This is a genomic window from Chitinophaga eiseniae (assembly GCF_900167135.1).
In the GTDB taxonomy this organism is placed as follows: domain Bacteria; phylum Bacteroidota; class Bacteroidia; order Chitinophagales; family Chitinophagaceae; genus Chitinophaga; species Chitinophaga eiseniae.
Map to the genome: position 1 here is coordinate 873,008 of NZ_FUWZ01000002.1, position 115,343 is coordinate 988,350.

The 115,343-nt window shown below is 49.4% G+C and carries 91 protein-coding genes and 2 pseudogenes (1 of these 93 cut by a window edge); 39 read left to right on the forward strand and 54 right to left on the reverse strand.

The window, feature by feature from the left end; genetic code table 11:
* Nucleotides 1–83: 83 nt before the first annotated feature.
* On the reverse strand, nucleotides 84–779 hold the full coding sequence (locus B5D63_RS13185) for a helix-turn-helix transcriptional regulator (RefSeq protein ID WP_078669253.1): 696 nt from the start codon (nucleotides 777–779) through the stop codon (nucleotides 84–86).
* Between the two features lie 288 nt (nucleotides 780–1,067).
* On the opposite strand from B5D63_RS13185, the gene B5D63_RS13190 reads away from it, so the two are divergent.
* The 3 genes from B5D63_RS13190 to B5D63_RS13200 all read left to right on the forward strand — a co-directional run bounded on the left by B5D63_RS13190 (nucleotide 1,068) and on the right by B5D63_RS13200 (nucleotide 3,477).
* Complete coding sequence (locus B5D63_RS13190) at nucleotides 1,068–1,646, forward strand: Crp/Fnr family transcriptional regulator (protein WP_078669254.1); 579 nt, start codon at nucleotides 1,068–1,070, stop codon at nucleotides 1,644–1,646.
* A gap of 61 nt (nucleotides 1,647–1,707) precedes the next feature.
* Nucleotides 1,708–2,157, forward strand: coding sequence for an ester cyclase (locus B5D63_RS13195; RefSeq protein WP_078669255.1), 450 nt, complete (start codon nucleotides 1,708–1,710; stop codon nucleotides 2,155–2,157).
* Between the two features lie 435 nt (nucleotides 2,158–2,592).
* Nucleotides 2,593–3,477, forward strand: a complete 885-nt coding sequence (locus B5D63_RS13200) for an AraC family transcriptional regulator (RefSeq protein WP_078669256.1) — start codon at nucleotides 2,593–2,595, stop codon at nucleotides 3,475–3,477.
* Nucleotides 3,478–3,506: 29 nt separating this feature from the next.
* Here B5D63_RS13200 and B5D63_RS13205 read toward each other — a convergent pair whose 3' ends face one another.
* Nucleotides 3,507–4,124, reverse strand: coding sequence for a redoxin domain-containing protein (locus B5D63_RS13205; protein WP_159456009.1), 618 nt, complete (start codon nucleotides 4,122–4,124; stop codon nucleotides 3,507–3,509).
* A gap of 200 nt (nucleotides 4,125–4,324) precedes the next feature.
* On the opposite strand from B5D63_RS13205, the gene B5D63_RS13210 reads away from it, so the two are divergent.
* The 10 genes from B5D63_RS13210 to B5D63_RS13255 all read left to right on the forward strand — a co-directional run bounded on the left by B5D63_RS13210 (nucleotide 4,325) and on the right by B5D63_RS13255 (nucleotide 16,985).
* A complete protein-coding gene (locus tag B5D63_RS13210; protein WP_078669258.1) occupies nucleotides 4,325–4,777 on the forward strand; it encodes a LytR/AlgR family response regulator transcription factor in 453 nt (150 codons plus the stop codon).
* A 9-nt stretch (nucleotides 4,778–4,786) separates the two neighbouring features.
* Nucleotides 4,787–5,695: a bestrophin family protein gene (locus B5D63_RS13215; RefSeq protein WP_078669259.1), complete on the forward strand. Its 909-nt coding sequence runs from the start codon at nucleotides 4,787–4,789 to the stop codon at nucleotides 5,693–5,695.
* Nucleotides 5,696–5,782: 87 nt separating this feature from the next.
* Nucleotides 5,783–7,246, forward strand: coding sequence for a DUF3375 domain-containing protein (locus B5D63_RS13220; protein WP_078669260.1), 1,464 nt, complete (start codon nucleotides 5,783–5,785; stop codon nucleotides 7,244–7,246).
* Nucleotides 7,247–7,254: 8 nt separating this feature from the next.
* Nucleotides 7,255–7,851, forward strand: coding sequence for a DUF4194 domain-containing protein (locus tag B5D63_RS13225; RefSeq protein WP_078669261.1), 597 nt, complete (start codon nucleotides 7,255–7,257; stop codon nucleotides 7,849–7,851).
* Nucleotides 7,829–11,212: an ATP-binding protein gene (locus B5D63_RS13230; RefSeq protein ID WP_078669262.1), complete on the forward strand. Its 3,384-nt coding sequence runs from the start codon at nucleotides 7,829–7,831 to the stop codon at nucleotides 11,210–11,212. The genes B5D63_RS13225 and B5D63_RS13230 overlap by 23 nt, the downstream gene beginning before the upstream one ends.
* A 260-nt stretch (nucleotides 11,213–11,472) precedes the next feature.
* Nucleotides 11,473–12,861 (forward strand): cytochrome ubiquinol oxidase subunit I, encoded by a 1,389-nt coding sequence (locus B5D63_RS13235; protein ID WP_078669263.1) that lies wholly within the window; start codon nucleotides 11,473–11,475, stop codon nucleotides 12,859–12,861.
* Nucleotides 12,862–12,872: 11 nt separating this feature from the next.
* Complete coding sequence (cydB, locus tag B5D63_RS13240; protein WP_078669264.1) at nucleotides 12,873–13,907, forward strand: cytochrome d ubiquinol oxidase subunit II; 1,035 nt, start codon at nucleotides 12,873–12,875, stop codon at nucleotides 13,905–13,907.
* 281 nt (nucleotides 13,908–14,188) lie between these two features.
* Complete coding sequence (locus B5D63_RS13245; protein WP_078669265.1) at nucleotides 14,189–15,151, forward strand: helix-turn-helix transcriptional regulator; 963 nt, start codon at nucleotides 14,189–14,191, stop codon at nucleotides 15,149–15,151.
* A gap of 105 nt (nucleotides 15,152–15,256) precedes the next feature.
* Nucleotides 15,257–16,297, forward strand: a complete 1,041-nt coding sequence (locus B5D63_RS13250) for a DJ-1/PfpI family protein (RefSeq protein ID WP_159456010.1) — start codon at nucleotides 15,257–15,259, stop codon at nucleotides 16,295–16,297.
* A 4-nt stretch (nucleotides 16,298–16,301) separates the two neighbouring features.
* Entirely contained in the window at nucleotides 16,302–16,985 is a 684-nt protein-coding gene (locus tag B5D63_RS13255) for a GyrI-like domain-containing protein (RefSeq protein ID WP_235021530.1), read from the forward strand.
* 13 nt (nucleotides 16,986–16,998) lie between these two features.
* Here B5D63_RS13255 and rnc read toward each other — a convergent pair whose 3' ends face one another.
* The 3 genes from rnc to B5D63_RS13270 all read right to left on the reverse strand — a co-directional run bounded on the left by rnc (nucleotide 16,999) and on the right by B5D63_RS13270 (nucleotide 19,244).
* Nucleotides 16,999–17,667, reverse strand: coding sequence for a ribonuclease III (gene rnc, locus B5D63_RS13260; protein WP_235021531.1), 669 nt, complete (start codon nucleotides 17,665–17,667; stop codon nucleotides 16,999–17,001).
* A 63-nt stretch (nucleotides 17,668–17,730) separates the two neighbouring features.
* Nucleotides 17,731–18,984, reverse strand: coding sequence for a beta-ketoacyl-ACP synthase II (gene fabF, locus B5D63_RS13265; protein ID WP_078669268.1), 1,254 nt, complete (start codon nucleotides 18,982–18,984; stop codon nucleotides 17,731–17,733).
* A 23-nt stretch (nucleotides 18,985–19,007) separates the two neighbouring features.
* Nucleotides 19,008–19,244, reverse strand: a complete 237-nt coding sequence (locus B5D63_RS13270; protein WP_012788038.1) for an acyl carrier protein — start codon at nucleotides 19,242–19,244, stop codon at nucleotides 19,008–19,010.
* A gap of 564 nt (nucleotides 19,245–19,808) precedes the next feature.
* Between B5D63_RS13270 and B5D63_RS13275 the strand changes: the two genes are divergently transcribed.
* The 5 genes from B5D63_RS13275 to B5D63_RS13295 all read left to right on the forward strand — a co-directional run bounded on the left by B5D63_RS13275 (nucleotide 19,809) and on the right by B5D63_RS13295 (nucleotide 27,612).
* Nucleotides 19,809–20,894 (forward strand): efflux RND transporter periplasmic adaptor subunit, encoded by a 1,086-nt coding sequence (locus tag B5D63_RS13275; RefSeq protein WP_078669269.1) that lies wholly within the window; start codon nucleotides 19,809–19,811, stop codon nucleotides 20,892–20,894.
* Nucleotides 20,895–20,932: 38 nt separating this feature from the next.
* Nucleotides 20,933–24,064, forward strand: a complete 3,132-nt coding sequence (locus B5D63_RS13280) for an efflux RND transporter permease subunit (protein ID WP_078669270.1) — start codon at nucleotides 20,933–20,935, stop codon at nucleotides 24,062–24,064.
* 18 nt (nucleotides 24,065–24,082) lie between these two features.
* Entirely contained in the window at nucleotides 24,083–25,417 is a 1,335-nt protein-coding gene (locus B5D63_RS13285; protein WP_078669271.1) for a TolC family protein, read from the forward strand.
* 260 nt (nucleotides 25,418–25,677) lie between these two features.
* Complete coding sequence (locus B5D63_RS13290) at nucleotides 25,678–26,208, forward strand: RNA polymerase sigma-70 factor (protein ID WP_159456011.1); 531 nt, start codon at nucleotides 25,678–25,680, stop codon at nucleotides 26,206–26,208.
* 30 nt (nucleotides 26,209–26,238) lie between these two features.
* Complete coding sequence (locus B5D63_RS13295) at nucleotides 26,239–27,612, forward strand: S41 family peptidase (RefSeq protein ID WP_078669273.1); 1,374 nt, start codon at nucleotides 26,239–26,241, stop codon at nucleotides 27,610–27,612.
* An 86-nt stretch (nucleotides 27,613–27,698) separates the two neighbouring features.
* On the opposite strand, the gene B5D63_RS13300 is transcribed toward B5D63_RS13295, so the two are convergent.
* The 8 genes from B5D63_RS13300 to B5D63_RS13330 form a co-directional block, all read right to left on the reverse strand.
* Entirely contained in the window at nucleotides 27,699–28,280 is a 582-nt protein-coding gene (locus tag B5D63_RS13300) for a hypothetical protein (protein ID WP_078669274.1), read from the reverse strand.
* 106 nt (nucleotides 28,281–28,386) lie between these two features.
* A complete protein-coding gene (locus tag B5D63_RS13305; RefSeq protein WP_078669275.1) occupies nucleotides 28,387–29,139 on the reverse strand; it encodes a hypothetical protein in 753 nt (250 codons plus the stop codon).
* A gap of 78 nt (nucleotides 29,140–29,217) precedes the next feature.
* Nucleotides 29,218–30,633, reverse strand: coding sequence for a hypothetical protein (locus tag B5D63_RS13310; RefSeq protein WP_078669276.1), 1,416 nt, complete (start codon nucleotides 30,631–30,633; stop codon nucleotides 29,218–29,220).
* 121 nt (nucleotides 30,634–30,754) lie between these two features.
* Nucleotides 30,755–30,883 (reverse strand): hypothetical protein, encoded by a 129-nt coding sequence (locus B5D63_RS35590; protein ID WP_262488144.1) that lies wholly within the window; start codon nucleotides 30,881–30,883, stop codon nucleotides 30,755–30,757.
* A gap of 8 nt (nucleotides 30,884–30,891) precedes the next feature.
* Entirely contained in the window at nucleotides 30,892–31,074 is a 183-nt protein-coding gene (locus B5D63_RS13315; protein WP_078669277.1) for a hypothetical protein, read from the reverse strand.
* Nucleotides 31,075–31,094: 20 nt separating this feature from the next.
* Complete coding sequence (locus tag B5D63_RS13320; RefSeq protein WP_235021532.1) at nucleotides 31,095–34,238, reverse strand: TonB-dependent receptor domain-containing protein; 3,144 nt, start codon at nucleotides 34,236–34,238, stop codon at nucleotides 31,095–31,097.
* Between the two features lie 124 nt (nucleotides 34,239–34,362).
* The gene (locus B5D63_RS13325; protein ID WP_078669278.1) at nucleotides 34,363–35,277 is read right to left on the reverse strand and encodes a FecR family protein; all 915 of its coding nucleotides are present in this window, start codon (nucleotides 35,275–35,277) and stop codon (nucleotides 34,363–34,365) included.
* Nucleotides 35,278–35,431: 154 nt separating this feature from the next.
* Nucleotides 35,432–36,157: a carboxypeptidase-like regulatory domain-containing protein gene (locus tag B5D63_RS13330; RefSeq protein ID WP_078669279.1), complete on the reverse strand. Its 726-nt coding sequence runs from the start codon at nucleotides 36,155–36,157 to the stop codon at nucleotides 35,432–35,434.
* A gap of 139 nt (nucleotides 36,158–36,296) precedes the next feature.
* On the opposite strand from B5D63_RS13330, the gene prs reads away from it, so the two are divergent.
* The 4 genes from prs to B5D63_RS13350 all read left to right on the forward strand — a co-directional run bounded on the left by prs (nucleotide 36,297) and on the right by B5D63_RS13350 (nucleotide 43,684).
* Nucleotides 36,297–37,226: a ribose-phosphate diphosphokinase gene (gene prs / locus B5D63_RS13335; protein ID WP_078669280.1), complete on the forward strand. Its 930-nt coding sequence runs from the start codon at nucleotides 36,297–36,299 to the stop codon at nucleotides 37,224–37,226.
* Between the two features lie 531 nt (nucleotides 37,227–37,757).
* Nucleotides 37,758–41,276, forward strand: coding sequence for a SusC/RagA family TonB-linked outer membrane protein (locus tag B5D63_RS13340; RefSeq protein WP_159456012.1), 3,519 nt, complete (start codon nucleotides 37,758–37,760; stop codon nucleotides 41,274–41,276).
* An 11-nt stretch (nucleotides 41,277–41,287) separates the two neighbouring features.
* Nucleotides 41,288–42,778: a SusD/RagB family nutrient-binding outer membrane lipoprotein gene (locus tag B5D63_RS13345; protein ID WP_078669282.1), complete on the forward strand. Its 1,491-nt coding sequence runs from the start codon at nucleotides 41,288–41,290 to the stop codon at nucleotides 42,776–42,778.
* A 195-nt stretch (nucleotides 42,779–42,973) separates the two neighbouring features.
* Nucleotides 42,974–43,684 (forward strand): DUF2490 domain-containing protein, encoded by a 711-nt coding sequence (locus B5D63_RS13350; RefSeq protein ID WP_078669283.1) that lies wholly within the window; start codon nucleotides 42,974–42,976, stop codon nucleotides 43,682–43,684.
* Nucleotides 43,685–43,707: 23 nt separating this feature from the next.
* On the opposite strand, the gene B5D63_RS13355 is transcribed toward B5D63_RS13350, so the two are convergent.
* The 3 genes from B5D63_RS13355 to B5D63_RS13365 all read right to left on the reverse strand — a co-directional run bounded on the left by B5D63_RS13355 (nucleotide 43,708) and on the right by B5D63_RS13365 (nucleotide 48,641).
* Nucleotides 43,708–44,154, reverse strand: a complete 447-nt coding sequence (locus tag B5D63_RS13355) for a YcxB family protein (protein WP_159456013.1) — start codon at nucleotides 44,152–44,154, stop codon at nucleotides 43,708–43,710.
* Nucleotides 44,155–44,209: 55 nt separating this feature from the next.
* Complete coding sequence (locus tag B5D63_RS13360; RefSeq protein WP_078669285.1) at nucleotides 44,210–44,764, reverse strand: hypothetical protein; 555 nt, start codon at nucleotides 44,762–44,764, stop codon at nucleotides 44,210–44,212.
* 553 nt (nucleotides 44,765–45,317) lie between these two features.
* Nucleotides 45,318–48,641, reverse strand: coding sequence for a vitamin B12-dependent ribonucleotide reductase (locus B5D63_RS13365; RefSeq protein ID WP_078669286.1), 3,324 nt, complete (start codon nucleotides 48,639–48,641; stop codon nucleotides 45,318–45,320).
* A gap of 332 nt (nucleotides 48,642–48,973) precedes the next feature.
* On the opposite strand from B5D63_RS13365, the gene B5D63_RS13370 reads away from it, so the two are divergent.
* On the forward strand, nucleotides 48,974–49,732 hold the full coding sequence (locus tag B5D63_RS13370; protein WP_078669287.1) for a phosphoglycerol geranylgeranyltransferase: 759 nt from the start codon (nucleotides 48,974–48,976) through the stop codon (nucleotides 49,730–49,732).
* A gap of 164 nt (nucleotides 49,733–49,896) precedes the next feature.
* On the opposite strand, the gene B5D63_RS13375 is transcribed toward B5D63_RS13370, so the two are convergent.
* Nucleotides 49,897–50,625, reverse strand: a complete 729-nt coding sequence (locus tag B5D63_RS13375; protein WP_078669288.1) for a LytR/AlgR family response regulator transcription factor — start codon at nucleotides 50,623–50,625, stop codon at nucleotides 49,897–49,899.
* 99 nt (nucleotides 50,626–50,724) lie between these two features.
* Nucleotides 50,725–51,774, reverse strand: coding sequence for a sensor histidine kinase (locus tag B5D63_RS13380; RefSeq protein ID WP_078669289.1), 1,050 nt, complete (start codon nucleotides 51,772–51,774; stop codon nucleotides 50,725–50,727).
* Between the two features lie 225 nt (nucleotides 51,775–51,999).
* Between B5D63_RS13380 and dxs the strand changes: the two genes are divergently transcribed.
* From dxs to B5D63_RS13395, 3 genes are all read left to right on the forward strand, one after another.
* Nucleotides 52,000–53,925 (forward strand): 1-deoxy-D-xylulose-5-phosphate synthase, encoded by a 1,926-nt coding sequence (dxs, locus tag B5D63_RS13385; RefSeq protein ID WP_078669290.1) that lies wholly within the window; start codon nucleotides 52,000–52,002, stop codon nucleotides 53,923–53,925.
* Nucleotides 53,926–54,030: 105 nt separating this feature from the next.
* On the forward strand, nucleotides 54,031–55,074 hold the full coding sequence (locus B5D63_RS13390) for a ferredoxin--NADP reductase (protein WP_078669291.1): 1,044 nt from the start codon (nucleotides 54,031–54,033) through the stop codon (nucleotides 55,072–55,074).
* A 94-nt stretch (nucleotides 55,075–55,168) separates the two neighbouring features.
* Entirely contained in the window at nucleotides 55,169–56,311 is a 1,143-nt protein-coding gene (locus B5D63_RS13395; RefSeq protein ID WP_078669292.1) for a PAS domain-containing protein, read from the forward strand.
* 6 nt (nucleotides 56,312–56,317) lie between these two features.
* On the opposite strand, the gene B5D63_RS13400 is transcribed toward B5D63_RS13395, so the two are convergent.
* From B5D63_RS13400 to B5D63_RS13460, 13 genes are all read right to left on the reverse strand, one after another.
* On the reverse strand, nucleotides 56,318–56,695 hold the full coding sequence (locus B5D63_RS13400; RefSeq protein WP_078669293.1) for a hypothetical protein: 378 nt from the start codon (nucleotides 56,693–56,695) through the stop codon (nucleotides 56,318–56,320).
* A gap of 166 nt (nucleotides 56,696–56,861) precedes the next feature.
* The gene (locus B5D63_RS13405) at nucleotides 56,862–57,575 is read right to left on the reverse strand and encodes an HAD-IIB family hydrolase (protein ID WP_078669294.1); all 714 of its coding nucleotides are present in this window, start codon (nucleotides 57,573–57,575) and stop codon (nucleotides 56,862–56,864) included.
* Complete coding sequence (locus B5D63_RS13410; protein ID WP_200817000.1) at nucleotides 57,553–58,749, reverse strand: mechanosensitive ion channel family protein; 1,197 nt, start codon at nucleotides 58,747–58,749, stop codon at nucleotides 57,553–57,555. Before B5D63_RS13410 ends, B5D63_RS13405 begins: the two co-directional genes overlap by 23 nt.
* Nucleotides 58,730–59,446 carry a pirin family protein gene (locus B5D63_RS13415; protein WP_078669296.1) on the reverse strand — a complete coding sequence of 239 codons (717 nt, stop codon included), beginning with the start codon at nucleotides 59,444–59,446 and terminating at the stop codon, nucleotides 58,730–58,732. The genes B5D63_RS13410 and B5D63_RS13415 overlap by 20 nt, the downstream gene beginning before the upstream one ends.
* A 140-nt stretch (nucleotides 59,447–59,586) precedes the next feature.
* On the reverse strand, nucleotides 59,587–59,997 hold the full coding sequence (locus B5D63_RS13420; RefSeq protein ID WP_200817001.1) for an OsmC family protein: 411 nt from the start codon (nucleotides 59,995–59,997) through the stop codon (nucleotides 59,587–59,589).
* 187 nt (nucleotides 59,998–60,184) lie between these two features.
* Entirely contained in the window at nucleotides 60,185–60,814 is a 630-nt protein-coding gene (locus B5D63_RS13425) for an NAD(P)H-dependent oxidoreductase (protein WP_200817002.1), read from the reverse strand.
* Between the two features lie 11 nt (nucleotides 60,815–60,825).
* Nucleotides 60,826–61,353 carry a YceI family protein gene (locus tag B5D63_RS13430; RefSeq protein WP_078669298.1) on the reverse strand — a complete coding sequence of 176 codons (528 nt, stop codon included), beginning with the start codon at nucleotides 61,351–61,353 and terminating at the stop codon, nucleotides 60,826–60,828.
* Between the two features lie 50 nt (nucleotides 61,354–61,403).
* Nucleotides 61,404–62,276 carry a pirin family protein gene (locus B5D63_RS13435; protein ID WP_078669299.1) on the reverse strand — a complete coding sequence of 291 codons (873 nt, stop codon included), beginning with the start codon at nucleotides 62,274–62,276 and terminating at the stop codon, nucleotides 61,404–61,406.
* Between the two features lie 103 nt (nucleotides 62,277–62,379).
* Complete coding sequence (locus B5D63_RS13440; protein ID WP_078669300.1) at nucleotides 62,380–63,285, reverse strand: helix-turn-helix domain-containing protein; 906 nt, start codon at nucleotides 63,283–63,285, stop codon at nucleotides 62,380–62,382.
* A 3-nt stretch (nucleotides 63,286–63,288) separates the two neighbouring features.
* A complete protein-coding gene (locus B5D63_RS13445) occupies nucleotides 63,289–64,080 on the reverse strand; it encodes a segregation and condensation protein A (RefSeq protein ID WP_078669301.1) in 792 nt (263 codons plus the stop codon).
* Nucleotides 64,081–64,184: 104 nt separating this feature from the next.
* On the reverse strand, nucleotides 64,185–65,129 hold the full coding sequence (locus tag B5D63_RS13450) for a DUF3078 domain-containing protein (RefSeq protein WP_078669302.1): 945 nt from the start codon (nucleotides 65,127–65,129) through the stop codon (nucleotides 64,185–64,187).
* A 94-nt stretch (nucleotides 65,130–65,223) separates the two neighbouring features.
* Entirely contained in the window at nucleotides 65,224–65,646 is a 423-nt protein-coding gene (gene mscL / locus B5D63_RS13455; protein WP_078669303.1) for a large conductance mechanosensitive channel protein MscL, read from the reverse strand.
* Nucleotides 65,647–65,724: 78 nt separating this feature from the next.
* The gene (locus tag B5D63_RS13460; RefSeq protein WP_078669304.1) at nucleotides 65,725–66,471 is read right to left on the reverse strand and encodes a PPK2 family polyphosphate kinase; all 747 of its coding nucleotides are present in this window, start codon (nucleotides 66,469–66,471) and stop codon (nucleotides 65,725–65,727) included.
* Between the two features lie 120 nt (nucleotides 66,472–66,591).
* Between B5D63_RS13460 and B5D63_RS13465 the strand changes: the two genes are divergently transcribed.
* On the forward strand, nucleotides 66,592–67,470 hold the full coding sequence (locus tag B5D63_RS13465; protein ID WP_078669305.1) for a DMT family transporter: 879 nt from the start codon (nucleotides 66,592–66,594) through the stop codon (nucleotides 67,468–67,470).
* Between the two features lie 69 nt (nucleotides 67,471–67,539).
* Here B5D63_RS13465 and frr read toward each other — a convergent pair whose 3' ends face one another.
* Both frr and B5D63_RS13475 read right to left on the reverse strand, forming a co-directional pair.
* Nucleotides 67,540–68,103 carry a ribosome recycling factor gene (gene frr / locus B5D63_RS13470; protein ID WP_078669306.1) on the reverse strand — a complete coding sequence of 188 codons (564 nt, stop codon included), beginning with the start codon at nucleotides 68,101–68,103 and terminating at the stop codon, nucleotides 67,540–67,542.
* Between the two features lie 101 nt (nucleotides 68,104–68,204).
* Nucleotides 68,205–69,344, reverse strand: coding sequence for a glycosyltransferase family 4 protein (locus B5D63_RS13475; protein ID WP_078669307.1), 1,140 nt, complete (start codon nucleotides 69,342–69,344; stop codon nucleotides 68,205–68,207).
* 164 nt (nucleotides 69,345–69,508) lie between these two features.
* On the opposite strand from B5D63_RS13475, the gene B5D63_RS13480 reads away from it, so the two are divergent.
* Nucleotides 69,509–70,345, forward strand: coding sequence for a transketolase (locus B5D63_RS13480; protein WP_078669308.1), 837 nt, complete (start codon nucleotides 69,509–69,511; stop codon nucleotides 70,343–70,345).
* Nucleotides 70,346–70,469: 124 nt separating this feature from the next.
* On the opposite strand, the gene B5D63_RS13485 is transcribed toward B5D63_RS13480, so the two are convergent.
* The gene (locus B5D63_RS13485; RefSeq protein ID WP_078669309.1) at nucleotides 70,470–71,693 is read right to left on the reverse strand and encodes an ABC transporter permease; all 1,224 of its coding nucleotides are present in this window, start codon (nucleotides 71,691–71,693) and stop codon (nucleotides 70,470–70,472) included.
* 6 nt (nucleotides 71,694–71,699) lie between these two features.
* A complete protein-coding gene (gene rbfA / locus B5D63_RS13490; RefSeq protein ID WP_078669310.1) occupies nucleotides 71,700–72,080 on the reverse strand; it encodes a 30S ribosome-binding factor RbfA in 381 nt (126 codons plus the stop codon).
* Between the two features lie 205 nt (nucleotides 72,081–72,285).
* On the opposite strand from rbfA, the gene B5D63_RS13495 reads away from it, so the two are divergent.
* Both B5D63_RS13495 and B5D63_RS13500 read left to right on the forward strand, forming a co-directional pair.
* Nucleotides 72,286–74,118, forward strand: coding sequence for an ABC transporter ATP-binding protein (locus B5D63_RS13495; RefSeq protein WP_078669311.1), 1,833 nt, complete (start codon nucleotides 72,286–72,288; stop codon nucleotides 74,116–74,118).
* Nucleotides 74,119–74,366: 248 nt separating this feature from the next.
* A complete protein-coding gene (locus B5D63_RS13500; protein WP_078669312.1) occupies nucleotides 74,367–75,875 on the forward strand; it encodes a glycosyltransferase in 1,509 nt (502 codons plus the stop codon).
* A gap of 77 nt (nucleotides 75,876–75,952) precedes the next feature.
* Here B5D63_RS13500 and B5D63_RS34655 read toward each other — a convergent pair whose 3' ends face one another.
* Entirely contained in the window at nucleotides 75,953–77,017 is a 1,065-nt protein-coding gene (locus B5D63_RS34655) for a TraR/DksA C4-type zinc finger protein (protein WP_143312898.1), read from the reverse strand.
* A 6-nt stretch (nucleotides 77,018–77,023) separates the two neighbouring features.
* A complete protein-coding gene (gene ileS, locus B5D63_RS13515; protein ID WP_078669314.1) occupies nucleotides 77,024–80,350 on the reverse strand; it encodes an isoleucine--tRNA ligase in 3,327 nt (1,108 codons plus the stop codon).
* A gap of 260 nt (nucleotides 80,351–80,610) precedes the next feature.
* On the opposite strand from ileS, the gene B5D63_RS13520 reads away from it, so the two are divergent.
* A complete protein-coding gene (locus B5D63_RS13520) occupies nucleotides 80,611–81,075 on the forward strand; it encodes a PepSY-like domain-containing protein (protein WP_078669315.1) in 465 nt (154 codons plus the stop codon).
* Between the two features lie 165 nt (nucleotides 81,076–81,240).
* Here B5D63_RS13520 and B5D63_RS13525 read toward each other — a convergent pair whose 3' ends face one another.
* The 7 genes and pseudogenes from B5D63_RS13525 to B5D63_RS13545 form a co-directional block, all read right to left on the reverse strand.
* Nucleotides 81,241–81,834 (reverse strand): glycoside hydrolase domain-containing protein, encoded by a 594-nt coding sequence (locus B5D63_RS13525; protein ID WP_078669316.1) that lies wholly within the window; start codon nucleotides 81,832–81,834, stop codon nucleotides 81,241–81,243.
* 56 nt (nucleotides 81,835–81,890) lie between these two features.
* Nucleotides 81,891–81,938, reverse strand: a pseudogene (locus B5D63_RS35755) (hypothetical protein); the annotation flags it as partial.
* An 86-nt stretch (nucleotides 81,939–82,024) separates the two neighbouring features.
* A pseudogene (locus B5D63_RS13530) lies at nucleotides 82,025–82,771 on the reverse strand (glycoside hydrolase domain-containing protein); the annotation flags it as partial.
* Nucleotides 82,744–82,905, reverse strand: a complete 162-nt coding sequence (locus tag B5D63_RS35030; protein ID WP_159456014.1) for a hypothetical protein — start codon at nucleotides 82,903–82,905, stop codon at nucleotides 82,744–82,746. The gene B5D63_RS35030 and the pseudogene B5D63_RS13530, both read right to left, overlap by 28 nt.
* A 213-nt stretch (nucleotides 82,906–83,118) precedes the next feature.
* On the reverse strand, nucleotides 83,119–84,039 hold the full coding sequence (locus tag B5D63_RS13535) for an endonuclease/exonuclease/phosphatase family protein (protein ID WP_078669318.1): 921 nt from the start codon (nucleotides 84,037–84,039) through the stop codon (nucleotides 83,119–83,121).
* A 22-nt stretch (nucleotides 84,040–84,061) separates the two neighbouring features.
* Nucleotides 84,062–85,873: a RagB/SusD family nutrient uptake outer membrane protein gene (locus B5D63_RS13540; RefSeq protein WP_078669319.1), complete on the reverse strand. Its 1,812-nt coding sequence runs from the start codon at nucleotides 85,871–85,873 to the stop codon at nucleotides 84,062–84,064.
* A 31-nt stretch (nucleotides 85,874–85,904) separates the two neighbouring features.
* Nucleotides 85,905–89,105: a SusC/RagA family TonB-linked outer membrane protein gene (locus tag B5D63_RS13545; protein WP_078670315.1), complete on the reverse strand. Its 3,201-nt coding sequence runs from the start codon at nucleotides 89,103–89,105 to the stop codon at nucleotides 85,905–85,907.
* A gap of 333 nt (nucleotides 89,106–89,438) precedes the next feature.
* Here B5D63_RS13545 and B5D63_RS13550 point away from each other — a divergent pair, with 333 nt between their 5' ends.
* Nucleotides 89,439–91,949, forward strand: a complete 2,511-nt coding sequence (locus tag B5D63_RS13550; protein WP_143312899.1) for a hypothetical protein — start codon at nucleotides 89,439–89,441, stop codon at nucleotides 91,947–91,949.
* Between the two features lie 356 nt (nucleotides 91,950–92,305).
* Here B5D63_RS13550 and B5D63_RS13555 read toward each other — a convergent pair whose 3' ends face one another.
* Nucleotides 92,306–93,229 (reverse strand): helix-turn-helix domain-containing protein, encoded by a 924-nt coding sequence (locus B5D63_RS13555; protein ID WP_078669321.1) that lies wholly within the window; start codon nucleotides 93,227–93,229, stop codon nucleotides 92,306–92,308.
* 165 nt (nucleotides 93,230–93,394) lie between these two features.
* Here B5D63_RS13555 and B5D63_RS13560 point away from each other — a divergent pair, with 165 nt between their 5' ends.
* Both B5D63_RS13560 and gyrB read left to right on the forward strand, forming a co-directional pair.
* A complete protein-coding gene (locus tag B5D63_RS13560) occupies nucleotides 93,395–95,077 on the forward strand; it encodes a hypothetical protein (RefSeq protein WP_078669322.1) in 1,683 nt (560 codons plus the stop codon).
* A gap of 122 nt (nucleotides 95,078–95,199) precedes the next feature.
* Nucleotides 95,200–97,179 (forward strand): DNA topoisomerase (ATP-hydrolyzing) subunit B, encoded by a 1,980-nt coding sequence (gene gyrB / locus B5D63_RS13565; protein ID WP_078669323.1) that lies wholly within the window; start codon nucleotides 95,200–95,202, stop codon nucleotides 97,177–97,179.
* A 209-nt stretch (nucleotides 97,180–97,388) separates the two neighbouring features.
* Here the strand turns inward: gyrB and B5D63_RS13570 are convergent, their stop codons facing one another.
* Nucleotides 97,389–98,609 (reverse strand): tetratricopeptide repeat protein, encoded by a 1,221-nt coding sequence (locus B5D63_RS13570; protein WP_078669324.1) that lies wholly within the window; start codon nucleotides 98,607–98,609, stop codon nucleotides 97,389–97,391.
* A gap of 3 nt (nucleotides 98,610–98,612) precedes the next feature.
* Nucleotides 98,613–99,947 (reverse strand): ATP-binding protein, encoded by a 1,335-nt coding sequence (locus B5D63_RS13575; RefSeq protein ID WP_078669325.1) that lies wholly within the window; start codon nucleotides 99,945–99,947, stop codon nucleotides 98,613–98,615.
* Nucleotides 99,948–100,243: 296 nt separating this feature from the next.
* Here B5D63_RS13575 and B5D63_RS13580 point away from each other — a divergent pair, with 296 nt between their 5' ends.
* Together B5D63_RS13580 and B5D63_RS13585 are read left to right on the forward strand one after the other, a co-directional pair.
* Nucleotides 100,244–100,705 (forward strand): hypothetical protein, encoded by a 462-nt coding sequence (locus tag B5D63_RS13580; protein WP_078669326.1) that lies wholly within the window; start codon nucleotides 100,244–100,246, stop codon nucleotides 100,703–100,705.
* 492 nt (nucleotides 100,706–101,197) lie between these two features.
* Entirely contained in the window at nucleotides 101,198–104,422 is a 3,225-nt protein-coding gene (locus B5D63_RS13585; RefSeq protein ID WP_078669327.1) for a TonB-dependent receptor, read from the forward strand.
* 167 nt (nucleotides 104,423–104,589) lie between these two features.
* Here the strand turns inward: B5D63_RS13585 and B5D63_RS13590 are convergent, their stop codons facing one another.
* Together B5D63_RS13590 and mfd are read right to left on the reverse strand one after the other, a co-directional pair.
* The gene (locus B5D63_RS13590; RefSeq protein ID WP_078669328.1) at nucleotides 104,590–105,300 is read right to left on the reverse strand and encodes an SIMPL domain-containing protein; all 711 of its coding nucleotides are present in this window, start codon (nucleotides 105,298–105,300) and stop codon (nucleotides 104,590–104,592) included.
* Nucleotides 105,301–105,484: 184 nt separating this feature from the next.
* Nucleotides 105,485–108,727, reverse strand: a complete 3,243-nt coding sequence (gene mfd / locus B5D63_RS13595; protein ID WP_235021534.1) for a transcription-repair coupling factor — start codon at nucleotides 108,725–108,727, stop codon at nucleotides 105,485–105,487.
* A 319-nt stretch (nucleotides 108,728–109,046) separates the two neighbouring features.
* Between mfd and B5D63_RS13600 the strand changes: the two genes are divergently transcribed.
* Nucleotides 109,047–109,769: a ferredoxin--NADP reductase gene (locus B5D63_RS13600; protein ID WP_078669330.1), complete on the forward strand. Its 723-nt coding sequence runs from the start codon at nucleotides 109,047–109,049 to the stop codon at nucleotides 109,767–109,769.
* A gap of 3 nt (nucleotides 109,770–109,772) precedes the next feature.
* Here the strand turns inward: B5D63_RS13600 and B5D63_RS13605 are convergent, their stop codons facing one another.
* The 5 genes from B5D63_RS13605 to dtd form a co-directional block, all read right to left on the reverse strand.
* Nucleotides 109,773–110,360, reverse strand: a complete 588-nt coding sequence (locus B5D63_RS13605) for a hypothetical protein (protein WP_078669331.1) — start codon at nucleotides 110,358–110,360, stop codon at nucleotides 109,773–109,775.
* An 80-nt stretch (nucleotides 110,361–110,440) separates the two neighbouring features.
* Nucleotides 110,441–111,868 carry a glycine--tRNA ligase gene (locus B5D63_RS13610; protein WP_078669332.1) on the reverse strand — a complete coding sequence of 476 codons (1,428 nt, stop codon included), beginning with the start codon at nucleotides 111,866–111,868 and terminating at the stop codon, nucleotides 110,441–110,443.
* 80 nt (nucleotides 111,869–111,948) lie between these two features.
* Nucleotides 111,949–112,905 carry a YihY/virulence factor BrkB family protein gene (locus B5D63_RS13615; protein WP_078669333.1) on the reverse strand — a complete coding sequence of 319 codons (957 nt, stop codon included), beginning with the start codon at nucleotides 112,903–112,905 and terminating at the stop codon, nucleotides 111,949–111,951.
* 78 nt (nucleotides 112,906–112,983) lie between these two features.
* Entirely contained in the window at nucleotides 112,984–113,310 is a 327-nt protein-coding gene (locus tag B5D63_RS13620) for a nucleotide pyrophosphohydrolase (protein ID WP_078669334.1), read from the reverse strand.
* A gap of 54 nt (nucleotides 113,311–113,364) precedes the next feature.
* Nucleotides 113,365–113,817: a D-aminoacyl-tRNA deacylase gene (gene dtd / locus B5D63_RS13625; RefSeq protein WP_078669335.1), complete on the reverse strand. Its 453-nt coding sequence runs from the start codon at nucleotides 113,815–113,817 to the stop codon at nucleotides 113,365–113,367.
* Nucleotides 113,818–114,079: 262 nt separating this feature from the next.
* On the opposite strand from dtd, the gene arfB reads away from it, so the two are divergent.
* On the forward strand, nucleotides 114,080–114,478 hold the full coding sequence (arfB, locus tag B5D63_RS13630) for an alternative ribosome rescue aminoacyl-tRNA hydrolase ArfB (RefSeq protein WP_078669336.1): 399 nt from the start codon (nucleotides 114,080–114,082) through the stop codon (nucleotides 114,476–114,478).
* Nucleotides 114,479–114,510: 32 nt separating this feature from the next.
* Nucleotides 114,511–115,343, forward strand: the 5' portion of a protein-coding gene (locus B5D63_RS13635; RefSeq protein WP_078669337.1) for an oligosaccharide flippase family protein. 700 nt of this gene lie beyond the right edge of the window; the window shows 833 of its 1,533 coding nt (coding positions 1–833); it begins with the start codon at nucleotides 114,511–114,513; its stop codon lies beyond the right edge, outside the window.

The following is a 115,343-nucleotide window of genomic DNA, read 5'->3' on the forward strand; positions in this document are numbered from 1 at the left end:
CACACTGAAAATACAGATTTATCTGTATATGGCGTGCATTCCCCCTTTAAATTTTCGGGATTTCCCGGGAATTGTTTTTCCCGTCAGATCAGGTCAAAGGCCTGTGCAAAACTGGTCAGGTCGTACCCTGACTGGGCGCCGATCTTGCTCTTAATGTTCCGGCGATGGGTGACGGCTGTTTTTTCCGAAATATGTACTTTTTCCGCTATTTCGCTGGCACTGAGGCCCAGGGCCATCAGCCGCAGGATCTCTTTCTCCCTTTTGGTCAGCGCGGCAAAGATGTGCTGGTTGCGGCGCAGAAAATTGTTTTCCTCCAGCAGCCGGTTCACCTTACTGGTCACGTGATGCAGCGGATCGATCGGAATGGCGCAGGTGATCACATGCGTAGGCACCCCAAAGGCATTCCGCATAAACACCCGGGTAGTGCCCAGATGCCAGGACCAGTCCAGATGACGGGCCAGCCTCACCTGCTGAAAGAAGGTGACGCTGGCATCTTTTTCCGCCGGTGCGGTAAGCATAGCGGTGATTTTAGGCAGATAGTCTGCCACGTCGTGCGGATTAAAGTAAGTGTCATAGTAACGGAGACCCATTGCTTTCAGGTCATCCATAGAAACGTCCAGCTGTTGCCGCCCGTTCTCAGACATATATTCTACATAATCCCTCTCCACGTTCATCACGATAAATACGGCCGGCAGTTCGCGCTCTATGGCCTGAAGGGCCTGCAGCTTTTCTTCAAGACTGGCAGCCTCGGATAATACGGTATACGTACTCATGTCCATGTCCCTGCTATATAGTGTATAGGATAAACCGTAAAATGTCGTAGGTTTTAATGCTCTCTGATAACAAATGTATGTAAAAAACGGATAAGGGTCCCCTTCTTGTAGAAGATGACCCTTTTTTGGGGGTAAAAATATGATGATCTGTTGGAACAGTATTAGCCTTGTGTGACAGTTAGCAGATAGCAGTGAATATCTGCGTAGAACAAAGGTAAGTGATGGAAAGGATTGTTAAAATACCTAGTAGTGAGTATTTTTACAGCCTGCCAGCTTGTTTTAGCAGCACCTCCCATGAAAAAAACAATCGTTTGTTTCGACAGTTCCGTCCTCCACAAGTCGCGTCTGGACAACGTTTCCAAAGAACTCTTGTGGAATGCGGCACAGATTCACATGGTCAAACAGGGTGACCATGTATTGCAGGCAGGACAGACCTGTCAGCATATCTGGCTCGTGGAAAAAGGTGCCTGCCGGGCATTCTACGATCATCATCACCGGGAGGTAAACACCGCCTTTTTCTTCGAAAACAGTTTTGTCACTAATATGAAAAGCCTGCGGAACAATGAACCCTCTGCTTATCATCTGGCCACCACAGAGCGTTCTGTCCTCCTCCGCTGGCATAAAGACACACTCGCCGCACTGTATGAACAATCTCCGGCCATCACCGCCTTCGGCCGCGAACGCCTGGAATTGCTGGCCATCGCAGGAGAGGCACACGCCGACTGGCTGAAAACCCACAGCCCGGAAGAACGCTACCAGTACCTGTTAACCCACCAGCCTGAACTGATACAACGTGTATCTCTTACACAACTTAGCTCCTACATCGGCATTTCCCGCGAAACACTCAGCCGCATCCGCCGCCGCGTTTTGTGACGTTTGACGCAACCGGCGCCGCTGCACCAGTGGTACCTTTGTTGCATAAAACAGTCACGATATGCATCTCACCGAACAAAAAGACCTGATTGTCCGCTTCATCAGTGAAGCGTGGAACAACGGCAACACCAGTCTGCTCGATACTTTCCTGCATCCGGCATTTAAAGACTATTCGCTCCCCGCAGGCATGCCGCCGGACGCCACCGGCCTGAAACAATGGATAGACCAGGTACACCAGTCGTTTGAACCGCTGACGGTCATTGAGGAACACCTCGCCGAACCCGGTCGCTGCATGGTCCGCATCTCCATGCACCTGAAACATACCGGCTTATGGCGAGGTATTCCTGCAACGGGCAAAACAGCCGTCACCAGCGGATTCCGCTCCTTCGCCATCAAAGACGGACAGATCATCGAACACCGCGCGATAGTAGATGGCAATACAGTGGAACGTCAACTGAACGAAGCGGCCCAGTTGACGGGCTGCCAGCCTAAAGCAGCGGACAAGCGGTAATCCGGAGGTGATACCGCTAATTGAATGTTATACCCACCGCAACCTGTTTGTGCGCAATAGCTTTTCCTGCCGCACAAACAGGCTGCGCTGCCGGGAGGCGCCCCTACCATGAACATGTGGAATACAAAATGCAACCGGTCCTTCGTAGCTGGCAAACGTAACACGGCCGCTACCAGTTGTAAAAATGATTTTTATTTCAACAAGCCGGTAATACTTTATTATCTTTTAGTTATACTTTGATAATCTTTTCCAATAATATATCCCGACAAATTCCCACGACAGCCCTAGTTAAAATCAGCGATTATCCTTATTATTACATACCAGCATCCGGCTTTACGTTTTATTACAGGAACAATAAAAAAATGATGCTTTTTTATCCCTGGTGATGCTACAGGCAGAAAATCAAGACATTCCACGTTCACCAAAATATGGTACATGAAAAGCAAACTACTACGCGAGATCACCCCGCTGACGCAAAGCGATTGTTTCACCCTTTTCTCCCGGGAAAAAACAGTTTTTGACTTTCCCCTGCACTATCATGAAGAATTTGAACTCAACTTCATTCAGCACGCCACCGGCGCCCGGCGCATTATTGGCGACCACATCGAAGATATTGAAGACCTGGAACTGGTGCTGGTAGGCCCCAACCTGCAGCACGGGTGGTTCACCCACAAGCATAAAGGCAGCGTGATCAAGGAAATCACCATTCAGTTTCACCGCGACCTGTTCGATGAAAAATTCCTGCAACGCAATCAGATGAGTTTTATTAAAAACATGTTCGAACGATCGCTCCGCGGGATTCTTTTTTCTACAGAAACCACCCGGCAGATTATGCCCCGGCTGGTACACCTGCCACAAAAACAAGGCTTCGATTCCGTGCTGGAACTTATGTCTATCCTGCACGACCTGTCTACCAGCCGGAATATGCGCATCCTTTCAGACGCCACTTTCCGCAACCTGGAAACATTTTCATATAACAGCCGTCGCGTGGAAAAGGTCATGCATTACCTCAATAATAACTTTGACAAGAATATCTCGCTGCACGAGGCCGCGAAGCTGGCAGCTATGACAGACGTGGCTTTCAGCCGTTTTTTCAAAGCAAGGATCGGGAAAACGTTTGTGGATACACTGATAGAAATAAGGCTGGGGCATGCCTCCCGGATGCTGATAGAAACCACGCATACCGTTAATGAAATAGCTTACAAATGCGGGTTTAATAACATTTCCAATTTCAACCGCATCTTCAAAAAGAAAAAAGACTGTACGCCCAAAGCGTTCCGGATGGCTTATACCGCCTCCGGAACACGAACTTTCGTATAATGTAACTGCAACGGGGGTACGTAATAGTATTACGCGCTGATGGCCAACTGTTTGTCTACCACAGCCAACAGCTCGTCCGCAGAAAATCGGCGTTCAAGGTTTACATCTGCAAAGCTGTAGGTAATTTCAAACGAAGGCGTAACCAGATAAACTGCCGGAACAGGCACATCAGCGTTTACACCGGCAACACGGCCCCAGATGGGATCGGACTCCTTGTAAATACCAGCCTTGCGGGCGATGCGGTGCTGCACGTCCCGCACCACGTCAAAAGGCAGCGGTTGACGGTTGAATTGAGAGAAGTGCTTTTTCCCTTCGCTGGACAGTACCAGCAAACGCGCTCCGGCTGCTTCTATGGCAGCATGTTTGGCTATCAGTTCAGCCATCAGCGCATCTCCGTAGCCATTCCAGTTAACTGAATAAAAAGCTACTACCAGCGGCTGCGCTGTCAGCAAATGCAACGAAGTACCACCGGCCCCCGCTTTGAGCAAAGGCCCCTCATTGATCACATTCTCTTCTTCCAGGTAAAAGTCTGAAAAAAACTGACCGGCTGTTAACGGACGAATACGCTCCCTGTTCCTTACCGGGCTGGGAAACTGATCGGCTATCGGGGCTGGCAGGTAATCTGCGTAACGGTGTAAGGTAGACATGTTCGCTCTTTTTTTAATGGCTGATAAAATATTCCGTTGCAGGGGTTTTATCATGCTGGTTTTATAATGATACAAAGATAGGGAAAAAACTTATTATCCTATTAAATCTATAGACTAAATATGTTTAAAAACATAATTAATTCATTTTTAGAGAATTATAAGATATGGTTTAGTGATCTTTACCACCGCCTGCGAACAATATGCCCAAAGGTTTTGAACCGGACGCCATCGATTACCTCATGAAACCCATCCCGTTCGAACGTTTCCTCAAAGCCGCCAACCGCGCCCGGGAAGTATTTTCCCCGCCGATATCCCACTCCGCGGCAGAAAAAGACATCTATCTCAAAACCGGAGAAAAATTGATACGGGTACTGCTGGAAGACATTATCTTTATAGAGGCGATGGAAAACTACGTGTACATCCATACCACCCACGGACGATACCTGACCCGTTCCACCCTGAAAGCGGTGGCTGGAAATGTAACCGGTCCGGAATTTGTTCAAACCCACAAATCGTATATCATCAATACCCGGAAAATTACCAGCATCGAAGGCAATATCATCATTATGGGACAAGCCTCCGTACCGGTTTCCAGGGGATTAAAAGACAGCGTGATGAATACCATTTTAAAGGATAAATTGCTGAAGAAATAAATCAGACATATGCTGCTGAAACACCGTCTCTCTTTCGCACAGATTTTCACCTTCACCTGGAAGGTAGACCTGATGTTGCTGCTTTGTTGCACCATTGTTTTTTTTGTGGACAAATACTGGCTTTCTGCCCATATAGCCATCCCGGTGGCCGTATCGGCCGTATTGGGTACTGCCATCGCCTTTTTTATCGGCTTCAATAACAACCAGGCCTACGACCGCTGGTGGGAGGCCCGCATGATCTGGGGGGCGCTCGTCAACGACTCCCGCTCCTGGGCCAGAAGTCTGCTCCACTACACACAGACCGACGGTGACCAGGAACAACAGACCTTCGTCCGCCACATGATCTACCGCCACCTCTCCTTCGTATATGCCCTGAAAACCAACCTCCGGAAACTCCCCGACGACTACTACACCCGCTACCTTACCAAAGAAGAAATCGACTACGTTCAGCAACATCAGAATATTCCCAACGCCCTGCTCAACCTCCAGTCGGCCGACCTCCAGCAACTCCGGAAGACCGGCGTGGTAGACGGCTTCGCCTTCCTTGAGCTCAACGATATGCTGGTCAAACATTGCGACGAAATGGGCAAGTCGGAACGCATCAAAAATACCGTCTTCCCACCCAGCTACGTCTATTTCACCCGCCTGTTCATCTGGTTCTACGTGATCTTGAATACCCTGATGATGACCGAATCCATCGGCGCCTGGTCCATCCTCTTCGGATGGGTGTTTGGCTTCGTGTTCCATGTCACCCACCTCAACGGCATTACCCTGATGAACCCCTTCGAATACCACCCCCTGGGCATCCCGCTCGACAGCATCGCCCGCACCATCGAAATCAACCTGATAGAACTAATGGGCGAAGAACCGGTGCCCCAACCCGTCAAACCCAAGGCAGACGGGCTATATATTATGTAAAAATGACGAGTGACACGCCGGACCTGCATACCGGGTCACAACCCCGGAAATCATTATTCATAACAGGTAATTCCGTATTTTTACCGCATGACTTATGATCAATTATGTAATCTATATGCCCAGTCCATCACACTAAAGATACTCCGGGCACGTAGCGCGCCAATGATGTTGTCATTTTTTCACCAAACATTCAAGGAGAAAAACCATACCACCATTCCCAATGTGGAACTGGTCACCCGTCTGTCCGATTACCTCGTGGCTACCGGCTACCGCGCCACAGATGACGAAATAGACGCCACCGGCCTACTCGACAATGAAGACGAACGAGCCCGGAAATATGTGGAACAATGGAGCAATAAAGGCTTCCTCCGGAAGTATCCCGACGACGACGGCAACGACATCCATGAACTCAGCAGCGACATGGAAAAAGTGATGCACTGGGTATCCACCCTCCAGAAAAGGGAATTTGTGGGCACTGAAAGCCGCTTTAAAGACATCTTTTCCAAACTGAAGGAACTGGTGGACCAAAGCAACAAAGACCCTAAACAACGCATCCAGGAACTGGAAAAAAAGAAATTCGAAATAGAACAGGAGATCAAAAGCATCACCATCACCGGAAGAGTCCAGGTGTTCGACGACACCCAGATCAAAGAAAGGTGCTACGATGTAAACCGCATGTCGAGAGAACTCCTCAGCGATTTCAAGGAGGTGGAACAGAATTTCGAACAGATCACCCAGGAGATATACCGTAAACAAAGCGAACGCGATATCGCTAAAGGCGCCCTCCTGGCCTATACCCTCGACTCTTTCGAAGCCCTCCGCCAGAAAGACCAGGGCAAAAGCTTCTACTCCTTCTGGCAGTTCCTCATGGACGAAACCAAACAGGAAGAAATGCGGGCGCTCATCGAAAAACTCTATAACCTGCTCGAAGAACGGAACATCGACTACAAAAACGACCGCTTCCTCAAAAAACTCAAACAGTTCCTCCACGCCTCCGGCAAAAAAGTGATCGACGCCAACAAAAAACTGAGCGACAAACTCAGCCGCGTCCTCAGTGAGAAAAACCTCACCGATCACCGGAAAGCCATGGAGCTTATCAACGACATCCGGCAACTCGCCTTCCAGACACTCGACAACATACCCGGAGAAGAATTTTATATCGACATGGAAAGCGACCCGGAAATAGATATGCTGGACCGCTGGGAGATGGCAGACGATAAAAAAACACACCCCGACGTGGAATTCCCCAAAGGCATCGGTGGCAACGACTTCTCCGACGCCGATATGGACGCGCTGTTCAACCACTTTAACATCGACCGCGCCCTCCTCGAAGACCGCATCAGCACCCAATTACAAAACAAAAAACAGATCAGTTTGAAGGAACTGGTAGATATCTATGGCACCGAGAAAGGACTGACAGAACTCATCACCTATTTCTCCATCGCCAGCCAGTCATCCAGCCACATCATACTGGAAACACCAGATCCGGTATCCCTGGGCAACCGCGTCATCAACATGCCGATGGTGCTGTTCACAAACGCTCAAAACTAAAACGAAACATGGCCGATAACAATATTTCTCCCTTTGCGCACGTGTTCCTCAAACTCATGCAGGGTCCCGTGTACGAAGAAGACAAAGCTTACTGGAAAGACCTGCTGGGCTGGCAGACAGAACTCAGCAAATACCTGAACCAGGTAGGACTGCAACTCATCATCAACGAAAGCGACGGTTTCGCCCGTATCCTGCAACCCGAAGCAGACGATACCTCCGGCGACAAACCCCTGCCGCGCCTGATGCGTAAAACCAGGCTCACCTACGAAGCCACCCTGCTCTGCATCGTGCTCCGCGAAGCCCTCGATGAATTTGACATCAAAGGCAACGGCACCCGGCTGTTCATGACACAAAAGGAAATCAAGGAAAGGCTCGCCCTCTTCTTCAAAGAGCGGAACAACAAATCCAAACTGCTCAAAGACCTGAACAAACCCATCAACAGCCTGCTGAACATCGGTATCCTCAAAGCTACCCGCGAAGACGCAGCCAATAAAGAGCTGCATCAATACGAAGTAAAAAGGGTGATCAAAGCACTGGTCAACAACGAAAAACTGGAAGAAATCAAATCAAAACTAAAATTGCATGTCAACCCTGTTCAACAGTGATTCCAAAGAAAGCGGGTTCCGGTTACAATATCTTGAAATATACAACTGGGGCACGTTCCACAATAAAATATACCGTGTCAATACCAGTGGGCAAACATCCCTGCTCACCGGCGCCAACGGCAGCGGAAAAACAACACTGATCGACGCCCTGCTGACACTGCTAGTGCCAGCCGGCAAACGCTTCTATAACCAGTCGTCCGGAACGGACCAACGTAAAGACCGCGGCGAAGAATCCTATTTCTGGGGATACTACGGCAAAACCTTCTCGGAAGACTCGCTGCAGTCCAAAACAGAACAGCTCCGCCACAAGGAAAACAACCCGTACTCCGTACTGCTGGCCTATTTCTACAACGCCGCCACTATGCACCAGATCACACTGGCGCAGGTACGCTGGTATTCCGGGGAATTGAAAAGACAATTCATCGTCTCCCCCCACAAACTCAATATCAACGACCACTTTGGCGCAGGTAAATTCGATATGAAAGGCGACTGGAAAAAGAAACTCCGCCTCGAATACCCGAAAACAGAAATCACCGACAGCTTCAAAGAATACGCCGCCCTCTTCAGCAATATCTTCGGCCTGCGCAGCGAAAAAGCCCTGTCGCTCTTCAACCAGACCGTCGGCATCAAGGTACTGGGCGACCTCAATACCTTCATCCGCAGCCAGATGCTCGAAGAAACCGACGCAGAAGGCGAATTCCTGAAACTGCGCGAAAACTACGACAGCCTCCTGTCCAGCCACCGCGCCATCCAGAAAGATGAAACCCAGCTCAAAATGCTGGAACCCATCATCGCCAACAAAACCGCCTGGCAGGAACTGCAGGACCGCAACCGCGAACTCCAGATGCTGCAGGACATTCTGCCGGCATGGTTCAACAAACAGGAAAAAGATATCCTGGAAAAGGAACTGGAAGCACTGCAAAAGGAGCAGCAGAAAACCACTACCATCCTCACCGGTATCAACGAGCACCTGCAGACCATGAACCTGCGCAAAGACGAGCTGATTGCACAGAAAGCCAATAACAGCGTCGATGAACAACTGCGCTCCATCGAAAAATCCATCCATTACGAACAAAAAGCCCTCGAAGGCAAACGTAATAAGATGGAAGAGTACAACATGCTCGCCGACCGCCTGGAACTGGCCCCCAATCCGGACGAACAGCAGTTCCACGAAAACATCTCCGGCGCCGAACAACTCAAAAGCGCCCACGATAAACAACTGGAAACGCTGCAGGAAGAAATGTTCCACTACAAAAGCAGCCTCACCGCCGAAAGAGCACAGATCACACGGCTGGAAGAAGAAATCGAATCCTTCCTCAACCGCAAAAACAATATCCCCTACGAATTGGTACGCATCCGCCAGCAACTGGCAGAGATGCTGGACGTGCAGGAAGACGACCTGCCCTTCGTAGGGGAACTGATACGCGTGAAAGACACCGAAAGCCGCTGGGAAAACGCTATCGAAAAAGTACTCCACAACTTCGGCCTGCGCCTGCTGGTACCGGAAGAGTACATCATGGACATCAACAAATACATCAACTCCAACAACCTGCAAACACGCCTCGTCTACCATAAAGTGGAAGACGAAAATTATACCATGCTCAGGATGCCTACCGAAAAGGACAGCCTCCTGCAGAAAATAGAAATCAAACCCGGCACCATCTTTAAAGAATGGTTGCAAAACCAGCTGCTGGACCAGTTTGACTATACCTGCACCGATGACATGGCCGTGTTTAACAAATCCCGCAAAGCCGTTACTTCCAGCGGACTAACGCGGCAGGCTACACGCCACGAAAAAGACGACCGCCCCAACCGCTCACAACAGAACAACTACGTACTCGGCTGGAACAATAAAAACAAACTGCGGCTACTCAAGGCAGAACAGGACGAATGCGGCAGCAACATCGAAACATTGCAGCACAGCATCTCCCAGTTGGAAAACAGCCGCAAGGCCATCACCACCGTCAACACCCTGCTGAACGCTTTCCTCTCGCTCCGCAACTACAGCGAAATCAACTGGCAGACACATGCCGGCATAATCGAATCTTTTGCACGCGAAAAAGCCCAGCTGCTCAAAACCAGCGATAAATACCAGGCTATCTGCGACCAGCTCGACGAAGCCATTGCCCAGATACAGGACAAGGAGAAAGAAAAAGAAAGGGCCCTGCAGGAAAAAGGCCGTATCGATGATAAAGCCGCCGAAAAGCTGCGGCATTTTAATCAGCTGAAAGTAAATAAGCTGGACGACGTATCGCTGCAATATGTACTGGAATACCTCTCCGACCTGTCTCTCACCGAACCGGCTGAAACCACCGCTGAACTGGCGTCCTATCGTAAACGGGCAAACGACAACCTGAACGCCACCCTGCACGATGCCCTGCGCCAGTCGGCCGAAAAAGAAGCAGAAATCACCCGGCAGCTGTCCGCTTTCGTGATGCCCTCCAAAGCCATCCACGATGCCTATCCCGAATGGCTCGGCGACGTCAGCGACCTGCAGCCGCATGTCAGATACCTCGACGAATTCACGTCGCTGTATGAAAACATCAAATACCAGCGCCTCATAGAGCACAAGGAACGTTTCCGTAAATACATGGACACCAGCATGCTCAACGCTATCACCAACTACCGGGCATGGATATACGGTCAGGAAGACCTGATCCGTGAAGTAATGGACGATCTCAACGAACCGCTCCGTAACATCACCTTCAACAAAAACCCGGACACCTACCTCCAGCTGGAATGCCGCCATGTGAAAGATGTGGAGATCCGCAACTTCAAAGAGAAACTAAGCGGCGCCGTGCCAGACTCCATGAAGTACCACCTGGAGAAAGACGAAGCCTACGGCGAACAGCTCTTCGAAAACATCAAAGTACTGATCACCGAGCTGCAGCAAAATGAAGCGTGGCGCCGTAAGGTAACGGATGTGCGCAACTGGCTCGACTTCGGCGCCAAAGAATACTATGTGGCCGATAATAAAGCCTTTAAATACTACGAGGATACCGCCAGCCTTTCCGGTGGAGAGAAAGCCCAGTTTACCTACACCATCCTGGGCGCCGCCATCGCCTACCAGTTCGGTATTAACGAAGCCAACCGCCAGCACCGCAGCCTGCGCTTTATCACCGTGGACGAAGCCTTCAGCAAACTGGACCCGGAAAAGAGCCACTACCTCATGGAATATTGTGGTCAGCTCAACCTCCAGCTGCTGGTGGTAACGCCTTTGGACAAACTGAATATCGCAGAACCGTATATTCATGCCTGTCACTTTGTATCCAACAAAAACAAACGCGACTCCGTAGTGTACAACTTTACCATGGAAGAATACAGGGAAAGGAAAAAAGAGTTCGAAACCATGGAAGCGTAGTTTCCCGCAAAGGCGCAAAGCAGCAAAGCACACAAAGAATAAAATATAAGCGGGCAGAGAAAGCAAAGGAGCGGAGATCAAATTTGATCTCCGCTCCTTTGCTTTCTTATCTTAAACTTAAAAAAATCTTTGCATGCTTTGCTGCTTTGCGCCTTTGCGTGAACTTCGCGTGAGAAAATATTATATATTTATACATACATGATAAACATCAGCTTGGCAGATTGACACAGCTCCTAACTTTGTGACCATAATCGAGTATTATGCCTTCCGTTGAAATACTATCCAGGATACAGTTTGCTTTTACGATAGCATTCCATTACATCTACCCCCCGCTGAGCATCGGGCTGGGGCTGTGTTTGGTGATAATGGAGGGGTTATACCTGAAAACGGGAAAACTGTTATATAAAGAAATCACGAAGTTCTGGATCAAGATCTTCGCGCTGATATTTGGTATAGGCGTCGCTACCGGTATTGTGATGGAGTTTGAGTTTGGCACCAACTGGGCCACGTATTCGCATTATGTAGGCGACATCTTCGGAAGTGCGCTGGCGGCCGAAGGAATCTTTGCGTTTGCCATGGAATCCGCCTTCCTGGGCGTGCTGCTGTTTGGATGGGACCGTGTACACAAAGCCGTACATTATTTCTCTACCATCATGGTGGCCGTCGGCTCTGCCTTGTCTGCCTTATGGATCGTGATTGCCAATTCCTGGCAGCAAACACCGGCGGGTTACCGCATAGAAGGACATGATCTTGGCGCCAGGGCCGTGGTGACCGACTTCTGGGAAATGGTCAATAACCCTTCCAGCATGGACCGTTATGCCCACGTGATCATCGGCGCTTTCCTCGCAGGGGCTTTCCTGGTGATGAGCGTAGGTGCATGGTATATCCTGAAAAAACGTTTTGTGGAGCACGCGCAGGCCATGTTTAAAGTCGGCCTGGCAGTAGCTGTGATCGCTGCGCTGGCACAGCTTTTCACGGGGCACCGTTCCGCACACTATGTCAGCAAATACCAGCCGGCCAAACTGGCCGCTATGGAAGGCCATTATGATAGCCTGGCAGTGGCAGACATGTACATCATCGGCTGGGTCAATAACAAAGAGCAGAAAACCACTGGTATCAAAATTCCGGGGGGGCTGTCTTTCCTTACGCATGGCAGCTTCCATGCGCCGGTAGAGGGCTTACGCGCCACGCCGCCACGGGACAGGCCCGGCGCGGTCAACTTCATCTTCCAGACCTATCATATTATGATCTCCATCGGGATGACTTTGATTGGCCTCACCCTGCTGGCTTTGATATTGCTATGGAGAAAAAAACTGTTTCAGCAACGATGGCTGATGATCATCTTCGCATGGGCGGTGTTACTGCCGCAGATTGCTAACCAGGTAGGCTGGTATGCCGCGGAAGTGGGCCGGCAGCCCTGGGTAGTATATAAACTGTTGCGCACGTCCGACGCCCTTTCCAAAAAAGTAACGGCAGACCAGGTGATGTTTTCGCTGGTATTATTTACGCTGGTATATATGTTGCTCTTTGCGTTGTTCCTCTACCTGTTGAACCGTAAAATACAACATGGACCGGACATAGCAGGCAGCAAACACGACGACGATCACGATCAGTACTATCCCAATAATATGGCAAATCTTCCTTCTTAAAATACAGTTGCATGGAAACAATTCTCGGACTGGACCTTCCCACCTGGTGGTTTTTAGTGATCGGCGGACTGATCACGGGTTACGGCGTGCTCGACGGCTTTGATCTCGGGGCCGGCTCGTTACACCTGTTTTTTAACAAGGAAGAAAGCCGGCGGCTGGTGCTCAATGCAATCGGACCTGTATGGGACGGCAACGAAGTATGGCTGGTGATTGCCGGCGGCGCATTGTTTGCTGGTTTTCCACTGGTATACGGCGTCATTTTCTCCACTTTCTATATTCCTTTCATGCTGTTCCTGGTAGCGCTCATTTTCAGGGCCATCTCCATAGAATTCCGCAGTAAGGAGCCGTGGCCGTGGTGGCGCAAAATGTGGGACATCTCTTATACCGTGTCCAGCACGGCTATCACACTATTGCTGGGATTGGTGCTGGGCAATCTTATCCACGGGCTGCCCATTAATAAAGAACATGAATTTACCGGCAACCTGTGGACGTTCTTTAATCCTTATGCGATCCTGATCGCTTTCACCACCCTGTCACTGTTTATGCTGCACGGCGCCATTTACCTGGTGATGAAAACAGAAAACCGCCTCTACGCCAAACTCACCATCATGGTGAATAACTGCAGTAAATTTTTCATCCTGTGCTTCATTCTAACGTCAATGGCTACACTGATATACATTCCGCACATGACGCATCAGTTTAAAAATCATCCGCAGTTGTTTCTGCTGCCGATGGTGGCCGTGTTTATCCTGCTGAACATCAAGCGGAACATCGATGCCCGGAAGTACTTTACCGCTTTCTTCTATTCCTGTATTATCACCTCCTGCCTGCTGATCCTGTTTGCCGTAGGATTGTATCCCAACATCGTCCTGTCTACCACCGACCCGGCATACAGCATCAGCATTTACCAGGCAGCCTCCTCCAATAAATCGTTAAGGATCATGTTGCTGATAGCAGCGGTTGGAACACCGCTGGTGATCGCCTACAGCACTTTTGTTTTCTGGACTTTCCGCGGCAAGGTGAAACTGACCGATATGAGTTATTAACAAAGATGAATCAGCAATATCCATGGCCATCATGGGGTCAAAAAAAGGCCCCCGCAAGAAATTGCAGGGGCTTACCATTTAACCTATATTCTGTACTGTAGCATCGTGTTTGTATATCTCCGGAAATTCATACAACTCTCGAAATCAACTACTTAACTATTTTCCAGAGATTTCGTCCGTATTAAAGACAGTTTAATCACCCCAAAGTTTAATGGAGCACAAAAAAAAAATAAAAAATAATTTTCAGCGACCGAAATTAGAGGTCTCAACCTGGCAATTTCATGAACCGTATCGACAGGCTAACAGCCATCCTGATCCAGTTACAGGGCAAAAAAATAGTAAAGGCCGCCGAAATATCCGAGCGGTTCAATATCAGTCTGCGTACTGTATATCGCGATGTTAAAGCCTTACAGGAGGCCGGTGTGCCTATCGGGGCCGAAGCCGGCACCGGCTACTATATTGTGGACGGTTACCACCTGCCGCCCGTGATGTTCTCCAAAGAGGAGGCGGGCGCGCTGTTGACAGGAGGGAAGCTCATGGAGCAGTTCAGCGACCACTCCAGCAGGAAACAGTTCGGCTTCGCCATGGAGAAAATCAGGTCGGTGCTGCGCGGATCTGAAAAAGACTTCCTGGAATCCCTCGATGACAACATCGTGGTACAGCGGAGCTACGGGCCGGTGGAAGAGAATAATTTCCCTAACCGGTTCCTGTCTGAACTGCAACATGCACTGGGCCACCAACAGGTAGTCAACATGGAGTACTTTTCCTTCCAGGAAGAAGTAGCCACCCGGCGGGAAGCAGAGCCCATCGGTATCTTCCATGATGGCAACAACTGGCACCTGATCGCCTGGTGCCGCCTCCGGCAGGGCTACCGCGACTTTCGGGTAGACCGTATCCGCAAACTCAGTCTGACATCTACCTATTATAAAAAAGATAAACGTATCTCCCTGCAGGAATACCTGGAGCAACGCCGCAGTTCCGCCCCTGAGAAAACGCTGCTGGTGAAGATATCGGTCAATAAAGACCTCCGCCGCTACATGCGCAACCAGCTCTACTACTTCGGCCTGATGGACGAAGTGACCAGGGACGAACAGGTGGAGCTGACTTTCCTTACTTCCGGCGTGCATTACCTCGGCCGTTACCTCATGATGTACGGTAATGGCGTCACCGTACTGGAGCCACAGGCCCTCAAAGACACCATGCGGGAGCTGGTCACCGAACTCAAAGACCACTATCTCCTGTAGTCGTTTAAACCAGAAAATGACTACATAAATAAATTTATAATTTCTCCTGACATAGGGTTGTCACACCCCGTGCTTTGCTTTGTATTGTAATTAAAAATGAACAATATGAAAGCGCAACGCAACTGCTATGTATATGTGTACAACGGCTATTCCGACTGGGAGCCGGCTCTGGCTATCTTTGGACTGAACAACTTTACCGACATATGGGTAGTGCCGTTTTCACTGGACGGTCAGCCGGTTACCTCCGGCGGTAATGTAAGCGTACAGCCGCAACAAAGCCTGGAACAGGCCATAGCAGCTGACATTGACCTGCTGATCATCCCCGGCGGCACCACCATTGCCAGCAGCAGCGAACACGAGGCCCTGCTGCCACTGCTCCGCAAACAGCTGGAAAGCGGACGGCTGCTGGCCGCCATCTGCGACGCCACCGCTTTCCTCGGCAACCACGGCCTGCTGGACCACGTGCCCCACACCGGCAACGACGCACAGGTATTGCAAATGATGGCCCCCGCCTATAAAGGCGCCGCCCATTACGTGAACCAGCCAGCTGTCACCGGCGGTAACCTGATCACCGCCGCCGGTACCGCCATGGTGCCTTTTACCAAAGAGATCTATACCGCCCTCGGGCTGCTCGATAAAAAAGAGCTGGCTTTCTGGTTCGGCTTCTTCGATGCCGCCGGTTCCACGCTGAAATTCAGCCATGTGCCGCCACTCCCTTTCTTTTTCCGCAGCTACGAAGTGAATATGGCCGGCATGCTGCCGCTGGTACGTACCGCCACGCTGGAAATGTACCGGCAGGCCATCGGCGCAGGACTGGAAGTATCCGGCCCGGTACAATGGCACTATCATCAGTTCGACGGCAACCCCGAAACCATCTTCCGCCTGGATATCGGCCTGCCGGTGACAGCCACCGCCCCGGTACCGGCGCCCTACAAATGTGAAACCCTGCCCGCCTTCGATTGTATCAGCAACACCCATGAAGGCGGATGGGACAAACTGGGCGATACCTACGGTAAACTGATAGGCGCCATGCAGGCACTGGGCATTCAGATGAGCGGTTATAACCGGGAGCAATATTTCCAATATGACTTCAATCAGCCCGATCAAAATATCACCAATGTGCAGATCGGTGTTATAAAACCTTGATAACATGAAATACAGGAATGCCCTTGGCTGGGCACTGTTATTACTGACAGGATTTAAACTTGATTATACACTCAACCTAACGGATATGACTAAACTGGACCTCACCAAAGCTTTCAAAAGCTATTATTCAGCCACAACCAAGCCACAGCTGGCTGTCATCGAAAAGGGATTGTTCCTGACCATCAACGGTCAGGGCGATCCCAACGGGGAATCTTTTGCCGAAAATACCGGCGCACTCTATACCGTGGCCTATGGTATCAAAGCCCAATGCAAAAAGGCCGGCGACGATTTCACCATCAGCAAACTGGAAGGCTTCTGGTGGGTGAAAGACACCTCCGTAGATCCGTTATTGGTACCCCGCAGCGAATGGATGTATGAGCTGGCTATTCGTATGCCCGATCACGTTACCCGGCAACAGTTGTCTGCCGCGGTACTCTCTGCTGAGAAAAAGAAGCAGTCGCTCCTGTTCAGAAACGTGGACCTTAAAACGATGGAAGAGGGGAAATCCGTGCAGATGATGCACATCGGGCCGTTCAGTGAAGAACCTGCGTCACTGCAGCAGATGGACGCGTTCATGCACGAGCATGGCTTGCAGATGAATGGCAGGCATCATGAAATATACCTGTCTGATTTCAGGAAAACAGCGCCGGAGCGGCTCAAGACCATTCTGCGGCATCCTGTAAAATAAGTGGGGAGCAATATCAGTCTGACAGACCCAGTTGCTGAATGGCCTGCTGCGCGGCGATCTGGCTGGCGTCTTTTTTATTGAAGGCTTTACCGGTGCAAATCAGTTCACCGTCTACTACAGCGCCTACAGTAAAAATGCGCCGGCCGTTGTCCATTTGTTCATCGAGCAGTTCAAACTCGAGGACTTTACCGTTTTTATTGGCCCAGCCGTACAGTTTGTTCTTGTGGTTCATTTCCACGCTTTCCAGCATGTCCATATCAATGTACGGCATGAGGATACGTTTGTGAACAAACTGCTGGGTTTTATTATAGCCGCGGTCGAGGTATACCGCACCGACCAATGCTTCGAGGGTATTACCGAAGATCTGGCTGATCTTCAGGAAGCTATTGTACTTGTCGTAGATGGTGAGTTTACGCAGCCCCATTTTGATAGCGATATCATTGAGTTGCTGACGGTTCACGATTTTAGAGCGCATCTCCGTGAGATATCCTTCTGTTTTGTAAGGATATTTTTTAAAGAGATAGTCGCCCACAATGGCTCCCAGGATGGCATCGCCAAGGTATTCCAGCCGCTCATTGCTTTCGAGGAACTTCTCTTTGCTCGAGCGGTGGCTAAGGGCTATCTCATACAGGGCAAAGTTACCCGGCGGGAATCCCAACAGGCTGGTAAGCTCTTTGTACAAGTGCCGCTTCTTGGATACGAGTCGATATAAAAATCCTGGCAGTAATTTCACACCATCAAAAGATCAAGGAACAAATTTTTTGAAAATAACAGAAGCATTATGACCTCCAAAACCAAAGGTATTGGATAATGCGGCTCTCACTTCTCTGTGTTGTGCGGTGTTAAAGGTAAAATTTAATTTCGGGTCTAGCTGAGGATCGTCAGTAAAATGGTTAATCGTGGGTGGTACGACACCATTGATGATAGACATGATGCTGGCGATGGATTCAATGGCGCCGGCAGCACCGAGCAGGTGACCAGTCATGGATTTGGTGGAGCTGATGTTGAGGTCATAAGCATGTTCACCAAACACTTTCTGAATAGCCTTTACTTCCGCGATATCACCAAGTGGGGTAGAAGTACCGTGTACATTGATATAATCAATATCAGTTGCCTGTAAACCGGAATCCGCCAATGCCTGCCGCATCACGTTCATCGCACCCAGTCCTTCCGGATGAGGGGCGGTAATATGATGAGCATCCGCAGTAGCGCCTCCGCCGGCCAGCTCTGCATAAATTTTTGCACCTCTTTCCAACGCATGGTCCAATGATTCCAGTACCAGCGCGCCAGCACCTTCTCCCATCACAAAACCATCACGGTCGAGGTCGAAAGGCCGGGAAGCCGTTTTAGGATCATCGTTTCTTTCGGACAAAGCCTTCATGGCGTTGAAACCGCCCACACAAGGCTCGTTGATCACATTCTCCGAACCACCGGTAACGACGAGGTCGGTTTTACCGTAACGGATGCTGTACATAGCCTCAATGATAGCATTGGTGGCGGATGCACAGGCAGATACAACAGAGAAATTAGGCCCCCTGAAGCCGTGGCGGATAGAAATAGAACCAGCAGCAATGTCAAGGATAAGCCTGGTGATCAGGAATGGGCTGAAACGAGGAGTCCCGTCTCCGGTATGAAATTCTTTCAGCTCATGGCTGAAGTTGATCATCCCACCAACACCGGTACCCCATATCACACCGGCACGATCCAGATTGATCATGTCTTTGTTGATATTGGCGTCCTGTATAGCCTGATCTGCGGATATCACCGCTGTCTGTGTAAAGGGGTCCATCTTACGGGCCTCCTTTTTATCCAGGTAGTTGGTAGGGTCGAAATTCTTCAGTTCACAAGCAAAACGGGTTTTGAACTTGGAAGCGTCAAATTGACGGATGTAATCCGCGCCGGATACACCGTTCGCCAATCCGTGCCAAAATTCAGCTACGGAATTGCCGAGCGGTGTAAGAGCGCCTAAACCTGTAACGACAACTCGTCTTGGTTGCATTAAAACAATTCTGATTAGTAGGATTATTTTACATGTTCTTCCAGGTAAGCAACTGCCTGGCCAACAGTAGTAATAGTTTCAGCTTGTTCGTCAGGAATGGAGATGTTGAATTCTTTTTCGAATTCCATAATCAGTTCTACCGTATCCAAAGAGTCAGCGCCTAAGTCGTTGGTGAAGGAGGCTTCAGGAGTTACCTCGGCTTCGTCAACGCCCAATTTGTCAATGATGATCTTTTTAACTCTTGATGCAATGTCTGACATAATTTTAAGTGTTTTTGGTTTAAAACTTGACTGCAAAAATATAATTTTTATTGAATTGCCAACAGATAGCCCGAATTTTAACCCCCTGCCACTTCGGACAATCCCGCCAAACCCAATACAGTAAACATATTCTGCACTTTGTTAATTAAAGATTTTCTGTCATACCCCCCTTTTGGAAGCCTCATATCCCCCCTTTTTACCCCCCTCATATACCCATTCGGGTATGCCACCTCCTCCGGGAAAAAATGCTAACGGCCACCTCCTGAAATGGCCAAATATTCAATTACGCCCACAGTCAGCCCATTTTAATGTCCATTTAACCCGCTTTTTCACCACTTATCTAACGCCTTAACGCTATTTAACAGTCGCACCATACATACACAATCGCCATTTATTAAATTTGTCCGGCTTATGGGAAGCCACCACTATCAGGTTATTCGGTTATTTAAACATTTGACCATTTCATCGGTTCTTCAATAACCAAATTTCTAGTTAATCAAATAGCCCATGGGGGCTCCTTCGGTCATTTATCACTAAAAGCGAATCGCAAAAAGGCTCATTAACATGCCCAACACCAAAAAAACAGTCCGCTCCATTATTATATTGGTAGCTGTCGGTATCGTGCTCTTCCTGGCTTATAAAAAAATAACCGGTAAAAAGGAAGCCGCTGCCGCCTCCAATGGCGCCGCCGCTAAAGGCGCCAGCGCCAGACAGCCACTGACGGACGCCTGGATTGTAAAAACTTCCACCCTCGACCAGGCCATTGAAGCAAGCGGAACGCTACAAAGCAACGAAGAAGTGGAGGTAAAGCCGGAAATCAACGGCCGCATCACACACCTCTATTTTAAAGAAGGCACCAACGTGAAAAAAGGGGACCTCCTCGTAAAACTGTACGATGAAGACCTCCGCGCCCAACTGCAAAAACTCAAATTACAGCAGCAACTGGCCCAAACCACCCTTGAACGCCAGGAAAACCTGCTCAAAATAAACGGTATCAGCCGCCAGGACGTAGACGTAACCCGCAACCAGGTCAGCGCTTTCGGGGCGGATATCGAATACACCCAGACCCAGCTGCAGAAAACCGAGCTCCGCGCTCCGTTCAGCGGCAAACTGGGCCTCCGCAATGTCAGCGAAGGCGCCATCGTCTCTTCCGCTACCATTATCACCACCCTGCAACAGATAGATCCGCTTAAAATGGACTTCGCCGTGGCGGAAAAATACCGTAATGTCATCAAAAACGGTGACCAGGTCAATTTCCTCGTGGCCGGCGATAATAACGAATACAAAGGCAGCATCTACGCCATCGACCCGAAAATTGACCTGACCACCCGCACCGTCAAACTCAGGGCCATTATCCCCAACAACCACGGCGTCCTTTTCCCGGGCTCCTTCGCCAAAGTGAAAATTACCCTGCGCAACCTGCCGGAAGCCCTTATGATACCTTCCCAGGCAGTCATCCCCGGTACCCGTGATAAAAAAGTCATTGTGGCCGATAGCGGCAAAGCCAAATTCGTAGTCGTGGAAACAGGCATTCGCACGGAAAGCAGCGTACAAATCACCAGCGGCCTGAAACCGGGAGATACCGTAGTCACCACCGGCATCCTCCAGCTGAAACCAGGTATGCCATTGAAATTCAATAAAATACAATAATAGCAATGACGATTCGTCATTCGTAATACATCACTGAAATGAGTCTACCTTCATTATCACTCAAACGCCCTGTTCTGGCAATTGTGATGAATATCATCATCGTGATATTCGGTCTCGTGGGCTTTACCTTCCTTGGAGTGCGAGACTTCCCGGCTATCGACCCGCCTATCGTGAACGTACGTACATCCTATGCCGGCGCCAACTCAGATATCATCGAAACACAGATCACCGAACCCCTGGAAAAATCCATCAACGGGGTAGCCGGTATCAAAAACATATCTTCCAGCAGCAGCCAGGGCAGCAGCAATATCACCGTGGAATTTGAACTGGGGGAAGACCTCGAAGGCGCTACCAACGATGTGCGCGACAAAGTGTCCCAGGCCCTCCGAAGCCTCCCGCCCGATATCGATGCGCCCCCGGTAGTGTCCAAACAGGACGCCAACTCCGACGCCATCATCTCCATGACGGTACAGAGCAACACCCGCAACCAGCTGCAGGTAACCGAATACGGCACCAACGTACTGCTGGAGAAACTGCAGACCATCCCCGGCGTGAGCGCCATTCAGATATGGGGCGAAAAAAGATACGCCATGCGTATCTGGATGGACCCCGCCAAACTATCATCCTACAGCCTCACCCCCTCCGACATACAGGCCGCCCTGCAACGGGAAAACGTGGAACTGCCCTCCGGTAAAATCGCGGGCAACGCCACCGACTTCACCGTGCGCACCTTCGGCCGCCTCTTCACAGAAGACGATTTTAATAACCTCATCATCAAAAATATCAACGGCAGCGAAATACGCATCCGTGATATCGGTCAGGCCGTACTGGGCCCGGAAAACGAGGAAACCATCCTCAAAGAATCCGGTAACCCCATGATCGCCCTGGCGCTCATCCCGCAGCCCGGCTCCAACTACGTAGCCATCGCGGACGAATTCTATAAAAGATTCGAACAACTGAAAAAAGATATCCCGGAAGACTTCACCGTGAACATCGCGATGGACAACACCCGGTTTATCAAAAAATCCATCGAGGAAGTAGAAGAAACCCTGATCATCGCCCTCACCCTGGTGATCCTCATCGTATACCTCTTCTTCCGTGACTGGCTCATGGCCCTCCGCCCGCTGGTAGACATCCCCGTGTCCCTGATCGGTGCATTTTTTATCATGTATGTCTGCGGCTTTACCATCAATATCCTTACCCTGCTGGCCATCGTACTGGCCACCGGCCTCGTGGTGGATGACGGTATCGTGGTCACGGAAAACATCTATAAAAAGATAGAAGCCGGTATACCCCGTATGCGCGCAGCACGCGAAGGGTCCGAAGAAATCTTCTTCGCCGTTATCGCCACCTCCATCACACTGGCCTTCGTATTCCTGCCGATCATCTTCCTGCAGGGCTTCGTAGGGCAGCTGTTCCGCGAATTCGGCATCGTGGTGGCCGGCGCGGTGCTGATCTCCGCTTTCGTATCCCTGACGCTCACCCCCGTGCTCAACGTAAAGCTGGGCCGCAAAACACATACCCACTCCTGGTTCTATACCAAAACAGAACCCTTCTTCCGCTGGATGGAAGAAGGCTATAAAAATTCACTGGAATCGTTTATGCGCTTCCGTTGGGTAGCAGGACTGGTGATCGCCGGCTGCCTGGTGATGATCTATTTTCTCTTCAGGACACTGCCTGCCGAACTGGCGCCGCTGGAAGACCGCAGCCAGTTCCGCCTGTCCATTACCACGCCGGAAGGCACTTCCTTCGACTACATGGACAACTACGTGGACCAGCTCACAAAGTTCCTGGCAGACTCCATTCCTGAGAAAAAAATCATCCTCAGCGTTACTTCCCCGGGCTTCAGCGGCGCCGGCGCGGTGAACTCCGCCTTCGCCAACATAATGCTGAACGAGCCTAAAGACCGCCAGCGTTCGCAGAAAGAAATCGTGAACATGGTGAACCGGAATATGATCCGGTACCCACAGGGGAAAGTATTCGCTATCGAAACACAAACCATACAAGTAGGACGCCGCAGCGGCCTCCCGGTATCCTTCGTACTCGAACATATCAACTTCGATTCACTGACCCGCGTATTGCCCCGCTTTATGGACGAAGTAGGCAGCAGCCCCGTGTTCCAGGGCACCGACGTGGACCTGAAATTCAATAAACCGGAACTGCGCATTCATATCAACCGCGACAAAGCCACACAGCTGGGCGTTTCTGTACAGGACATCTCCCAGACCCTGCAGCTGGCACTGAGTAACCTGCGCTACGGCTATTTCATCCGCAACGGTAAACAGTACCAGGTGATGGGCCAGGTATTCCGCGCCGACCGCGACGACCCGATGGACCTCCAGAACCTCTACGTCCGTAACTCCCGCGGCGAAGCCATTCAGCTCGACAACGTCGTAAGCATCGAAGAGGAAACCAGTCCGCCGATCATCTATCACTTCAACCGTTATAAGTCAGCCACCATCTCCGCCGGCCTCGCGCCCGGCAAAACCATCGGCGATGGTTTGAAAGAGATGTACCGCATCTATAATAAACTGGAAAACGAAAAAATCATTGACGACTCCTATACCACCGCGCTGTCAGGCGCTTCCCGCGACTACGCAGAAAGCGGCTCCAACACTATGTTTGCGCTGGGCCTGGCACTCGTACTGATTTACCTCGTACTGGCCGCACAGTTTGAAAGCTGGATAGATCCGCTGATCATCATGCTCACCGTACCGCTCGCTTTCGCCGGCGCGTTGCTGTCACTCTGGGTGTTTGACCAGACATGGAATATCTTCTCGCAGATCGGGGTGATCATGCTCATTGGCCTGGTAACCAAAAACGGTATCCTGATCGTGGAATTTGCCAACCACCAGCGGGATGCAGGCCTCTCCAAAACCGATGCCGCCGTACACGCTTCCGCGATGCGTCTGCGTCCCATCCTGATGACCAGCCTGGCCATGGCCCTTGGCGCCTTACCGATCGCCATGTCGCTCGGTGCCGCGGCCACCAGCCGTATTCCGCTGGGTATTGTGATCGTGGGCGGTATCGTCTTCTCCCTCATCCTCACGTTGTATGTAATTCCGGCCATGTATACTTTCTTCTCCCGCCACGGCAACAAATCAGAAGACAGCGATGAAGAAGAAAGACTGGAAGGCAAAGAAGAAGATGTAGCCGCCGCTCATGCATAAACCGTTATTAAATTTATTATGAAGAAATATATCACCGGCATCGGCTTCCTCCTGATCCTCATAGCGGCAAGTACGCTGGCTGCCTCCGCACAGCAGCAGATACTCACGTTGGAGCAGGCCATAGACCTGGCGCTTAAAAACAATTTCTCTATCAGGCTGGCCAGAAATACCGCAGAGCTGTCGGCTAACGACTACGCCTATGCGAATTTCGCCTTTGTGCCCCGCCTCAACGCCACAGCGGGAACCACATGGAATAATACCGCCACCAAACAGGAATTCGCCAACGGCACCAAAAGAGATACCAGCGGCATCAAAGGCAATAACATCAGCGCCAACGCCACCCTCAGCTGGACGCTCTTCGATGGGCTGAAAATGTTTGCCACCCGTGAAAAACTGGAAGCGATCAAAGGCCTCGGTGAACTGGCCATCAAAGACCAGATACAAAACTCCATCGCTACAGTGATCAACGGTTATTATAACATCGTGCAGCAGAAACAACAACTGATCGCCGTCCGAGAACAACTGTCCATCTCTGAAGAAAGGGTAAAACTCTCCGATGCCAAATTCACTACCGGCCTCGGTCCCAAAACAGACCTGCTGCAGTCCAAGGTAGACTACAACGCACAAAAAGCACTGATGTTGCGGCAGCTGACGCTCATAGAACAAAGCAAAGCGCTGCTGAACCAGCTAATGGCCGTACCTGCCGGCGCCACCGGTTATGATGTGCCGGATTCCATCCCCATCAACGCCGGACTGTCTTTTGTAACCCTCCAGCAGAACGTAGCCAACAACAATACTGCCATCAAGGTACAGCAACAAAACATCAACATCTCCGCGCTGACGATCAGGGAACGCCGCGCAGACTATTTTCCGGTCGTTACCTTTAACTCCGGTTACAATTATAACCGCAACAGGTCCAACGCTGCGTCCAACAACTTCAGCCCCCGGTTCAACCGCAACGGCGTGTTTAACTACGGGCTGACTGCTGCTATCCCTATCTTCAACGGCTTCAACGTAAAAAGACAGGTGAAAAATGCCAGGATAGACTTTGATTTCCAAAACATTACACTCGATAATCTCAAATCGCAGGTAGACCTGTCGCTGAACAACGCCTTTAAAGACTATGAATATTACAAAAAGGCACTGGAACTGGAAGAAGAAAACAACGAGCTGGCAGAAGAGAACATGATGGTGGCGCTGGAACGCTTCAAACAGGGCGTATCTACCACCATAGAGGTAAAACAGGCGCAACAAAGCCTGGAAGATTCCAACTACCGGCTGATACAGGCCCGCTACAATACCAAACTGGCTGAGACAGAATTGCAGCGGCTAAACGGCTCCCTGTTGCAGTAAACTTTCACGCAAAGACGCAAAGTTTTTTGCCCGTATTTTAAGAAAATTTAAGAGCGCAAAGCACGAAGAATAAAAAAGAAGATTAATTTATTGTAAACTATAATAGATCTTCGTTTTGTTCTCCACGCTTTGCGCTCTTAAATTTTCTTAAAATACGGGCAAAAATCTTTGCGCCTTCGCGCGAGAAATATCCGGGCCTTAACATTCCTGTAACATAGCCGGCTTATATTTATATCCGGATAATGCAAGAACCTCGAACTATGTCTGATAGCCCGCCTAAAGCACAATTTGAGAAGATTTTTGAGGAGAACAATTTAAAAGTATACCGGTTTGCGTTCAAGTTGACGGGCGATGCCAACAGAGCGCAGGAAATCACCCAGTTATGCTTTGTTCGCCTTTGGGAAAACATGCACCAGCTAAAGGAAGGGCAGGACGTATTTCCTTTGCTTTTTGTGTATGTTAAAAACCTGGTGATTGACGAAACACGCAAACTATACCGCGAAAAAAAAGCGATGGCCAAAGTGGCCGATAACCAGTCTGCCGAAACTGCCAACAGCGGTGAAAAACTGCTCCTGCAAAAAGAGTTCAGCAACCACATACACAAACTGGTGGAGAATATGCCGGAGCAACGACGCAATGTATATATGCTCAGCAGAAGCCATGGCTACAGCCATCGCGAAATCGGTGAACAGCTCTCTATTTCTCCTGCTACCGTAAAGAATCACCTGACAGCAGCCCTTCAGTATATCCGGAAAGAACTGACCAGCCATTTCGGCAACCATCACAGCTGATAAGCTTTTCATCCTGAAAATAACACCGCCATGCGATTATCCTACCGTCCTTTTCTCCTTGGCAGTATTGCACTGATGACCGCCTGCAGTAAAAAAGATGATCTGCCGGCAGTACCGACCGGCCCCGTCACTCAACAGGAAATCAACAATTGGGTGCTGGACAGCATGCGCTACTTTTACCTGTGGAATGATCAGCTGCCGGTCAACCCTAATATCAACCTGGAAACCGGCGCTTTTTTTACCAGCATCAAAAATACAGCAGACAGGTTTTCCCTGCTGTACAACCCGGAAGATCCGGCTACCTATGCCAACGACATCCGCAGTAAATACGGTATCGATTACAGTATTATCAGCTGGCCTCAACGGCCGGAAGGCGTTATCGGCGTCATTAAACTGGTGGTGCCTGGTTCTTACGCCGCAGCGGCAGGCCTTAAAAGAGGCAGTTACTTTACCCGTATCAATGAAACCAGTCTCACCGCCAATAACGCCGCCACACTCAGTGAACAACTAAGGACTACCGCCTCCGGCACCCTTACGCCGGCCACCATCGACGGCGGCGCTATCACGGAAGGCGTCCCGGTGCTGCTGCAAATCAGCCGTGTAACAGAAAACCCCGTTTATTCGTCGGCGTTAGTATCTTCCTATCCGCGCAAAACAGGATATATTTTCTACAATGCGTTCATTGACGGATACAACAACAACCTGCTGGATGTCTTCCGGAAATTTAAAAGTCAGGGTATCGCTGAGCTGATCATCGATATCCGTTACAATACCGGCGGCAGTCTCGCTGCCGCAGCCATGCTTACGGCACTGGTAGCGCCCGACGTCACGGAGAAAAGCACCTTTGTACAATACAGCGGTAACAATCATCTGGGTTCCCGTACTTTGGATTTTGCCACAGCATTGTCTGTTCCGGAAAACGCCGATCCTATCCCTTTCAGCGCGCTTGCCGCCGCACGGCTCAGCCTTCCCCGTATATTTCTGTTGACCGGCAGTCAGACAGTGTCCGCAGCGGAATTGCTGATCAATAACCTCAAGCCCTACACGAAGGTGATACAGATAGGAGAAACCACTGTCGGCAAAGACAAAGGTGCAATTATCGTAAAAGACATGCGTAGCCCCCGCCGCATTCCCTGGGTGATGCAGCCGATCACCTACCGGCTGTCCAACGCCAATGGGAATGGTAATTACACGCAGGGCATCGCACCTCAGTATCCGATCGATGAAATGTCGAGGCAGCCGCTGCTGCCACCGGGAGACGTGAACGATCCGCTGGTAGCCAAAGCGCTGGCCATTATCAACGGCGGTGGCAGGGCGTCCGGGGAAAGCGCGCCTGTCTTCCGTCATTACTATGACGTGGGGCAGCAGGCGGCAATAAACAGTGTGGTCATCATTCCAAGATAGGGGAGAGAGAAAGATGGGGGTTAACAAACAAACATCCTAATGAATACTCAGTAAAACAGGGCTTTCCGTAATATTTTATAAAAGGTTTAACGCAGCTTGCCGGTTTTGAGGTCTGATCGCTCCACAGGCAAAGCATGTGCGGCCACCGCTTCTGTAACAGTCTTGTTACCTGTGCCCAACAATAATACACCACCTTCAAAACCTTTACCGGCAGCCGGATAATAATCCAGGTGCAGGTGTCTGATCACACCGGAGCTGTCTTCCGGCAAATTGCCCCCGAAAGTCAGCTCATGAAAGGGGGTGAAGCCTTTTCTCACAGGGGCCCGGCCCAACACCAGCAAGCCGCTGGGACCGTGACCCGCCACTTTCTCCACCCGCATCCGGATGGGCAATGCCGCCGTACCTTCAGCCACTATATGCGCCCCGCGGGTAATAACCAGTCCGCCGCTATAGCAGCCGTCCTGTTTATTTACCGTTGTGGGCAATATGTTCACCACTGCGCCGGCTTCCACCCGCAGGGATGCTTCATTCGTTACATATACCCAGCCATCGATATACCAGGGATGGCTGGCTGTCAGCAGTGTATGAGAAGCAATTACCTGTCGCAACGTGTCCGACACAGGGATAATTTCCATTTTTATTTCCTGCGTTGCAGCAGGATTTACCATATCATCCTTTTTGCAACCCGCAGTGATAACAGATAAGCTGCTTAACCCGTACCAGAAGTAGGGCATCAAGCGGGTTATGTATTTATGGGCGGGATGCATAAAATTATCAGAGTTCAATGTAATTGGCGCTAATACTACCTCCGGCATCATTCGCCACTGTGATGATCTGTGTTTTGCCCCCCAGGTTATCACTACCGAAGGTAAAAAACTCAGACCCGTCCGGTTGCAGTACCAGCTGTCCTGTCGCAGGGTCAATTAATTTAGCGGCATACGTGTATACATGCCCGTTATCATTCACAGCTCTCAGTCTTGTAACAGCTGACAGCTTACCTTTCGACCATCCCTTTACAACCAGCGGGTAGTCCAGAATTTCACCGGAATCGGGATCTGCAAAAATAAAAGCGAGGTCATATTTTTCGAGGGGATAGAAGGAGGCACTTAAACCATTGGAGAATTGGAAATCAACTGAATCAACAGGCACGGAACCACCGCCGCCGCTACCAATAAAGCCTTTCAGCCCCAGTTCTGCGCTGTACGCAAAACGGAACTGCTGCGTACTATTGGCTGCTATCGTAATCATTGTATCTGCAAGCAGTTCCTGCTTACCGGCATCATAGGCACTCAGTTTTCCCTGCTTGCCTGCGGGAAGAACAAAATGGCTTCCATCACCCACCGCTCTGATGGTATCCAACTGTTTACCATCAAAATACATCATGATTTTAGGTGTATTGGGAAGGTTTAACAAGGTAATGCTAACCTTACCAAAGTAGTGCTCTTCGGGCATTTCACCCTTACGGCAGGAAGCCACGAAAACGATAACGGCCAAAAGAAAAGGCAGGCGCTTTAAAAACAGATACATATTCAAAAAATTAACAGAAAAAAGATGATCATCACGTATAGAGGATACTCCTCTATACGTGATGATGGATAAAAATGATTACAGAACAGTCCAGCCATTAGCCCAGGTAGTGTTTCCGGTAGGGAAAGCACCAGCAGCTTTGGCAACAGACAATGCCTGCGGAACATAGTTACCGATTGCACGGGTAGCGGCAAACGGAGCTGTCAGTTTGATGTTCGCGTTCGGATCAGCAGTAGTATAACCTTTGTTGGTTGTACCCAGCGGAGTAAATGCAGCAAAGGAAGTAAAGTTGATCTCGGTAGAGAACGGATACACGTAAGCGTGTACGAAGTTGTTGGTCAGGGTAGAAGTACCAGCGTCATACTTGGTTTTGGTATTAGCACCGGAAGCAGGCTTCTGCGTATCCAGGGAGATACCGTAGTTGAAGCCCAGGAAGATAGACTTGCTGATAGCAAATTCAGCATTTCTTCTCAGGTGAGCAGCGCGGCCATATTTACCGGTACCGGAAGGCAGACCGTTAGTGATGGAAGCAGCAGTCGCGTTAGGCTGACCAATGATGGTAACATACTCGTAAGTAGGATGTGTGTACGGAGTCACTGCGTCGCCGTTAGCGTTGTTATCGCTTTCAAAACCGTTGGACTGGCTTTTGTCAGCGCGGTTAGGATCGGATACGCCCAGTAAATAACTAAGTTTACCGTTAAAACCATTGTCAGTGTCAAACATATCATCCAGGGCGTCGATAGCCAGCAGGTGAGAAGCGTTTACTGTACCGCCAAAGAATTCGAAAGCATCGTCTTTGGATTTGTACACTTCTACGTAGTCGATAACAGTACCGCTACCAACACCAGCCAGTGTCAGACCGTTCAGTTCGTTGTCTGTGGACAGTTCGTAACCAGCATACTCGATTCTTACATAACGCAGGATACCGGAGTTGTCGGCAGATACGTTGTTGGTAGGACCACCGTAGGTAGCATCAGCAGGAGGAGTACCAGTGATACCTTCTACAGTTACAGCAGCAGCATGGTTGGTAGGTGCTTTACCCAGCAGTACCACACCACCCCAGTCGCCGGACTGAGGAGCAGCTTCATTGGAAGTAAAGATGATCGGATCAGTAACAGTACCGTCAGCAATCAGTTTAGCACCGCGGGTAACGATCAGGCCACCGCCCGGAGTACCAGGGTTGGTACCGCTCGGAGGAATACCTTTAATACCTTTGATCACTGTTCCGGGTTCAACAGTTACTACAGCGTTGTTGGCCACATATACCAGACCATCCAGTTTGTAAATTTTGCAGCTTTTCAGGGTGATGTTGGCTGTGATTACACCAGTAATGGTGCTGTCACCGCAGGTACCGGAAGCGCCGGAAGGGCCGCCGGCTACTACTGCACGGTCATTGTTTACTACGTTGTTGTCTTTTTTGCAGGATGTACCTAACAGCATGCCCAGCACGGTTGCTGCAGACACGAGGGTTACCGCTAAGGGTTTCTTGTTCATGGGATTTTTACTTTTTAAAGTTTAAACAAATGAATAAGGAATGAATAATGAATACCTGATCAGGGTATATTGGCGTGTATGCGCGCAAAAAGTTTGATATTTTCAATTGACATATACATTGTTACAAGACCGTCCAGCCATCCGCCCAGGTAGTATTCCCTACCGGGAAGGCACCTGCATTCTTCGCCACTGACAGTACCTGCGGAATATAATTACCGATAGCGCGAGTAGTAGCAAACGGGGCTTTCAACTTGATGTTTACGTAATAGCGCCGGTGATTGTACTGTCTCCACAGCTGCCGGAAGCACCGGAAGGGCCACCAGCCACTATTGGCCTCTCATGCACCTCAACATCTTTTTCTTTTTTACAGGACATGCCCAACATTCCATTCAACATCATCAGGGCTAACAGAATATTCAGCGTTGAGAACTTCTCTTTCATGATACATCTGCTTTAAAACATTAAAACCTATACGTAAACGTGGCACTATAGGTACGGCCCGGCATGGATTTGAAATTCACGAAATCTTTCCCGGCATCATAACTCATATCCTTCTTTCCAGGCTTCTTTCCATTGGCAAAATCCTGATACTGCTCGGCTGTAAATTGATTAATATAGATAACTGCATAGCTATTCAACAGGTTACCAAAATTCAATTTCAATTCTGCACGTTGTTTCAGGAATCTGAATCCCACCTGCGCATCCAGTGCCCGCAAAGGCCGCTCCATTAATGACTCCCGGTAAACGGTACTTGGAAGAAATACACGGTTAGTAATAGAATTGTAATTCAGGCTCACCGATACAGGATTCATATCATAGTAAATACCTGCATTAAACATAAAATTGCTCGCTCCCATCTGTGGCCTCCGTTCTTCTTCTCCAATTGTTTCCTTTACAACTACCCTTTGGGCATTCATGGGATCCAGCCCAATATTAACAGTCATCGGCTTCACAGTGGCATCGAGGTAGGTAAAATTTCCGTACAAGGTGAAATTGCGCAGTATTGGTAGCTTCGTAAAAGCAAGCGACTTTCTTACTTCCAACTCTACACCATAATTCTTTGCTGATTTGCTATTGAGCAATTCATAACTATTGAGCATCCCACGCCGATAAATTTCCATCGGATATGAAAGGTCTTTGTAGAAAAAGGAGGCAGAAAGAATTTCACCAGGTCCGGGATACCATTCATAGCGAAAATCCATATGCTTTATGGTAGTTGATCTTACCAAAGAGGCAGTATACTCTCCACCTAATTCAAAATCATACTCTCTAAACACAGAGAGCTCTCGCAGGTCCGGACGGATAATACTTTCTGAATAAGCCAAACGTAAATTCATAGAAGGCGTAAGCGAATAAGTCAGGTTAACAGAGGGAAAAAAATGCCAGTTGGGTTCTCGATTCAACAATTCCGAATAATCGTACTCCTTTCCCGGTACAGTGTTCAAATCCGCAAAAGTTGAATCAAGATTATCATTCACTTTATTCAGATCATAATATTCTGCTCTTACTCCCCATACAAGTCTCCATTTCTCACTAATCCTGTTATCGAACATGGCAAACAATGCATGCAAAGATGCTGATCGGCGTTTGAAGTTGTCACCAAATTCACTCATGTCCACCCGTACATTGTTTTCCGGTGTAAAAGCTTTAGCCAGCGGTATATAGTTCTCTCCTTTATTATCAAAATTTGATTTTGTATTAAGTACAAAGAACAACCTGTCCTTATTCCATCCGGCATAACCACCTTTAAAAGTATTGTCAAATGTTACTTTACCAGTATTGAACTTAAAAGGAACGGATATAGAAGCATCCCAGTTATAATTGTTTTCAAGTGCCCGGCTCCACCATCTCAAAGCGCCTTCTGAAAAATTACTTCCAACTGAAGAAACATTATATTCGTTTTTTTCGGCACCATCCACTTGTTTATAATCGGCCAGCAGCATGTGATTGTCTGGTTTTTGCCTGTCCAGTTTCAGATAGCTGCCGCTCCATTTCAAACGAATACCATTACGGCCAATGGCGTGCTCCCCTTTCAATTGGCTTTGCCACAAGGACGTCTGCATAGCTAAATCGAACAACCCCAGTGTATGATCCGATCCGAATTTTCCATTCTGCCCGGTGCCGAATATCAGCTGCTGGTCCAGGGTACGCAGGTAGAGCGATTGAAAACCTATTCTGCTTTTTTCACTGCGGTACCCAATACCCAGCATACCTCCCAGATTGGTAACAAACCCATATCGCTGTCCTTTAAATAACAAATCGCGCTGATCCGGTTTTCCTTCCAACTCAGCAAACCCTTCTCTTCCTAACACAATATCCTGCGTAGACAAAGTATTACGATAACTCACAGCGGCCACCAAACCCCATTGTTGTCCGGCGCCACCACGCAATACACGACCAAGCGATGCCTGAAAATTAGGAGATACCGGCGCTTTAAATTTTGTAATGGTCCAGTTATTATTAAACAACGCGGCATTTTTACCTTCTTTGTTGTAATAGTCCACCGCATCAAACCTGTCTTTCCAATCCAGCGTACCAAACAGATAGCGATGTTTGGCGGTACTTCCCCGGTACTCACTGCCACTCAGCGGCAAAGAGTAAAAATCCTTCCCCGTTGTTTTGTCATTGTAACTCCCGCCCACAGACAGGTTCAGAAAATTCTCCGCCGGAATGTCGAGTGTATTCACATCCACCAGGCCGCCGCCAAATTCTGCGCTACGGTCGGGTGTGATGGTCTTGATCACCGTTACATTTTCCACGATATTGGAAGGGATGATATCGAAGCTGAAATTCTTCCTGTTCAGCTCTGTGCTGGGCATGATCTGCCCATTGAGCATCGCCTGATTGTAACGCTCGCTCAAACCACGAACGACTACATATTTATTGTCCATCGTCGCCAGGCCGCTCACACGCTTCAGTACTTCACCCATGTTTTTATCCGGCGTACGCGCGATCTGTTCTGCACTGATACCGTCGGTGATAGCTGCATTATTCTTTTGCAGGGCGTACAATCCTTCAATGGAAGCTTTGCGGTAGTTGCCCGTAACAGTTACCTCTTTCAGGCGGGAGCCGCTGTTTTTCAGCACCACGTTCAGCGGCACAATTTCTTTGTCCTTTACAGTGATCTCCGTCACCTTCCTCGTTTCATAGGAGACGAAGCTGAAACTAAGACTGTACACACCAGGCGTTACCACCAGTTCGTAGCTGCCGTCTACATTGGTGATGGTCCCCAGGCCTCCCTGCGCGGCCACGGTAACGCCGGGCAACGGCTCATTTTTGGCATCCACCACCTTCCCGCGAATGCGGCCATGGGTTTGGATGGCAGGCAGGGGCGCATCGCCTTTGCGCAACGCTATCACATTGCTGCCGGACAATTCGATGTCCAGCGGCGTATGCAGGTCAATATAGCTCAATACCTCTCCCAGCGGCGTTCCCGGAAAACGCGCTTCATTAACCGTGCATTGCTGCAGGTACTCCGGATCATAAATAAAGGTATAAGGCGTTTGTTGCTGTAATACTTTCACAACGGCGGCGGCATTGGTCTTGCCCATCTGCAACTGCACCTTGTCGGCAAGGGATTTGTAAGCCTGTGCCAGGACCAGCATAGGCGTTATTGGAACGAAAAAAAACAAAAGGATCATCACACGACATGACATACTTTCCCCTGTACAAAATCTGTGGGTAGATTTCTGCATAATGTATTCTTTATTTTAAATGGATTGTAGTTAGCTATTTACTGTGTGTCTCGTATGTAGTGTCGTTAATCTGTACGAATGAGATATCATGCACATAACCTAATGTGGCAAGAATTTTTTCGAGGGACATATCCCTGCTGAATTCACCTGAAATTTTCTTTTTGCCCAACAACGGATCATCCAGTACTATCCGGCAGCCATAACGCTGCTGGATCCGGGTTAACGCATCCGCCAGCCGGGTGTGGTTAAAATGAATTTTCCCTTTTTTCCAATCCAGTACATCGTTCTTTTCAAAGTTCGTCAGTTGCGGCTGCCTGCCGTTTACATAGTTCAACATCTGACCGGGCAACAATACCTCATTAAATGAATCGGGCTTGCTCACGGCGACTTTCCCTTCCAGCAGGCTGATCTGGATACTGCCATCCGCCATATTGGATGTAGCGATGTTAAAGACCGTGCCCAGCACGGTGGTGGTAAGATGACCGGTATGTACGAGGAAAGGCCGTTTCTCATCTTTTGTGACCTTAAAATAAGCTTCACCATGCAGCCATAACTCTCTCGATTCCTGGTTGTACCGGTTCTGATAAATAATAGACGAATGTGTGTTGAGCCAGACTTCACTGCCATCCTCCATGGTGAACAATTGTATGTTGTCGCTGGTGTTGTGCAGGGTATCCCACTTCACAGCTACAGGACGTACCGCAGTACGGTGTTGCCAGAAAAAGGCGATGGAAACAATGATGCCGATGATGGCCGCCGCGGCAGCGCCATACCAGAACTGGTGTACACGGGGCTTCATCACTACCGGCGAATTGGCTTCCTCCCATTTTCCCATCATAAATTCGTCCAGCAGCATGGTGTCTGCGGTGGAAAGCCAGCTTTCTACCTTTACCGCTTCCTGCGGCGTGCATTGCCCTTTAAAATACTTTTCTAGTAGCTGTTTATCCATAATCCCGCCCCCTGCTCAGGGTATTTACGCAAAGAGTACGTCCGGGAAATAAGATGTTCCTAGTCCGTTTTACAGGTTAACAATTTGGTAATATATCGCACAAAAAAACCCGGAACAGGGTTGTTCCGGGTTTTCTTTTATAAAGAAAGATGATTTATTGTTTGTTCCCTTTCTGTCGCTGGTAGTCCTCAAACGACTGCTTGATAAACAATAGCAGGTCATATTCAGATGCTTCATTCAAAAACTGGTAGCCGGGACGGTACTTATGCATAAAAGTATCCAGCTCGGGCGACTGTAACTTGGTCATTTTGGCCACCAGTTCGGGAGAATAACGGTAATCTATATACTTTTCTTTTTCCCAATATACCAGCTGCTCCCGGAACTGTTCCTTGCGCTTGCGCGTTTTGCTGGGCACCAGGTAAGTTAAGGCTGTGATAGGGTTGGCCGGCAGTGTTTTCAGCACGTCCATCGCCCCGGGCTTCTTGTAATTGAAATAACGGCCATACTCCTGCCGCGTGGCCAGGGAGTCTTTGGTGTGGTTGATCCCCTTTACGTTCACGCCCTGCAACTCAAACAACCGCCGCTGCAGGTAAATATCCTGCGTGGTGGACATGCCCGGCGCCACTACCTGACGCTGCGCGTAACTGAGCATCGAAAACTCGATGGTATCGCCCGGCAGGGCCTCTATATAATAACGTCCGCTCTCACTGCTGAGCGTACCCGTCATCGTCCTTTTATTAACGATGGAAACAAATGGCAAACCCGTTTTGGTCTCCTGGTCAGCCACCATACCAGACAATCTCACCTGTGCAGATGTATGCTGTTGGCATATGAAAAAGAAGAAAAACAGTGCTCCGGTATATGCTAAAAAACGAATCATGGACGTACTAATCTATCAAATTTAACGTTCCACCCGCTAATGAAAAGTTAAAAAAGCGGGTATGTGACAGTGCTCGGTGGCAAAAATATTAATTATCAACCTTATAAATAGCTTATTTTTACCTCAATTCACCATTATCATGCCACAGAAGATCATTTTTGCCACACAGCACTACCAATACCTGAAAGACCGCATCCTGTCACTCCCCGACGCCCCCTGGGAAAACGGACAGCTGGACATCCGGGATTTTCCGGATGGAGAACACTATCACCGTATTGTCAGCGAAATCAGCAATAAAGAAGTGGTCCTCATCGGTGGCACTATCGACGATAAAGAAACACTCGAACTATACGACCTTGCCAGCGGCTGCATCCAACTGGGTGCGCACTCCCTCACCCTGGTCATCCCTTTCTTTGGCTATTCCACCATGGAAAGGGCCGTGAAATACGGTGAAATCGTGAAAGCCAAAACAAGGGCCGTACTGTTTTCATCTCTTCCCAACACATCAAGAGGTAACCGCGTCATGCTGATAGATCTTCACGTGGATGGCATCACCTGGTATTTCGAAAATGATATCCGCCCAGTACATCTCTATGCGAAAGACTTTGTAAAAGAAGCGGCGCTGGAACTGGCTGGCGGACAGCCCTTTGTACTCGCCAGCACCGACGCCGGCAGGGCCAAATGGGTGGAATCACTGGCCAACGATTTTCACGTACAGGCCGCATTTGTCTTCAAACGCCGCATCTCCGGCGAAGAAACCGCCATCACTGCCATCAGTGCCGATGTGAAAGATAAGATCGTCATCATCTATGATGACATGATCCGTACCGGCGGCTCGCTGCTGCACGCTGCAGAAGCCTACCGCGATGCCGGCGCCCGCGACATCTATGTGATCACCACCCACGGCATCTTCGCGGGCAACGGATTTCAAAAAATCAAAGACAGCGGCATCGTCAAAGGCATCGTCTGCACAGACACCCATCCCAATGCACTCCAGATACATGACGCATTTCTGCAGGTCAAATCCGTCGCTCAACTTATCGTGAACGCTATCAACGCTAAAAGCTAACCGCTGTAAAACAGCCGGCATACTTATTTCCAGCCTGCCGCCTGGCAGGCTATTTGTTTTACCGCCATGGTGCGGATGACTGTGGCATAGGCTTTTAAGACCGCTGCAAACCTTTGCGGCACATCTTATCAGAAAAGAATCAATGCTGGATTTTCGTATAAGCGACTACGGTAGTTTCGGCTACCGGAACGGGGCAGCCCTCCGGAAAAATCAGGCAGAAAGCCACCGGACAGAGAAACGCCCCTCTTCACCGCAACAACAGCAATGAACAACGGGTTCGGAATGCTAACAATGTATGCATGTAAAAAACCGCGGGAGGCTGTCACAACACAAACGGTGAAATCTGTGGAGAAGCGTTTACAAAAGTGGGCATTGCTCACTACGAAATGAGGAAAAACCTGATAAAATCAATTTAAGCCCATTGTAAAAGGGCTTTTGATTGTATTGTTATTTGATATGTATTGCCCAGATAACAATAAGCAGCCTGAAGGCGCTGCACAAAAAATTTGTAACCAAATCAAGCACTATACAATGAGAAGCCATGTACTAGCCTGGTCGGGGCTGTGCTATGCCTTTTTCTGCTATACCCCCAGCAGCGCATACACGAAACCCGAAAGGTATCTCATCGTTCAGCAACAGCCTGCTGATACTACCGTTCCGGTTGTAATCAAGCCCGCTGCTGCCGACACTGCCGCCAAACCCCGGCAGGATACCACCAGAAAACCCGCTCAGGACACGTCCAAACCCGCTCAGGATACCAGCAAACCTGCTCAGGGCACCGCTGTCCCTAAACAGGACACCGCTGCAAAACCCAAACAGGACACAGGCCTGATCCTGCCGCCGGACGACGCTACGATAAAAAAAGAAATAGGGCAGTTTACGCTCAAGGGCCTCGTGAAAGACGATAAAGGCACGCCCGTTCCCGGTGCGCTCATCCGTAACAAAACGGCCGGCACCAACGCGCAGTCCGGTCCCGATGGCAAATTCACTGTCAAAGCGAAACAAAACGACACCATCACGATAACTTCACCAACGTTCGGAGACCAGACGATCATCGTGGAGAAGAAAGAACCGCTGACAATTACGCTCACCCCTGTAAATGCCAACAAAAAAGTATTGGGAGAAGTAGTGGTCACCGCCCTCGGTATCAAGAAAAACCCACGCTCCGTAGGTTATGCCATGCAGGAAGTAAGCGGCAGCTCCGTTCAGGAAGCCAAAGAGGTGAACTTCGTCAACGCCCTCACCGGTAAAGTGCCGGGCGTACAAATCAATACCAACACCGGCTCCATGGGCGGCTCCTCTAAAATCACCATCCGTGGCGTAAAGTCCATCCTCGGTGATAACAACGCCTTCTTCGTGATAGACGGTGTGCCCATGCAAAACAACAGCACCAACGACGCAGGACAGCTCAACGGCGGCGGTGGTTACGACTTCGGCAGCCCGCTGCAGGACATCAATCCGGAGGATATTGAAAATATCTCCGTATTGAAAGGCGCTGCCGCCACCGCCCTCTACGGCAGCCGCGGCGCCAACGGCGTGATGCTGATCACCACCAAAAAACGCCCGGACGCGGAAAAAGGCATCGGTGTCACCTACAGCCTCAACGCACAGATCGATCAGGTGTACAAACTGCCTACCTACCAGAATATGTACGGCGGTGGCGCAAGCCCCCGGTTCGATACCCTCTATTACAACGAACACCCGGAAGCCTTCCTCAACGAAAAAAGCGCTGCATATGATGATAATAACGGCAAAGGCCGCTATGACCTGATGCCGCAGTACTATGAAGATGCTTCCTGGGGCCCGCGCCTGGACGGCCGCCTCGTACGCCACTACTGGTCATGGGACAAAGACAAGGGCAACCCGCTCTTCGGTCAGACAGCCCCCTGGGCAGCCCATCCCAACAACGTGAAGGATTTCTACCGCACCGGCTTTACCCTGACGAACAATATCTCCATGGCCGGCAGCAACGATAAAGGCGGCTTCCGCCTGTCCTACGGCAATATGAACCAGAGCTTCGTGCTGCCAAATGCCACCACCAGCCGTAACAACCTGTCGTTCAACGGTAACTATGAAGTGACCAAAGGCGTAAGAGCGGTAGCTTCCGTGAACTACGTAGGACTGAAAGCCAAAGGCCGCCCCGGCACCGGCTTTACCGGCCCCAACCCGGCCCTGCAGTTCACCATGTTCGGCCAGCGCCAGCTCGATATCGAAAAAGAAAAAAACTATAAATACAGCGACGGCTCCCAGATCACCTGGAACCGCAAATCCTGGGACGACCCCGCGGTTCAGTTCAGCAACGGCCCCTACTGGAACCGTTACATGGACTATGAAACTGACAGCCGTAACCGCCTCTTCGGCTACGCCGGCGTAGACATCGACGCCAACAAATGGCTCTCCTTCACCGGCCGCGTATTCATGGACGATTACAACACCCTCGAAGAAGAAAGGACCGCCAAAGACTATCTCATCGGCGGATACATCAAAAGGGTGCGCACCTCCCGCGAAATGAACTACCAGGTGACTGCCGATATCAAAAAAGACTTTGGCAAGGAATTCCAGCTGAATGCCAGCGTAGGCGGTAACATTATGCACCGCAAATGGACCACCACCGGCGGCAGCACCCAACAGGGCCTGCTGGTAAAAGACGTGTATAACCTGAACAACTCCGTACAACCGGCTAAAATCATCGATGAGTTCTACGAAAAACAAATCAACTCCGTATTCGCTACCGCCAATCTCGGGTATAAGAACATGCTGTTCCTTGACCTCACCGGCCGCAGCGACTGGAGCTCCACGCTGCTGAGCGGTAACAACCAGTACTTCTACCCATCAGCATCCCTGTCTTTCGTGTTCTCCGACCTGCTGAAAGAATGGAAATGGCTCACCTTCGGTAAAGTAAGAGGAAGCCTCGCTGCCGTAGGTAACGACGCCGATCCTTACCGGATCTACGATACCTACGAGTTCCAGCCGCCTTTCGGCAACTACCCGGTCACACAGGCTTCCGGCACTAAATACACCAGGGACCTGAAACCGGAACGCACCACAGAAATAGAAACCGGCGTAGAACTGAAATTCCTGGACAATCGTATAGGCGTAGACTTTACCTACTACCGCCGCAGGACCAAAGATCAGCTGATCTACCTGTCCCTCCCGGCTGCTACCGGCTATACCACCGCCTATGCCAACGGCGGGGAAGTGGAAAACAAGGGTATAGAAATTGGCCTCAACCTGAATCCCATCCGCCTGAAAAACGGCTTCCGCTGGGATATCAACGCCAACCTGGCCCGCAACCGCAACAAGCTGATCAGCATGAACATTGACCAGTACAATACAGACCTTCCTGTGTATCTCATCGGCACCGACCGCCGTACACAGAAAGTATCTGTGGTAGCCATGGTAGGCCAGCCGCTGGGTACGCTCATCGGTACTGACTACACCTACCTGAACGGAGAAAAAGTGGTAGACGCCGCCGGCCACTATGTACCCACCACCAAGAGCGTTCCGCTGGGTAATGCCTATCCGGATTATGTAGGCGGTGTGACCAACACCTTCACTTATAAAGGCATCTACCTGTCTGCCCTGGTGGACTTCCAGCATGGCGGCAGCTTCTTCTCCTACACCAACCTGTACGGAGAGAAATCAGGCCTGCTGCAAACTACCGTGGAAAACAATATCCGCGAAAATGGTATCGTCGTACCGGGCGTAACAGCGGACGGTCACCCCAATACGGTTAAAATCACCGCGCAGGACCACTTCGCCGCCAATGGCGGCAATGTGATCAGCCGCGCCAACATGTACGACGCCAGCTATATCTACCTGAGAGAAGCAAAAATCGGCTATAACCTGCCGGAATCATGGTACAAAAAGATCGGCGCCCAGAGCGCCCGTCTCTCCCTGTATGGCCGTAACCTGTGGCTGATCAAGTCCAACGCGCCTAACGTGGACCCTGCCAATATCCTCAACTCCTCTTCCAACATACAGGGGATTGAAGGAGGAGCACTGCCTTCGCTGCGTTCCTATGGTTTAAACCTGAATGTATCATTCTAAAATTTGTGAAGATGACCAACAAGATTTTAAAATATAGCTCCGCTTTACTGCTGTTGGCCGCCATGGCGTTCACCGGCTGTAAAAAGCTCGACGATATCAATCACGACCCAACCAAACCCACCACTGCGGAACCGCAGTACCTGCTGGCCGGCTCCCAGAAGGCTGCCATGGACGTGCTGTACAGCGGTCTGCAGAACGGGTACATCGCCATGCACTACGCCCAGTACTGGTCTGCCAACTCCCGCACGGACGACAGCCGCTATAAACTGGATGAGGGTAACAACTCCACCATGTGGAACAATCTCTACCGTATTTCGCTGAACAATCTGCAAACCATTGTACGGCAAAATGCCACCAAACCCGCTACGCCGGAACTGGCGGTCCAGACAGCCATCGCCCGCGTTTCATCCTGCTGGATCTACCAGATACTGGCCGATGCCTATGGCAATGTGCCTTATTCCAAAACGTTCCAGCTGGATGGCGGCAACCTGAAACCCGCCTACGACGATGCCAAAGGCATCTATGGCCATCTGCTCGATACCCTTCAGGCTCAGATCGCCATATTCGACGCCAATAAAGGCGTAACCGCTACCGGTGATGTGATCTACAATGGCGCCTCCGAGAAATGGGCCAAACTGGCGCATTCCCTGATGCTCCGCATCGCCATACGCATGGCCGACGCGGACGGCGCCAAAGCCAAACAGATCATCGAAGCTCACTACCAGCTGGCATTCACCAGCAACGACGACAATGCCCAGTTCACCTACCTGAACGCAGCACCGAATAAATTCCCCTTCAACGATTCCGAAAGGGAAATTCCTGACTTCTTTGTCAGCGGCACCATGGTAGACTACATGCAGGCTACCGGCGATCCCAGGTTGCCGATCTACGCCCGTCCGTCCAAAGACGACAAAGCACTCAAAGGCATGCCGTATGGCTGGGCCAGCGCCGACGCCACCAGACCTGCACCGGGCCGTTTTTCCTACCCCGGCACGCAGATCTACAGCGCTACCATGCCCGGTATCCTGATGAACTACGCTGAAGTTGAATTCATCCTGGCAGAAGCCGCCGCACGCGGCATGAGCGTGGGTGAAGCGTCTACCCACTACGTGAATGGTATCAAAGCCTCCATCGACTACTGGAAAAAACTGACCAATAACACCTCCATTACAGACGCTGCTGTTGACAAGTTCGTGGGAGCGGTGCCCTACAATGCAGCCGACTGGCGCAACGTGATCGGCACCCAGAAATGGCTGGCGCTGTATCCGCAGGGCTTCCAGGGCTGGTTTGAAAGGACCAGGCTCAATTTCAAAAAACCGGGTGGTCAGGCGCTGTTCATCGCTCCTGTATCAGGCAGCATGGACCAGTCGGCCCCCTTCGTACCATACCGCCTCACTTACCTCGTTACCGAACAGGCACAAAACCAGGCCGCGTATAACGACGCTGCCAAAGCCATCGGTGGCGACCTGAAAGGCACCAGGCTGTGGTATAACAAATTTTAAGACATAAGCACTCAACTAAAACAATCAACCGGCGCCTGCTTCTGCAGGCGCCTTTTTTATGCCCTTTGTTGACAAAATGCTACCGGCCAACGGTGCCCCCTCTTTCATCTTTTTTAAATATCAACATCAAAAAATTCGTAAATGATGATTCTGCCTTATCTTTAAGCCCCCCTATAGTAAGTTTTAAGCAATTTTATGAAGAATGTACTGTTATTAATGGCTGTACTGGCATTGTCACGCTATGCCGCAGCCCAAGAGACTACGCATGCCTATCAGCACTGGTACACTTATTTTGGGAATGTAAAAATCAATCAGCGCTGGTCAGTCCCCTTCGATATACAGGGACGTATCCGCGATGGCATCAGCAACAAAGGACAGCTGCTGATGAGGGCAGGACTGCAATATGCCATTACGTCGCAACACCAGGTGCTACTGGGGTATGCCTTCGTGCCCACCTATAACAGCATCAGCAATACCTGGCTGCCGGAACACCGGATTTTTGAACAATACATCTACAAAGCACCTAAAATTGATATGACACATCGTTTCCGGCTGGAGCAACGCTGGGTGGCCCAACCCAACAGTCCCGACGCCCATGCAGCCATCGGAGACTGGAAATATGGCAACCGCCTGCGTTATTTTAACCGGACCCAGCTCAATATCCGGCACAAGCAGCAGTCCACCCGCTTTTATGTGGCCTTACAGGATGAAATATTCCTAAACCTGTGGGGAAATGATATCAGTAACCTTTTCTATGATCAAAACCGCTTTCTGGCAGCGTTTGGCTATAAGTTCAACGGTTCCCTGAAAGCCGATATCGGCTATATGAACCAGTTCGTACAGGGAGGAAATGGCGCACGGAGCATGAACCATATCCTGCACTTTGCTGTCTTTCAACAACTGTAACCGTGAATACATGAAACTGTGAATTATGTATTCACAGTTTCTGCCATATCCTTAAATCCCAGGTACGCGTCTTCCGTTTTAAAGGCGCTGATGGGGATCAGGAAAAAGGTCTTTTTATCGCGATAGAGGAAGAAAAATTTTTTGGTTTCCACCACTCTGGAGAAATGACGCCAGCTGATCGCACGTTCATGATCGCTGGAGCGGGTGGATATCCGGATGCCCTCTTCAGAGTAGCGGAGATGAATATCGTCCTTGAAGGTAGCGGCTTTGTTGTAGATGGAAATGGGGAGGAGATACCAGAAAACGAGCCCCAGCAGCAATACCATGATGGTAATACCTGAAAGGGCGCCAGGCGTGACCAGATTAAAGACATATCCGGCAATAGTGGCCAGCAGGAGGATAACGAGGGTGTTGCGGAACACCTTTATTTCTCCCCGGTGCAGAAAATGATAGCGTAATGCGTGTAACACATCTCCTTTGTTATAACTAAACTCTAACTGCATTAGGCGCCTGACAAAACGATTTTTATCTGTTTACGGAAATCGACATAGGATTATCCATTTCATCACGTACAGTAACAGGTGCTTCTTTCTTACGGTTACGCTTCAGGGTGGAGAGGTACTCCTCATTGAAGCCCGGAAAGTTTTTCTTGATGAAAAGGAAATATTGTTGCAAGGTCTTCGGGTCCACTTTAAAAGGGAACACCATCTCCTTACCACTTCCTTTCAGGAAGTCGTTGGTGTTTATTTTAGTTTCGTTTTGTAAATACCATTTGTATAGGTCCACAATAGCTTTTTCCAACTCTGCTTCATCTACTTTCTCCGTTGTCTCTACCCGGGGGAATAATAACACAAAGTCTTCTACCCTTACAGGCTTGGATTTGTCGTTGTTTTTGGCATTATTACGGTTATCGTTGTTATCACCGTTTTTATCTCCATTGTTGTCTTTCTCCTTGTCTTTGTCCCCGTTCTTGAAACCGGTGCTGGTATTGTCTCCGTTACCATTCCCGTTACCAGTGTTGGCATTTGCTGATGTGGCTGCGGCCAAAACTACCAACAGCATGAACAACAGCTTTGTCATAAGGCATCCAATTTTTCGAGTCTTAAAAATACAATTATATTCCGAGATTTCTAACCCTGAAAAAAAATACGTAGAACCACGTACCCTAAAAAAACAAAAGCAATGGACGAACCATTGCTTTCGAGAGTCATTTACAGTGCATGATGAATCATGCGGTGTAGGAATATTTGGTTTTTCATAGGACAGTAACCATAATAAAAATTAATACAATAACAAATATAATAAAATTATATGGTGACAGAAGGAGAAGTCTAAAAATTAAATAATTTTTAATATGAGATCGAAAAATCTCAGAAATGAAAAATTAAAGCCTTGAAATTAGATAAAATAAAATATAAGATTTCCCTGCGTCGGGAGAAGAGGAGAGAAGTAACTGGGAATGGTTCCCAAAAAACCAGGGTTTTAAAAAAAAGTAAGGGCGCCTAGAAAAGCGCCCTCAATTTGTTACTATCCTATGAAAACCCTATTTGAATACAAAGATAAGTGCATGTTATTTTTCTTTGAAATTTTAAAGGCACAATAACATCTCGTTAACAAGAGTTGCAACATCGAATCAGCTACAACCCATGCTGTTACCGCAATTCAGGCATTTGTAACATGTGCCTGACCGCACGGTGATATGCCCGCAAACGTTACAGGCAGGGGCATCCCGCTGCATGCTGCGTAAGTAATCCTGTGTGCTGCTTTCACTCTGATGCGCTGCAATCGCTTGCTGTTTGGGCGTTTTGGAAGTATTGGCTGGTTGCCCGTTGCCTACAGTTACACGCATACCGGATAAAGACGGCGGTTCTCCCGGCTCCTCCTCGTCCTCTTCACCTGTATTACCTGGTGCATCCAATATATGCACCAGGTCAGTACGCCCCAGGTATTCATATCCCAATACCCGGAAAACATAATCTACCAGCGATGTGGCTGACTTAATGTTCGGATGGTCCACCATACCGGCAGGCTCAAACCGCGTGAAAACAAACTTGTCCACAAACTCCTCCAACGGAACACCATACTGCAATCCTACGGAAACAGCTATGGCAAAGCAGTTCATCATACTCCGCAAAGTAGATCCTTCTTTGGCGAGATCAATGAATATCTCTCCCAGCGTACCATCATTGTATTCGCCGGTACGCAGGAAAATAGCCTGTCCGCCTACTTTCGCTTTCTGTGTGAAGCCACCCCGCTTCGACGGTAGCGTTTTACGCTCCACAATACGGGACAACTGCCGCTTCAGCGTCGTGTCCTTGCTGGCCATCATCCGCCGGTTCACTTCTTCCAGCAACTCATCGATAGTGGCCTGCTCCAGGTCGGGCAACTGTACAGCACCCGCCGTTATCGCCGGCGCCGCATCCGCTTTTTTCTTCTTCTCACTCTTATTACTCAGCGGCTGACTAAGTTTGCTGCCATCGCGGTAAAGCGCACAGGCCTTGAGGCCCAGCTCCCAGCTCAGCATATACGCATCTGCTATTTCATCTACTTCCGCTTCATGCGGCAGATTAATGGTTTTTGAAATAGCCCCGGAAATAAAAGGTTGTGCCGCCGCCATCATCCGTATATGTCCGTGCGGATGAATATACCGCTGCCCGTGCCTGCCACACTTATTCGCACAGTCAAACACCGGCAGATGCGCTTCCTGAAGATAAGGAGCCCCCTCTACCGTCATAGTGCCACACACATAATCATTAGCCGCTTCTATCTCTGCATCCTGGAATCCGAGCGCATGCAGCAGGCTGAAATCGAGATTAAAATACTGCTCCGGTACAAAGCCCAGCCTTTGCAGACAGGCTTCCCCGAGCGTATATACGTTAAACACAAAAGAGATGTCGAAAGAAGAAACCACCGCGGTATCCAGCTTTTTCAACTCTTCGGCAATGAAACCTTTTTCACTGAGCGACTGATGATTGATGTACGGCGCGCCGGCAAAAGAACCGGTGCCCTTCGCATAATCCACGATCGCCTTGATCTCATGCGGCTGATAACCCATATGCTGCAAGGCGGTGGGAATAGACTGGTTGATGATCTTAAAATATCCGCCGCCGGACAATTTCTTGAACTTCACCAGCGCAAAATCAGGCTCCACGCCAGTCGTATCGCAATCCATCACCAGCCCGATAGTACCGGTCGGCGCTATCACCGTCGTTTGTGCGTTCCTGTAACCATGCTTTTCACCAGCCTGCACTGCTTCATCCCAGGCCCTTGTTGCGGCTTTCAACAGGTAATCGGGACAATACCGCGCATTGATGCCACGAGGTGAAATTTCGAGCCCTTCATATGCTTCAGCGGCATCGTAGGCCGCTGCCCGGTGATTACGCATCACCCGCAGCATGTCTTCCCTGTTTTCTGCATACCGCGGAAATGCTCCCAGGCAGGAGGCCAGTTCAGCGGAAGTCTGATAAGCCACGCCGGTCATGATCGCCGTAATAGCGCCGGCAATGCCCCTCGCTTCTTCGCTGTCATAAGCGATACCGCTCACCATCAGCATAGAGCCGAGGTTCGCATAACCCAGCCCCAGCGTACGATAATCATAACTAAGCTGTGCCACTTCTTTAGAAGGGAACTGCGCCATCAGCACGGAGATCTCCAGCACCGTGGTCCACAGCCGCACAGTATATTCAAACCCCGGCACGTCAAACAGGCTCTTTTCTTCGTCAAAAAACCGCCTCAGGTTCACCGATGCCAGGTTACAGGCGGTATTATCCAGGAACATGTACTCGGAACAGGGATTGGAAGCGTTGATACGGCCTCCCTGCGGACAGGTATGCCACTCGTTGATAGTGGTATCGTACTGGGTGCCCGGATCTGCGCAACGCCACGCGGCATAGGCGATCTGGTCCCACAGCTCCCGCGCTTTGACCGTCTTCACGGCTTTGCCGGTGGTACGGGCTATCAGGTCCCAGTCCCCCTCGGCAGCCAGCTGCCGGAAAAAGCTGTTGGGGATACGAACGGAATTATTGGAGTTCTGCCCGGATACCGTCCGGTAAGCCTCCCCCTCATAATCGGCGGAATAGCCGGCGGCAATCAGCGCCGCCACCTTTTTCTCTTCTTCTACCTTCCAGTTAATGAAGTCCAGCACCTCCGGATGGTCCAGGTCCAGGCACACCATTTTAGCCGCACGGCGGGTAGTACCGCCTGACTTGATGGCGCCGGCCGCCCGGTCGCCGATTTTCAGAAAACTCATCAGGCCGCTGGAAGTGCCGCCACCACTCAGTTTCTCACCTTCTCCCCGGATATGCGAAAAATTGGTACCTACACCGGAACCGTATTTGAAAATACGGGCTTCCCGCATCCAGAGGTCCATAATGCCACCATCGCCCACCAGGTCGTCTTCCACACTGAGAATAAAACAGGCATGTGGCTGGGGCCGCTCATAGGCAGAGGTCGATTTTTCCAGTTGACCCGTATTTTGCTCCACATAATAATGCCCCTGCGGTTTACCCTTGATGCCATAGCTCTCATACAGGCCGGAATTGAACCATTGAGGAGAATTGGGCACGCATGCCTGGTTCAGCATGCTATATACCAGCTCGTCATAAAATGTCTGTGCGTCTGCTTCCGACGCGAAATAACCGTAACGTTCGCCCCAGGCACGCCAGCAATTGGCCATACGATGTACCACCTGCTTCACCGATGTTTCACGGCCCAGACTGCCATCTTCCTGTGGTACGCCCGCCTTGCGGAAATACTTTTGTGCCAGGATATCTGTCGCAATCTGCGACCATCCCCGAGGCACCTCTACATTGTTCATCTCAAATACCACATCCCCACCGGGGTTACGGATCACCGAAGAGCGGAGGTCATACTCAAACTGTTCATACGGACGCATCCCTTCTTTGGTAAAGAACCGGGAGAAGGCCATGCCACGCTTGCTGCTTGCTGGATTTTTCATACCCAAAATTTTTCCAGGATTAAAAGAATATATGAAAGGGGGGTATTCTAAAATTAGTTTTTAAATGCCTCGGACAACCGGATTATTTTGCACAACTTGTGGATAATTGTATCAACACTTTCCGGACAGGATTGTTATACACCAGACTGATAACATAAAATCCGGCTTAAAATTTGTCGTTACTCAAATTTACCTGTGTGGATGCGTCTTGTAATGCCATAGGTATCATGAAGTTCATGAATAGAAAATGAATTACATGCATATTTATTTAGCATTGTGGGTTATTAATAAAAATATTATACATTTGCGACAACCGGAACAATGCGCTATTGATGTACAATAAAATATACACTTCGTTCATCGAAAGAAAGGCTAGGAAAGAAAAGGCATTCGCGGTTTTAATTGATCCGGATAAGGTAACGCCTGCTGGTATCATTGAACTTGCCGCGAAATGTACCGCTGCCAAAGTAGATTATATCTTCCTTGGCGGCAGTCTGGTCATCACCAACCATCTGGATGAATGCGTGCAACAATTGAAAGCCAGCTGCGATATTCCTGTTATTTTGTTTCCAGGGAGCCCTTCGCAGGTTTCGAGATATGCAGACGCACTCCTTTATCTTTCCATGATTTCAGGCAGAAACCCTGAATTGTTGATCGGTCAGCACGTAGTATCTGCGGCTGCCGTTAAAAAAAGCCAGTTGGAAGTGATTTCCACCGGCTATATGGTTATTGACGGAGGTGCGCCCACTACCGTTTCTTACATCAGCAACGCCACCCCCATACCTGCCGACAAAGCGGACATTGCCATGTGCACCGCCATGGCAGGGGAGATGCTGGGCATGAAAGTGATCTACATGGATGCCGGCAGCGGCGCCCGCAACCCGATCACGGAAACCATGATCAGCCGGGTAGCCAGCCAGGTGGATGTACCTATCATCGTTGGCGGCGGTATCCGCGACGCTGAAAAAGCTTACCGCAACTGTAAAGCCGGCGCCGATATCATCGTAGTAGGCAACGCCATCGAAAATGATCTCTCCCTCATCAAGGAACTGGCAGACGCAGTACATTCCACTGCACCCATTACTATTTAGAAATTTTTTGATGTACGATTTTTTGATTTTGTCCCTTTTTGCGAAGATTCAAAACAAATTAAAATAAAGAAGAAGACCGAAGCAGCTTTTATGGCTCGCTTCGGTCTTCTTCTTTATCAATTAACGAAATCAAAAAAAATCGTACATCAAAAAATTTCTAACTATTACAGGCTCATCATCTCTTTGAACTTAACTGCCTGACGGCGGCTTACCTCAATCTTCTCACCCCCCTTCATCTCCAACAGCAACCCGCCATTGAAGTAGGTATCGATCTTTTCGATCATTCGCAGGTTGACAATGTGTTTACGGTTGGCCCGGAAAAACACCCGCTCGTCCAGTCGCTCTTCCAGCGCATTCAACGACTTCAGGATCAATGGTTTGTTAGTCTCGAAATACACCCGTGCATAATTGCCTACGCTCTCAAACAGCCGGATTTCCTGCAATTTTACAAACCAGCAGCGGTCCCCGTCTTTCACAAATACCTGATCATTCTCGGACAACAGGGTGCGTATGCCCCCGGAAGCAGCCAGCCGGTCCTTCTCGTCCTGCTGATGCAGCTTATGGATGGCATCCGCCAGCCGCTTGGGCTCCACCGGTTTCAGCAAATAATCCAGCGCATTGTATTCAAACGCCTTCAGCGCATATTCGTCATATGCGGTCGTAAAAATCACCTGCGGCGATTTCTCCAGCTCGGCCAGTAAATCGAAACCCGTTTTGTCGGGCATCTGGATATCCAGGAACAGCAGGTCGGGATGCAGGTTCTCTATCTTCTCGATACCATCCTTCGCGTTCACTGCTTCACCTACCACCACTATCTCCGGGTGGTCTGCCAGCAGTTTTTTCAGCTCACTCCTGGCCAGGCGTTCATCATCTATTATCAATGCTTTTTTCATTGGCAATATGAAGTTTGGTTGATGACAATTTTTTTTAAACATTTAAAGCCATAGCCAGGCAAAACGCCCCGCTATAGCGGCTTCCGAATAACAAGTGCGTCAGAGTAACGGCATCACCACACGCGCTTCCACCGTTGCCTCGTCTTTATTCCTGATATCAAAGGTAGCCCTGTTTCCGAACAAAAGGCTCAACCGTTGCCGGGTGCTCTCCAATCCAAAACCATGGCCGTTTAACACGTTCTTCTCTACCAGTTGCCCGGTATTCTCGATGGTAATTTCATGCTCCATGCCCTTTAACCGCGACGCTATAAATACCGACCCGCCGCTGACCATCCGGGAAATACCATGTTTGATGGCGTTTTCCACCAGCGTCTGCAACATCATGGGCGGCACCTGCAGCTCCAGCGTATCAGGATCTATCTCATACCGTACCTGTAACCGCTCCTCAAAACGGATGTGTTCCAGTGCAAGGTAATCTTTTACAATGTTTAATTCATTTTCCAGGCTAACGGTCTCTACCTTTTCTATCGCCATGGAACTGCGCAGAATGTTGGACAATTCTGTGATCGCTGTCCTGGCCCGCTGCGGATTCTCATCCACCAAAGCCCGAATGCTGTTCAGCGCGTTAAAGATAAAATGAGGGTTCAGCTGTGCTTTAATGGTCTTCAGCTCCAACTCCTTCACCGTGGCCTCCAGCTTCAGCCGGTCTACCTTCGCCGTCCGCGTCCTGTCTACATAATGCCAGACGAAATAAATCACCCACCAGATAAAAGAGATCGCAAAAGAAGACAGATACCCCCTTTCTACCAGTGTCATAAAGAAATTCCCGCCTTTCGGCAGGTTTCCTCCCAGGTAATCTACCAGCAGGTTATTGCCAAAATATAAGGTCTGGTTGGTGCAAATCACCAACAACAGGAAGATAACCAATTGTTTTTCAAAGCTGTAGCTTTCCCATCCTTTAAGTTTATTCAGGAGGGTCCGGAACAGATGGGTAGCAGCAATACCGGAAATGATAAAAATGATCAGATAGACCGTCACCACCGACAGGTCTGCCTTTTTCAAAGTGAAGTTGAAGAATAAAGTGACCAGAAAATACACCGACCATCCCAACAATTGCCCCCACCAATATTTGGATACTTGTTTAAGCATTCATTCAAATTAGTAAACTTCCCCAGTTTACCAAAAATACCTTAAGGCCCTGCCCACCGAAACCTAAATGTTATAAATGGCGAATCAGAACCGGTAAATGGCGAATCCCCTGTACCGAATGGCGGATTAACAGGAATTACGGGGTTTTTCCCGCCAAATGTCGCCGGATAACGCTTATTTTTTAGTAGTTTTGTTTTTAATTAAACCCTGAACCATCAAAACAGTATGAATATCACGGCCGGTTCACTTTTAAGCCAGATAAACTCCCCAGCGGATTTGAGAAAGCTGAGTAAAGATCAGCTGCATCAGGTGTGCGAGGAACTGCGTCAGTACATTATTGACGTGGTAAGTGTACATGGCGGCCACTTTGCCGCCAGCCTGGGTGTGGTGGAGCTCTCAGTAGCCCTCCATTACGTCTTCAACACCCCTTATGACCAACTCGTGTGGGACGTGGGACACCAGGCTTATGGACATAAAATTCTTACCGGCCGGCGCGACGCCTTTCCGACCAACCGGAAATACAAAGGCCTCAGCGGATTTCCTAAAAGAGACGAAAGCGAATACGATACTTTCGGCGTAGGGCACTCTTCTACCTCCATCTCCGCCGCACTGGGCATGGCTATGGCCTCCCATTACAAAGGAGAGCTGGACCGCCAGCACATTGCCGTTATCGGTGATGGCGCGATGACGGCCGGTATGGCGTTCGAAGCGCTCAACCACGCCGGTGTGGCCAATGCCAACGTGCTCATTATCCTCAACGATAACTGCATGTCCATCGACCCCAACGTGGGCGCACTCAAAGAATACCTGACAGACATCACCACGTCCCCCACCTACAACAAGCTGCGGGACGATGTATGGCACCTGCTCGGCAAACTGCCGGTAGGCAAACGCTTCACCCGCGAAATGGCCTCCAAACTGGAAGCCTCCCTCAAAGGCGTAGTGTCCAAATCCAGCAACCTCTTCGAATCACTCCAGTTGCGGTACTTTGGTCCGATAGATGGTCATAATATCACGAAGCTGACCGATACCCTCCAGGACCTGAAAGATATTCCCGGCCCTAAACTGCTGCATATCGTTACCACCAAAGGTAAAGGCTATGCCCTCGCAGAAAAGGACCAGACCACCTGGCATGCGCCGGGTCTCTTTGATAAAATCACCGGTGAAATCTTCAAAAAGCAGGTCGACAGGCCACAACCTCCTAAATACCAGGACGTTTTCGGCCATACCATCATCGAACTGGCAGAGAAAAACGATAAAATCATCGGTATCACGCCCGCCATGCCTTCCGGCTCCTCCCTCAAATTCATGATGGAGAAAATGCCCGACCGCGCCTTCGACGTAGGTATCTGCGAACAACACGCCGTTACCCTCTCCGCCGGTATGGCCACCCAGGGCATGCGCGTGTTCTGCACCATTTACTCCTCTTTCTTCCAACGTGCTTTCGATCAGGCCGTACACGATGTGGCCATCCAGAACCTGCCGGTGATCTTCTGCCTCGACAGGGCAGGCCTGGTAGGAGAAGACGGCCCTACCCACCACGGCGCCTACGATATTGCTTATATGCGCAGTATCCCCAACGTGATCATCAGCGCCCCCATGAACGAAGAAGAGCTGCGTAACCTGATGTACAGCGCCCAACTGGAAGAAAATACCCATCCATATGTGATCCGCTATCCACGCGGACAAGGCGTTATGCCCGAATGGCGTACTCCGTTCAAAGCCATCAAAGCCGGTACCGGCCGCAAAGTCCGCGACGGTAAAGATGTAGCCATCCTGTCCTTCGGTCATGTGGGCAACTTTGTAACGGAAGCCTGCAAAGAACTGATCAGCGACGGGCTGCAACCCGCCCACTACGATCTCCGCTTCGTGAAACCACTGGATGAAGCGATGCTGCATGAGGTGTTCCGCAATTTCAGCAAAGTGATCACCGTGGAAGATGGCGCCATCACCGGTGGCGTAGGCAGCGCTGTAGTGGAATTCATGTCAAAATATAACTACCACGCACAGGTGAAAATGCTCGGCATCCCCGACAAAATCGTGGAACACGGCAAACCGGAAGAACTGTACCGCGAATGCGGCTACGACCCCGCCGGCATCGCCCGCGCCACCCGGGAAATGCTGCGGGAAAAAATCACCGTCACCGTCTGATAACAATATCATTCCCAATAAAAGGAGCGAAGATCCCGCCGGCCATTCAAAGATCCCGGCGTATCTTCGCTCCTTCATTTTTTGTATGCCCGTAACTTAAGCGATATGTATTTGCAATTAAGGATTGTTGATGTAAAGAAAGAAACACCCGGCACCAACACCTACTACCTGGAAAATACCACTCCGGAACCCGTCGTTTACCAGGCCGGACAATTCCTTACGTTCATCATTCAACTTCACCAGAAAGAATATCGCCGTTCCTATTCCTTCAGCTCCACCCCAGGTATCGACCCACTGATGGCTGTCACCATCCGCGAAAAAGAAAACGGGGAAATATCCCGCCACCTGCTGCGTACCTGGAAAACCGGCGATATCGTGACGGCCGTAGAACCGTCCGGCAGGTTCACCTTTGAACCGTCGCCCGACGAACGCGATATCTTCCTGCTCGCCGCAGGCAGCGGTATTACACCAGTGTTTTCCCTGCTGAAACAAATACTCAGGGACGAACCCGCCGCCAAAATTACCCTCATCTACAGCAACAGCACCCCGGAAAGGACCATTTTCTACGAACAACTGCGGAAGCTGGAGCAACAGCATCCCCGCCGCCTCAACATCCTCTTCCTCTTCAGCAACGACCCGGACAGCCACCACGCCTACCGCAGGCTCAATAATATCCTGTTGGAACTGCTGGTCAACGAGCATCTGCTGTATCACAAAGACGCCACACAGTTCTTCCTTTGCGGCCCTCCGGAATATATGCGCATGATCCTGCTTACGCTGCATTTTATGGGTTTTAAAGACGCCCAGTTGCATAAGGAAAACTTCGTCATCACCACCGAAGCCAAACTGGCCAGGACCACCATCCCCTCAGATGATACTCCCCGGGAGGTGAACATCCTGCTGCGTAATGAGCACTATACGCTGACCGTGCCTGCCAACCAAACCATCCTCAGCTATGCGCTGGAACATGATGTACCGCTGCCTTACAGCTGCAAAGGCGGGGTATGTGGCTCCTGCACCGCCCAATGCACCAGCGGAAAGGTATGGATGTCTGTCAATGAAGTACTGACCGATAAGGAACTGGCGGAAGGACTTATCCTCACCTGCGTAGGTTATCCCGCCAGTGAAAAAGTGGACATCGAATTATAGATAATCAAAATGTAAATAGTTTTATTAATCATACCACTCTGATTATTATTTTTTACATGCGACTATTTTCATTAAATTTTAGCAAATTCGAGAAATGCAACGCTCCCCGATTAAGATGGCAGGTTTGTGTTTGCTTTTTGTAATCATTATTATCAATGGTTATCTCCTTACCGGAAGCGAATCATCCACTCAAAAAACCTGGCTTATTCTCAATGAAACTGTACTGTGCAGCGCCTTTGTGCTGTTAACCGCCACGCTTATACGCAGACAACCGGTTTCACAGTTCGAAAATCTCTACATCAATCATCCCATCCCCATGTGGATCTATGAAAAGGACACCCTCCGTTTTCTGTTCGTGAACGAGGCAGCCTGCAAAAAATACGGCTATACACGTCGCGAATTCCTGACCCTCACGATCAAAGACATAAGGGAAAATGAAGAGCTCGACGCGTTGATGGACAATGTCCGGGAACGCTGCAACGGCTCCGAATACCGGGGTATCTGGAAACATCGCCGTAAAAACGGCGAGAATTTCTTTGTGGAGATCTATGCGCACTCCGCCTTCTACGAAGGCAAAGAAGCCCGCTTTATCATGGCGAAAGATGTGGATGAACAGGTACGCACCGCTAAAGAAGCACATCAGCTGGGCATCCGGTATGAACTGCTGGCGCAGGCCACCAACGACGCCCTCTATGACCGCAATCTCATTACCAACGAAGTGCTCTGGAAACACGGACTGGAAAGTATGTTTCAGCATCCCACCCAACCGGACACCGACCTGTTTGTATGGTGGAAATCCAATGTCCATCCGGCAGACGGTCCCACTGTGATGAGTTCCCTAGATACCTGCCTGCAAAACAGGAACAGCTCCTGGTCGCAGCAATACCGCTTCCGCTGCTCCGACGGCACCTTCAAATACGTGGTGGACCGGGCGTTCATCATCTATGAAAACGACCAGCCCACCCGCATGATTGGCATCGTACAGGATATTGACCAGTACGTAAAACAGGCTGTACGCCTGGAAAAACAAAATAAAACCCTGAGGGAAATCGCCTGGATCAACTCACATGAAATACGCAGGCCGGTGGTATCCATCCTAAGTATCACCAACCTGTTTGATAAAAGCAATCAGGATGTGCATCTCAATTCCCGGCTAATGGAATGGCTGCACCAATCCACCAGGCAGTTGGATGAAATCATTCACAAGATTGAACATAAGGTGAAAAACATCGAATAATACCGGCTACAGTTCACTGTCCATAAAATGGTTGAAATCTGCTTTCAGCTCCATAAATAGTTTCTGGAAAACCTCCATGCGGTTGGACATGGTATCGTAGTCACAAACGGGCCGGTCGTCGTGGATAACCGTGGGTGACTGGGCCGAGAGTTTTTTGGCACATTGTTTAAGATCGTGGAACATCTCGTCGGCAACTTCCCGCTGTCTTAATAAACGGTTCTCAAAATGTTCGACATTGGTCATCACTTCCCGGGGCGCAGAACTGAGGGCTATTTGTTCCAGGCGCTCCCGCATCATTTTTACATCTTCTCTTACTTCGTTTACTTCTTCTTTCCAGGAATTGATCTGTTCTGTCAGATCTGTTGGCTGTGTTGTAATTTCCATGGTGTATTGATTTAGCCATTAACAATAATGATTCATCATTACCCAAGCAGTTTTTCCGATATCCACTTAGCAGTATATATCCTGTCACTGTTAACAAAGATCCGCTTCTAAGGTACAACCTTTTTCAATGCCCCCCTCACAACTTTCGCGGTTCTTCCGGTATTGTTTATAAATATCTGCCGAACTCGGGAAACCACGCCATCGCCTCCAGGATACCGCCTGTACCGATGCGGCCGGCTTGCAGCACATTGCGCATTCCCACCGTGCGGGCCAGCAGCTCCGGTTCAGCACCGCCCACCACTACGCCTTTGAATCCTATCTCATACATAGTATAATCATTCATCGTATCTCCCGCCACCAGCACCTCATGATGCGGCAACGACAGCACTCCTAACAGTTGCTGCAGCGTATTCCCCTTGTTGACACCGCGGGGAAGAATATCCAGGTACTTTCCGGCAGACAGTACCAGGTCGCAATGCAACGATTCCGCAATTTCGCGCGCCGTGTCAATATCTGTAGCATCATCGTAATAATAAGAGCAACGATACTGCTGGTGCGCATCCTGATGCAACAGTCCCTTCACCGCTTTCAGCTGCTCCCGTACATGATCACCGGGCCACAGCCTGGCAATGTCCGACTGTACAGGCTCTACCGATATCAGCGAAGCCAGGTGCGTTACCGTGGCGCCCACGTCACAAATAATATATTCCGGACGGGGAAGATATGGATCTTCCAGTAAAGCCAGCACACTACGTATACCCCTTCCCGTTACAAATACCAGTTGAATGTCTTCCCTGATGCGGACCAGCTCGTATAGCTGTTCTTTGTCAGCCGCGGAGCCGGCCAGAAATGTTCCGTCAAGATCTGTTGCTAATAACATTTTGATGATTATCGGTTAGCTGGTTAATATAAACAGTTTGTGTGGGAAATGCAAATTCAATGTCTTCCTTCTGAAAAATTTCAAACAACTGTAGGTTGATAGCCTGCTGCCTGTCCATGTAAAGACCGTAATCACCGGCCAATATAAAATAAACATTCTCAAATTCCAGACTGGAATCAGCAAAATTCAGAAAATGAGACCTGTCGAATGCGGTATCCGGCAACCCGGTAATAATTTGTTTTACCATCTCCGGTATACGCGCCAGCTTCGCGGCCGGAGTATCATACGTAACGCCAAATTTGAAAACAATCCTGCGCTTCTCCATGCGCTTGTAATTATGCACACGGGAATTAGTCAGATCTGTATTGGAGAACACCAGTTGCTCTCCGCTGATACTGCGCAGCCGTGTGGTTTTTATTCCAATATATTCAACGGTGCCTGATTTGTCCTGTACCACAATAAAATCTCCAATTTCAAAAGGCCTGTCAAAGAAAATCACAAAATAACTAAAGAGATCTCCCAGGATCGTCTGTGCGGCCAATGCGATGGCGATACCGCCAATCCCAAGCCCTGCCACAAATGTGGTTACATTTACCCCCCAGTTATCCAACAGAAACAGCAACCCTACAATCCATATCAGCGCAGATACCAATATCATAATCCCTTTTACCTGCTTGGTTTTTTCTTCTCCTCTTTCCTGTTTTCGCAGAAAGTTGGTAAAAACATACATCACCACGGCAGAAATCAGGCGCACCGAAACAACCATCACACAAACAGAAAAGAAAATATGGAGCCATTTGGCGGGCGTGGGTTGGATGGCCAGATTTTGCAGGCTTGCGTACAATGCCCCCACATACAATAACGGCATCAATGAACGTTCAATACCCCTTATGATCAAATCATCCGTTTTCCCCGGAGTGCTATCAGCCCATTTTTTCAATTTTTTTAATAACAGATTTTTGAATATCAGGATCAGCAATACCAGTATAACTAACACTCCAATGGCTATCAGATACTGCTGAACGGTGTTTCCCCAATACTTTTCAGTTAAAAATGAATTCATAATCAATGGTTTACAATATTTAATAAAATAACAAAGAGACCGTCTTTCCGGCGGTCTCTTGTATATATTAATAATATAAAGAAGCGGAAAATTAATGCAGCATAGGCACATCTATCAGCAAAAACGTTGCCGGTTTCACCACTTCCACTGTTACTTTTTCGTAATCAGATAAGCCAATGGCATCGCGCGTTTGCAATACTTCCTCTGCTACTTTTACTTCTCCGCTGAGGAGGAACAGGTAACTGCCAATACCCGCTTGCTTCGGCGTCAGCTCCACTTTTTGCCCCGCTTCAAAATCACCGAGAGAAAACCAGGCATCCTGGTGAAGATGCAGCGCCTGCTGTTGGTCGCCATCCGGCGCCACCACCACCTGCAAAGCATTATGGCGGGCAGCAGGATCAAAAGTACGTTGATCATAACGCGGAGTGATATTCCTTTCTTTCGGGAACACCCATATCTGCAGGAAGCTCACATCTTCCGTTTTGGAAGCATTGAATTCGGAGTGCACGATACCACTGCCGGCGCTCATCACCTGTACGTCGTTTTTCTGTATCACGCCCCTGGTACCGGTATTATCGCGGTGCTCCAGGCTGCCGTCCAGCACAATGGAAACGATCTCCATATTGTCGTGCGGGTGCGCACCAAAGCCCATACCACCTTTTACCTGGTCATCGTTCAGCACGCGTAATGCGCCGAAATGAATTTTGTCGGGATTGTAATAATTAGCGAAGCTGAAAGAATGATGACTTTTCAGCCAGCCATGGTTAGCGTATCCTCTCTCGTCTGCACGTTGTATAATCTTTTTCATAGCTATTGTTCTCCTTGTTTTTACGCTACAAAGGTCGGTATAAAGGGAGGGGAATAAAATGGATGATCTGTTGAAAAACGTGGACAAAAAAAATGCAGCGGATAACCGCTGCATTTCCCATAAAATCTATTGAACAATGGTTATACCAGTACGGCATCCATGGTGATGTTGGTGTTCAGCAGTTTGCTGATAGGGCAGTTGGCTTTTGCATCTGCCGCCATTTCAGCGAACTTGGCAGCATCCAGGCCGGGAACGCTGGCTTTTACTTCCAGGTGGCTGGAGGTAATAGCGCCGTTTTCCAGGGTGATAGTGCATTTGGTGTCGATGTTACCCGGAGTTAAACCGGCACCGGAGATCACGAAGCTCAGTTTCATGGTGAAACAACCGGCATGGGCTGCAGCAACCAGTTCTTCCGGATTGGTGCCTACACCTTCCTCAAAACGGCTGCTGTAGGAGTATTGGGTACTGTTCAATACGGTTGACTGGGAAGTAACGGTACCTTTACCTTCTTTACCTGTGCCTTGCCAGTTGGCAGTTGCAAATCTTTTCATGTTAATATACTTTAAATAATTTGAGGTGATTAATCTGTGTAGAGGCCCCAAATTACAAAAATAAACAGGATTATCATGATCAAAAAAATAACCCGGCGGGATTCCGCCGGGTTATGACAATCTCTCATGGTTCTTCTTATAGCTCTTCGTTCATCGGGTGAATCAGCTGTAATCCTATCGGTCACATTTAAATAACTTCCACAAATTCAGCGATTGGTTTTCTCACTTTCTTCGCATACTGCATGGTATCTTCTTCCGCTCTGAAACCAATGGCTGCAATCACTACAGTCGCCAGTCCTTTATCCTTGAGTCCTAAAATTTCGTCGTATTGGGCAGCATCGAAACCTTCTATCGGACAGGCATCGATACCCTCGGCAGCGGCGGCCGTCAATAAGGTGCCCAGTGCCAGGTAGGCCTGCTTGGAGGTCCACGCGGCAGCACCTGCTGCATCCAGCCTGTTTACCGTACCTTTCATTACCCCGGCGAAGCCGGCAAGGTCTTCCGGATTGATATTACGCGTAGCGGCTATATTATTCGTATAATCGTCTACGTGGGATTCATTCAGGTCGCTCACCCGGGCAAACACTACCAGTTGCGAGGCATCTGTGATCTGTGGCTGGTTCCAGGAAGCAGCCCTCAGTCTTTCCCTGATGGCCGGATTTTCAACGATCAGCACCTTGTAAGGCTGCAAGCCGTAAGAAGAAGCCGACAACCGGGTGGCTGTAGTCAGCCTGTCCAACTGGGCAGCTGTCAGTTTCTTCGCGGGGTCAAACTTCTTCACAGCATAACGCCATTCCAGTTTTTGTATAATATCCATCATCGTTCTTTTTATGCTTGTTTGATCATTTGTACGCTGGCCAGCAGTTTCACTTCATCGCTCAGCAATACGCCGCCTGTTTCCGTGGTAGCGTGGAAAGTAAGACCAAAATCCTTACGGTTGATTTTACCGCTCAACTCGAAGCCTGCTTTGGTTTGACCCCAGGGGTCCACTACTTCACCGCCAAATTCTACTTTCAGTTCTACCGGGCGGGTGTTGTAGCGGATGGTGAGGTCACCGATCAGTTTATATGTTTCATCATCGATCTTTTTCACTTCTTTCGAAACGAACTGCAATTTGGGATACCGGGCAGCGTCAAAGAAATCGCCTGCCAGCAGGTGCTCGTCACGCTGGGCGTTCTGTGTGGTAACGCTGTTGATATCGGCGCTGAAAGAAATATTGGCAGTGCTGAAATCGTTACCTTCAGTTTGCATAGTAGCGTCGAATGTACCGAACTGGCCGGTAACGGTAGTGATCATCAGGTGCTTTACTTTAAACTGTACATCACTATGGGTGGGATCAATTTTCCAGGTTGTCATACAAGTATGTTTTGTGTTGTTTTTTATAAATAGCTGTTTATTGTTCGTGATTAATTCAGAAAGCCCATTTTACCGGCGTTGTAATCATTGATGGCTTCGTTGATTTCCTCCGGTGTGTTCATCACAAAAGGACCATAAGCCACTATCGGCTCGTTGATAGGCTCGCCGCTCAATAGCAACATGCTGGTGTCTGCAAGCGCGATAATGGTAATATCAGTACCATCATGCCCGAAGAGAACGGTTTCCACGCCTTTGGCCACACTGCCGTTGATGTCCGCTTCTCCCTGCATCACCACCGCCATGGTGTTGAAATGCGCCGGGAAAGCCACTGTTATGGTATCGCCTTTTTTAAGTTGCACATCCAGTACGTGGACAGGGGAGAAGGTTTTTGCCGCGCCCTTTACATCGTTATATTCTCCTGCAATCACTCTTACATATCCTTCTTCACTAACTTTCACTACCGGTATCTCCGCTTTGGTAAGATTCTGATAACCAGGCTTGCTGTTTTTATATGCTTTCGGAAGATTTACCCACAACTGGGCCATCTCTACTTTACCGCCCCGTTTACTGAATTCCGTTTCATGCTTTTCTTCGTGCACGATACCGGAGGCAGCGGTCATCCACTGTACGTCACCGGGAGCCAGTTTACCATGACTGCCGGTAGAATCGCGGTGTTCCAGTTCGCCCTGGTATACCACGGTAACAGTTTCAAATCCTTTATGCGGGTGCTGGTCCACGCCACGCGGTCTGTTGGTGGGCGGGAAATAACTGGGGGCGCCATAATCCATCAGGATAAAAGGGCTGACCAGGTTGTTCTGGGAACGGGTACCGCCGGGCAGTACGCTGTGGACCCTGAATCCATCGCCCACCATATGGGGAGCGGGTGCTGTTAAAATCTGACTTACATGTTTTATGTTTTTCATAATTGCCTCCTTTAAAAGACAACACAAAAATACATGTTGCAACATCTATCTGGAATGGATAAAACACCTTCCTTGATGGACTTTTTTACCCGGAGGGGGCAAATCAAGGCTGGTGGCTGACGGAGCGGGAGGCTTCCTTAAACTCGGAAGGGCTCTGGGAGGTATACTTCTTGAAAAAGCGGCTGAAATAATGGGGATCGTCAAAGCCCAGTTTATAGGCTATTTCTTTAGCTGTGAGGTCGGTATTATAGAGAAAACGCTGGGCTTCAAGGATGACCCTGTTTCGAATATGCTCTCCGGCGGTAATTCCGGACAATTGTTTGCTGATTTCATTCAGCAGTACGGGTTTTATATGCAGCAGCGCCGCATAATCCGACACCGTCTTGAGTTCCCGGTACTTTTCTTCGATCAGATTTTTGAATTTCAGGAAGATGGAGCTGTTATGTACGGCATGTTGTTCGGCCGGTATAGCTACACTCCGGCCTTTGATACGCGACACCAGCACCAGGAAATAACGCAGCAGCCCATGCAGCGCCGTTTCGTATTCCGGCTCGCGGGTAGTGAGCTCTTTCAGCATCAGGCGGACAACAGATTCGATATCGGCCGACTGTTCGGGGTCCAGCGTAACAATACTGCTGAACTGATCATTGAAGAAAAGGCCGGAATTGATCCCGGACACCTGGGTCTGGTCTTTCAGGCACATAAAAGCGTCCTGGAAAGCAATCATATATCCGTCAATCCTTTCACTCATCTGGAGTTTATGGACCTGGCCGGGGGCAAGGAAAAAGAGGGTGTTCTTTTTAACTTCGTGCGTAACGGTATCAATCGTATGCAGCAGGGAGCCTTTTTTGATCCAGTAGATCGTGTAGAAATCGTGCCGGTGAGGCACGCCTGCCTGGTCAAAAAAGTGTTCCCCCAGCTCGCAAATGCTGGACACTACAAAGCTTGGATCAGCCTGCGCGTAGGCTGGCAATGATATGATATCGATATTGTCACGTTTCTCGCCCATTTGTTAACCATCTATTAGTGTTCCGGCAGGTTCTTCCTCCCTGTTCTCCGGATCAATGTACTCAATGATAAAGTTGTTTCTGCCTTCTCCGACCATAATGCCCATGTGCTTCATCTGTACCAGTTCCAGCATACTGAGGAACAGGAAAATGGCATGTACCCGGTCTTTACAGTGATCAAATATTTTTTCGAATGACAGGGTACGTTCCGCCCTGGCAAGCTCTTCCATGTACATTCTTGACCCTTCCATGGTATAGTCATACTTGTATACCACGTGCTGAGGTTTATGATCGCGCGCTTTCATGCGCTGCATCACTTTTTCAAAGGTCTGCGCCAGCTTGAACAGGGTAAGGGTCTGTATCTCCGTTCCTTCACTGGTGACCTCCCCGATTTCGGCCAGTTCCTTGGCGATATTGCCCCGCTTGATATGCAGCATGCGCTCGGCTTCCATTTCAGCCAGTTCCGCCGCCGCCTGTTTATAGCGCTTGTATTCCAGGATCTTGTCTATCAGCTCCATCCTTGGGTCAATTTCATTCCCCTGTTCGTCCAGTTCTTTGCGGGGCAACAGCATTTTCGCCTTGATCCGCATGAGGGTTGACACAAAAAGAATGAATTCGCTTGCCAGTTCTATATTCAGCGATTCTATATGATGGATATAGTCAAGGAATTCCTGCGTGATGGTGTTGATCGGAATATTATAGATATCCAGTTCATCGCGTTCAATAAAGAACAACAGGAGGTCGAAAGGACCCTCAAACTGCGGAAGTTTTATCTTATAGGAAACCTGTTCACTCACGTTGATGATGTTTTATGCACAAAGGCGCAAAGCAGCAAAGACCTTTTGTTGCCTTGCGCCTTCGCGCCTTTGCGTAATATCAAAAATAACAAAATTCCGGCTAATCAGAACTTGGCGGCAAAGCCTATCCCCAGCACCTGCTTGACCTGCAATCGGGGCCCCATCACACCGGTCTTCTTATTTTCAAACACTTTTACATTATCGTCATATATCATATCTACATTGAGGGTCGCTGCAATGTACTTGTTCACCTTCAGTTCCAATGCGTTGGTAAAGAATACCACTATATTCTGCGGATTGTTGAGGTAGTTGGAGAACAGGTCCAGCCGGCCTTTGTAGGTAATATTTTTCGCAATGGTTTTGATGTAATTGGCCGACAGGTAAGCGCCGATTTCATACCTGAAGTGTTTGCCGGTATCTACGCCATAAGCGCCATGTGCAGACAAACTATCATCCATCACAAACACAAAGCGGGAAGTGGCAGGGGAGAGGAACAACGAAAACTCAGGTACCGGTTTATAGTCAAAACCCGGAGAAAGCAATACGTATGCAGGCGCAAAGAATTTGGATGACAGCTGCGGCGTGGTGTCTGCAGGGTACAGGTAACCGTTGGTGAACTGTGTCCTGAGGTTGCCCAGCATGCTTACATACCAATGCCTGCCGATATCATATCCGTATTTGGAGGTGAGATCGATACGGTCATCGGCTTTACGGCCACCGAGGCTGGTCGTATTGATATAGCCGTAAGCCAGGTCGGCGACGTTGTCCCACGCGCGGCGGCCTTTCTTGTAAAACGCGTACGCATATACGGTAGACCCCAGCGAGAAGGTGAAATTATCACCACCGGCAGCCCAGTTGGTTAATGATCCCTGGTTGATGTTCACATTCAGATTAAGGCCTTTTTTCCAGATCTTAACCGTGGTGTCACTGTCGTCTTTTTTGATCTTTTTTGCGGTTTCATCCCGTTGGGCCTTTATCCAGTCGTTTTGCGCCTGTACTGCTATAAAACCCAGTAGACAACAGGCAATGGACAAAGCAAATTTTCTCATCAATGATACTTTTTTAGATTAACATATAAGCACAGTACCCGGCCGTTCTCCAGCAGGAGAGCAACTGAATACTGTGCTGTAATATAAAGAGAGCTTATCTTTTTTTCAGTTCATCACGGATTTCCATGAGCAGTTGTTCCTGAGCGGTAGGCCCTGCAGGTGCAGGATCTGTTTTCCTGGTCAGTTTGTTCATAAACTTCACCAGCAGGAAAATACAGAAGGCAATGATCAGGAAATCGATCACGCTCTGGATGAAAGCCCCATAGGCAAATACGTTAGCCCCGGCTGCTTTTGCAGCGGCCAGTGACGGAAAATCAGTCCCCTTGCTGGTGTCCAGGTAGGCAAATTTGTCGGTAAAATTTACGCCCCCGGTCACCACCCCAACTAAAGGCATAATAATATTGTCTACCAGTGATGTAACGATCTTACCGAAGGCAGCACCAATGATCACACCTACGGCCAGATCCATTACATTGCCTTTCATGGCAAATTCTTTAAACTCTTTGATAAACGACATAAAAGCAAGGTTTTAATTTGGTTAAAATATGACGACGAAAATAATGTATAATCACAGAACTGCTTAATTATTAATCTATTATTTCTTCAAACGCGGATATTTCATGTTCAGCGATTTCAGTGTGTCCCTCAGCGTTAGTGCCACAATGTATTCCTTATACCAGTTGTGGTCCGCGGGTACCACGATCCAGGGAATATCACTACAGTATTTAAAAGCGTCTTCATATGCTTCCATGTACTGGTCCCACAATTTGGCCTCGGCCAGGTCATTCTCGTTATATTTCCACATTTTCCGCGGGTCTTCCGTGCGTTCCGTCAGTCGCTGCTGTTGTGCTTCCCTTGACACATGCAGGTAGAACTTCAGGATATGCGTATTGTTATGTACAGTCAGCAATTTCTCAAAATCGTTGATCGCCGTCATCCGCTTACGCGCCGTTTTCTCATCAATCCATTTATGCACCCTTTGGATCAGGATATCTTCATAATGGGAGCGGTTAAACACCTGTATCATTCCTTTTCCCGGTGCCTGTTTGTGCACGCGCCAGAGAAAATCGTGATCAGCTTCCTCTGTGGTAGGCGCTTTAAAGGAATGCACCGTACAGCCTTGCGGGTTAAGGGTGCCGGTCACATTTTTGATGACCCCGTCTTTTCCACTGGCGTCCATGCCCTGGATTACCATTAATACACAGTGTTTGTGCTGGGCGTACAACAGATTTTGCAACTCGTCCAGTTCCTCTAAAATCTCCTGTGTGGCGGCTTTGGTTTTTTCTTTATCCAGTTTTTTGGGTGCGGTGGTACTGATGGCTGACAACTTGATTTTACTCATGGATTTACATTCTTACCAATGAATTTAACAAAATCAGCCCAGAAGTGTTGCATCTCAAACGATTTATATTTTGCGTAATACACTTATATTCTCAATTTTGTATTCTTAAAAAATGCCACTTTGAACCACAAATTTGCCCACTGGGGCGTTTTTCTGTTGCTGTCGCTTACCTGGGGCAGTTCCTTTATATTGATGAAAATCGGCCTGGAATCCTTTACGCCTTATCAGGTAGCCAGTTTGCGGCTGGTAGCGGCAGGCCTGGCGTTATTGCCGTTTCTGCCCAAAGCCATCCGGCAAACGCCGGTCAACAAACTCCCGGTCATTATCCTCTCCGGCATTCTGGGCAACGGTCTTCCCGCTTTCCTTTTCTGTGTGGCTGAAACGGGCATAGACAGCTCACTGGCAGGTATCCTTAATTCACTGACGCCGCTGATGGCCTTGCTGACCGGGTTGATCATCTTCAAAAGCCCTATCAAAAAGGCGCAGCTGCTGGGCGTATGTGTGGGGCTGGTGGGTGTGGTATTGCTTTTCAGCTCCAGGGGGATCAGCACCGGCGGCAACTGGTATTATAGCCTGCTGGTGGTAGCGGCCACTGTCAGCTATGGGACCAATATCAGCCTGGTGCATCATTATCTGAAAGGGTTTGGCTCGCTGCAGCTGGGGTCTATTGCCATGTTTTTCTGCGGCCTGGTGACTTTTCCGGTGTTATGGTTCAGCGACTTTTTTCCGCAGTTTGCTACAGACCATGCGCCATGGCGTTCTTTGTCGGCCGGACTGGTGCTGGGTGTGATGGGCACCGGCGTGGCAGCTGTATTGTTTTACCTGCTGATCCGCCGGGCCGGTTCCATGTTTGCCTCCATGGTCACTTATGCGTTACCGGTAGTAGCGATTGGCTGGGGTGTACTGGCGCATGAAACCGTTACCTGGATACAGGTGTTGTGTATGGGCATCATCCTGCTGGGCGTGTACCTGGTGAACCGGGCTAAAACGGCGTCCTGATAAAAGAACAGCGGAGAGATGCACCTGGTGTATCTCTCCGCTGTTGTTATCTTTTTACAGAAATAATGGTTAGATGGCCATGATTTCTTTTTCTTTCGCTTCGCAGTGTTTATCGATCAACACAATGTGTTTATCGGTCAGGACCTGGATATCGGCTTCCGCATCTTTGGCGGTGTCTTCGCTCAATCCGTCTTTCTGCAGTTTTTTGATGCCTTCGATCGCATCCCGGCGGATGTTCCGGATAGCTACTTTTGCCTGTTCACCTTCATTGTTTACTCTTTTCACGAATTCTCTTCTTCTTTCTTCTGTCAATGGTGGCAGGAAAAGGCGGATGATGATACCATCATTCTGAGGGTTGATGCCGATATTAGCTGCGATAATGGCCCGTTCGATGGGCTGCAGCATATTTTTCTCCCAGGGCTGAACAGTCAGGGTACGAGCGTCAGCGATAGCGACGTTAGCGACCTGGTTAAGCGGAGTAGGAGCACCATAGTAGTCCACGGTAATACCGTCCAGTATCTGGGGATTGGCTTTACCTGCCCTTACTTTAGTGAGTTCCTGTTCCAGGTGCCCGATCGCTTTTTTCATCGAGTCCGCTGCATCATCCTGGATAAGCATTAGATCATCTTGCATAACATAAATAGTTAAGTGCCTGCAAACCTACAGGTTTTCTTTTAATCATCAAAGTAACGGATACAAGAATGGCTAACAGAATGGATATAGCAGTTTTCAGGCTATTTATCCTGTAAGACGCCACCTGTGGTGACACGCAGGATTTTAGGTGCGGTTACATTCTGCGCTGCAGGCTGCGCGATGGTGGTAACCGCCACTTTAACAGCCTGTTTCCGCTTACGGGCCAGGTACAGGACGCCGGTGAAGGTTGTCGCAGCACCTACCACCAGGATAGTCAGTACGGTAGTGCCCAGTCCTTGCAGGAAATAAGCCGCTACGATAAAGGCAGCGTTTACGCTCACAGAAATCAGGGTCGTCTGCCGGTGGTCCAGCTTCAGGTCCAGCAGATAGTGGTGAATATGGTTGCGGTCCGCAGAAAAGGGGGAGCGGCCCTGCAGCATACGTACGGAAAACACCCTCAGGGTATCAAAAAGCGGCACAATCAAAATGGCGATAGCTACTGCAGGAGTGGCGTCGATCGGCATTTTGCCGGCAGGGTTACCGGCCACCTCAATGAACTTCAGCACCAGCACCGCGTTTACCAGGCCAATCAGCAATGAGCCGGTATCGCCCATGAAAATACGGGCAGGGGAAATATTATATATCAGGAAGCTTGCCAGTCCACCGGCGAGGGCAAAGCCCAGCACGGCGTAGGTGAGTTCGCCCACATGCAGGAAATAAGCGCCCAGCACTGCACTTACCAACAAACCGATGCTACCGGCATGACCATCCACCCCGTCAATCAAATTGAACGCATTGATCACAACGATAAAATAGAAGTAGGTCAGCATCAGGCTGATATTGGAAGGCAAAGTGGTAATACCCATAAAACCGTACATACCACCAATCTGCAAATTACCAAGATAGATAATGGCAAAAGAAGCAATGAGCTGGCCAACAAGTTTCTTCAGCGGAGACAAACCGACAATGTCATCTTTCATGCCTACCATGAAGATGATAAAAAAAGCCGCCATCATATACTGAAACGGCGAATTCTGTAATGTCGGAACACATACTGCAGCCGCAATAATGAACCCGGAGAAAAAACCGATCCCTCCAAGCGTTGGTATGCGCTGTTTATGTGCTTTTCTTTCGTCTGGTTCGTCGTACAAATGCTTTAATTCCGCTACCCGGATAAGTATCGGAATAGAAAAATAGGTTACCACAAAACTCAGGACGGTAGCAATTAAAACATTCTCCATTAGTGGGGCTTAAGTTTTGCAAAGATATTTATTTCAATCAAATATGTAAAAGAAACACTGAAAAAATCAGGATTTTTAATACTTTGAGACCGCAAAAACAAACATTCAACGCCACAAAATCTAAGAAATCAATTAGTTTTGCGGCACAAAATCACTCAACTATCATGCCACAGCTTCAGGATATTGCTACCCAGATCAGAAGAGATATTGTACGAATGGTACATGGTGTTCAAAGTGGTCACCCCGGTGGCTCTTTAGGTTGCGCCGATTTCTTTACCGCCTTATATTTCAAGGTTTTAAAGCATCATCCGCAGCCTTTCGACATGGACGGCCGTGACCAGGACCTGTTTTTCCTCTCCAATGGGCACATTTCCCCTGTTTTCTATAGCGCGTTGGCCCGTTCCGGTTATTTCCCGGTAACAGAGCTCGCCACTTTCCGCAAACTGAATTCCCGCCTTCAGGGCCATCCGACCACACACGAACACCTTCCTGGTGTACGCATCGCCTCCGGTTCCCTCGGCCAGGGCATGAGCGTAGCCATTGGTGCGGCGCTAAGCAAAAAGCTGAACAATGATAAAGGCATCGTCTTCTCCCTGCACGGCGACGGCGAACTGGAAGAAGGTCAGATCTGGGAATCCGTACTGTTTGCCCCACATCATAAAGTGGACAACCTGATCATCACAGTAGACCTCAATGGTCAGCAGATCGACGGTACCACCGACGATGTGGCCGGCCTCGGCGATGTAGGCGCTAAATTTGAAACTTTCGGCTGGACCGTACTGCATATGGACGGTAACGATATGGACGAAACCGTTGCCACCCTGGAAAAAGCCAAAAGCCTCACCGGCCAGGGCAAACCTATCGCTATCATCATGAAAACCGTGATGGGACAGGGCGTGGACTTCATGGAAGGACACCACGAATGGCATGGTATCGCCCCGAGCGACGAACAACTGGCCAAAGCACTGGCCCAATTGCCTGAAACACTCGGCGACTATTAATCATTTACAGATTTTTATATTTAGATATTTTTATATTTATCTAAATTGAAAGGATATTAAAAAAGCAGCGGGACTTTTAAGATTAAGTCGCGCTGCTTTTTTATTAAATCAGGTCTAAGACAGATCAGGTGGCTTTGAGAGAGATAGCTTCCACGGCCGCACGGCGGGCAGGGTACCAGCTGGCAGCCAGTCCTATGACCACAATAGTTACCAGCACCAGCCCGAAATCGGCCAGGTGCATACTCACCGGGTAAGCGTCTACGAGGAAAGAAGTGCCTTCCAGCTTGATAATGCCGAAATACTGCTGCAGCAGACAGAAACCGCCGCCCAGCACGAATCCCAGCAAAGTGCCGATACCGGCAATAATTAACCCCTCCGTCAAAAATATTCTCATTATCAATGACTTACGGGCACCCATCGCTTTCAGGATGGTAATATCTTTTTCCTTTTCAATCACCAGCATATACAACGAACCTATCATGTTAAAAGCGGCGATGATCATGATGAAACTCAGGATCACATACACGGCCCATTTTTCCGTTTGCATGATCGCATATAAAGACTGGTTCTGTTCATACCGGGTCTGCACCTTGTAAGTCGCCCCCAGTTGCCGTTGCAGCCGGTTTTTCAGCTCGTTCTGGTTTACCCCCGGCGCTGCTGCCACCTCCAGGGCCGACATCTCGTTGGGCCCCAGCTCCAGCAATCGCCGCAGGAAATCAATATGGGTAATCACATATTTGCTGTTGAACTCCTGCTGAATGGCAAAAGTGCCGGCAGGATAGAGGACACCATTGTTCAATGCATCTTCCGGTGTCACAAAAGCGTTCACGCTCCTGCGGGGCACGTATACGGTCACAGGCACCAGGCTATGTACCACATCCACGCCCAATGCACCTTCCAGTTCCAGGCCCAGCACGGCGCGGTAAGCTACGTCGTCGCCTATATCAAAACGTCCGCGGACAATATTGCTTTTGACGTCCGTGACCCGGTTGTAACTGCTGTCCACACCTTTCAGCACCGCGATGGTGGGTTCGTCGCCGTAGCGAAGTACGGCTTTCTCCTCCACCACTTCGGAATAAGCGGCTACACCAGGCGTACGCCTGATCGCCTCCAGCTGTTCCGGTGTAAGCAGCAATGTTTTTCCACTGGCCGGCGCAATCCTGATAGCCGGATAAAAAGAGGAATACAGGGATTTTACCAGGCCTTCAAAGCCGTTGAACACACTCAGTATAACAATCAGCGCTCCGGTACCGATCGCAATGGCAGCCACACTTACCCAGGCAATGATGTTGATCGCATTAGTGGATTTTTTAGCCCTGAAGTAACGGGAAGCAAACTGCCAAACCATAGCTGATTATTGGTTATCGCCTTTAATATGAGAATCGTCTTCTTTTATTTTCTTGAAAAGCTCTTCCATTTTAAACACATAATCCAGGGTATCATCGAGGAAGAAAGCCAACTCCGGCATCCGGCGCAATTGCTTGCCCACCCGCAATCCAAGGGCTTTTTTAATTTCTCCCATTCTGTCCTTGATACGCTCCAGCATCTCGTTGGGAGATTTTATCTGAAACATGCTCAGATATACCTTCGCTTCCAGCAGGTCAGGCGTCATTTTAACAGCAGCAATGGAAATCATGCCTCCTTCCACTACATTGAACCCCATCCGCTGAAACACATTGCTCAGCTCCTCCTGTATTAATTGTCCTATTTGCTTTTGCCTTTTAGTTTCCTGCATTGCATTCAATTTTAATCGTTAACAAAACAGCTCATATGCACAATAATAATATATTTATGATATATTGCTGTCAACAGGGCACAGCCGCGAACAGCCCTGTCATACGCGAAATTAACCATTTCCCGGAAAGATTGGGCCTATTTGCGGGCAGGGGGTCACTTAATTGTGCTATTTTTGTCTGCTAATAAAACGTCAAGCATCAGGAATGAAGACTTTCAGGCGATTACTGGGATATGCCACCCCGCTGCATCATTATGTTCCGGAATATATTATATATACCCTTGTTGGTATCATTTTCGGTATGGTCAATTTTGCCATGCTGATTCCGTTGCTGAATGTGATCTTTGATCAGGTATCAGCCACGCCGGAAATGCTTGCCCGCCCTTCGTTTTCTTTTACCATCACCTACTTCATCGATCTCTTTAACTACTACTTTAACTACTTCATCCGCAGCAGCGGCTCCAAAGAAAGCGCCCTGTACTTTGTATGTGCAGTGATCGGCGTTTGTATCACCATCGCCAACCTGGGCCGCTACATGAGCGCCCGCGTGGTAACACGAATGAAGATGACCATGCTTTCCCGCTTACGGACCAATCTGTATAAAAAATACACGGAACAGTCACTGGGCTATTACAGCGAAAAACAGAAAGGCGACCTGCTGTCAGTGATGACCAACGACGTGCAGGAAATTGAAGGCTCCGTAGTAAATGCCATACAGATTCTGCTGCGCGATCCGTTCATCATCATCGGTTATTTTGCAGCGCTCTTTTACCTGTCTGTCAAACTCACCATTTTTACCATCGTATTCTTCCCGATATCCGGCGCGTTGATTTCCTATATCTCCAAAAAGCTGAAACAAAAAGGATGGTTCAGCCAGGAGCTGCTGGGTAAAATACTGAACGTGACAGAAGAAACACTGGGTGGTATCCGCATCATACAATCCTTTACAGCGGCGCCTTTTATGCAGAAAAAATTCGGCGATGTCAACCATCGTTTTGTGAGTGTCAGCAAATCCATGTTCAATCAGCGTGAGCTGGCTTCCCCCGTATCTGAAATACTCGGCGTGGTGGTAGTGATCGTGCTGGTGATCTACGGAGGCACGCTGGTACTGCACGGCAGCGACCTGCTGACGGGCGCCACGTTCATGACCTATCTGGTGTTCTATTCCCAGATCATGCAACCGGCAAAAAATATCTCCACTGCTATCACCACTATGCAACGCGGTATGGTAGCAAGCGAACGCATCTTCAACATATTGGATGCGCCGGTGGCCGTTCAGGAAAAAGACAATGCGCAAGCCATCAGCACGTTTGAAGACAGGATTGAATACAACAATGTTTCTTTCAGATACGATCAGCAATATGTGTTGAAAGATATCAACCTGACCATTCGCAAAGGACAGATGATTGCGCTGGTAGGCCGCAGCGGCGCGGGTAAATCCACCATGGCAGATATCCTGCCGCGCTTTTACGATGTTAACGAAGGATCACTTCGTATAGACGGCACCGATATACGCGATCTGCGGCTAAATGATCTTCGTTCTCTCGTTGGCGTGGTATCACAGGAAGCAGTACTGTTCAATGATACCGTGTTCAACAACATTGCTTTCGGTCACCCGGAAGCGGACCGAGAAGCAGTCATCCGCGCGGCGAAGATTGCTAATGCACATGAGTTCATCGAACAGCTCGAAAACGGATATGATACTTCTATTGGTGACCGTGGCCTTAAACTCAGCGGGGGACAGCGTCAGCGCCTTACCATCGCCAGGGCGATCTTTAAAAATCCACCGATCCTGATTTTGGATGAAGCGACTTCCGCACTCGATACAGAGTCCGAAAAACTGGTACAGGCGGCGCTCGACAAACTCATGCAAAACCGCACCACTATTGTAATTGCACACCGGCTGAGCACCATACAACATGCGCATGAAATCGTGGTCATGGACCAGGGTGCAATCAAAGAACGCGGCACGCACGATGACCTGCTTTCCCGCGAAGGCATCTACCATAAACTGGTGGAGATGCAGGAGTTCAAATAATTTTCATTTACGGATTTTTTGATTTGCGGATTTTTGATTTTGTGAATTTAGTACAGCGTTGTCAGCTTGCCGGATTCAAAAAACAATATCCTACATCAGAAAATCCGTAAATCAAAAAATCCCAAAATCATTATCTGGCCTGCATCTCCTCGCTTTTCTGGTACTATTTTTGTTATACCGATCAGATAATGCCAACCAGCTCTTTGCAGCATGTTTATTTCTTTAACCTTTTAACATAGCGAACTCCTATGATTTCTATCGTAATTCCTGTATTAAACGAAGGGGCTACCATACGCCAGGTAATAAAGACCATAAAGAAGACCACACGCAAAATTGAGATCATTGTGGTAGATGATAATTCCACAGACAACACTGTGGAAGAGGCCATGAAGGAACAGGTGAGGGTAATTACCAGCAGTCAGCGCGGGAAAGGTATTTCCATGCGGGAAGGTATGATGGCCGCCAAACATGAAATCATCGCATATGTTGATGGTGATATTCTTACTTATCCTGATAACATTGTAGACTTATTAACAGATCCTATCGAGCGCGGCGAAGCAGACTTCGTCAAATCCTACTTTGAAAGGCAGGCAGGCAGGGTCACACAGTTAGTGGCCAAGCCGCTGCTGAGTATTCTGTATCCCGACCTGGCCCATTTTCAGCAGCCGCTGAGCGGTATGATCGCAGGACGCAAGTCGATGTTGTCCCGGGTACAATTTGAAAACGATTACGGTGTGGATATCGGGCTACTGATAGACATGCACCAGTTGGGCGCCCGTATTGTGGAATCCAATATCGGCAAGGTGGAGAACGCGATGCAGACATGGGAACAGTTGAGCAAAATGTCGCGTGAAGTATCAAGAACTATTTTACGGAAAGCGGAAAACATTCCGCAGGAAAACCTGGAAACACTGGGAAACATCAACCTGATCAGGGAGCAGATGGAGTACTCTATTCTGGAATCTATTGACAAGTTGCAGAAGATGGTGATCTTCAACCTGGACCATGCTGTGTTCACGCAGAACTATCTGCAGTGGGCGGCCATAGCGTTTGACCAGGAAGAGGAGCTGCAGCAGATCATGGCAACGGAAACCGACGCACTTACCCGTCTCCAGCAGACCGCAGCGCTTTTTAAAGGCCGTAACATCGCAGAACTACTGGAAGTGGCAGACGCCATTCCGCTGATACCGGGTATCCGTGAAGTAGTGCAGGAGCTGAAGAAGAGGGGATATGCCTGTGGCCTGATCACCGATGGTTTCGGGATGGTGGCACGGCATATCAAAAATCAGCTGGGGATGGACTTTGTATTGGCCAACAAACTTCATTTAGTCAACAGCGTAGCCACCGGTGAATTAACGGTGCCTGATTATTTTCTGAGGAACGGTGAGTATTGCAGAAATGCTGTGTTGCCGTATGTGGCGGAGCAGTATAACATTCACACGCAGAATATAATTTATGTGGGAGATGGTAAGCAGGACACCCAACTGTTGACCGAAGCAGGCATTGGTGTTGCATTTTGTCCACAGTATCAACGGGCATATGTAGAAAAGGTTGCCGATAAGATTATTACAGGTTTGTCGTTGGCGCCGCTGCTGGACATTGCACCGGCGAGTCCATCCAAGAAATTCAGGTTGCCGGCCATCAGTAAAAAGCAGGTGCGCAACATTGGTATCGGCAGCCTGGTGGGGTTAGCGGGAGCGGGGTTGGTGTATTTAGCGATGCGGCAGCTGAGCAAAAAGAAGCAGGCAGACTGTTAGAGGATGACAGTGACCTATAAACGAAAAACGGGATTTGATGATTCAAATCCCGTTTTTCGTTTATAGTATAGCATTTTTTATTTGCTCTTGGCCAGCTTGGCTTCAATGCTCAGGGTGGCGTGCGGCACAGCGCGGAGGCGTGCTTTGTCTATCAGCTTGCCGGTTACGCGGCAGATGCCGTAGGTTTTATTTTCGATGCGCATCATGGCTTTTTCCAGGTGGTCGATGAACTGGATCTGGCGGCTGGCCATCTGGTTCAGCTGTTCCCTTTCCTGGGAGCCGCTGCCATCTTCCATGCTCATGTATTTGTTTTCAGTATCATCTGTACCTGCTTCATCTTTGCGGGTAATGAGGCCTTGCAGATAAACCAGTTCTTTTTTGGCGAACTCCAGTTTTTTCTGGATCAGTTCCCGGAATTCCTGCAGGTCTGCATCACTATATCGGTAAAGGGGGCCGGAAGTTTGTTCAGGTTGATCGAGCACTGATTTGGTAAATTCAGGCTGATAAGCAACCTGTGAAGCCTTTCCACCTTTTTTCTCTGCTTTTTCGGCTTTTTCAGCTTTTTCCGGTTTTTCTGTTTTCTCGGTTTTCTCGGTTTTCTCGGATTTCGCTGATTTCTCGGCCTTTACGGCAGGTTTCTCGGCTGCTTTTTTAGTGGATTCTTTCACCTTAGCAACTTGTTCCTTTGTATCTGCTTTCTTTACTGCCATTGTTTTAAGTTCTTTTTCTTCTGACTTAGAAATTAATGGTTTTTCTTTTTCAGCGGCAACACTTTTAGTGACCACTTGCTGCTTTACAGCAGGCTCTTTTTTGACGGTCTTCTTTGCAGGTACAGCAACTTTCGGGACGGACGATGTTTTACTGTTTTTTGCGGCTGGAGCCTTTTTAATTACGTTTTTGGGAGTAGCGGCGGTTTTCTTCGCTGCAACTTTGGCTACGACGGCTTTTTTTGCTGCGGGTTTGGCGGGCTTGGCTGCTGCTTTTTTGGCGGCGGCCACTTTTTTAGGAGCGGCAGACGCAGCCTTTTTCGCTGGAGCAGGTTTGGCGGCCTTTTTCGCAGGTGCAGCCTTTTTTGGTGCAGCTTTCTTCACCTGAGCTACCTTTTGGGTCGATTTACTAGCAACCTTCTTTTTTGTTGCCATGGGGGATTAGCTTTTTTTGTTAACTAATACATTAAATTTAAGGTCATTCACCTCTATTTCTGTTCCGCCCTGTAATTGCTCCACTAAATCCAAGCTATCTGCCAAAATTTCCGTGCAAATATAGTCATTATAGTTTATAATCGCCGATTTCAGCGTATCTACGGTCTCTACCGTCACGTTAATTCTGTCAGTCAGTTCGAAGCCGCTGTCCTTCCGGATTTTCTGTATACGGTTCACCAGTTCGCGTGCATTTCCTTCGTCCTGCAACTGGTCCGTAATGGTAATATCTAGCGCTACCGTTAAAGCGCCTTTATTCGCGACTGTCCATCCAGGAATATCTTCGGAAATTATTTCAACATCAGAGAGTTGTATCTGCAATTGCTCGCCATCGACAGCCAGGTTGAAATGGCCGTCACGCTCGATAGCTGCGATGTCTGTATCCGTAAATGCACTAATGGCCGCGGCTACAGCTTTCATCTTCGCGCCCATTTTGCTACCGAGCGATTTAAAGTTCGGTTTAATCTTTTTCTTGATAAAACCGCCTGTTTCGGTAAGATAATCAATCCCTTTGACATTTACCTCACTTTTTATCAGATCCTCCACTTTTTCCACCTGCTCTTTCATGTGGCTGCCGGAAACAGGGATCAGTATCTTCTGCAGGGGCTGCCTCACCTTGATGTTCACCTTCTTACGCAAGGATAATACCAGTGAGGAAATATCCTGGGCCAGTTGCATTCTTTCTTCCAGATCGATGTCGATCGCGGCCCCATCAGCCACCGGAAAGTCAGTGTGGTGGATGGATTGCACATTGAAGCGTCCGCTAACCCGATTGAGGTTGTTAAACATCCAGTCTGTGAAGAATGGGGAAACCGGGGCCATCAATTGTGTAATTTTTTCCAAACATTCGTACAGTGTCTGGTAAGCACTGATTTTGTCATGGCCATAATCACCCTTCCAGAACCGGCGGCGGCATAACCGTACGTACCAGTTGCTCAGGTGTTCATCCACAAAGTTTTCAATGGCCCTGCCCGCCTGAGTAGGCTCATAATCATCAAAATAGGCGGTCACGTCCCGCACCAGGGAGTTCAGCACAGAAATGATCCAGCGGTCGATTTCCGGACGCTCCTGCAGGGGAATATAGGCTTCGCTGTATGTAAACTTATCCAGATTGGCATACATCGCGAAGAAGTTGTAAGTATTGTACAGCGTACCGAAGAGCTTGCGTTGCGCCTCGCCGATACCTTTTACGTCAAATTTGAGGCTGTCCCAGGGGGAAGCGTTAGTGATCAGGTACCAGCGGGTGGCATCTGCACCATATTGTTCGATGGTTTCGAACGGATTTACCACGTTGCCCAGGCGCTTACTCATCTTTTGTCCGTTCTTATCCAGCACCAAACCATTGGAAACCACTGTTTTATATGCTACGTTATCGAACAACATCACGCCGAGCGCATGCAGGGTGTAGAACCAGCCACGGGTCTGGTCCACGCCTTCCGCAATGAAATCGGCCGGAAATGCTTCGCCTTTGTCCAGCAACTCCTTGTTTTCAAACGGATAATGCCACTGTGCATAAGGCATAGCGCCACTATCGAACCACACATCTATCAAGTCTGGTTCGCGGCGCATCGGCTTGCCGGAAGGGCTTACCAGCACGATATCATCTACATAGGGTTTATGCAGGTCGAGGATGCCCTCATGCAGGTAAGACTTGTTCACGTCGCCGCCCAGCACTTCATTGGCCTTACGGATTTCGGCGTTCAGTTCGTCGATACCACCAATGCATATTTCTTCACTGCCATCTTCTGTACGCCAGATAGGTAAAGGCGTACCCCAGTAGCGGCTGCGGCTCAGGTTCCAGTCCACCATGTTTTCCAGCCAGTTACCGAAACGGCCGGTACCGGTGAAGGCTGGTTTCCAGTTGATGGTCTTGTTTAACTCCACCATCCGGTCTTTCAGCGCGGTGGTTTTAATGAACCAGGCGTCCAGCGGGTAATACAATACCGGCTTGTCTGTACGCCAGCAGTGAGGATAAGTGTGTTCGTATTTTTCTACTTTAAAGGCCCGGTTCTCTTTCTTCAGCTTCACAGCAATGTCGACATCCACATCTTTGTAATCCGGATCATCTTTGTAATTTTTCACATATCTTCCGGAAAACTCGCCTACGTTGTCAGTGAACTTCCCTTCACGGTCTACCAACGTCAGGATACCGATGCCGTATTTTTTACCGACACGGTTGTCATCCGCACCGAAAGCGGGCGCGGTATGTACGATACCGGTACCGTCTTCTGTGGTCACAAAGTCGCCGACGATCACACGGAAAGGATCACCCTCCTCCGGCTGTGCATAGGGCAGCAGTTGTTCGTAACGGATATTTTCCAGCTGGCTGCCTTTGAAGCTGGCCAGTATTTTCCACGGAATTACTTTATCACCTTCCTTGTAAGCCGCGAAGTCGGCATTTTCGCCTTCTGCTTTGAAGTACTTGCCCAACAGGTCTTTTGCCATTATCACATTCACCGGCAGGTGAGTGTACTGGTTGAAGGTGCTCACCAGCACATATTGGATATTGGCGCCTACAGTAAGGCCAAGGTTGGAAGGTAGCGTCCAGGGAGTAGTGGTCCAGGCCAGGAAAAAGACCTCTTCAGATCCGGCGGCATCAAACAGGAATTTGGAGTTTTCCGCGTTTTTCGCCTTGAACATGGCCACCACCGTGGTGTCCTTTACATCTTTATAAGTGCCGGGCTGGTTCAGTTCATGAGAGCTGAGACCGGTACCCGCTGCCGGAGAGTACGGCTGGATACTCACGCTTTTATATAACAGGCCTTTTTTGTACAAGGTCTGTAAGCTCCACCAGAGAGATTCAATGTATTTATTGTCAAATGTGATGTAAGGATCTTTCAGATCTACCCAATAGCCCATTTTCTGAGTGAGGTCATCCCATTTGTCTTTATATTTCAGAACTTCTTTACGGCAGGTCTCGTTATAATCCGCGACAGAGATTTTTTTACCGATATCTTCTTTGGTGATCCCCAGGGTCTTTTCCACGCCCAGTTCTACCGGCAGGCCGTGGGTATCCCATCCGCCTTTGCGTTTCACCTGAAAACCCTTCATGGTTTTGTAACGGCACACCAGGTCTTTCAGGGTACGCGAAATCACGTGGTGAATACCGGGTAAACCATTGGCGCTGGGAGGACCTTCATAAAATACGAACGGCGTTGCGCCATCCCGTACTTCCACGCTTTTTTCAAAAGCCTGCTGAAGCTCCCATTGCTGAAGTATATCTTTCTCTATCTGAGGTAAATTCAGTTGATTATATTCCTGATATTTGCTGGACATAAAACAATTCCCCGCCCTTTGATGTTATTTAGACAATAATTGATTAAAATTGTGCGAAGTTAAGAAAATACGACGGCACCTAAAGGGGCAACTTTCCCAAAAACAGTGGTTTTGAATTTTTTTTCATATTTTTTTTAGTAATTTACAATAAAGAGTATTTATTTTACGTTTTTGGCATTGTTTTAGCTCTTTGCCAGGAAGAATTGAAAAAACCTAAGTCAGTAATTTTAACCCAACGCGGATAAACCATATCTTGATTTATGAAAAAGTTGACGTTAATTTTTTGTGCAGTATTGATCACTTCCGGCATAACTTTTGCACAGCAGAAAAAATCAGTTAAAAAAACAAAAACAGTTGCGAAAAAGGTGGAAGCACCTGCAGCCGTTAAAAGTTCTTTTGATCAAACTTTTGCCGGAACTACAGACGCCAAGTGGAAGAAGACAAGTGCAGGCCACTGGAGCGTAAGTTTCCATAAAGACAACATTCAAACAATAGCTGAGTATGACGCGGACGGCAAATGGATTGCCACCAGAAGCGCTTACGACGCACAAACCTTGCCGGAAACAGTGGCTGGTACACTGAAAGCAAAATATCCGGCAGCCACCATAAAAGATGGCTGGAAAATTGAGAGAGCAGATGTAGCTGCTTACTACAAAGTAAACATTCAGGACAATGGTGCAGACAAAGCAGTGCTGTTGAACGATGCAGGCACCGTCACTGAATAATTAAATTCGTATTTCATAGGTATAGGGATAAATAGGACAGACCCTGCTCTTTTGGGCGGGGTTTTTTCATTGCTGTCACCGGCAAAGCGGCGCATGGATACCCGCCCCCCAGCGCCTCTCAGGGAAAGGCCCCATCTCCGGTACCAGCGTCCCGCCATCCACCAGCTACTGATGCGTGAAAAAAGGCGAATACAATACCTCCTCATTCAGCCACGCCCGCCGGATATACTGATTCACCACCGAACAGTGCCACGCAATCACTGTAAACTGCTTACCCCGGGGTAACCGGACCGTGGCTTTACTAAACACCGGACTGCCGATAGCATAAACAGGCACACCCGGCGTGACAGGATAAAACCCCAACGACGAAAACACCACAAACGCACTCATCCCACCTCCGTCTTCATCTCCAGGCATACCAAACACATTGTCCTTAAACCATAAGTCCAGCAACATGCGCACCCGCCGCTGTGTTTTCCACGCAGCTCCCACATAATTGTACAAATAGGGAATGCGAAATCCCGGCTCATTGCCCATCGAAAACTGCCCCACCAGGCCGGTAGCATCCGGGAAACGATGCCAGAAATCATACCGCGGCGTGGCCGGTATTGTATGAAAAAGCTCGTCCAAACGCTGTTCGAAAACTCTTTCACCGCCCATCAGCCGGACCAGCGCCGGGATATTGTGCTGTACCGCCCAGAGATAAGTCCAGCCATTGTTCTCGTCGCAATACTCACGCCCCCCGAACCACCATCCCATGCAGGATCAATCGTGATCCATCTGCCGGCGCTGTCTTTCGGCAGAAAAAAAAGAATACTGTCATGCCACAGCTGCCGGAAATTTTCTGCGCGGGCCGCAAACAACCGCTGGTCGTCATACCGATGCAGACCCGCCGCCAGGCATCCAGGAAAACAATAGTGCTGTGAAAACCATTCATACAGGGATGATCTCCATACAATCGCGGAAAGGTGGGCATCCAGCCGCTTTGTTCATACATTGTCACATAAGCATCCAGCATATCTTCTTCCTGCTGCGGATGCAGGATCATGCGCAAAGGATGCAACGCCTGATAAGTATCCCATGTGGCGTCATCCACATAAAAGGGCCGGCGCGCCTGGTTCACTTTCTTATTGTATCCGCTGTAGTAAACACTGTCTTCAGTAATATTGACCATCCGCTCATGGCAACGGTACAATGCGGTATAAAATGACCGGCGCTCCGCCTGTGTACCTCCTTCTACCTGTATCTGAGCGGCCACTGCATGCCAGCGGCACCGCCCTGCTGCAACGACGGCTTCCATATCACGGCCCGCCATTTCTTTTTGAAAATTTTGTTTCGCCTGTGCTGTGCTGACATAGGAAACAGCATACTGTAAAACAACAGCCCGTTCCTTCCGGTGTGGGAACCGCGCATAGAACAACGTATCTGACACGAGCCCTGCCGTTATGGCTGTATTAAATCTGCCATATACGTACACCGGAACATCACCATGAAAAAATGTCCTGGCAGTAAACGTGTTTCCGGAAAAAGTCAGAGGAACGGTGAACAATAATTTACGATCGGCGTTCTCCCGAAAAGAAAAACGATACACGCCTGTTTTGCAACCGGGCGCAAACTCCACACGGATGCAGTCTTCCACCAGCATGGTACTGTAATACCAGGGACGTATCACCTCCTGTGCCGGATCATAGGCCATGCGGCAGGGGAGAGCGGCCGGGAAGATGGCTTCATGACAAACAGCGCACCATCGTTGTGCGCCGCTATCTGTAGCGGGAAACCGGTTATCTGATCATCGGCGCCATCTCTCCTTAACGGATATACGCGGATCATTTCGTTGGGCAACTGGATAACCGGGCGGTAGGTTTCAATAACGTGGCTACGTTGCCGATAGCAGGATCCATATATTCTTCGGGCGACGGTCTGCAGCCACCAGGAAAAACAGGGCTACCAGCAACTGAAAAAACAAAAGCTTTTGCATAAGCGGCTGGTTATACAAACAGGGCCCACCGTGTAGGCGGGCCCGTTATGACGGTTAAAAGGGCGCTATTTGCCGTACTCCAGCACGGCCATCACCGGAAAATGGTCAGAGGGCTCTCTGGCGATATATTTCGAAAGCTTCACCTCTTTGGGAAAATTAGCAGCATCCGCCGCAACTTCTTCCCGTCGCTTGCTGCGATAGGTGTCCGTCAGTATGCCATACCGGCTCACCTTAAATTGTTTTGTCAGGAAGATATGATCGATACGGCTGTCAGTTTTGCTATCGCTCTTAAACGAATTGAATGTTCCGTTCAGCGCGTAACGTACCGCCGTCACCTCGTAGGCGTCCTTCATGACGCCGGAGTTGTGGATAACGCCATAAGACTCGCTATGCTGGTCCACATTAAAATCACCTGTCAATACCGCAGGGTTGTTACCTGCGATCTCCTTCACCTTCGCCAGCACCAGCTTCGCACTCTCGGCACGGGCCACCACGCCCACATGGTCCATATGCAGGTTAAAGAAATAAAACACAAAACCTGTTTTTTTGTCTTTAAACTGCCCCCAGGAACAAATCCTCGGCAGTATCGCATCCCAGCCTTTATTGGGCCTGTCGGTAACAGTAGACATCCAGAAGTCGCCATGGCCCAGCAACTGAAAACGGCCTTTTTTATAGAAGATCGCGGAATGTTCACCGGCACGTTTCCCATCATCACGACCGATGCCGATAAAATCGTAACCTGTCAGGCTGTCTTTGATATTCACCAACTGATGGTACAAACATTCCTGTGTGCCGAAAATATCAAAATCGTGAAACCGGATCAGAGAAGCGATCACCGGAAACCTTTGTCCCCAGCCGTCTCCGCGCAAAGAATCTTCTTTGTTATTATCGTTGCGCATGTTGTAAGTGGCCACATTTATCCGTTGAGCCGTTACCGTTTCCACCAGCCACAACAACTCCACAAAAGAGAAAACAACTTTCTTCATGAGAATTTTTTTTAATGATCAACTATTCCTCCCAACCAGGATTTTGTCCCAGCTTAGGATTCAACTGAAGGTCTGTATAAGGAACAGGATAAAGATACTTGTAATCTTTCCATTCCTTCTGTACATTATCCAGCCAGTGGATTTCGCCGGAATTGCCATTGCTCAGCTGTTGCGGGTTCGTTACGTTGTTAGCCACCTCCGACACGTTGATATAGGTAATCCCTTTCTGCTGATTGGCTGGTGGCGTTTTGTAGAAGTATACATCATTCACGCCATCGCCGTTAAGGTCCATGGGCACATCCAGCGCGGGCACGTACATACCGTTCCATGACCTGGCCAGCAGGTCGCCTTTTTTCCATCTTACGAGGTCATAGAAACGGAAACCTTCGAGCACCAGTTCAATCCCTCTTTCTCTTCTGATTTCCATCAGCGAGGGATCTGTAATGTCAGTGAAATAGTTGGCTTTCATATAGGCGTCTATGATAACCGGTTTGGCCGCTATGCCGCTGGTGATACCGGCGCGGGCACGCAAAGCACCCACGGTTTTGCTCCAGTCGTCGTCCGACAACAGGCCCAGCTCGGCCTGTGCCTCAGCATAATTGAGCAGAATTTCGGCATAGCGCATCAAGCTGATTGCATTGGTATTATTGGCGCCGTTATCAAAGAAAGTATCGTCCAGGCTCCATTTAATCGGCATATAACCGGTATACACATACGAAAATACCGGAGGCGCCGCAACGGTAGCACCGTTGCTGGTACGGGTGTACCCGCTCATACGGATTGTTTGCTGCAGACGTCTATCGCGCCCTTGTGTTTCTTTGAAAAACGGCAGCGTATCATAGCGGTTAATATTGGTAAAGGGCGTACCGTCGATGTTCAGGTAGGTATTGATAAACGTGCGCGTAAAACTCAGGCGCGCGCCGTAGGTAGAGCTGGTGTACCACCAGTTCGCATCATTGAACACGCCAAGGCTGGCGCTGGCGATATTGGCGAGCATTACTTCCGCCGCTACCGGCGCGTTGCTGATAAACAGCTGGCGGTAGGACCGGGTAGCGCCGCCACCCTGGTTCAACGAGAACGCCTTGCTGTCCATCACCGTCTTAGCAGCGGTGGCTGCAGCTTTCAGCCATTCGGGCGCAGTGGACATCAGGTTGTAGGATGTCTGGTACCTGCGGAAAGTACCTTCAAACAGGCATACCCTTGACTTAAACCCGAGGACCACATTTTTCGTGATCTGGCTACAGGTAGGATCGTTGGCCAGCGTAATGTTTGTAGCTGCAAAATCGAGGTCCGCCACTACAGAATCCATGATAAGCGTGCGTGGATCGCGGCCGACGTACAGGTTTCCGTCGTTTACCTCAAATGGTTTTCCAATCCAGGGCACGTTACCAAAACGTTTCACTTTATCGAAATAAAACCAGGCGCGGAAGAAGCGGGCCAGCCCAAGGTAGTTGTTCCTGACAGCCAGCGGTATTTTCGGGTTGTTGCAGTTAGCGATAAAATAGTTGATATTACGCAGGTTCTTCCAGTCCCAGCCGGTGGCTACCCTGGAGGTATAAGCCCCCTGTCGCAGGAAGTCGGGCACGGCGTTGACAGCGCTGTAATCCGCCATATTATCGGCCTTATAGATATCGTTGATACCTGGCAGTACGTCATAGAAAGAATTGGAATAAAGTTTCATGCCGTCTTCACTACCGAAGATCGCGTCTTTGGTGGCCGTGTCCACCGGTACCTGGTCCAGGTTTTTGGAACAACTTCCGGTGAGCACCCATGCCGTCAGCACCAGTCCCAGCCAGGTAAGCCTTTTGGAAAGTGCGTTTTTATGTGGTTGCATAGTTTATCCTTTTAATAGTAAGCGATGATGATCAAAGCGTAACACTGAGGCCCAGCGTAAAGCTTTTCAGGATGGGATAGTTGTTCCCGTTGCCGGAGTTACCGGAATCTGTAACAGTGTCAGAACGGCCGATGCTTTCCACGTCGAGGTCACGCGTGATGCGGTACATCGGCGACCAGGACCAGAGGTTTTCGGCAGAGAGGAATACCCTTGCAGCATTCAGTTTTGCTCTTGAAATCAGGGCCTTGGGCAGGTTGTAGCCGATCTGTATATTTTTCAGGCGGATATAGGCTACGTTTTGCAGGTATTTGGACTGTTGCACTTTGAGCTCGCCGGCGCCGTTCTGAGCAACATAACCGCGGTAGCGTGGGAAGTAAGCATCCTGGTTGTCTTCAGACCAGATGTTGCCGATCTGTGATTTAGGCATATAGTTGTAAGGCCTGTTGTATTGTCCCCAGAAAACATCTGATTCCGCTCCGGGCCACCAGTCCTTTTTTCCGACGCCCTGGAAAAAAACGCTGAAGAAGATATTGTTCCAGTCGGCGCTGAGGTTGATACCGTAAGTATAGTGAGGCAGCGAATCACCGATGATGGTAAGGTCGCCATGATTACCCAGGGTGTTGGCGCCGTTGTTGATGATACCATCGCCGTTGAGGTCTTTGAAGCGGATATCACCGGGCAGCCACTGGCCGGAGTTGGAAGCCTTAAAGAGCGCCTGCGCTTTGGCCGCGGCCTTGTAGTTTTCCTGTGTCCAGTAGCCATCATTGACATACCCCCAGATCTCACCCACTTTTTTACCGGTGTACCAGTCTGTCAGCTTATCATTGGTGTTATTATATTTGGTGATGACAGCGCTGTAGTTGGCCAAAGTGGCGTTAACGCTATAATGCAGTGGTTTGGAAGCCACGTTGAACTGATCGCGCCAGCCGAGTGCGATTTCCCATCCGTTGGTTTTCAGATCGGCATAGTTGCCTTTGGGCACATCTGTTCCGAAAACGGCTGGCAGTGTCTGGCCGACGGTGAACATGTTTTTGGTTACCCGCGTGTATACGTCGCCGGTAAAAGTAAGACGGTTGTTCAGCGCCGCCACGTCCAGGCCGAGGTTGCGGGTGGTAGACGTTTCCCAGGTGAGGCCATCGGGCAGCACTACCGGTTGGGTGGTCTGCTGTGGCCGCACGCCATTGATCACCCTGCCGGACTGTTTAATCTCCAGCTTCTCCTGGAAAGCGTAGGATTTGATATTACCATTACCGAGAGAACCGTAGGAGCCTCTGATTTTCAAATCAGAAATCGCTGTTTCCGGAAGATGCCAGAAAGCCTCTTTGGAGAGGCGCCAGCCGGCAGATACAGAGGGGAAGAAAGCGTAGCGCTGGCTGGAAGGAAACTTTGAGGAGCCGTCGTAGCGACCATTGACTTCCAGCAGGTAACGGTCTTTATAAGCGTAGTTCAAACGGAAAAACTCACCCATGATCGCCCAGCGTTCGTACCCGCCGGCAGTAGTGATATTGGTGCCGAGTGCGAGGTTCATGTCTTTGGCATCGCTGTAGACGAGGCCGTTGCGCGTGGTGGAGAATCCTTTGTAAGTAGACTGCTCATAGTTAAACCCGGCCATAGCCTTGAAATAATGCGCATCGCCAAAGCGGGTTTCATATTCCGTATAGATATTGGAAGCCAGATAAAGGGTGTTATAATTACTCATCATGAGATCATTATAACCGAGACCTACGTAAGCGACGGCCCCCGGTGCGTTGCTGTAGGGAACGGGGACGCGCAAACGTTTTTGATTATCGGCTGTGTTTTGTACGGTGAAGTCGCCTTTCAGCCGCAGCTTGTCCTTATATATATCCGCCGAGAAGCCGGTGGTGTTCCTGAATATTTGTTTATTCAGGTCAACTCCATTTTTACCGTAGAAGAAATCGCCTACCGTATAGGCGGCGGAGTAGGTAAGGGTACCGTCAGGATTGAAGAGCATGGAGGAGGGATGGCCTTCATCCGCCAGGTTGCGCCAGATACCGCCGCCTTCGCCTACGTTCAGCGGGTTGTGATAATCCCTGCTGGAGAACTCGGTGCTGTTGTACACGTTCAGGAAAGGAAACAGCTGGATAGCGCCTTTCGCCCGCAGGTTGTACATCTTATAGTCGTCAGAGTTAAAGCGGAACAAGCCCTCCTGGCCATAATACCGGCCAGTGATGTAATAACTCGCTTTCCCGCTGCTGCCGGAAACGGAGAGGTTATGTTCCGTAGCGCTGGTGTGGTCTTTATACAAGAGGCCGTACCAGTCGGTATTACCATAATATTCATAGTTCCCAGCGCCGTTGACGATCGTTTTCGGCAGGTCCGGATTTTCCGCACGTTCTTTCAGCGCAGCCAGGTAGGCCTGGGAGAAAAGCTGTGTTTTATTGATATTCTGAGGCACCTGCGAGTAGTCGTTCCAGGCAGTCCAGGCTTCATTGAAGTTTTTAGCGTATTCGTAGCCATCGCTGACCACGTCGGGCACGGTGGTGGGCTTTTTCAGCGAGTAGTTGGTGGAGTAGGTAATGCTCAGTTTGTCTTTTACCGGTGTTTTGGTGGTGAACAATACCACGCCGAAGGCGCCGCGTGCGCCGTAAATAGCCGCGGAGGCCGCGTCTTTCAGCACCGTGACACTGGTAACGTCAGCGGGATTGAGCATGCTGGGGTCGCCCTCCACGCCATCGATGAGCACGAGCGCATTGCCGCCCTGTCCGATGGAGGTGATACCGCGGACGTTATAGGCGGGGGCTTGTGTAGGCTTGCCGTCGCCGGGCACCAGGTTGAGGTTGGGCACTACGCCCTGTAATCCCTGGCTCAGGTTGGGCAGCGGACGGTTTTCCAGTGCTTTGGCAGACACCTGGGTTACGGCACCGGTGAGGTTTACTTTTTTCTGGGTGCCGTAACCTACCACCACCACATCATTGAGGGAAGACACATTCATTTTCAGCGACACCTGGATAAAGGTTTGATTACCGATCGATATGGTGTCGGGACGATAGCCGACGAAGCTGAAAACCAACCGGGCGCCGGCAGTAGTATTCAGCGAAAAATCGCCTTTGGGGTCGGTGCTTGTACCGGACGAGGTGCCGAGTACTTTCACCGTTACGCCCGGCAGCGGTTGCCCACCTTCATCCAGCACCCGCCCTTTCAGCGGAAGGGATTGTGCTGAGCTGCCGTAGGCATAGGACAACAGCAATAGCATGTATAACCATCTTTTCATGGTGACATTCTGTGGTTTAATGAACAGGAGTTGATTATCACCCTGCAAGTAAGATCCAGCGGGTTAACAGGCGGATTAATTGGGGATTAACAGCGGTGATTAAGTCAAAAAAAAAGCGATGATTAAATTATGAAATGCGTGTTTTATCTATTAAATTAACACTAGAGAAGTTTCTTAAAGCAAAGTTAACTTCCATATCAAAAAACTTTAGCGTTTAGACTTTAATTTGCCACGTTATTGAAAGCCGGTCTGTCATCCCGCATCTTAATTGAATTATCGAAAAAAAGACTTACAGGATTTGTAAGGAAGCTTATGTACAGATATATAGTCTTTTTGCTCCTATTCGTATCACTTGTGATGGTTTGCCAGGCGCAGGAGGGGTATGGATTAGTGTTTGCCAGTAAAAACATTGCACAGGAAGACCGTACCTCACTTGACCTCGCGCCGGAAAAACCTATCCAGGTGAAAGGCAGCTACAGCCTGTCTTTCGACCTGTCGTTCCAACCGTTTTTCCGGTCGTATTTTGGCTATGTGTTCAGGATCACCGATGAAAAACGCCAGAATATCGACCTGATATATAATGTCCGCGCAAAAGCATTTTATGTGGTTACCGGTAATGCATTTTCCGGTATCACTTTTTCTATTCCTCAGGACAGTTTATTTCACCAGTGGAACACTATCCGGCTGGATGCCGACAACGAAACGCATACATTGTCCGTTACCGTTAATGGCCGGCGGATAGGCGCTATCCGCAGTCCTGTTGTTTCCGGCAGCGCACTGCGCATCTGTTTCGGCGCCAATTACCGCAAAACGTTCCGTACGTTTGACCTACCGCCGATGCGGCTGAAAGATGTCCGGCTGTTTGCCGGCGGCGAGCTGCAACACCACTGGCCGCTGGACCAGACGCAGGGCACTACCGATAAAGATCTTGTAACAGGACAAACCGCGCAGATCAAAAACCCGGTTTGGATGCGACCTGCCTTTACCCGCTGGCAACTGGCCGATTCCTTTATTGTAAACGGCAACGCCGCTGTGAGCATGGATGCAGCTACAGGTACCATTTACATCAGCTGCAACGATAGTCTTTACCGTTATTATTGTTATACGCATCAAAAAGCGGCGCAGGCACAGGCGTTGCCGCAGCTATCACCGGCAGGGCTACACGCCGTTTTTAATCCGGTTGACCGGCAGTTGTATCAGTTGCTTCCTGACAGTCAGCAGGTAGCGGTATATGACACCGCACAGCATGCATGGAGCAGGACATTAAATCCTCAGCATGTAACCGGCTACTGGCATTCCAATCTTTTTTTCTCGCGCTTTGACAGCAGCATTTATATGATAGGTGGTTATGGTGATTTCAGGTACAAAAATGAAGTGCACTGTTATACGCCAGGCAGCAGCCATTGGGAGCTGGTAACCATGAGCGGCGATACTTTCACGCCACGGTACCTGGCGGCGCTGGGCCACAACCAGGCGGGCGATACAGCGTATATACTGGGAGGTTATGGCAGCACTACCGGCGACCAGTTGCTGAATCCGCACAACCTCTATGACCTGATATTATTTGATGTGAAACGCCGCACCTTCCGTACGGTATACCGGATGAAAGAGCCGGAAGAGCAGTATGCTTTTGCCGGCAATATGGTGCTGGATACCAGGCGGCAGGAATATTACGCGCTGACTTTCGCGAATGACCGGATGAACTCTTCCCTGCAGCTGATCAGGGGGTCGTTAAAAGAACCGGAGTATACCACCATGGCCACCGCCATCCGTTATGATTTTTATGACATTCGCTCCGCCGCCCGGCTTTTTTATACGCCCGAAAACGATGAGCTGACGGTAGTGACGCTGTTTTCCCTGAAAAACAACACTACGCAGGTACGTATCCATACCCTTCAGTTTTCGCCCTATGCCCTGGGGGCGCCGGCGCCCGCAGACAAGCCTACCCCGCAGTATGTTGTTCGTATTCTCATCGCGATCGGCCTGGTGGTCGCGTTGTTTTTGCTGGCGCTGGGCATAGCGGCGCTGAACCGCCGGAAACAGCCGCCTGTGGCGTCAGCACCGGTTAACCAGCCGAAGCCTGAAACCGTGAGCATTTCCCCGGTTGGCCCTATGGTGAGTGTAACCGTGGCTTATCCCGGTGTTCAGCTGTTTGGCCATTTTACCGTTACCGACCGGGAGGGAAATGATATTACCCGCGCATTCAGCCCCTTGCTCAAAGAGCTGTTTCTGTTATTGTATCTGCACTCCATACCGGGCAGAAATGGTATCTCGTCGGAGAAGATCCATGAAGTGCTGTGGCCGGGCAGGTCTGTAAAAGATGCGAAGAATAACCGGTCCGTTAACCTGGTCAAATTAAAAAGCATCCTTGATAAAACCGGCGCCTATACGCTGGTGAAGGATAATGAACGCTGGATGTTCCGGTTTGAAGGTCCGGCGGTACAAACAGACCTGGACCGTTACTACCAGTTGTTACGACGTGATCCCGGCAATACCGCTGCGCTGGTGGAACTGCTGAAGCAGGGGCCTTTCCTGCAGGAAACCGAATACCCGTGGCTGGATAAATTCAAGGCGGACATTGCCTCACATAATATTGAACTGTTGGGTCATTTTATGGAGGAAAACCCTGAAGCTGCGCCGGCCTTTATGCTGGACGTATGTGATTGTATGCTGTATGCCGACTCCCTTCACGAAGAAGCCGTACGGCACAAATGCAGGGCGCTGGTGGCATTACGGCAGCATTCAGCGGCCCGCCAGCTGTATGCATCCTTCCTGAAAGAATATAAAAATACTTATGGGTTGTCTTATGAGATGGAGTATGCAGAAGCCATTGCCCACTGCTAAAAATTTAAAAGTCGCCTCACAGAAGTGAAGCGACTTTATAAAATCTGGTAAAAAACTTCTCTGGCAATTGAAACTTGTGTTCCCTTGGTGTTTGATAAAAAACGCAAGTTTAAAATTTATGGCTTTACTGATTTTCATCACCAGAAAAGTTTCTTCCCATGGTCAAATCTAATAAGGAAGCTTTGAAGGATCACAGATAGATATCTGTCCGTCGTTTTAACAATACAAAGTAACGCTGATTATTCCGGCTGCGGTTTTCAATTCGGGAAAAGAAATGATCAAAGCGGGAAATTGCAAAAAAAAATGCTGATGGCTATGGGCCATCAGCATTTATACAATTTCTTTCTAATTGATAATCAACGAAGTAACAACTCACAAGGTTTTAATCCCGTATGTTTCTTAAAGGCGGTGGAGAAGTGGGAGATGCAGGAATAACCCATCAGCATAGCCACTTCAGACACAGACATGCCTTTTTCGTACAACAGGCCTTTGGCCTTCTCCATTCTTTCTTTCTGGAAATAATCATAGATGGTGGTACCGTACATGGCTTTAAAGCCTTTTTTAAGGTAACATTCATTCATGGCTACTTTGCGGGCCAGATCGCGGATGGTGATAGGGGAATCCAGTTGTTCCAGTAAGATACTTCTTGCTTTTTCAATTTTCTCCCGGTCTTCCAGGTGTGTCAGGAAGCGGCAGCCGTAACGTTCGTCGGGATCGTTCTGCATGAACTGGTCTGAACTGTACAACAGTAAGTCCAGGGCGCGGCTTTGCAGGAAGATGTTCTTCAGCATTCCTTCATAATTGTGATGCACCATGGTTTCCAGCACTGATTTGGATTTGGTGCAGGGCTGGATGGTTTTCACGAAAGGTTTGCGGGTCTGGTTCTCGAAAAGGGAGAACGTGGTGGTATTTTTCTGAAGCGACTGAATAAACGCTGGCTGGAACCTGACAGTGATAAGGTCTACAGAGGGGACCTTGTCCTTACAGGCTTCCTTGTTGCCCTCCGCACATAACTGGTCAGTGCAGGCGGGATTTTTACAGTATTTGCTGCCGGCCACGCAATAGCGCAGTTCTATTGCGGCGGACTGCCCTCTTTTAGCCGGCTGGTACACGACCATGGCTATGTCTTCCACCGGCAGCGGCTTATCGTAGATGAAGCGCTGCAATGTAAAGTCCAGGCAATCCGGGACGGACACGCTGTCCTGCTCCGCCAGCTGTAGCTGGTCGCTCATGGCGGGCTGCGGGATGGCTAATGCCAGTATTTCCTGAATTTCTTTCACTTTACCTGATGTTTTAAAACCGGGACAAATTTAACACTTCCAATTTTAATCCTATACATTTTGACAATACACTTACAAAGCAATCCTAACATATAGCATAATATTCATCCGTTAAACGCGGTGGGACAGCAATCAATTGGTATAAATTTCGTTTATTCATAACAGATGGAACACAGGAAAAGGAAATTACCCCGCATTATCAGGATTATTTTGACCGTATTATGCATACTGCTGGTACTGGTTTTAGGAACGGCCTGGTACATTAACCAACACTGGACCAATCTGTTACGCAAGGAACTTTCCGGCTATGTAATGGATTTATCCGACAGTCTGTATGTAGTACAATTTAAAGACCTGCATCTCAACGTGCTTTCCGGCAGTCTGACCGTGGAGAAAGCCACGATGACGCTGGATTCCGCCGTATACCGGCAGATGCTGGCCGCACGCCGGGCGCCGGAAAACACTTACCTCATCAGTGTGGAAAAACTCCAACTGAAGTATTTTAAACCGTGGCGGTATTTCATCAAAAAGGAGTTGAATGCGGGAGCGCTGATCGTGACCGGCCCCAGTATCGTGATGGACCAGAACAGCACGGTCAGGGACACCACGCAGCCCCGCACCGCCTATGAGAACATCTCTTCCAAGATGAAATCCATCTTTATCGGACGTTTTCAGCTGGACAACACCAACTTTAAATATGTGTTTACCCGGAAAGACTCTTCCCGCGTAATCCACCAGTTCCGCAACCTGCAGGTAGGGGTCAACGATTTCCTGATCGATTCTGTGGCACTGAAAGATCCTACCCGCTACCTGTACGCCCGCAATTATGAAATCGGTATGCGGGACTATATGAACCGTACGCGGGACAGCCTCTACTGGATGTATGTGCGCGGTATCCGTTACGATGCCGCCGAAAGGACGCTGAACATCGGGCAGTTTGAGATAAAGCCCCGTTATGGCAAGGCAGAGTTCCAGCAGCGGACAGGGGGTGTGCAGCAGGACCGTTATGAGCTGCAGTTTAACGATATCCAGGTGCGGGAGCTGGACCCCAGGATGTTGCTGCAGGAGCAGCAGGTGTGGGCGCGGCGCGTCAATATCAGCAATGGCAGGCTGCATATTTACCGGGACAGAACGCTGCCCATGCCGCCCGGCGATAAGCTGGGGCAGTTCCCCAACCAGGTGTTGCAAAAAGTAAATCTGCCCTTAAAAATAGATACCCTGACCGGCAATAATGTGGAATTACAGTATACCGAGCTGAGTCCTGTTTCCCGGCAGACAGGACAGGTCAGCTTCGGGCATGTTCACGGCAGGTTGACCAATATCACTAATATAGATTCCATGGTGGCCCGCAACAACCATTGTGTGGCCGATTTTGACGCTATTTTCCTGCAAAGCGGCAAGCTGAGGGCGCATTTTGACTTTATCCTCAACAGCCCTACCGGCCGTTTTGCCGTATCGGGGCAGCTGAAAAACATGAACGGCAAGGACCTGAACAGCGTTACCCGGCCGCTGGGCATGGTCGAAATACGGTCCTGCAACATCCGGGACCTGAACTTCAATATCCGCGGGGACGAGCGGAAGGCCGCCGGCAGCGTCACCCTGTTGTACGACAATTTGAAAATAGCCATCCTGAAGCAGGACAAAGAGCACAAAAACTACAGCCGTAAAGGGCTGATGAGTTTTGTGGCCAACGTGATGGTTATTAAAGACAGTAACCCCCTGCCAGGAGAGAAAGTACGGGTGTCTAACCCCACCCATGCCAGGGATATCCAGAAGTCATTTTTCAACCTGGTGTGGAAAACATTATTTGCCGGGGTGAAAGAGACCGCCGGTGCAGGAAAATTATAAGGTAAAAAAGCGGGATCCATCCCACCCAAAAACAGCTATTCTTTTATGGAAATCAGGCTTATTTTTCGTATTTTTGCATGATTGTCTACCGATTTTGTTTCTAAAAGATTTTACACCAACATATGAGCGAAGAATTAGTGCAAGCAACCAGCCCCAGCAGCAACTATGATGCGGGGAGTATTCAGGTATTGGAAGGACTGGAAGCGGTGCGCAAGCGTCCGGCCATGTATATTGGCGACATTGGCATCAAAGGGCTTCACCACCTGGTATATGAAGTCGTGGACAACTCCATCGACGAAGCCCTGGCTGGCTACTGCAAAAATATCGAAGTAACGATCTGCGAGGATAACTCTATCCGGGTAAAAGATGACGGCCGTGGTATCCCTACCGGCATCCATCCGAAAGAAGGACGCTCCGCCCTGGAGGTAGTAATGACGGTGCTCCATGCCGGCGGTAAATTTGACAAAAACACCTATAAAGTATCCGGTGGTCTGCACGGCGTGGGTGTCAGCTGCGTAAACGCACTGAGTACCCGGCTGCATGTGACTGTGCAAACCGAAGGCAAACTGTTTGAACAGGAATACCACCGCGGTATCCCCCAGTACGCAGTACGGGAAATCGGGGTCAGCGAGACCACCGGGACCACCGTACACTTCAAACCGGACAACGAAATATTCAACGAAACGACCTACAACCGGGAAATCCTGGCCGGCCGTTTAAGGGAGCTGGCTTACCTGAACCGTAAGATCCGCATCACCCTGTCCGACGAACGCGAAAAAGACGAAGCAGGCAATATCTTCTCCGAAACTTTTTACAGCGAAGGCGGTATCCGCGAATTTATCCAGATGCTGGATAAAAACGGTCGCCGTAACCCGCTGCTGCCTACGCCTATCTACGTGGAAACCCACGACGCCGCCTCCAACGTGGCAGTAGAAGTGGCACTGGTATACAACGACGCTTTCAGTGAGAATATCTTCTCCTACGTTAATAACATCAACACCATCGAAGGCGGTACGCACGTGGCCGGTTTCCGCCGCGCCATCACCCGTGTATTCAAAGCCTACGGTGATAAAAACAAACTGTTCGAGAAATCAAAGGTAGAAGTAACCGGCGATGACTTCCGCGAAGGCCTCAGCGCTATCATCAGCGTTAAAGTACCTGAGCCGCAGTTTGAAGGCCAGACCAAAACCAAACTCGGTAACTCCGACGTGATGGGGGTGGTAGACAGCTCCGTAGCTGCCGTACTGGACGCTTTCCTCGAGGAAAATCCCCGCGAGGCCAAAACCGTGATCAACAAGGTGGTGCTGGCAGCACAGGCCCGTGAGGCGGCCCGTAAAGCACGCCAGCTGGTACAACGCAAAAGCGTGATGACCGGCAGCGGCCTCCCCGGTAAACTGGCAGACTGCTCCGACAATGATCCTGTAAAATGTGAACTGTTCCTGGTCGAAGGTGACTCGGCGGGTGGTACGGCCAAACAAGGCCGTAACCGTAACTTCCAGGCCATCCTGCCGCTCCGTGGTAAAATCCTCAACGTGGAAAAAGCCATGGAACACAAGATCTACGAAGACAACGAGATCAAAAATATCTTCACCGCCCTGGGCGTAACCATCGGCACCGAAGAAGACGATAAAGCCCTGAACCTCTCCAAACTCCGCTATCACAAGCTGATCATCATGACGGATGCGGACGTGGACGGTAGCCACATCGCCACACTGATCCTCACCTTCGTGTTCCGTTACATGAAAGCCATGGTGGAACAGGGTTATGTATATATCGCACAACCACCGCTGTACCTCGTTAAAAAAGGCAAAGAACAAATCTACGCCTGGACAGAAGAACAGCGTAAGGCCGCTACCGTACAACTGGCCGCCGGCGGTAAAGAAGACAGCGTAAACATACAACGTTATAAAGGTCTTGGTGAGATGAACGCAGAACAGCTGTGGGATACTACCATGGACCCTGAAAAACGTACACTGAAGCAGGTAACTATCGAAAGCGCCGCTGAAGCTGACCGCGTATTCAGCATGCTCATGGGCGACGAAGTACCTCCGCGCAGAGCGTTTATCGAATCACATGCGAAGTACGCAAAGATCGACGCGTAACTAGGACGAACATGATTATCGCTGATTTTTCTGATGAACGAAGACCAAAGCGAGCCATCATATTAATATAGAAAAAGGACCGCCCATTGATGATATCAATGGGCGGTCCTTTTTCTATAATATCTATTCTATATTATTTATAATTAATCATCCTCTTCGTACAGCGCTCCGCTAGTCAGAAAAATCAGCGATAATTACGGCCATCACAGTTACGGCTCCCGGGAGATAATATAATTCGCCAGCAGCTGGTACAGGAACACCCCGATCAGCATAATGGCCACGAATATATTGGCGTAGTCGTTGGTGATGAAAGCGAAAATAATTCCTACAAGCCCGATAACAGCGAGCGACAAGGTATAGATACGGAAGATGTTCCGGCTCTTCTTAGACGCAGGTGTATACATACTTGAAACCGGCAACAGCAGTACGCCTGAACAGATAGCGACAGACAGCAGGCCGGGAATGGCGGTCAGCCAATAGGCGGCGGCAGCCAGCAGCGCTACCGCCAGCAAACAGCCTACCATGGTAGAGACCTTCATCTGCTGTGGCGTCAGGGCGTAACGGCCGTAAGGGTTCAACCGCAGAAACAGGTTGCTTACCGGCGCAATCAACCAGGTGGACAAAGCCACCAGTGCCAGCAGCACATACAGCGGGAAAAATACTTTACTGGCGATCTGTGTAAGAATAAAGATGCCCGCAATGATCAACCACTGCATTCCGGCTTTCTGCCTTCCCATAAAAAAGGCGTAATTCAGGAACTGGCGGTATAACCAGTAACGCGCTTTCATGGCCTGCACCATGCCGTTCTTGGCCCATTGCTGGTTAGGGTCCAGCTTCAGTGACTCGCGGAAATGTTCCAGCGCCTTGCGGTGATCGCCGGCTTCCAGCCATTTCCAGCCCAGGTTGGCATGGGTATAGGCATTTTCCGGATTATGTTCCAGCGCTTCGTGTAAATCGGAAAACGCCTCTTCTTTTTTGCCGAGGTTAAACAGTGCGTTGGACCGGAGGTTCAGGCATACCAGGTTCTCCGGGTCGATAGCCAGTCCTTCCTCCGCTTTTTGGAGGGCGCCGGGATAATCTTTTTTAAACAGCAGTATCTGGCTCCACATGCCAAAGTAATCCGCCTGGTAAGGGTGGATGGCCACAGCTTCGCCGATAGCCTGTAAGGCTTCGCTGTACTGATTTTTATTGAGCGCCAAACGTGCCTTCAGGTACAGGAAGCGGTCGTCGTCCGGTGCGAAGCCCAGCGCATTGTTAACCACCTGTTCCCCTTCTTCTGTTTTACCCATTTCGAGATAACAGATGGCCAGCAGGAAGAGCGCGTCTATGTCGTTGGCGCTGGTACTGAGATGTTGTTTCAGGGTGGTCAGTGCATCCTGGTAACGCCCTTGTTGCAGCAGCAACTGGGCACGCTGAATGAGTACAGCCATAATTTATTTCTTTATATCCAGGTATTTCAGCACATCGTCGTACAGGCCGGCCTCATTGGAATACAAGGCATAGTTACGGGCGGTGTTAAACCATTCCCGTGTGGTGGGCTTATGAGATTTGATGGCTTTCACCAGTTCTTTTTGCGATATCGGTTGTGGTGCCCCTTTCTGCAGTGCCTCCAGCAGCTTGTCTTCTATGGCGAGGTCCACGATGGCTTTCAGGTCGGCGCCGGAATAGCCGGCCGTGGCTTTGGCCAGGGCTTTGTAATCCACGTCGGAGACGGGTTTGTTGCGGAGTTGCAGTTGCAGGATCGATTCGCGGCCATCTGTGTCAGGAGGGGCCACGAAGATGATGCGGTCAAAACGGCCGGGGCGGCGGAAAGCCGGATCGAGGCTCCACGGCGCGTTAGTAGCGCCGATGATCAGCACATTCTCGTTATTGGCGGCGATACCGTCCATCTCCGCCAGGAACTGGTTGATCAGGTGGCTGGCGCCGCTGTTGCGCATAGAGGTCCGATTGGCGCCGAGTGCATCTACTTCATCGAAGAAGAGCACACAGGGTTTGCGTTGACGGGCCAGCTCAAAGAGCGCATGCAGGTTCTTTTCACTGTTACCGATCCACATATCCAGCACATCGTGGATGCCCACATTGATGAACTCCGCCTGTATTTGTCCGGCAGTAGCTTTGGCCAGATAGGTTTTACCACAGCCCGGCGGGCCATAGAGCAGGATGCCGCCGCCGGCTTTTTTGCCGTAGGCCTTATATAAATCAGGGAACTGCAGCGGCTTGATGATTTTCAGGTCTATCTCCTGCTTTTCCCTTTCCATGCCACCAACGTCGGAGAAATTCATATCTGGTTTTTCCAGCGTGAAGACTTTATCCGGATCTTCCGACAGTTCATCGTCTTCTTCTTCAAAAGTGGCGGACGGTTGTTGCTGCGGCAGGCGGAACTGGGCGTCGAGGGCTTCATCACGGAAGCCAGGATTGAGCTGCAACAGGTGTTGATAAATATCTCTGGCTGCCCGCAGGGAGTTTTCCTTTACCAGGATACGGCAATGCAGCAGGAGGGCATCAAAATGGTCCGGCTCATGATGTTCCAGTTGTTCCAGTACAACGATGGCGGCGGAATATTTTTGCTGATGATAAAAGGTACGGGCCAGTCCCAGCTGGGCGGCAGTGTGGTCCGGCGACAACTCCAATACTTTGCGGTACTGTTCTTCCGCCTGCACGTAATCATAATCCTGCATCAGCACCTGGGCCAGGTGCAGGCGCAAAGGCACATTTTCCGGTGAAAACTGCACTGCTTCCTGTAATTGTTTGACTACTTCCGATGACATAATGCGCTTTATTAATTGAATACTCGAACAGTAATAATACGGAATTACCCCACAAAAATATTGTTAATATTGACGTTGTCACTTTCTCTTTTCACTGCCTGTTTCGTATTTATTTATTAACATTTTATTTAATTTAAATTTTATTACATATATTGCAGTTGAATTTATCCCTATGCCCGTATATTAACCGGTACACCTATTCCAATGAGATTGGCTGGCGGCGGCACTATCTGCCGGCCAACACCGGGTTCCCTATGCAGCGGCACAATACTGGACAGCATTAAATAACAAAACATATGCGTTTGAAAATCTTCGTATGGGCCATTGTTGCTATCATAGCGGGAGCAGGACTTGCCGGTTGCACCAAAAAGAAAGAGGTAACTCCTGAGGGCACTTTTACTTTCCGTCTGGGAGGGGTAACCTATCATTCCAACTCCACACAGGGCTATATTTCCGATACTGTTGTCGCCGGCAGGAAAACGCTGGTAATAGACGGTGTCACCAATAATTTCACCAAACACATGGAACTCATGATCACTTTCCCCAATGGCCTGCAAGCCGGACAGTACGATCAGGGCGCCGGTGAAATGACGCTGATGGATATTCAGCAAAAAGAAGATGGTTACGTTACCAAAGCCATCTCCATCAAACTTGAAAGCATTAATAGTAAACAAGCGGAGGGAACCTTCTCCGGCACCTTAATTAGTGGTGAAATAGAAAAACCTTTAACGGACGGGACTTTTAAAGTCTATTTTTAAGTAATCACCGTTTTAAAAAAACGAGCAAAACCCTGTCTTTTAAGACGGGGTTTTTTGTTCTCGCGGAGTTTCTCGCAAAGCACGCAAAGGAGCAAAGAGCGCAAAGGCTATATAAGAATTATAAGAAAGCAAAGGAGCGCAGATCAAATGTAGATCTCCGCTCCTTTGCTTTCTCTGCTCGCTTATATAATCTTTGCGCTCTTTGCTCCTTTGCGTGCTTTGCGAGAACCCCTTTCGTATAGTCATACCAGTTGTCTTACTAAAATTATTGTTTAGGAACTGTTAAACAATTCCGGCGTTACAATTCCTTTACCGTTTGTTAACAGAGGTTTCATACACATCACCAAACATGATACTAAATTCACTTAATTGTTGGTCAACCAGGGTATTTTAAGATCATTTTAAGTAGTCCTTAACAATTTCGTAATAATGAGTTAACATTCTGGTTGCTTTGGAGTAGTTGTTTTGCACCTGTAAATACTTACAGGCTTTATGAAATCATTTGTCACGCTATTAGCGAGCATTCTGGTCGTTTTATGTTTTAACAACACACAAGCGCAGATTACCACCTCTATTATCTCAGGTAAAGTAGCTGATCCTTCCGGACAGGCTATCCCCGGTGTAACGGTTGTTGTGTTGAACACCGCCACCGGCACCAAAAGTGGTACACAAACCAACGGCGACGGCCGTTATATTGTACCGAACCTGAACCCGGGCGGCCCCTACACCGTTACCGTTTCCTTCATCGGTTACAAAAAAGAAGTAAAAGAAAATGTGAACCTGGCACTGGGTACTACCAACTTCAACTTTAAATTACAGGAAGAATCCACCGCGCTGAGCGAAATCGTGGTGACAGGCAATACCGGCAGCAAAAGCGGCGGCACCAAAATAGGACAGGAGCAGATCAAAAGCATGCCTACCCTGAGCCGCAGCCTGCAGGACCTCACCAAGGTTACACCGCAGAGCAACAACAACTCTTTCCTCGGCACCAACTATCGTTATAATAACGTAACAGTGGACGGCGCCATCAACAACGATGCGATCGGCTTCAGCCCTTCTCTCGGCGGGCAAAGCTCTACCAGCGGTCAGCCAGGCAGCAGCACCCGTACCAACCCCGTGTCTCTCGATGCGATCCAGGACGTACAGGTATTACTGGCCCCCTTCGACGTAAAAGTGGGTAACTTTCTCGGCGGTAGCGTAAACGCAGTAACCCGCAGCGGTACCAACGAAGTACACGGCTCCATCTACGGTTATGGCCGTAATGCTTCCATGATCGGCAAAAACAACGCCGGCGACGGTTCCAAACTGCCCAGCGACTTCCATGAATACCAGGCAGGCGCCCGTGTTGGTTTCCCTATCATCAAAAACAAACTGTTCTTCTTTACCAACGAAGAAATCACCCGCCGTGTAGACCCGGTGATCCTCGCCGCTGGTTCAGCTGACGGTGGTGGCATCCTCACTGAAAAAGACGCCGCAGACATCACCGCCATGATGAAAACCTATGGCGTGGACATCGGAACAGCCGGTAACACCAGCATCTATTCCAATTCCAATAAATTCTTCAACAGACTGGACTGGCATATCAACGATAAACACCACCTGTCTCTCCGTAATAACACCATCACTTCCGAAGCCACCAACCTGGAACGCGATCAACAGAACTTCCGTTTCAAAGGCATCGACTTCAAACAGGTGAACAACCAGTCTTCTACCGTTGCAGAACTGAAAAGCAACTTCAACAGCAGCATCTCCAACAGCCTGATCCTGGGTTACTCCAACGTTCACGACTACAGAACACCGCTGTCTGACCCTGCTGCTCCGCAGATCCAGATCAAAGGCCGTACCGCCGGTTCCACCATCTTCCTTGGTACCGACCGTGAAGCCAGCATCTTCAACATGAAACAAAAAACCTTTGAGGTAACTGATAACGTGACCATCTTCAAAGGCAATCACACCATCACAGTAGGCACGCACAACGAGTTTTACAACATCACCTATGGTTTCGTAAACTCCTGGAACGGCCGTATCGACTACAACAGCGTGGCAGATTTCCTCGCCAACAATCCCAGCCGCGTGCGTGGTAACTATAACTACGCCAACAACTCCCGCGATTACATCATGGCCAACCCGCCGGCACAGTTTAAAGTAAACCTGCTGAGCCTGTACGGCCAGGATGAAATCCAGCTGACGGACCGCTTCAAAATCACACCGGGCATCCGTTTAGACTATACCGGTATTCCGAACAAACAGCCGCTGAGCGACAAAACCACGAAGGCGCCTGTTGACCCGAACTACGGTACCACCTATACGTACACTAAACCTCAGGACATCAAAAACAGTTTCCTGAACAACATCCAGATTTCTCCGCGTTTAGGCTTCAACTATGATATCAAAGGCGATAACAGCCTCGTACTGCGTGGCGGTACCGGTCTCTTCACCGGCCGTATTCCTTTCGCATGGTTAGGCTACGCTTACTACAACAACGGTGTAACTTACGGTGCTTACGACCAGCGTTCTACCAAACCTTTTGTAAACGGTCCGATCTCCGCAGCACAGCCTTCTCCGAATGGCATCGCAGATTTCGCCGCTCAGAACGGAGCTAAAGTAAATGATGCTTCCGGCGCTACACAGGTGGACCTGATCGACAACAACTTCAAAATGCCGCAGGTATGGAGAAGCAGCCTCGCCCTCGAGTACAGCACCCGCGATCAGTGGAAATTCAGCGTTGAAGGTATCTATACCAAAGTGATTAAAGACCTGATGTTCCAACAGATCAACCTGGCCGACAATCCGACCTACTACGCTTACGATGTGAACAAACAACAGCCGATCTGGTCCGGTACCAAAATCAATCCGTTATATACGAATGCTTACCTGTTGTCCAACACTGATAAAGGTTACCGCTACAGCATCACTGCACAGGTGTCCAAATCCTTCCCCTTTGGCTTGAACGTAATGGCAGCTTACACTTACGGACAAGCTAAAGACATCACCAACGGTATCCGTAACTCCATGGAGTCCAACTGGCAGCTGAACCAGGCGCTGAACCCGAACAACCCGGCACTGGCTTACTCCAACTTCGACATCCGTAACCGCATCGTTGCCACCGTTAATTACAAACACGCATGGGATGCCAAAAACAAATGGGTTTCCAACTTCTCCGTGTTCTTTAACACTTCTTCCGGTTTACCGTATACCTATGGTTTCGTAAACGCCACCGTACAGGGCACTCCGCAGCAGGTGAGCCTCGCTTACATCCCGAAAGATGTAGCAGAAGCTACCAACTTCTTTGCTGACGCTAATGGTAAAACTGCCGCTCAACAAGCAGCAGAATTCATGAACTACATCAACAACGATAAGTACCTGAGTGGTCGTAAAGGCCAGTTCACCGAACGTAACGGTGGCCGTACACCATGGAACACACAGGCTGACTTCCGCTTTAGCCAGGATTTCAATTTCAAAGCCGGCAAATCCATGCACACGCTGACACTCACTTACGACATCGTGAACGTGACCAACCTGATCAACAAAGACTGGGGTATTCAGTACTTCTCACCGAACACCTTCAACTCTTCTGCCAGCGTAGGGGCCACACCGACCGGAAAAGTGGTGAACAACTACCCGATCCTCAAACTGGAAAATCCGGGATCACCTTATTCCAAAGACTTCTTCGGCTCCCGTCACCAAATGCAACTGGGCCTGAGATACAGCTTCTAGTCACGCAAAGGCGCAAAGCAGCAAAGAGCGCAAAGATGATATAAGCGAGTAGAGAAAGCAAAGGGGCGAAGATCAAATTTGATCTTCGCCCCTTTGCTTTCTTATTTAATCTTAAAAACTCTTTGCGCTCTTTGCTGCTTTGCGCCTTTGCGTGAACGCCGCGAGCGTTATTTGATGCTAAACACGGTCCTTACTTCAGCGCGAACCTTGATGGTTTTGAAATCAATTTCAGGAGCGCCACCGCCAACGGCATCAGCAGATTTGTACATAGCGTTGGCCATGATCTGCGGACGATAGTCAGCATAGTTATCGGTGTTGATTTCCTGTACTTCGATCACGTTGTCGATGCTGTTACCGATAGCAGCCAGCATATATTCTGCTTTTTCTTTGGCCGCTTTGATGGCTTTGATTTTCGCTTCTTTGCGGTACTGGTCCATTTTGCTGGAAGTATAGGAAGAGATGCGGGTACTTTCAATACCTTCCGCGTCTACTGCCCCCAGGATATCGTTGATTTTATCCAGTTTGGTCAGTTTCAGGCGGTACTGCTTGCGGGTCATGAATTCTACCGGATCTTTTTTCTTACGGAGGAAGTATTCATTGTTGAAACCGTTCACGTTTTCGATGGTCAGTACTTCTTTCGGCAAACCTGCATCCGCAATGGCTTTCACCAGTTGTTTTTCCAATGTGGTGATGTCCACTTTGGTTTTACCTTTTAAATACTCTTTCAGGGAGATATCCAGGTTGAGTTCATCCGGTGTGATTTCAATTTCGGCAGAGCCGTTGACTTCAATTTTCTTTACCTGTTTATTGTCAGCCTGTTGGGCGAAAGTGCTCAGTGCGAAGAATAATCCGGCGGCTAATAACATTACCTTTTTCATGTGTCTTTGTTTTTCTTATTTAAAAAAATTGTTTTCGATGTTGATTACACCCTCATGATGCTATGAGAAACCTTGTTTCCACAAAAACCAGTAAAAAAAATTACCCAGAACCATACATACATGAAAATGATATTCGTTTCTATTTAAAAATGAAACGATTACATAAGAAAAATGTTACAAAAAATTATTTCCGGCTATCCGTTATGCCTTTGAGGAAAGCATGCAGATCGTCCATATGACGGATACGGTTTACCACCAGCATGAAGTTTTTGCCTACCTGTTTCAGTTTGGCGTTGTTGGTACGGGTTTGTATATACGTTAATATATGATTGAACGTAGGGGATTCAAAATACGGGGAATCGGGGTTATTGATAAAGTAGCAGCGGAGGTTTTCCTCTTTGAGCATCATTTTTTCGAAGCCTAACTGGATAGCCATCCAGCGGCAGCGTATCATGGTGAGCAGGTCTCTTACCGGTTCAGGCAGCGGTCCGAAGCGGTCTGTCAGTTCTTTCTCAAACTGTTGTAATCTGCTGTCTTCCGTGATATTGTCCAGTTCCTGGTACAGATTGAGGCGTTCCTGGATGCTTTCTATATAAGTATCGGGGATTAGTATTTCGAGGTCGGTATCGATCGTACAGTCGTTGACGAAGTCTTTTTTCTCTTCCAGTTGTTCCTTGAAGAGGTCGCGGAATTCGTTTTGTTTCAGTTCGCGGATGGCCTCATCGAGGATTTTCTGATACATATCGAAGCCTATTTCCGCCATGAATCCGCTTTGTTCGCCGCCCAGCAGGTTACCGGCGCCGCGGATATCGAGGTCGCGCATGGCGATCTGGAAGCCGCTGCCCAGCTCACTATGCTGCTCCAGCGTTTGCAGGCGTTTGCGGCTATCGGCCGTGAGGGTGCTCATTGGCGGGGCCAGCAGGTAGCAGAAAGCTTTTTTGTTGCTGCGGCCTACGCGGCCACGCAGCTGGTGCAGATCGCTCAGGCCGAAGTGGTGCGCGTTATTGATGATGATGGTATTGGCATTGGGGATGTCCACACCGCTCTCCACGATGTTGGTACATACCAGCACATCATATTTTCTGTCGATGAAATCGAGGATCACTTCTTCCAGCTGATGTCCTTCCAGCTGGCCATGCGCCGTAGCGATAGACAGATCGGGGCAGAGGCCCTGTATCAGGGACGACATTTCAGCCAGGCCTTTCACACGGTTGTGCACGAAGTATACCTGTCCGCCTCTTTCCGTTTCGTAGTAAATGGCGTCGCGGATGGCGTCCTGGTTGAAGACCTGCACTTCCGTTTCAATAGGCTGCCGGTTAGGCGGTGGCGTATTGATGATGGAAAGGTCACGGGCACCCATCAACGAAAACTGCAGCGTTCTCGGTATAGGCGTAGCCGTTAATGTAAGCGTATCTACGTTATGTTTCAGCTGTTTCAGCTTTTCTTTGGCAGACACGCCGAATTTTTGTTCCTCATCTACCACCAGCACGCCGAGGTCTTTGAACTTCACGTCTTTGCTCAGCAGGGCATGGGTGCCGATGATGATGTCGATCTTACCTTCCTCGAGGCGTTTGAGCGTTTCCTTTTTCTCTTTGGAAGATTTGAAGCGGTTGAGATAATCCACCGTACAGGGGAAATCTTTCAGACGATCGGAGAAGGTTTTGAAGTGCTGGAACGCGAGGATGGTGGTAGGCACCAGTACGGCAGCCTGTTTACCGTCCACGATGGATTTAAATGCGGCACGGATCGCTACTTCTGTTTTACCGAAACCTACGTCGCCGCAAACGAGACGGTCCATAGGGGCGGGGCCTTCCATGTCGCGTTTCACGTCGGCGGTGGCTTTGCTCTGGTCAGGGGTATCTTCATACAGGAAGGAGGCTTCCAGCTCTGTCTGCAGATAGGTGTCCGGAGCATGTGCAAAGCCCTGCTGGGCTTTACGTACGGCGTATAATTTAATCAGGTCTTTGGCGATGTCCTTAACCTGTGTTTTGGCTTTCTCTTTCAGCTTGTCCCACGCGTCGCTGCCGAGTTTATTTACCCGGGGTTCCACGCCTTCCTTACCGGTATACTTGCTGATCTTATGCAGGGAGTTAATATTTACATACAACAGGTCGTTGTTTTTGTAAATGATACGGATCGCCTCCTGCATTTTACCGCCGGATTCGATTTTCTGCAAACCGCTGTATACGCCCACGCCGTGGTCGATATGCGTTACATAGTCGCCGGGCTGCAGCTCCCGCAGCGTTTTCATGGTAATCGCCTTGTTTTTGTTGTAGGCTTGTTTTACCCTTGATTTGTGGAAACGCTGGAAGATCTGGTGATCGGTGTAGCAGGCCAGTTTCAGCGAGTGATCGATGAATCCGTGACTGATGGCCACCGGTATGGGGAAGAAGACAAATTCTGCTTTCAGGTCTTCGAAGATACTGCGCAGCCGTTCCAGCTGACGCGGGTTATCTGCGAATATAAAGAGGGAGTATTTGTTGTTGTTATGTTGTGCCAGGTCTTTAATAAGGAGATCGAACTGTCTGTTGAAGACTGGTTGCTCCTGTGTATCGAAGACGATGGTTTCCGGCTGCATGCCATTTTCGGTAAGATATTCTTTATTACCGAAGACGATGGTGGTCCTTTGCAGCAGCTGTTCCAGCAGGGGAGCGGCTTTCACAAAGTCGTCGCTGTTGAGCACCATGTCCTCGTCATCATTCACTTTCACTTTCTGACCGGTCAGCAGCCAGTCGTCCAGCCGTTGTTCCAGCTGTTCCACCACGCCCCGGATGTAGGCGGGGTCTTTCATCCATACAACGGTATTGGCGGGGAGGAATTCCAGCAGGGAAGTCTTCTGATGGTCCACCGTGTGGGTGTCCATATTGGCAATGAGCGTCACCTGCGTAAGCTTGCGCTCGCTGAGTTGGGTTTCCGGATCAAACAGGCGGATAGAGTCGATATCTTCCCCGAACAATTCTATGCGGTAAGGTTTTTCGTTACCGAAGGAATAGATATCGAGGATACCGCCTCTCAGCGCGTACTGGCCGGGCTCATAAACGAAATCGGTATGTTCAAATCCCCAGCCGATCAGTTTTTCCAGCAGGGGGTCCACTTTCAGGACGTCCCCTACTTTCAGCTGCACCATGTTGGAGCTGAAAGCTTTGCTGCCGGCCACTTTTTCCCAGAGTGCTTCCGGATAGGTGACCAGCACCTTCTTCCGTACGCCGTCGCCGGAAAATTTCATCAGGGCTTCTGTGCGCAGCATACTATGGCTGCTGTTGAGCTCCTGGAACTGTCCGGTTTTTTTGAAAGAGTCGGGGAAGTAGAAAATATCAAGGGCCTGGCTGAGTTCTTCCAGATCGTTCTGGAAATAGGCTGCCTCCTCTTTATCATTCAGAATAAAGAGATGGTTCGCGTCTGCATTTGCCCAGGCTGAAACTGCCACAAAATTTATTGCACTCCCACTGAGGGAAGACAGCTGAAAGTATTGTGGGGTGGGTGATTGAATCCCCTTCACCAGCGTCTGCAGGCGAGCATCACGTTGAAACAATTGTAATACAGCCTGTAAATTCATGAAGGTTGCAAAGATACGAAGATTTGGTGATTTGGGTATTGGAGTATTTAATTATTTGGTTTACAAATTTTGAGGTTTTTTGATTTCGGGCTTGAGGGAGCCTCGCCCCTTTCCGCGAAATCAAAAAATCCCGAAATCAAAAAATTCCAAAATGTTTCATTATATTCAGTGACATCAAAATCCTTTTTCCATGCAGGAGATCTGGTATACAGGTATCGTTACCCGGCTGGTAGATGAAACCCATAATACACGGCGTTTCTGGATCCGTATCCCTGAGCTGGAACGGTTTGATTTCAAACCCGGGCAGTTTGTCACCCTGGACCTCCCCATTCATGAAAAGAAAAACAAGCGCTGGCGCAGTTATTCCATTGCCTCCCACCCGGACAGCACCAATATCTTTGAGCTGGTGATCGTATTACTGGAGGGCGGCGTAGGCAGCACCTATCTTTTCAACGAAATTAAGGAGGGGAGCACCCTGCAGGTAAGGGGACCGCTGGGCATGTTCACCCTGCCGGCGGACATGGAAAAAGACCTGTTCCTGATCTGCACCGGTACCGGTATCGCCCCGTTCCGGTCCATGGTACAGTATATCCAGCTGCATCAGCTGCCCCATCCTGATATCCACCTGATCTTTGGCTGCCGTTATGAACAGGACCTGCTGTACGCGGAAGAAATGCGGCAGCTGGACAAAGACATGCCCCGTTTTCACTATATCCCCACCCTGAGCCGCCAGGAAGACTGGACCGGCAAAAAAGGGTATGTACACAGTATCTACGAAGAAATCCTGGCGGACAACAAGCGCCCGGCCAATTTCTACCTCTGTGGCTGGAAAGCCATGATAGACGAGGCGCGGCAGCGTATTACCGCCATGGGGTACGACCGCCACGACATTCACCTCGAGCTGTACGGATAATCCCTAAAAACAATAACCGAAACCCGTATCCAGGTTGGGGGTTACCTGGTTAGACGAGAACATCAGCATGGCTCCCATCCTGAACATAAAATGTTTATTGATGAAATGCCGCCGGCCTGCGACCGACAGCCAGCCCAGTAGGGTGCGGCTTGACACACCTTCTTCAAACCAGAGCGAATCGCCAAACATATAAGTCATCCCGGCGCCAATTTCCACACAGTGCTTGTCCGGGTCCGGTAGTCCAAAGACATAGTTGAATCCGCCATAAAGGGTGGGGCGGGTGGGCGTTACATGATAGGTGGTATTGAAAACATACCGCAGGCTGTCGGCTCCGGTACCAAGTTTACGGCTCACGCGGCCTTCTTCGTATTCCGGCACGACACCTGCACCGGCCATTATTCCGAAACCGCTGCGTTTTCCGTTGAACCGCGTATCATACGTAACACCAATGCCACACGAAGCACCTAACAGTGTACCATATACGACATGGGGCCATTTTTTGGAGGAATAATATACCGGATGTTCTTTGCGGGATTGCCTGGAGGAGTCGCGGGGAACCTTTTGGGCGTACAGGTAAATACGAGAAAACAAAAGGGCCACAGTTGTTATCATTCGTATATACATAGGGGTAGGAATATATACGAAATTAAACGGCTGTGGCCCCGGACATGTTACATGATCTTGTTCAGAACGATGTTTTTGACTTCTGTGAGCGGAACGCGTTCCTGCTCCATAGAGTCGCGGTAGCGGATGGTTACGGTACCGTCTTCTTTGGTCTGGTGGTCAACGGTCACGCAGAAAGGCGTACCGATCGCGTCCTGGCGGCGGTAGCGTTTACCAATACTGTCTTTTTCTTCGTAATAGCAATGGAAGTGTTGCTTACATTCATTTACGAGTAATTGCGCAGTTTCCGGCAGACCATCTTTTTTAGTCAGCGGGAAAACGGCCAGTTTGATAGGCGCCAGTTTAGCCGGGAATTTCATCACCACGCGGCTATCTGCTTTTTCCGGTGTGCTGAGGTCCTGCTCTTCGTAAGCGTTGCAGACAGTCAGCAGGAACATACGATCCAGACCGATAGAGGTTTCTATCACGTAAGGCACGTAGTTCTGGTTAATTTCGGTATCGAAGTACTGGAGTTTCTTCTTGCTGTATTCCTGGTGTTGTTTCAGGTCGAAATCGCCACGGGAGTGGATACCTTCCACTTCCTTAAAGCCGATGGGGAAGTCGAACTCGATGTCCACGGCGGCATCGGCGTAGTGCGCCAGTTTCACATGGTCTTTGAAGCGGTATTTGGAAGGATCGGTGCCCAGGCTCAGGTGCCATTGCATCCTTTCTTCTTTCCATTTCTCGTACCATTCTTTCTGTGTGCCAGGGCGTACGAAGAACTGCATTTCCATCTGTTCAAATTCGCGCATGCGGAAGATGAACTGACGGGCTACGATTTCGTTACGGAAGGCTTTACCTATCTGTGCGATACCGAAAGGCACTTTCATCCTGCCGGTTTTCTGCACGTTCAGGAAATTCACGAAGATACCCTGGGCCGTTTCAGGACGCAGGTATATTTCGTTGGCTTCATCGGTTACGCTGCCCAGCTGGGTAGAGAACATCAGGTTAAACTGACGGACGTCTGTCCAGTTGGAAGTGCCGCTGACGCTGCAGGTTATTTTTTTCTCTTCGATCAGGGTTTTCAGCCCGGCGAAGTCGTTTTCTTTCAGGAGTTCGTCCATCTGCGCCAGCACCGCGTTCCCTTCTGCTTCCGGCAGGGTTTCCACGTATGCTTCAATCAGGTGGTCTACCCGGTAGCGCTTTTTACTGTCTTTGTTGTCGATCATGGGATCGCTGAAGTTGTCCACGTGACCGGACGCTTTCCAGGTAGTAGGATGCATAAAGATGGCAGCATCGATCCCCACGATATTTTCGTGCAGCTGGGTCATGCTTTTCCACCAGTAGTCCTTAATATTTTTTTTCAGCTCGGAACCGTACTGACCGTAGTCGTATACCGCGCTGAGTCCATCGTATATCTCGCTGGACGGAAAAACAAAACCGTATTCTTTACAATGCGATATAATCGCCTGGAATTTATTCTGATCTGTAGACATAGTGGCGCAAAGATAAATGCCTATTTTGAAAATTTGATTGTAATTATTTTTTAATATATATACCCCTACAAAAGAAACGTTTACCCTTCTTCCACGCGGTCAACCGGGGCTTGTGGCTCATGGGGCACCTCTATCTGTTTTATCCAGACAGCGTAGTCATTGGGGTAGATCTCTCTACCGGAATGGCGTATATATACCCGGGTAAATACCGCCCCGAAATACAGGATAGCTGCGGAATAGTATACCCATAGCAATATGATGACCACGGAGCCGGCGGCCCCATAGGTAGAGCTTACCTTACTGGCGCCGAGGTAATAGCCGATGGCGAATTTACCGATCATGAACAACACGGCGGTGGCGATGGCGCCCACCCTTACGTCTTTCCATTTGATCCGGGCATCCGGCAGCACTTTGAAGATGATGGTAAACAGGGTGGTGATCACCAGGAAAGGCACTACGAGATCGGCTACATATACGATCAGCGTAGTGGTCAGCTTGGTGGGGATCAGCTGCGCCAGTACGTTCCGGAACACCTCTACCAGGCCATTTACGGCCAGCGACACCAGCAAAATGAAGCCCATGCTTACTACGAGGGAAAAAGACAACAGCCGGTTGATCAACATGCGCAGCAGGCCGTTTTTCTTGGGCTTTGATTTCAGTCCCCATATAAAATTGATGGAGTCCTGTATCTCCGCAAACACCCCGGTGGCACCGATAATCAGCGTTACAAAGCCCACCATGGTGGCCCAGCTCATATCGTTGGACAGGGTGGCGTTGCGGATCATGGACTGTATCTGGATGGCGGCCTCGCTGCCCACCAGTCCCTGTATCTGTCCGTAGATACTGCCTTCTACGGCGTCTTTGCCGAGGAACAGGTCACAGAAGAAGATGATGATAATGAGCATGGGAGCTACAGAGAAGATCGTGTAATAAGCCAGCGCTGCGCTGAGCTTCATCACTTTATCATCTATAAAAGCACTGCCGGACTCTTTCAGCACCGTCCAGAGCATTCGTAATTTTCCCGGTTTTGTGTTCATGCTGCAGGTTTTTACCCACAGGAAGCAAAAAACATGCGTAGCATCGCTTCCTGTGACATAGGCGTAGAGAGAAGGTGATTATTTCAGTTTAGGATTGTTGGTATGGCGGGTAGCGTCCCGGATGTTTTTCTTTTCGAAGTTTTTTTCCAGCGCCACGGTCATATCAATGCCCGTTTGATTGGCGATACACAGCACCACCCACATAACGTCGGCCAGTTCGTCGGCCAGTTCCCGTTTTTTGTCACTGTCTTTAGCAGACTGATCACCAAACTGCCGGGCCATTACGCGGGCTACTTCGCCTACTTCTTCTGTCAGGATGGCCATGTTGGTGAGTTCACTGAAATAGCGTACACCGGTCGTATTGATCCAGTTGTCGATCTTTTCCTGTGCTTCCTGTATAGTCATGGATAATGAATTGTCGTGTTTAAAGATAATGGATTGCAGGGTAATGATGTTATCTTATTCCCGCTGGTGGGTATCGATGATGATGGTGACCGGCCCGTCGTTTACCAGCGCCACTTTCATATCGGCGCCAAAGATGCCGCGCTGGATGGTGGTGCCCAGGTCCTGTTCCAGTTGCGCGATCATTTTCTCATACAGCGGGATGGCCACGTCCGGTTTACTGGCACGGATATACGAAGGCCTGTTGCCTTTTTTAGTGGAGGCGTGCAGGGTGAACTGGCTTACCAGCAGTATGTCTGCATGCATGTCTTTCACCGAAACGTTCATCACGCCGGCATCGTCGTTGAAGATGCGAAGGTTAACGATCTTGCTGCTCAGCCATTGGGTGTCTTCCTGACTATCGGCGTCCTCTATGCCCAGCAACACCATCAGGCCTTGCCCGATCCGGCCGGTGACAACACCGTCGACCGTTACGGAGGCTTCGGATACACGCTGTATAACTGCTCTCATAGCTACCCTGTTTTTAATCAGGCGGAAAATTAACACAAACCGTCGTAACATTTCCTGCTTTTGTACGTTTTGAATCGTGGCCGTGCGTCCTCCCCGGGGTGGGGGCAGGGCGGCACTCAGCGGGAAAAGATCACAATTTCCGATAAATCGGCCGGCTATCCGCTCATCAGGTAAATCAGTGACAATCATGGCTATCATGGCTATCACAGTTGAAATTGCGGGCCAATTAACGTAAATTTGCATTACAAAAAAGAACCATACAATGAACATCAATGTTACACCTGAGCTCACCTTTCGTACGGCCCGCAGCGGTGGCGCCGGCGGACAGCATGTGAACAAGGTGGAAACCATGGTGGAGGGAGCGTTTAACATAGATGCCTCCGCCCTGTTAACCCCCGAACAGAAACAGCTGCTGCACGAAAAGCTGGCCAATCGCATCAATTCAGAAGGCATCCTGCAGGTAAGGGCACAGACCGCCCGCACCCAGCTGGGCAACAAGCAGGAGGTTATCTTCAAGATCAATGACCTGATCAGCAAGGCGCTGATCCCCCGCAAGAAAAGAATAGCGACCAAAATACCCAAAGCGGTTGTTGAAAAACGGATACAGTTCAAAAAGCGGTTATCCGAGAAAAAACAGCTGCGGAGAGGCAATTTTGAGTAACGGCATTTGTAATTTGCATAAAAATTTAGGGTTTGAGCATTAAGACACTGGCAGGACAGACGGTTTATTACGGGTTGAGTAATATTGTGAGCAAGCTGCTCAATTATTTCCTGACGCCTTTTTACCTCGGCATATTAACCAGGGCCTCCTTCGGGGAGATGTCTAACGTGTATGCCTATATCCCCTTTGCCAATATTGTGCTCACCTACGGTATGGAGACGGCCTTTTTCCGGTTTGCCAAACAGGAAAACAAAGCCCATGTGCTGGGTACGTCTACCATCTCCCTGCTGATATCCACCATTTCCATCACCATCCTCCTGCTGTTCCTGCGGGAGCCGGTGATCAACTCGTATACGGGGGAACTGGCGGGGCTCACGGGGCATCCGTCCTTTTACACCTACATTGTGCTGCTGATGGCATTCGACGCACTGACCGCCATCCCTTTTGCGCAACTGCGGCTGGAAGGCCGCCCGGTGCGATATGCCGCCATCCGGGTAGCCGGCATCCTGACGACCATCTTTTTCAATATCTTCTTCCTGGTCATCTGCCCCAGGCTGGCTGACGCCGGGCATCAGTGGGTCCCCGGTCTGCACAACGGCGCCGGCCAGACAGGGTATATTTACCTGAGTAATATGCTGGGCAGCGGACTTACCCTGCTGCTGTTCCTGCCACAGATACGGCAGATAGAATGGAAGTTTGACCCGGCACTCTGGAAAAAAATGATCCACTATGCCCTGCCCCTGATCATTGTGGGCATGGCCGGCATGGTCAACGAAACATTCGACAGGGCCTGGTTCCTGCCACAGTTCCTGCCGGGTGATAATATGGAGGCCAAAAAAGAGGTGATAGCCCTTTACAGCGCCAA

Bases quoted from the DNA above. Each gene is read 5' to 3' on its own strand.
- B5D63_RS13185 (WP_078669253.1), bottom strand. From the start codon at position 779: ATGGACATGAGTACGTATACCGTATTATCCGAGGCTGCCAGTCTTGAA.
- B5D63_RS13190 (WP_078669254.1), top strand. From the start codon at position 1,068: ATGAAAAAAACAATCGTTTGTTTCGACAGTTCCGTCCTCCACAAGTCG.
- B5D63_RS13195 (WP_078669255.1), top strand. From the start codon at position 1,708: ATGCATCTCACCGAACAAAAAGACCTGATTGTCCGCTTCATCAGTGAA.
- B5D63_RS13200 (WP_078669256.1), top strand. From the start codon at position 2,593: ATGAAAAGCAAACTACTACGCGAGATCACCCCGCTGACGCAAAGCGAT.
- B5D63_RS13205 (WP_159456009.1), bottom strand. From the start codon at position 4,124: ATGTCTACCTTACACCGTTACGCAGATTACCTGCCAGCCCCGATAGCC.
- B5D63_RS13210 (WP_078669258.1), top strand. From the start codon at position 4,325: ATGCCCAAAGGTTTTGAACCGGACGCCATCGATTACCTCATGAAACCC.
- B5D63_RS13215 (WP_078669259.1), top strand. From the start codon at position 4,787: ATGCTGCTGAAACACCGTCTCTCTTTCGCACAGATTTTCACCTTCACC.
- B5D63_RS13220 (WP_078669260.1), top strand. From the start codon at position 5,783: ATGACTTATGATCAATTATGTAATCTATATGCCCAGTCCATCACACTA.
- B5D63_RS13225 (WP_078669261.1), top strand. From the start codon at position 7,255: ATGGCCGATAACAATATTTCTCCCTTTGCGCACGTGTTCCTCAAACTC.
- B5D63_RS13230 (WP_078669262.1), top strand. From the start codon at position 7,829: ATGTCAACCCTGTTCAACAGTGATTCCAAAGAAAGCGGGTTCCGGTTA.
- B5D63_RS13235 (WP_078669263.1), top strand. From the start codon at position 11,473: ATGCCTTCCGTTGAAATACTATCCAGGATACAGTTTGCTTTTACGATA.
- cydB (WP_078669264.1), top strand. From the start codon at position 12,873: ATGGAAACAATTCTCGGACTGGACCTTCCCACCTGGTGGTTTTTAGTG.
- B5D63_RS13245 (WP_078669265.1), top strand. From the start codon at position 14,189: ATGAACCGTATCGACAGGCTAACAGCCATCCTGATCCAGTTACAGGGC.
- B5D63_RS13250 (WP_159456010.1), top strand. From the start codon at position 15,257: ATGAAAGCGCAACGCAACTGCTATGTATATGTGTACAACGGCTATTCC.
- B5D63_RS13255 (WP_235021530.1), top strand. From the start codon at position 16,302: ATGAAATACAGGAATGCCCTTGGCTGGGCACTGTTATTACTGACAGGA.
- fabF (WP_078669268.1), bottom strand. From the start codon at position 18,984: ATGCAACCAAGACGAGTTGTCGTTACAGGTTTAGGCGCTCTTACACCG.
- B5D63_RS13270 (WP_012788038.1), bottom strand. From the start codon at position 19,244: ATGTCAGACATTGCATCAAGAGTTAAAAAGATCATCATTGACAAATTG.
- B5D63_RS13275 (WP_078669269.1), top strand. From the start codon at position 19,809: ATGCCCAACACCAAAAAAACAGTCCGCTCCATTATTATATTGGTAGCT.
- B5D63_RS13280 (WP_078669270.1), top strand. From the start codon at position 20,933: ATGAGTCTACCTTCATTATCACTCAAACGCCCTGTTCTGGCAATTGTG.
- B5D63_RS13285 (WP_078669271.1), top strand. From the start codon at position 24,083: ATGAAGAAATATATCACCGGCATCGGCTTCCTCCTGATCCTCATAGCG.
- B5D63_RS13290 (WP_159456011.1), top strand. From the start codon at position 25,678: ATGTCTGATAGCCCGCCTAAAGCACAATTTGAGAAGATTTTTGAGGAG.
- B5D63_RS13295 (WP_078669273.1), top strand. From the start codon at position 26,239: ATGCGATTATCCTACCGTCCTTTTCTCCTTGGCAGTATTGCACTGATG.
- B5D63_RS13300 (WP_078669274.1), bottom strand. From the start codon at position 28,280: ATGGTAAATCCTGCTGCAACGCAGGAAATAAAAATGGAAATTATCCCT.
- B5D63_RS13305 (WP_078669275.1), bottom strand. From the start codon at position 29,139: ATGTATCTGTTTTTAAAGCGCCTGCCTTTTCTTTTGGCCGTTATCGTT.
- B5D63_RS13310 (WP_078669276.1), bottom strand. From the start codon at position 30,633: ATGAACAAGAAACCCTTAGCGGTAACCCTCGTGTCTGCAGCAACCGTG.
- B5D63_RS13315 (WP_078669277.1), bottom strand. From the start codon at position 31,074: ATGAAAGAGAAGTTCTCAACGCTGAATATTCTGTTAGCCCTGATGATG.
- B5D63_RS13320 (WP_235021532.1), bottom strand. From the start codon at position 34,238: ATGCTGGTCCTGGCACAGGCTTACAAATCCCTTGCCGACAAGGTGCAG.
- B5D63_RS13325 (WP_078669278.1), bottom strand. From the start codon at position 35,277: ATGGATAAACAGCTACTAGAAAAGTATTTTAAAGGGCAATGCACGCCG.
- B5D63_RS13330 (WP_078669279.1), bottom strand. From the start codon at position 36,157: ATGATTCGTTTTTTAGCATATACCGGAGCACTGTTTTTCTTCTTTTTC.
- prs (WP_078669280.1), top strand. From the start codon at position 36,297: ATGCCACAGAAGATCATTTTTGCCACACAGCACTACCAATACCTGAAA.
- B5D63_RS13340 (WP_159456012.1), top strand. From the start codon at position 37,758: ATGAGAAGCCATGTACTAGCCTGGTCGGGGCTGTGCTATGCCTTTTTC.
- B5D63_RS13345 (WP_078669282.1), top strand. From the start codon at position 41,288: ATGACCAACAAGATTTTAAAATATAGCTCCGCTTTACTGCTGTTGGCC.
- B5D63_RS13350 (WP_078669283.1), top strand. From the start codon at position 42,974: ATGAAGAATGTACTGTTATTAATGGCTGTACTGGCATTGTCACGCTAT.
- B5D63_RS13360 (WP_078669285.1), bottom strand. From the start codon at position 44,764: ATGACAAAGCTGTTGTTCATGCTGTTGGTAGTTTTGGCCGCAGCCACA.
- B5D63_RS13365 (WP_078669286.1), bottom strand. From the start codon at position 48,641: ATGAAAAATCCAGCAAGCAGCAAGCGTGGCATGGCCTTCTCCCGGTTC.
- B5D63_RS13370 (WP_078669287.1), top strand. From the start codon at position 48,974: ATGTACAATAAAATATACACTTCGTTCATCGAAAGAAAGGCTAGGAAA.
- B5D63_RS13375 (WP_078669288.1), bottom strand. From the start codon at position 50,625: ATGAAAAAAGCATTGATAATAGATGATGAACGCCTGGCCAGGAGTGAG.
- B5D63_RS13380 (WP_078669289.1), bottom strand. From the start codon at position 51,774: ATGCTTAAACAAGTATCCAAATATTGGTGGGGGCAATTGTTGGGATGG.
- dxs (WP_078669290.1), top strand. From the start codon at position 52,000: ATGAATATCACGGCCGGTTCACTTTTAAGCCAGATAAACTCCCCAGCG.
- B5D63_RS13390 (WP_078669291.1), top strand. From the start codon at position 54,031: ATGTATTTGCAATTAAGGATTGTTGATGTAAAGAAAGAAACACCCGGC.
- B5D63_RS13395 (WP_078669292.1), top strand. From the start codon at position 55,169: ATGCAACGCTCCCCGATTAAGATGGCAGGTTTGTGTTTGCTTTTTGTA.
- B5D63_RS13400 (WP_078669293.1), bottom strand. From the start codon at position 56,695: ATGGAAATTACAACACAGCCAACAGATCTGACAGAACAGATCAATTCC.
- B5D63_RS13405 (WP_078669294.1), bottom strand. From the start codon at position 57,575: ATGTTATTAGCAACAGATCTTGACGGAACATTTCTGGCCGGCTCCGCG.
- B5D63_RS13410 (WP_200817000.1), bottom strand. From the start codon at position 58,749: ATGTGCCTATGCTGCATTAATTTTCCGCTTCTTTATATTATTAATATA.
- B5D63_RS13415 (WP_078669296.1), bottom strand. From the start codon at position 59,446: ATGAAAAAGATTATACAACGTGCAGACGAGAGAGGATACGCTAACCAT.
- B5D63_RS13420 (WP_200817001.1), bottom strand. From the start codon at position 59,997: ATGAAAAGATTTGCAACTGCCAACTGGCAAGGCACAGGTAAAGAAGGT.
- B5D63_RS13425 (WP_200817002.1), bottom strand. From the start codon at position 60,814: ATGGATATTATACAAAAACTGGAATGGCGTTATGCTGTGAAGAAGTTT.
- B5D63_RS13430 (WP_078669298.1), bottom strand. From the start codon at position 61,353: ATGACAACCTGGAAAATTGATCCCACCCATAGTGATGTACAGTTTAAA.
- B5D63_RS13435 (WP_078669299.1), bottom strand. From the start codon at position 62,276: ATGAAAAACATAAAACATGTAAGTCAGATTTTAACAGCACCCGCTCCC.
- B5D63_RS13440 (WP_078669300.1), bottom strand. From the start codon at position 63,285: ATGGGCGAGAAACGTGACAATATCGATATCATATCATTGCCAGCCTAC.
- B5D63_RS13450 (WP_078669302.1), bottom strand. From the start codon at position 65,129: ATGAGAAAATTTGCTTTGTCCATTGCCTGTTGTCTACTGGGTTTTATA.
- mscL (WP_078669303.1), bottom strand. From the start codon at position 65,646: ATGTCGTTTATCAAAGAGTTTAAAGAATTTGCCATGAAAGGCAATGTA.
- B5D63_RS13460 (WP_078669304.1), bottom strand. From the start codon at position 66,471: ATGAGTAAAATCAAGTTGTCAGCCATCAGTACCACCGCACCCAAAAAA.
- frr (WP_078669306.1), bottom strand. From the start codon at position 68,103: ATGCAAGATGATCTAATGCTTATCCAGGATGATGCAGCGGACTCGATG.
- B5D63_RS13475 (WP_078669307.1), bottom strand. From the start codon at position 69,344: ATGGAGAATGTTTTAATTGCTACCGTCCTGAGTTTTGTGGTAACCTAT.
- B5D63_RS13480 (WP_078669308.1), top strand. From the start codon at position 69,509: ATGCCACAGCTTCAGGATATTGCTACCCAGATCAGAAGAGATATTGTA.
- B5D63_RS13485 (WP_078669309.1), bottom strand. From the start codon at position 71,693: ATGGTTTGGCAGTTTGCTTCCCGTTACTTCAGGGCTAAAAAATCCACT.
- rbfA (WP_078669310.1), bottom strand. From the start codon at position 72,080: ATGCAGGAAACTAAAAGGCAAAAGCAAATAGGACAATTAATACAGGAG.
- B5D63_RS13495 (WP_078669311.1), top strand. From the start codon at position 72,286: ATGAAGACTTTCAGGCGATTACTGGGATATGCCACCCCGCTGCATCAT.
- B5D63_RS13500 (WP_078669312.1), top strand. From the start codon at position 74,367: ATGATTTCTATCGTAATTCCTGTATTAAACGAAGGGGCTACCATACGC.
- B5D63_RS34655 (WP_143312898.1), bottom strand. From the start codon at position 77,017: ATGGCAACAAAAAAGAAGGTTGCTAGTAAATCGACCCAAAAGGTAGCT.
- ileS (WP_078669314.1), bottom strand. From the start codon at position 80,350: ATGTCCAGCAAATATCAGGAATATAATCAACTGAATTTACCTCAGATA.
- B5D63_RS13520 (WP_078669315.1), top strand. From the start codon at position 80,611: ATGAAAAAGTTGACGTTAATTTTTTGTGCAGTATTGATCACTTCCGGC.
- B5D63_RS13525 (WP_078669316.1), bottom strand. From the start codon at position 81,834: ATGGGATGGTGGTTCGGGGGGCGTGAGTATTGCGACGAGAACAATGGC.
- B5D63_RS35030 (WP_159456014.1), bottom strand. From the start codon at position 82,905: ATGATCCGCGTATATCCGTTAAGGAGAGATGGCGCCGATGATCAGATA.
- B5D63_RS13535 (WP_078669318.1), bottom strand. From the start codon at position 84,039: ATGAAGAAAGTTGTTTTCTCTTTTGTGGAGTTGTTGTGGCTGGTGGAA.
- B5D63_RS13540 (WP_078669319.1), bottom strand. From the start codon at position 85,873: ATGCAACCACATAAAAACGCACTTTCCAAAAGGCTTACCTGGCTGGGA.
- B5D63_RS13545 (WP_078670315.1), bottom strand. From the start codon at position 89,105: ATGAAAAGATGGTTATACATGCTATTGCTGTTGTCCTATGCCTACGGC.
- B5D63_RS13560 (WP_078669322.1), top strand. From the start codon at position 93,395: ATGGAACACAGGAAAAGGAAATTACCCCGCATTATCAGGATTATTTTG.
- gyrB (WP_078669323.1), top strand. From the start codon at position 95,200: ATGAGCGAAGAATTAGTGCAAGCAACCAGCCCCAGCAGCAACTATGAT.
- B5D63_RS13570 (WP_078669324.1), bottom strand. From the start codon at position 98,609: ATGGCTGTACTCATTCAGCGTGCCCAGTTGCTGCTGCAACAAGGGCGT.
- B5D63_RS13575 (WP_078669325.1), bottom strand. From the start codon at position 99,947: ATGTCATCGGAAGTAGTCAAACAATTACAGGAAGCAGTGCAGTTTTCA.
- B5D63_RS13580 (WP_078669326.1), top strand. From the start codon at position 100,244: ATGCGTTTGAAAATCTTCGTATGGGCCATTGTTGCTATCATAGCGGGA.
- B5D63_RS13585 (WP_078669327.1), top strand. From the start codon at position 101,198: ATGAAATCATTTGTCACGCTATTAGCGAGCATTCTGGTCGTTTTATGT.
- B5D63_RS13590 (WP_078669328.1), bottom strand. From the start codon at position 105,300: ATGAAAAAGGTAATGTTATTAGCCGCCGGATTATTCTTCGCACTGAGC.
- B5D63_RS13600 (WP_078669330.1), top strand. From the start codon at position 109,047: ATGCAGGAGATCTGGTATACAGGTATCGTTACCCGGCTGGTAGATGAA.
- B5D63_RS13610 (WP_078669332.1), bottom strand. From the start codon at position 111,868: ATGTCTACAGATCAGAATAAATTCCAGGCGATTATATCGCATTGTAAA.
- B5D63_RS13615 (WP_078669333.1), bottom strand. From the start codon at position 112,905: ATGAACACAAAACCGGGAAAATTACGAATGCTCTGGACGGTGCTGAAA.
- B5D63_RS13620 (WP_078669334.1), bottom strand. From the start codon at position 113,310: ATGACTATACAGGAAGCACAGGAAAAGATCGACAACTGGATCAATACG.
- dtd (WP_078669335.1), bottom strand. From the start codon at position 113,817: ATGAGAGCAGTTATACAGCGTGTATCCGAAGCCTCCGTAACGGTCGAC.
- arfB (WP_078669336.1), top strand. From the start codon at position 114,080: ATGAACATCAATGTTACACCTGAGCTCACCTTTCGTACGGCCCGCAGC.